Source organism: Agrobacterium sp. Ap1, from assembly GCF_017313375.1.
Taxonomy (GTDB): Bacteria; Pseudomonadota; Alphaproteobacteria; order Rhizobiales; family Rhizobiaceae; genus Neorhizobium; species Neorhizobium cellulosilyticum.
The window spans coordinates 57,672-168,837 of record NZ_JAFLMY010000004.1 but is presented as its reverse complement, the minus strand read 5'-3'; the positions used below and the strand labels follow the sequence as shown (position 1 = coordinate 168,837).

118 protein-coding genes and 5 tRNA genes (2 of these 123 only partly in view) are annotated in these 111,166 nt (G+C 58.4%); 41 read left to right on the top strand and 82 right to left on the bottom strand.

Annotated features, from left to right (window positions below):
* A protein-coding gene (locus tag JZX87_RS09600; RefSeq protein WP_206825201.1) for a DUF3597 domain-containing protein crosses the window boundary here: on the top strand, positions 1–76 show its 3' end. The gene continues 353 nt to the left of window position 1, outside the view; only the last 76 of its 429 coding nucleotides appear in the window; its start codon lies beyond the left edge, outside the window; the stop codon is at positions 74–76.
* Positions 77–271: 195 nt separating this feature from the next.
* Positions 272–356, top strand: a tRNA-Leu gene (locus tag JZX87_RS09595).
* A 178-nt stretch (positions 357–534) separates the two neighbouring features.
* Here the strand turns inward: JZX87_RS09595 and wrbA are convergent.
* Positions 535–1,134 carry an NAD(P)H:quinone oxidoreductase type IV gene (wrbA, locus tag JZX87_RS09590; protein WP_148146370.1) on the bottom strand — a complete coding sequence of 200 codons (600 nt, stop codon included), beginning with the start codon at positions 1,132–1,134 and terminating at the stop codon, positions 535–537.
* Positions 1,135–1,431: 297 nt separating this feature from the next.
* Between wrbA and JZX87_RS09585 the strand changes: the two genes are divergently transcribed.
* Together JZX87_RS09585 and JZX87_RS09580 are read left to right on the top strand one after the other, a co-directional pair.
* Entirely contained in the window at positions 1,432–2,217 is a 786-nt protein-coding gene (locus JZX87_RS09585) for a competence/damage-inducible protein A (protein ID WP_206825200.1), read from the top strand.
* A gap of 89 nt (positions 2,218–2,306) precedes the next feature.
* Positions 2,307–3,146 carry a putative universal stress family protein gene (locus JZX87_RS09580; RefSeq protein ID WP_206825199.1) on the top strand — a complete coding sequence of 280 codons (840 nt, stop codon included), beginning with the start codon at positions 2,307–2,309 and terminating at the stop codon, positions 3,144–3,146.
* A 54-nt stretch (positions 3,147–3,200) separates the two neighbouring features.
* Here JZX87_RS09580 and JZX87_RS09575 read toward each other — a convergent pair whose 3' ends face one another.
* Together JZX87_RS09575 and JZX87_RS09570 are read right to left on the bottom strand one after the other, a co-directional pair.
* Complete coding sequence (locus JZX87_RS09575; protein ID WP_148146367.1) at positions 3,201–3,794, bottom strand: sugar O-acetyltransferase; 594 nt, start codon at positions 3,792–3,794, stop codon at positions 3,201–3,203.
* 100 nt (positions 3,795–3,894) lie between these two features.
* Entirely contained in the window at positions 3,895–4,818 is a 924-nt protein-coding gene (locus JZX87_RS09570; RefSeq protein ID WP_206825198.1) for a LysR family transcriptional regulator, read from the bottom strand.
* A gap of 88 nt (positions 4,819–4,906) precedes the next feature.
* Between JZX87_RS09570 and JZX87_RS09565 the strand changes: the two genes are divergently transcribed.
* The 5 genes from JZX87_RS09565 (at position 4,907) to lepB (ending at position 12,437) form a co-directional block, all read left to right on the top strand.
* On the top strand, positions 4,907–6,148 hold the full coding sequence (locus tag JZX87_RS09565) for an MFS transporter (protein WP_206825197.1): 1,242 nt from the start codon (positions 4,907–4,909) through the stop codon (positions 6,146–6,148).
* Between the two features lie 113 nt (positions 6,149–6,261).
* Positions 6,262–6,759 carry a xanthine phosphoribosyltransferase gene (gpt, locus tag JZX87_RS09560; RefSeq protein ID WP_148146364.1) on the top strand — a complete coding sequence of 166 codons (498 nt, stop codon included), beginning with the start codon at positions 6,262–6,264 and terminating at the stop codon, positions 6,757–6,759.
* Between the two features lie 749 nt (positions 6,760–7,508).
* Complete coding sequence (locus JZX87_RS09555; RefSeq protein WP_206825196.1) at positions 7,509–11,321, top strand: vitamin B12-dependent ribonucleotide reductase; 3,813 nt, start codon at positions 7,509–7,511, stop codon at positions 11,319–11,321.
* A gap of 168 nt (positions 11,322–11,489) precedes the next feature.
* Positions 11,490–11,648 carry a hypothetical protein gene (locus tag JZX87_RS31280; RefSeq protein WP_286194382.1) on the top strand — a complete coding sequence of 53 codons (159 nt, stop codon included), beginning with the start codon at positions 11,490–11,492 and terminating at the stop codon, positions 11,646–11,648.
* Positions 11,649–11,693: 45 nt separating this feature from the next.
* On the top strand, positions 11,694–12,437 hold the full coding sequence (lepB, locus tag JZX87_RS09550; RefSeq protein WP_286194380.1) for a signal peptidase I: 744 nt from the start codon (positions 11,694–11,696) through the stop codon (positions 12,435–12,437).
* Between the two features lie 225 nt (positions 12,438–12,662).
* Here the strand turns inward: lepB and JZX87_RS09545 are convergent, their stop codons facing one another.
* The 3 genes from JZX87_RS09545 to JZX87_RS09540 all read right to left on the bottom strand — a co-directional run bounded on the left by JZX87_RS09545 (position 12,663) and on the right by JZX87_RS09540 (position 15,665).
* Complete coding sequence (locus JZX87_RS09545; RefSeq protein WP_206825195.1) at positions 12,663–13,754, bottom strand: glycerol dehydrogenase; 1,092 nt, start codon at positions 13,752–13,754, stop codon at positions 12,663–12,665.
* 5 nt (positions 13,755–13,759) lie between these two features.
* Positions 13,760–13,888 (bottom strand): hypothetical protein, encoded by a 129-nt coding sequence (locus JZX87_RS31275; RefSeq protein ID WP_286194378.1) that lies wholly within the window; start codon positions 13,886–13,888, stop codon positions 13,760–13,762.
* Positions 13,889–14,045: 157 nt separating this feature from the next.
* Positions 14,046–15,665 carry an alpha/beta hydrolase gene (locus JZX87_RS09540; protein ID WP_286194377.1) on the bottom strand — a complete coding sequence of 540 codons (1,620 nt, stop codon included), beginning with the start codon at positions 15,663–15,665 and terminating at the stop codon, positions 14,046–14,048.
* A 371-nt stretch (positions 15,666–16,036) separates the two neighbouring features.
* Here JZX87_RS09540 and JZX87_RS09535 point away from each other — a divergent pair, with 371 nt between their 5' ends.
* Together JZX87_RS09535 and JZX87_RS09530 are read left to right on the top strand one after the other, a co-directional pair.
* Entirely contained in the window at positions 16,037–17,422 is a 1,386-nt protein-coding gene (locus JZX87_RS09535) for a peptidoglycan L,D-endopeptidase MepK (RefSeq protein WP_353654175.1), read from the top strand.
* A gap of 130 nt (positions 17,423–17,552) precedes the next feature.
* Positions 17,553–17,735, top strand: coding sequence for a DUF1508 domain-containing protein (locus JZX87_RS09530; RefSeq protein ID WP_210349017.1), 183 nt, complete (start codon positions 17,553–17,555; stop codon positions 17,733–17,735).
* A gap of 82 nt (positions 17,736–17,817) precedes the next feature.
* On the opposite strand, the gene JZX87_RS09525 is transcribed toward JZX87_RS09530, so the two are convergent.
* Both JZX87_RS09525 and JZX87_RS09520 read right to left on the bottom strand, forming a co-directional pair.
* Positions 17,818–19,806 carry a methyl-accepting chemotaxis protein gene (locus tag JZX87_RS09525; protein ID WP_206825193.1) on the bottom strand — a complete coding sequence of 663 codons (1,989 nt, stop codon included), beginning with the start codon at positions 19,804–19,806 and terminating at the stop codon, positions 17,818–17,820.
* A gap of 481 nt (positions 19,807–20,287) precedes the next feature.
* Positions 20,288–20,923, bottom strand: a complete 636-nt coding sequence (locus JZX87_RS09520) for an outer membrane protein (RefSeq protein WP_206825192.1) — start codon at positions 20,921–20,923, stop codon at positions 20,288–20,290.
* 223 nt (positions 20,924–21,146) lie between these two features.
* Here JZX87_RS09520 and JZX87_RS09515 point away from each other — a divergent pair, with 223 nt between their 5' ends.
* From JZX87_RS09515 to JZX87_RS09495, 5 genes are all read left to right on the top strand, one after another.
* On the top strand, positions 21,147–22,388 hold the full coding sequence (locus tag JZX87_RS09515; protein ID WP_353654174.1) for an acyltransferase family protein: 1,242 nt from the start codon (positions 21,147–21,149) through the stop codon (positions 22,386–22,388).
* Positions 22,389–22,468: 80 nt separating this feature from the next.
* Positions 22,469–22,684 (top strand): hypothetical protein, encoded by a 216-nt coding sequence (locus tag JZX87_RS09510; protein WP_148145269.1) that lies wholly within the window; start codon positions 22,469–22,471, stop codon positions 22,682–22,684.
* A gap of 102 nt (positions 22,685–22,786) precedes the next feature.
* Positions 22,787–23,788 carry a ketopantoate reductase family protein gene (locus tag JZX87_RS09505; RefSeq protein WP_206825191.1) on the top strand — a complete coding sequence of 334 codons (1,002 nt, stop codon included), beginning with the start codon at positions 22,787–22,789 and terminating at the stop codon, positions 23,786–23,788.
* Positions 23,789–24,030: 242 nt separating this feature from the next.
* Positions 24,031–24,345 (top strand): DUF1883 domain-containing protein, encoded by a 315-nt coding sequence (locus JZX87_RS09500; protein ID WP_206825190.1) that lies wholly within the window; start codon positions 24,031–24,033, stop codon positions 24,343–24,345.
* 139 nt (positions 24,346–24,484) lie between these two features.
* The gene (locus JZX87_RS09495; protein WP_206825189.1) at positions 24,485–25,303 is read left to right on the top strand and encodes an alpha/beta hydrolase; all 819 of its coding nucleotides are present in this window, start codon (positions 24,485–24,487) and stop codon (positions 25,301–25,303) included.
* A gap of 9 nt (positions 25,304–25,312) precedes the next feature.
* Here the strand turns inward: JZX87_RS09495 and JZX87_RS09490 are convergent, their stop codons facing one another.
* Both JZX87_RS09490 and JZX87_RS09485 read right to left on the bottom strand, forming a co-directional pair.
* Entirely contained in the window at positions 25,313–26,629 is a 1,317-nt protein-coding gene (locus tag JZX87_RS09490) for a replication-associated recombination protein A (RefSeq protein ID WP_206825188.1), read from the bottom strand.
* On the bottom strand, positions 26,626–28,029 hold the full coding sequence (locus JZX87_RS09485) for a DegQ family serine endoprotease (protein WP_148145273.1): 1,404 nt from the start codon (positions 28,027–28,029) through the stop codon (positions 26,626–26,628). Before JZX87_RS09485 ends, JZX87_RS09490 begins: the two co-directional genes overlap by 4 nt.
* Positions 28,030–28,155: 126 nt before the next feature.
* Here JZX87_RS09485 and JZX87_RS09480 point away from each other — a divergent pair, with 126 nt between their 5' ends.
* The 3 genes from JZX87_RS09480 to JZX87_RS09470 all read left to right on the top strand — a co-directional run bounded on the left by JZX87_RS09480 (position 28,156) and on the right by JZX87_RS09470 (position 30,096).
* Positions 28,156–28,530, top strand: a complete 375-nt coding sequence (locus JZX87_RS09480) for a YkvA family protein (protein WP_206825187.1) — start codon at positions 28,156–28,158, stop codon at positions 28,528–28,530.
* Positions 28,531–28,563: 33 nt separating this feature from the next.
* Positions 28,564–28,917: a lysozyme inhibitor LprI family protein gene (locus JZX87_RS09475; protein WP_206825186.1), complete on the top strand. Its 354-nt coding sequence runs from the start codon at positions 28,564–28,566 to the stop codon at positions 28,915–28,917.
* Positions 28,918–29,169: 252 nt separating this feature from the next.
* A complete protein-coding gene (locus tag JZX87_RS09470) occupies positions 29,170–30,096 on the top strand; it encodes a bestrophin family protein (protein ID WP_206825185.1) in 927 nt (308 codons plus the stop codon).
* Positions 30,097–30,140: 44 nt separating this feature from the next.
* Here the strand turns inward: JZX87_RS09470 and JZX87_RS09465 are convergent, their stop codons facing one another.
* The 4 genes from JZX87_RS09465 to JZX87_RS09450 form a co-directional block, all read right to left on the bottom strand.
* Positions 30,141–30,470 (bottom strand): DUF5615 family PIN-like protein, encoded by a 330-nt coding sequence (locus tag JZX87_RS09465; protein WP_206825184.1) that lies wholly within the window; start codon positions 30,468–30,470, stop codon positions 30,141–30,143.
* Positions 30,470–30,694, bottom strand: coding sequence for a DUF433 domain-containing protein (locus JZX87_RS09460; protein WP_148145277.1), 225 nt, complete (start codon positions 30,692–30,694; stop codon positions 30,470–30,472). Before JZX87_RS09460 ends, JZX87_RS09465 begins: the two co-directional genes overlap by 1 nt.
* Before the next feature lie 94 nt (positions 30,695–30,788).
* Positions 30,789–32,624, bottom strand: a complete 1,836-nt coding sequence (gene ilvD, locus JZX87_RS09455) for a dihydroxy-acid dehydratase (RefSeq protein WP_206825183.1) — start codon at positions 32,622–32,624, stop codon at positions 30,789–30,791.
* 168 nt (positions 32,625–32,792) lie between these two features.
* Entirely contained in the window at positions 32,793–33,206 is a 414-nt protein-coding gene (locus JZX87_RS09450) for a DUF4112 domain-containing protein (RefSeq protein WP_206825182.1), read from the bottom strand.
* A gap of 193 nt (positions 33,207–33,399) precedes the next feature.
* Between JZX87_RS09450 and msrP the strand changes: the two genes are divergently transcribed.
* Together msrP and msrQ are read left to right on the top strand one after the other, a co-directional pair.
* The gene (gene msrP / locus JZX87_RS09445; RefSeq protein ID WP_206825181.1) at positions 33,400–34,344 is read left to right on the top strand and encodes a protein-methionine-sulfoxide reductase catalytic subunit MsrP; all 945 of its coding nucleotides are present in this window, start codon (positions 33,400–33,402) and stop codon (positions 34,342–34,344) included.
* Positions 34,345–34,346: 2 nt separating this feature from the next.
* Positions 34,347–35,000 (top strand): protein-methionine-sulfoxide reductase heme-binding subunit MsrQ, encoded by a 654-nt coding sequence (msrQ, locus tag JZX87_RS09440; protein ID WP_206825180.1) that lies wholly within the window; start codon positions 34,347–34,349, stop codon positions 34,998–35,000.
* Positions 35,001–35,021: 21 nt separating this feature from the next.
* Here the strand turns inward: msrQ and JZX87_RS09435 are convergent, their stop codons facing one another.
* The 36 genes from JZX87_RS09435 to rpsL form a co-directional block, all read right to left on the bottom strand.
* A complete protein-coding gene (locus tag JZX87_RS09435; RefSeq protein ID WP_206825179.1) occupies positions 35,022–35,726 on the bottom strand; it encodes an SDR family oxidoreductase in 705 nt (234 codons plus the stop codon).
* A gap of 79 nt (positions 35,727–35,805) precedes the next feature.
* A complete protein-coding gene (locus tag JZX87_RS09430; protein WP_206825178.1) occupies positions 35,806–36,216 on the bottom strand; it encodes a DUF1801 domain-containing protein in 411 nt (136 codons plus the stop codon).
* Between the two features lie 9 nt (positions 36,217–36,225).
* Positions 36,226–36,681, bottom strand: a complete 456-nt coding sequence (locus JZX87_RS09425; protein WP_286194447.1) for a DUF1801 domain-containing protein — start codon at positions 36,679–36,681, stop codon at positions 36,226–36,228.
* A 149-nt stretch (positions 36,682–36,830) separates the two neighbouring features.
* Entirely contained in the window at positions 36,831–37,409 is a 579-nt protein-coding gene (locus JZX87_RS09420; RefSeq protein ID WP_206825177.1) for a DoxX family protein, read from the bottom strand.
* A 61-nt stretch (positions 37,410–37,470) separates the two neighbouring features.
* Positions 37,471–37,887: a ribosomal maturation YjgA family protein gene (locus JZX87_RS09415; protein WP_206825538.1), complete on the bottom strand. Its 417-nt coding sequence runs from the start codon at positions 37,885–37,887 to the stop codon at positions 37,471–37,473.
* A gap of 70 nt (positions 37,888–37,957) precedes the next feature.
* Positions 37,958–38,383, bottom strand: coding sequence for a 50S ribosomal protein L17 (gene rplQ, locus JZX87_RS09410; RefSeq protein ID WP_148145284.1), 426 nt, complete (start codon positions 38,381–38,383; stop codon positions 37,958–37,960).
* A gap of 45 nt (positions 38,384–38,428) precedes the next feature.
* Positions 38,429–39,439 carry a DNA-directed RNA polymerase subunit alpha gene (locus tag JZX87_RS09405; protein WP_112510977.1) on the bottom strand — a complete coding sequence of 337 codons (1,011 nt, stop codon included), beginning with the start codon at positions 39,437–39,439 and terminating at the stop codon, positions 38,429–38,431.
* Between the two features lie 175 nt (positions 39,440–39,614).
* On the bottom strand, positions 39,615–40,004 hold the full coding sequence (rpsK, locus tag JZX87_RS09400; protein WP_007766864.1) for a 30S ribosomal protein S11: 390 nt from the start codon (positions 40,002–40,004) through the stop codon (positions 39,615–39,617).
* A 122-nt stretch (positions 40,005–40,126) separates the two neighbouring features.
* Entirely contained in the window at positions 40,127–40,495 is a 369-nt protein-coding gene (rpsM, locus tag JZX87_RS09395; protein WP_093000503.1) for a 30S ribosomal protein S13, read from the bottom strand.
* Between the two features lie 241 nt (positions 40,496–40,736).
* Positions 40,737–41,321: an adenylate kinase gene (locus JZX87_RS09390; RefSeq protein WP_139672176.1), complete on the bottom strand. Its 585-nt coding sequence runs from the start codon at positions 41,319–41,321 to the stop codon at positions 40,737–40,739.
* Complete coding sequence (gene secY / locus JZX87_RS09385; protein WP_148145285.1) at positions 41,318–42,658, bottom strand: preprotein translocase subunit SecY; 1,341 nt, start codon at positions 42,656–42,658, stop codon at positions 41,318–41,320. The genes JZX87_RS09390 and secY overlap by 4 nt, the downstream gene beginning before the upstream one ends.
* A gap of 222 nt (positions 42,659–42,880) precedes the next feature.
* The gene (rplO, locus tag JZX87_RS09380) at positions 42,881–43,360 is read right to left on the bottom strand and encodes a 50S ribosomal protein L15 (protein WP_148145286.1); all 480 of its coding nucleotides are present in this window, start codon (positions 43,358–43,360) and stop codon (positions 42,881–42,883) included.
* 10 nt (positions 43,361–43,370) lie between these two features.
* On the bottom strand, positions 43,371–43,580 hold the full coding sequence (gene rpmD, locus JZX87_RS09375) for a 50S ribosomal protein L30 (RefSeq protein ID WP_112510983.1): 210 nt from the start codon (positions 43,578–43,580) through the stop codon (positions 43,371–43,373).
* Between the two features lie 14 nt (positions 43,581–43,594).
* On the bottom strand, positions 43,595–44,161 hold the full coding sequence (gene rpsE, locus JZX87_RS09370; protein WP_148145287.1) for a 30S ribosomal protein S5: 567 nt from the start codon (positions 44,159–44,161) through the stop codon (positions 43,595–43,597).
* 128 nt (positions 44,162–44,289) lie between these two features.
* Positions 44,290–44,652, bottom strand: a complete 363-nt coding sequence (gene rplR, locus JZX87_RS09365; RefSeq protein ID WP_112510987.1) for a 50S ribosomal protein L18 — start codon at positions 44,650–44,652, stop codon at positions 44,290–44,292.
* Positions 44,653–44,664: 12 nt separating this feature from the next.
* Positions 44,665–45,198 (bottom strand): 50S ribosomal protein L6, encoded by a 534-nt coding sequence (rplF, locus tag JZX87_RS09360; protein WP_148145288.1) that lies wholly within the window; start codon positions 45,196–45,198, stop codon positions 44,665–44,667.
* Between the two features lie 42 nt (positions 45,199–45,240).
* A complete protein-coding gene (gene rpsH, locus JZX87_RS09355; protein ID WP_112510991.1) occupies positions 45,241–45,639 on the bottom strand; it encodes a 30S ribosomal protein S8 in 399 nt (132 codons plus the stop codon).
* 12 nt (positions 45,640–45,651) lie between these two features.
* The gene (rpsN, locus tag JZX87_RS09350) at positions 45,652–45,957 is read right to left on the bottom strand and encodes a 30S ribosomal protein S14 (RefSeq protein ID WP_112454897.1); all 306 of its coding nucleotides are present in this window, start codon (positions 45,955–45,957) and stop codon (positions 45,652–45,654) included.
* A gap of 33 nt (positions 45,958–45,990) precedes the next feature.
* The gene (rplE, locus tag JZX87_RS09345) at positions 45,991–46,548 is read right to left on the bottom strand and encodes a 50S ribosomal protein L5 (protein WP_112510993.1); all 558 of its coding nucleotides are present in this window, start codon (positions 46,546–46,548) and stop codon (positions 45,991–45,993) included.
* Positions 46,541–46,849, bottom strand: coding sequence for a 50S ribosomal protein L24 (gene rplX / locus JZX87_RS09340; protein WP_112510995.1), 309 nt, complete (start codon positions 46,847–46,849; stop codon positions 46,541–46,543). Before rplX ends, rplE begins: the two co-directional genes overlap by 8 nt.
* 12 nt (positions 46,850–46,861) lie before the next feature.
* On the bottom strand, positions 46,862–47,230 hold the full coding sequence (gene rplN, locus JZX87_RS09335; protein ID WP_003495199.1) for a 50S ribosomal protein L14: 369 nt from the start codon (positions 47,228–47,230) through the stop codon (positions 46,862–46,864).
* 234 nt (positions 47,231–47,464) lie between these two features.
* A complete protein-coding gene (rpsQ, locus tag JZX87_RS09330; RefSeq protein WP_046792687.1) occupies positions 47,465–47,701 on the bottom strand; it encodes a 30S ribosomal protein S17 in 237 nt (78 codons plus the stop codon).
* An 11-nt stretch (positions 47,702–47,712) separates the two neighbouring features.
* Entirely contained in the window at positions 47,713–47,913 is a 201-nt protein-coding gene (gene rpmC, locus JZX87_RS09325) for a 50S ribosomal protein L29 (protein WP_148145290.1), read from the bottom strand.
* 12 nt (positions 47,914–47,925) lie between these two features.
* A complete protein-coding gene (gene rplP / locus JZX87_RS09320; protein WP_093000489.1) occupies positions 47,926–48,339 on the bottom strand; it encodes a 50S ribosomal protein L16 in 414 nt (137 codons plus the stop codon).
* Positions 48,340–48,377: 38 nt separating this feature from the next.
* Entirely contained in the window at positions 48,378–49,112 is a 735-nt protein-coding gene (gene rpsC / locus JZX87_RS09315) for a 30S ribosomal protein S3 (RefSeq protein ID WP_148145291.1), read from the bottom strand.
* Positions 49,112–49,501: a 50S ribosomal protein L22 gene (gene rplV, locus JZX87_RS09310; protein ID WP_206825176.1), complete on the bottom strand. Its 390-nt coding sequence runs from the start codon at positions 49,499–49,501 to the stop codon at positions 49,112–49,114. The genes rpsC and rplV overlap by 1 nt, the downstream gene beginning before the upstream one ends.
* Positions 49,502–49,503: 2 nt before the next feature.
* On the bottom strand, positions 49,504–49,782 hold the full coding sequence (gene rpsS / locus JZX87_RS09305; RefSeq protein WP_112454903.1) for a 30S ribosomal protein S19: 279 nt from the start codon (positions 49,780–49,782) through the stop codon (positions 49,504–49,506).
* A gap of 16 nt (positions 49,783–49,798) precedes the next feature.
* Positions 49,799–50,632, bottom strand: a complete 834-nt coding sequence (gene rplB, locus JZX87_RS09300; RefSeq protein WP_148145292.1) for a 50S ribosomal protein L2 — start codon at positions 50,630–50,632, stop codon at positions 49,799–49,801.
* An 11-nt stretch (positions 50,633–50,643) separates the two neighbouring features.
* Positions 50,644–50,937, bottom strand: coding sequence for a 50S ribosomal protein L23 (locus JZX87_RS09295; RefSeq protein ID WP_148145293.1), 294 nt, complete (start codon positions 50,935–50,937; stop codon positions 50,644–50,646).
* Complete coding sequence (gene rplD, locus JZX87_RS09290; protein ID WP_148145294.1) at positions 50,934–51,554, bottom strand: 50S ribosomal protein L4; 621 nt, start codon at positions 51,552–51,554, stop codon at positions 50,934–50,936. The genes JZX87_RS09295 and rplD overlap by 4 nt, the downstream gene beginning before the upstream one ends.
* A 13-nt stretch (positions 51,555–51,567) precedes the next feature.
* Complete coding sequence (gene rplC / locus JZX87_RS09285; RefSeq protein ID WP_148145295.1) at positions 51,568–52,209, bottom strand: 50S ribosomal protein L3; 642 nt, start codon at positions 52,207–52,209, stop codon at positions 51,568–51,570.
* Positions 52,210–52,241: 32 nt separating this feature from the next.
* Positions 52,242–52,550 carry a 30S ribosomal protein S10 gene (gene rpsJ, locus JZX87_RS09280; protein ID WP_003547547.1) on the bottom strand — a complete coding sequence of 103 codons (309 nt, stop codon included), beginning with the start codon at positions 52,548–52,550 and terminating at the stop codon, positions 52,242–52,244.
* A gap of 316 nt (positions 52,551–52,866) precedes the next feature.
* On the bottom strand, positions 52,867–54,042 hold the full coding sequence (gene tuf, locus JZX87_RS09275) for an elongation factor Tu (protein WP_148145303.1): 1,176 nt from the start codon (positions 54,040–54,042) through the stop codon (positions 52,867–52,869).
* 95 nt (positions 54,043–54,137) lie between these two features.
* On the bottom strand, positions 54,138–56,237 hold the full coding sequence (gene fusA, locus JZX87_RS09270; protein ID WP_148148072.1) for an elongation factor G: 2,100 nt from the start codon (positions 56,235–56,237) through the stop codon (positions 54,138–54,140).
* A 33-nt stretch (positions 56,238–56,270) separates the two neighbouring features.
* Positions 56,271–56,741 carry a 30S ribosomal protein S7 gene (gene rpsG, locus JZX87_RS09265; protein WP_148148073.1) on the bottom strand — a complete coding sequence of 157 codons (471 nt, stop codon included), beginning with the start codon at positions 56,739–56,741 and terminating at the stop codon, positions 56,271–56,273.
* 87 nt (positions 56,742–56,828) lie between these two features.
* Entirely contained in the window at positions 56,829–57,200 is a 372-nt protein-coding gene (gene rpsL / locus JZX87_RS09260; RefSeq protein WP_003547537.1) for a 30S ribosomal protein S12, read from the bottom strand.
* Between the two features lie 483 nt (positions 57,201–57,683).
* On the opposite strand from rpsL, the gene JZX87_RS09255 reads away from it, so the two are divergent.
* Entirely contained in the window at positions 57,684–57,974 is a 291-nt protein-coding gene (locus JZX87_RS09255) for a transcriptional regulator (RefSeq protein WP_148148074.1), read from the top strand.
* A gap of 104 nt (positions 57,975–58,078) precedes the next feature.
* Here JZX87_RS09255 and JZX87_RS09250 read toward each other — a convergent pair whose 3' ends face one another.
* The 11 genes from JZX87_RS09250 to JZX87_RS09200 form a co-directional block, all read right to left on the bottom strand.
* Complete coding sequence (locus JZX87_RS09250) at positions 58,079–59,140, bottom strand: cytochrome-c peroxidase (RefSeq protein ID WP_206825175.1); 1,062 nt, start codon at positions 59,138–59,140, stop codon at positions 58,079–58,081.
* A 162-nt stretch (positions 59,141–59,302) separates the two neighbouring features.
* Positions 59,303–63,511 (bottom strand): DNA-directed RNA polymerase subunit beta', encoded by a 4,209-nt coding sequence (gene rpoC / locus JZX87_RS09245; protein WP_148148076.1) that lies wholly within the window; start codon positions 63,509–63,511, stop codon positions 59,303–59,305.
* Positions 63,512–63,691: 180 nt separating this feature from the next.
* Positions 63,692–67,831: a DNA-directed RNA polymerase subunit beta gene (gene rpoB / locus JZX87_RS09240; RefSeq protein WP_148148077.1), complete on the bottom strand. Its 4,140-nt coding sequence runs from the start codon at positions 67,829–67,831 to the stop codon at positions 63,692–63,694.
* Between the two features lie 251 nt (positions 67,832–68,082).
* Positions 68,083–68,460: a 50S ribosomal protein L7/L12 gene (gene rplL, locus JZX87_RS09235; protein WP_148148078.1), complete on the bottom strand. Its 378-nt coding sequence runs from the start codon at positions 68,458–68,460 to the stop codon at positions 68,083–68,085.
* A gap of 57 nt (positions 68,461–68,517) precedes the next feature.
* Positions 68,518–69,036 (bottom strand): 50S ribosomal protein L10, encoded by a 519-nt coding sequence (rplJ, locus tag JZX87_RS09230; RefSeq protein WP_148148079.1) that lies wholly within the window; start codon positions 69,034–69,036, stop codon positions 68,518–68,520.
* 380 nt (positions 69,037–69,416) lie between these two features.
* Positions 69,417–70,115: a 50S ribosomal protein L1 gene (rplA, locus tag JZX87_RS09225; protein WP_183998309.1), complete on the bottom strand. Its 699-nt coding sequence runs from the start codon at positions 70,113–70,115 to the stop codon at positions 69,417–69,419.
* A 1-nt stretch (position 70,116) separates the two neighbouring features.
* Entirely contained in the window at positions 70,117–70,548 is a 432-nt protein-coding gene (gene rplK, locus JZX87_RS09220) for a 50S ribosomal protein L11 (protein WP_112459116.1), read from the bottom strand.
* Between the two features lie 171 nt (positions 70,549–70,719).
* The gene (nusG, locus tag JZX87_RS09215) at positions 70,720–71,250 is read right to left on the bottom strand and encodes a transcription termination/antitermination protein NusG (protein ID WP_148148081.1); all 531 of its coding nucleotides are present in this window, start codon (positions 71,248–71,250) and stop codon (positions 70,720–70,722) included.
* Positions 71,251–71,265: 15 nt separating this feature from the next.
* On the bottom strand, positions 71,266–71,466 hold the full coding sequence (gene secE / locus JZX87_RS09210) for a preprotein translocase subunit SecE (RefSeq protein WP_112459118.1): 201 nt from the start codon (positions 71,464–71,466) through the stop codon (positions 71,266–71,268).
* Positions 71,467–71,655: 189 nt separating this feature from the next.
* A tRNA-Trp gene (locus JZX87_RS09205) sits at positions 71,656–71,731 on the bottom strand.
* Between the two features lie 114 nt (positions 71,732–71,845).
* A complete protein-coding gene (locus JZX87_RS09200) occupies positions 71,846–73,138 on the bottom strand; it encodes a capsule polysaccharide biogenesis protein (protein ID WP_343062704.1) in 1,293 nt (430 codons plus the stop codon).
* Positions 73,139–73,393: 255 nt separating this feature from the next.
* On the opposite strand from JZX87_RS09200, the gene JZX87_RS09195 reads away from it, so the two are divergent.
* A complete protein-coding gene (locus tag JZX87_RS09195) occupies positions 73,394–74,698 on the top strand; it encodes a capsule polysaccharide biogenesis protein (RefSeq protein ID WP_206825174.1) in 1,305 nt (434 codons plus the stop codon).
* A gap of 138 nt (positions 74,699–74,836) precedes the next feature.
* Here JZX87_RS09195 and tuf (JZX87_RS09190) read toward each other — a convergent pair whose 3' ends face one another.
* The 3 genes from tuf (JZX87_RS09190) to JZX87_RS09180 form a co-directional block, all read right to left on the bottom strand.
* A complete protein-coding gene (gene tuf, locus JZX87_RS09190) occupies positions 74,837–76,012 on the bottom strand; it encodes an elongation factor Tu (protein WP_148145303.1) in 1,176 nt (391 codons plus the stop codon).
* A gap of 204 nt (positions 76,013–76,216) precedes the next feature.
* Positions 76,217–76,290: transfer RNA gene (locus JZX87_RS09185), tRNA-Gly, on the bottom strand.
* A gap of 30 nt (positions 76,291–76,320) precedes the next feature.
* Positions 76,321–76,405: transfer RNA gene (locus JZX87_RS09180), tRNA-Tyr, on the bottom strand.
* Positions 76,406–76,602: 197 nt separating this feature from the next.
* Here JZX87_RS09180 and rlmB point away from each other — a divergent pair.
* The 3 genes from rlmB (at position 76,603) to cysQ (ending at position 79,092) form a co-directional block, all read left to right on the top strand.
* Complete coding sequence (rlmB, locus tag JZX87_RS09175) at positions 76,603–77,481, top strand: 23S rRNA (guanosine(2251)-2'-O)-methyltransferase RlmB (protein ID WP_183826818.1); 879 nt, start codon at positions 76,603–76,605, stop codon at positions 77,479–77,481.
* Positions 77,482–77,574: 93 nt separating this feature from the next.
* A complete protein-coding gene (locus JZX87_RS09170) occupies positions 77,575–78,156 on the top strand; it encodes a DUF982 domain-containing protein (RefSeq protein ID WP_206825173.1) in 582 nt (193 codons plus the stop codon).
* A 114-nt stretch (positions 78,157–78,270) separates the two neighbouring features.
* Positions 78,271–79,092 (top strand): 3'(2'),5'-bisphosphate nucleotidase CysQ, encoded by an 822-nt coding sequence (gene cysQ / locus JZX87_RS09165; protein ID WP_210349016.1) that lies wholly within the window; start codon positions 78,271–78,273, stop codon positions 79,090–79,092.
* Between the two features lie 53 nt (positions 79,093–79,145).
* Here cysQ and JZX87_RS09160 read toward each other — a convergent pair.
* Positions 79,146–79,221, bottom strand: a tRNA-Thr gene (locus JZX87_RS09160).
* Between the two features lie 258 nt (positions 79,222–79,479).
* On the opposite strand from JZX87_RS09160, the gene JZX87_RS09155 reads away from it, so the two are divergent.
* Positions 79,480–80,253 carry an NAD kinase gene (locus JZX87_RS09155; protein WP_183826827.1) on the top strand — a complete coding sequence of 258 codons (774 nt, stop codon included), beginning with the start codon at positions 79,480–79,482 and terminating at the stop codon, positions 80,251–80,253.
* Between the two features lie 103 nt (positions 80,254–80,356).
* Here JZX87_RS09155 and prfB read toward each other — a convergent pair.
* The 3 genes from prfB to JZX87_RS09140 all read right to left on the bottom strand — a co-directional run bounded on the left by prfB (position 80,357) and on the right by JZX87_RS09140 (position 85,563).
* A protein-coding gene (prfB, locus tag JZX87_RS09150; RefSeq protein ID WP_183826830.1) for a peptide chain release factor 2 occupies positions 80,357–81,488 on the bottom strand; the annotation gives its coding sequence in 2 pieces (ribosomal slippage) (positions 80,357–81,418 and positions 81,420–81,488; 1,131 coding nt in all).
* A 109-nt stretch (positions 81,489–81,597) separates the two neighbouring features.
* Positions 81,598–84,069, bottom strand: a complete 2,472-nt coding sequence (locus tag JZX87_RS09145; protein ID WP_206825172.1) for a penicillin-binding protein 1A — start codon at positions 84,067–84,069, stop codon at positions 81,598–81,600.
* Positions 84,070–84,327: 258 nt separating this feature from the next.
* On the bottom strand, positions 84,328–85,563 hold the full coding sequence (locus JZX87_RS09140; RefSeq protein ID WP_206825535.1) for an N-acetylmuramoyl-L-alanine amidase: 1,236 nt from the start codon (positions 85,561–85,563) through the stop codon (positions 84,328–84,330).
* A 629-nt stretch (positions 85,564–86,192) separates the two neighbouring features.
* Between JZX87_RS09140 and JZX87_RS09135 the strand changes: the two genes are divergently transcribed.
* The 6 genes from JZX87_RS09135 to aat all read left to right on the top strand — a co-directional run bounded on the left by JZX87_RS09135 (position 86,193) and on the right by aat (position 93,234).
* Positions 86,193–89,087 (top strand): Rne/Rng family ribonuclease, encoded by a 2,895-nt coding sequence (locus JZX87_RS09135; protein WP_206825171.1) that lies wholly within the window; start codon positions 86,193–86,195, stop codon positions 89,085–89,087.
* 284 nt (positions 89,088–89,371) lie between these two features.
* Complete coding sequence (locus tag JZX87_RS09130; protein ID WP_206825170.1) at positions 89,372–90,130, top strand: DsbA family protein; 759 nt, start codon at positions 89,372–89,374, stop codon at positions 90,128–90,130.
* A gap of 141 nt (positions 90,131–90,271) precedes the next feature.
* Positions 90,272–90,709, top strand: coding sequence for a type II 3-dehydroquinate dehydratase (aroQ, locus tag JZX87_RS09125; protein ID WP_206825169.1), 438 nt, complete (start codon positions 90,272–90,274; stop codon positions 90,707–90,709).
* 29 nt (positions 90,710–90,738) lie between these two features.
* Complete coding sequence (accB, locus tag JZX87_RS09120; protein WP_183826845.1) at positions 90,739–91,206, top strand: acetyl-CoA carboxylase biotin carboxyl carrier protein; 468 nt, start codon at positions 90,739–90,741, stop codon at positions 91,204–91,206.
* Positions 91,207–91,216: 10 nt separating this feature from the next.
* Positions 91,217–92,563: an acetyl-CoA carboxylase biotin carboxylase subunit gene (accC, locus tag JZX87_RS09115; RefSeq protein ID WP_148148019.1), complete on the top strand. Its 1,347-nt coding sequence runs from the start codon at positions 91,217–91,219 to the stop codon at positions 92,561–92,563.
* 53 nt (positions 92,564–92,616) lie between these two features.
* Positions 92,617–93,234 (top strand): leucyl/phenylalanyl-tRNA--protein transferase, encoded by a 618-nt coding sequence (aat, locus tag JZX87_RS09110; RefSeq protein WP_148148018.1) that lies wholly within the window; start codon positions 92,617–92,619, stop codon positions 93,232–93,234.
* Positions 93,235–93,251: 17 nt separating this feature from the next.
* Here the strand turns inward: aat and JZX87_RS09105 are convergent, their stop codons facing one another.
* The 5 genes from JZX87_RS09105 to gatB all read right to left on the bottom strand — a co-directional run bounded on the left by JZX87_RS09105 (position 93,252) and on the right by gatB (position 96,781).
* Positions 93,252–93,671, bottom strand: a complete 420-nt coding sequence (locus tag JZX87_RS09105) for a DUF2155 domain-containing protein (protein ID WP_394353679.1) — start codon at positions 93,669–93,671, stop codon at positions 93,252–93,254.
* Positions 93,672–93,774: 103 nt separating this feature from the next.
* The gene (locus JZX87_RS09100) at positions 93,775–94,173 is read right to left on the bottom strand and encodes an NADH:ubiquinone oxidoreductase subunit NDUFA12 (protein ID WP_148148016.1); all 399 of its coding nucleotides are present in this window, start codon (positions 94,171–94,173) and stop codon (positions 93,775–93,777) included.
* 113 nt (positions 94,174–94,286) lie between these two features.
* Complete coding sequence (locus JZX87_RS09095) at positions 94,287–94,748, bottom strand: GNAT family N-acetyltransferase (RefSeq protein WP_148148015.1); 462 nt, start codon at positions 94,746–94,748, stop codon at positions 94,287–94,289.
* A gap of 23 nt (positions 94,749–94,771) precedes the next feature.
* Positions 94,772–95,275 carry a GNAT family N-acetyltransferase gene (locus JZX87_RS09090; protein WP_148148014.1) on the bottom strand — a complete coding sequence of 168 codons (504 nt, stop codon included), beginning with the start codon at positions 95,273–95,275 and terminating at the stop codon, positions 94,772–94,774.
* 3 nt (positions 95,276–95,278) lie between these two features.
* On the bottom strand, positions 95,279–96,781 hold the full coding sequence (gene gatB / locus JZX87_RS09085) for an Asp-tRNA(Asn)/Glu-tRNA(Gln) amidotransferase subunit GatB (protein ID WP_183826848.1): 1,503 nt from the start codon (positions 96,779–96,781) through the stop codon (positions 95,279–95,281).
* Positions 96,782–96,906: 125 nt separating this feature from the next.
* On the opposite strand from gatB, the gene JZX87_RS09080 reads away from it, so the two are divergent.
* Positions 96,907–97,227 (top strand): DUF1294 domain-containing protein, encoded by a 321-nt coding sequence (locus JZX87_RS09080; RefSeq protein ID WP_183826851.1) that lies wholly within the window; start codon positions 96,907–96,909, stop codon positions 97,225–97,227.
* Here the strand turns inward: JZX87_RS09080 and JZX87_RS09075 are convergent.
* Positions 97,224–97,736, bottom strand: a complete 513-nt coding sequence (locus tag JZX87_RS09075) for a GNAT family N-acetyltransferase (protein ID WP_183826855.1) — start codon at positions 97,734–97,736, stop codon at positions 97,224–97,226. The two genes, JZX87_RS09080 and JZX87_RS09075, sit on opposite strands and share 4 nt — an antisense overlap.
* Positions 97,737–98,037: 301 nt before the next feature.
* On the opposite strand from JZX87_RS09075, the gene JZX87_RS09070 reads away from it, so the two are divergent.
* Positions 98,038–100,467, top strand: a complete 2,430-nt coding sequence (locus JZX87_RS09070) for a membrane-bound PQQ-dependent dehydrogenase, glucose/quinate/shikimate family (RefSeq protein ID WP_183826858.1) — start codon at positions 98,038–98,040, stop codon at positions 100,465–100,467.
* A 288-nt stretch (positions 100,468–100,755) separates the two neighbouring features.
* The gene (locus JZX87_RS09065; RefSeq protein WP_183826861.1) at positions 100,756–101,013 is read left to right on the top strand and encodes a YjhX family toxin; all 258 of its coding nucleotides are present in this window, start codon (positions 100,756–100,758) and stop codon (positions 101,011–101,013) included.
* Positions 101,014–101,053: 40 nt separating this feature from the next.
* Here the strand turns inward: JZX87_RS09065 and JZX87_RS09060 are convergent, their stop codons facing one another.
* The 5 genes from JZX87_RS09060 to JZX87_RS09040 form a co-directional block, all read right to left on the bottom strand.
* Positions 101,054–101,320, bottom strand: a complete 267-nt coding sequence (locus JZX87_RS09060) for a hypothetical protein (protein ID WP_206825168.1) — start codon at positions 101,318–101,320, stop codon at positions 101,054–101,056.
* Positions 101,321–101,339: 19 nt separating this feature from the next.
* Positions 101,340–101,804, bottom strand: a complete 465-nt coding sequence (locus tag JZX87_RS09055; protein ID WP_206825167.1) for a GNAT family N-acetyltransferase — start codon at positions 101,802–101,804, stop codon at positions 101,340–101,342.
* Between the two features lie 20 nt (positions 101,805–101,824).
* Complete coding sequence (gene gatA, locus JZX87_RS09050) at positions 101,825–103,306, bottom strand: Asp-tRNA(Asn)/Glu-tRNA(Gln) amidotransferase subunit GatA (protein WP_206825166.1); 1,482 nt, start codon at positions 103,304–103,306, stop codon at positions 101,825–101,827.
* A 57-nt stretch (positions 103,307–103,363) separates the two neighbouring features.
* Positions 103,364–103,651 (bottom strand): Asp-tRNA(Asn)/Glu-tRNA(Gln) amidotransferase subunit GatC, encoded by a 288-nt coding sequence (gatC, locus tag JZX87_RS09045; protein WP_148148007.1) that lies wholly within the window; start codon positions 103,649–103,651, stop codon positions 103,364–103,366.
* A gap of 150 nt (positions 103,652–103,801) precedes the next feature.
* Positions 103,802–104,512, bottom strand: a complete 711-nt coding sequence (locus JZX87_RS09040) for a metal-dependent hydrolase (protein WP_206825165.1) — start codon at positions 104,510–104,512, stop codon at positions 103,802–103,804.
* 461 nt (positions 104,513–104,973) lie between these two features.
* On the opposite strand from JZX87_RS09040, the gene JZX87_RS09035 reads away from it, so the two are divergent.
* Together JZX87_RS09035 and ruvX are read left to right on the top strand one after the other, a co-directional pair.
* Positions 104,974–105,279: an alkylphosphonate utilization protein gene (locus tag JZX87_RS09035; RefSeq protein ID WP_206825164.1), complete on the top strand. Its 306-nt coding sequence runs from the start codon at positions 104,974–104,976 to the stop codon at positions 105,277–105,279.
* A 17-nt stretch (positions 105,280–105,296) separates the two neighbouring features.
* Positions 105,297–105,791: a Holliday junction resolvase RuvX gene (ruvX, locus tag JZX87_RS09030; RefSeq protein WP_148148004.1), complete on the top strand. Its 495-nt coding sequence runs from the start codon at positions 105,297–105,299 to the stop codon at positions 105,789–105,791.
* On the opposite strand, the gene JZX87_RS09025 is transcribed toward ruvX, so the two are convergent.
* Together JZX87_RS09025 and JZX87_RS09020 are read right to left on the bottom strand one after the other, a co-directional pair.
* Positions 105,728–106,060 carry a DUF6105 family protein gene (locus JZX87_RS09025; protein WP_148148003.1) on the bottom strand — a complete coding sequence of 111 codons (333 nt, stop codon included), beginning with the start codon at positions 106,058–106,060 and terminating at the stop codon, positions 105,728–105,730. The genes ruvX and JZX87_RS09025 overlap by 64 nt on opposite strands.
* 298 nt (positions 106,061–106,358) lie before the next feature.
* Positions 106,359–107,003: a TetR/AcrR family transcriptional regulator gene (locus tag JZX87_RS09020; protein ID WP_148148001.1), complete on the bottom strand. Its 645-nt coding sequence runs from the start codon at positions 107,001–107,003 to the stop codon at positions 106,359–106,361.
* A 172-nt stretch (positions 107,004–107,175) separates the two neighbouring features.
* Between JZX87_RS09020 and JZX87_RS09015 the strand changes: the two genes are divergently transcribed.
* Complete coding sequence (locus tag JZX87_RS09015; protein WP_148148000.1) at positions 107,176–108,111, top strand: AEC family transporter; 936 nt, start codon at positions 107,176–107,178, stop codon at positions 108,109–108,111.
* Here the strand turns inward: JZX87_RS09015 and JZX87_RS09010 are convergent.
* Positions 108,093–109,745 (bottom strand): acyl-CoA dehydrogenase family protein, encoded by a 1,653-nt coding sequence (locus JZX87_RS09010; protein ID WP_206825163.1) that lies wholly within the window; start codon positions 109,743–109,745, stop codon positions 108,093–108,095. The genes JZX87_RS09015 and JZX87_RS09010 overlap by 19 nt on opposite strands.
* Positions 109,746–109,940: 195 nt before the next feature.
* Between JZX87_RS09010 and JZX87_RS09005 the strand changes: the two genes are divergently transcribed.
* Positions 109,941–110,879, top strand: a complete 939-nt coding sequence (locus JZX87_RS09005; protein WP_183826883.1) for an aspartate carbamoyltransferase catalytic subunit — start codon at positions 109,941–109,943, stop codon at positions 110,877–110,879.
* A protein-coding gene (locus JZX87_RS09000) for a dihydroorotase (protein ID WP_206825162.1) crosses the window boundary here: on the top strand, positions 110,876–111,166 show its 5' portion. 1,011 nt of this gene lie beyond the right edge of the window; only the first 291 of its 1,302 coding nucleotides appear in the window; it begins with the start codon at positions 110,876–110,878; the stop codon falls past the right edge of the window. Before JZX87_RS09005 ends, JZX87_RS09000 begins: the two co-directional genes overlap by 4 nt.

The following is a 111,166-nucleotide window of genomic DNA, read 5'->3' as shown; positions in this document are numbered from 1 at the left end:
CATGTGGCTTCACAAGGCATTGATGAAAAAGCTGTCGGAAAACGGCGGCAATGTGCCTGCGGATCTTCTCGACTGACAAAGGCTGCGGAGATGTAATTGTGATGAGGCTGGCACCCCGCGGTGCCGGCCTTTTTCTTCACCTATGACTAGGCCTGGGCTGTGGACGACCGCAACGATCCGGGACGAAAGCTCAGCTTTGCAGAACTCCGGAACTTGTTTTGCAAAGCTGAGCTTGACGGAATCGTCTATCTACCTGAAAAGCAAGACCCAAGCGGACGTGGCGAAACTGGTAGACGCAAGAGACTTAAAATCTCTCGGCCTCGGTCATGCGGGTTCGATCCCCGCCGTCCGCACCAACAACCTAAGTCATTGATATAAATAGAATAAAGAAGATACACGAAGTTCACACCGAAGACGGCGCGCCTTCAATCATGGGCACAAATTCGTCATCTGTGCCCAAAACTGTGCCCAGAATGCAAAAAGAGAGCGGCCAAGGCCACTCCCTTTCAGGTAAATTCCGACGGCTAATCGAGATCAGGCCGAAAGCTTGGCTGCGATCTTTGCAACATGGGCACCCTGGAACTTTGCGGCTTCCAGTTCGACATCCGAAGGCTGGCGAGACCCGTCGCCGTCGGTGATGGTGGAGGCACCGTAGGGCGAGCCGCCCTTGACTGCTTCAACACCCATCTGGCCCTGGAAGGCATAGGGAAGGCCGACAACGGCCATGCCGTGGTGAAGCAGGGTCGGAATGAAGCCGAGGATGGTGGATTCCTGACCGCCGTGCTGGGTGGCGGACGACGTGAAGACAGATCCAACCTTGCCGACCAGCTTGCCGGTAAACCACAGGCCACCCGTCTGGTCCCAGAAATTGCGCATCTGCGAGGCGACAGTGCCGAAGCGTGTGCCGGCGCCAACGATGATGGCATCATATTCTTCAAGTTCAGCAACGGTGGCGATCGGTGCAGGCTGGTCGAGCTTGAAATGCGAGGACTTTGCGACTTCTTCCGGGACCAGTTCCGGAACGCGCTTTACGGTGACTTCGGCACCGGCCGACTTCGCGCCTTCGGCGACAGCGTAGGCCATCGTTTCGATGTGACCATAGGAAGAATAGTAAAGAACCAGAACCTTCGTCATTTTCTTCGTTTCCTCTGCGGGAGTGGACGCTGTTGCTGAGCTTACAGTAGGTGCTCCGCCCAACAGCTTTTTCAAGAACTCGATGATCATTGATCTGCCTTGTTACAAGCGTGTGGCCGGAAGCTACCCGAGCCGGGTGTGGGCCGCCAGACGGCGATACCACAACGCACTGTCCACTATTTTCGAACGACGACGGCATATCTTGTTCAATTTGCGTATTATCAGGTAAGCGTCGGCGGGATTGCATTCCCCGGCAGGCGGATTAACGTCCAGCCATCACAAAAAGCGAGCCTCGTCATGTCCGATCACTCCACCTCCTCCACCATCGTAACCGCTGCCATGCTCGCTATTGGTGACGAGCTGCTTTCGGGGCGAACCAAGGACAAGAATATCGGACATCTGGCCGATATGCTCACACTGTCCGCCATCGACCTCAAGGAGGTTCGGATTGTTGCGGACGAAGAAGAAGCGATCGTCGAGGCGCTCAATGCGCTCAGGGCACGCTATGACTACGTCTTCACATCCGGCGGCATCGGCCCCACCCATGACGACATTACCGCAGATTCGGTTTCCAAGGCATTTGGCGTCGAGTGCATCTATGACTTAGAGGCGATGACCCTACTTGGTGAGATGTACAAGCGGCGCGAGATGGAATTCACCCCTGCCCGCCAGCGCATGGCGCGGATGCCGGAAGGTGCGAAACATATCGCCAACCCCGTTTCCACGGCCCCCGGCTTCATCATCGACAATGTCTATGTGATGGCAGGTGTGCCACAGGTTTTCCAGGCGATGGTCGACAACGTTCTGCCGACCTTGCGCAGCGGCGCAAAAATGCTGTCGCGTGCCGTCTCCTGCCCCTATGGCGAAGGTGATATCGGCACGTTGCTTGCCGATATCCAGAAGGCGCATCCGGAAACCAGCATCGGCTCCTACCCGCGCTTCGACGGAAAGAAATTCTCGACCGAGATCGTCGTGCGCGGCCGTGATGCCGAGGCTATGGATGCCGCTGCAGAAGCAGTCTCGGAGATGATTGCCGGCCTCGATCGAAAAGGGATTTCGGCCAATCCGACTGCGGACGCATAACCAAAGGGCGGCGCCCGTTGACCCGCGCCTCGGCAGCACCACCTTATCGGAACAGGGCTCGAAACGAAGCCTGTAGTGAGGAGATGTCCATGTCCTACAAGACTGTTCTTGCGGTTCTCGACACGCAGCGAAACGCGCCACAGATCACCGATTTTGCGGTTGCGATCGCCGAGCAGTTTTCCGCGCATCTGGTGGGGGTTCATGCCGAGACGCTAACCGCCGTTCCGCTGATCGCGCCGATGGAAATCCCCGACCCGACCGCAATCGAGATCCTGCAGGAAAGCGCCCAGAAGGAAACTCAGGCAATTGAGCAGATTTTCCGCCAGAAGACCACGCGCGAGGGACTTTCGGCAGAATGGCGCAGCTACATGCTGGCGGCTGGTTATGCATCAAGCTCCGTACAGGAGGTCGCACGGACTGCGGACCTGATCGTTGCCAACCAGAGCAGCCCGTCCCAGGCCGATCATCGCGCCGACCTGGAGACATTCCTGTTCGAAAGCGGCCGGCCGATGTTGCTCGTGCCCTATACGCTGAAGCAACCAAAACCGATCGAACGTGTGCTGATCGCCTGGAACGGTTCACGGGAGGCTGCCCGTGCCACCTTCGATTCGCTCCCGATCCTCAAGCAGGCCTCTTCGGTAGAGGTTCTGGTGATCGATCCTCCTGAGCGCGGCGATAGGGAAAAAGAATTTGCAGGTTCCGAGCTTGCCGCAACACTTGCCCGCCACGGCATAAACGTAACATTGACGACGCAGGACAGCGGCGGCAATTCGCCGGCTTCAGCGATCGAAAACCGCCTTGCAGACAAGAGCATCGATCTGCTTGTCATGGGCGGATACGGGCATTCGCGCTGGTGGGAAATGTTCTTCGGCGGGGTAACGCGCAGCCTACTCGATTCGATGACGGCGCTGACATTGCTTTCACGATAAAGGTCGAGCGGCAGCAGCCAGAAGGTGCTGCCGCTTGCCCAATACGCGGAACGGCTACTTGCGGCCGAAACTCTCGCGCTTTGCGTCTTCGGTCGTGATCTCCCGGATAACGCGTGCCGGGTTTCCTGCGGCAACGACATTCGCCGGAATATCGCGCGTGACGACCGCGCCGCCGCCGATCACCGCACCATCGCCGATGGTCACGCCCGGCATAATCGAAACTCCCCCGCCGATCCAGACGTTGTTCCCGATCGTGACCGGAAGAGCATATTCGAGGCCGGCGTTGCGGCGCTCTGGGTCTAGCGGATGACCCGCGGTGTAGATGCCGACATTGGGAGCAATGAAGACGTTATCACCGATAGTGACCTTCGCGCCGTCCAGAATGACAAGGTTGACGTTGGCATAGAAATCGTCGCCTATTTCGATATTAAAGCCGTAATCGCAGTGAAACGAACCGTCGAAGACGAAATTCCTGCCGATGCGTCCCAATAACCCGCGGATCAGCTCGGCATGTTCTTGCCTCTCATCCGGCGAGAGTGCATTCAGCCGATGCAGGATACGCTTGGCCGCCTTGCGCTTTTCCAGAACGGCAGAATCGTAATTTGCATCATAAAGCAATCCGCGAGCCGCTTTTTCCAGTTCGTCCATGTTTTCCTCATTCATATCTGCCCGGTCGGCATTGCAACCAAATGCGGCGACAGGGTGTTTGCGGGATGAAAGTCAGATGAAGAAAACAGATGCGAGGACCTCATTCTTTTTGCGCCTGCAGTTCAAAGCGCCTATCCGTGCGCGCCTTTCGTGCGACGGAGCAGAAGTTTCTAACAACAGGCGATGTCGTTGCCCTGCGATAGGCGAGTGAGATCGCAACACGTTCGGCAGTGTCACCCAGATGCCGAAATACCGTGCCGTGCAAATCTACGCGAGCAATGGATGCCGGAACAAGCGACACGCCGAGGCCTGCCGCGACCAGTGAGAGAATCGAAGCAATATGGGGTGCTGCCGGCCCCGACTTGGGCGTGAAGCCGGATTTCGCACAGGCCCGCAGGATCGCATCATGAAGACTGACGCCAACGCTGCGGGGCGTCAGGATGAACGGATCGTCGCACAATTTGGCAAGATCGATAATCTCTCCAGAGACCGCCAGGGGATGGGTGGCAGGCAGCGCAGCGAGAAGCGGCTCGTCGGTCAGAACCTCCTCGGTCAGAAGATTGGGATAGGAGTTCGAGGGACGCAGAATGGCGACATCCAGCCGGTCTTCGATCAGTGCCGCGGCAAGCGCCATGGAATTGGCCTCCGTGACATTGATCTCGACATCCGGATAGGTATTTCGAAACTGCGCGATACAGACAGGCACGGCTGGGCTCAAGGCTGCGGTCCCGGTAAAGCCGATGCGAATCTCGCCGCTTTCACCCGCAGCAGCCTTGCGCGCAAGCCTTACGCCTTCGGCGATCTCATGCGGAACGTTGCCGACCGCAGCCCGAAAGGCGTGACCAGCGGGCGTGAGCTCGACCCCATGTGAAAGGCGGCGGAAGAGCCGGACGCCAGCCTCTTGCTCCAGCACCTTGATCTGCTGGCTGAGCGGCGGCTGTGCGATACCCAGGCGCTCTGCCGCGCGGGTGAAACTCCCCTCCTCGGCAATTGCCAGGAAATAACGGACGTGTCTGAGCTCCATGATATTAATTCCAGATATGGAGAATGCCTTGTCCATATATTAGCGGCAATGTCGGCATGGCGCTATATGCGTCTGCAAAGGATACCCCATGCCCCAGCCCGCCACACTTGAAGCTGCAATTCAGGCGATACCGACGGAATTCGAAACAACCTGGATAAAAGGCGACAGCGCTGCCTTTCGTCGCGCCAGCTGGGCGCTTTTCCTTGCCGGTTTTGCCAGTTTCTCACTGATCTATTGTGTCCAGCCGCTTCTGCCAGAATTTCCCGAAGATTTTGGTATCAACGCTGCAACGGCCTCGCTGGCGCTATCACTGACGACCGGTGCGCTTGCCTTTGCGATCCTTCTGTCTGGTGCATTCGCCCGGGTCGTCAGCCGCAAGACGCTGATGTTCACCTCGATGATGCTGGCTGCCGTATGCAATCTTGTCGTTGCAAGCGCCGGCGGCTGGGGCTGGCTTCTTGCAGCCCGGGCAGTCGAAGGTTTCGTGCTTGGCGGCGTACCCGCGGTGGCGATGGCTTATCTCGCAGAAGAGATCGAACCTGCGAGCCTCGGCCGGGCGATGGGACTTTATATCGGCGGCACCGCTTTCGGGGCGATGGTCGGGCGGGTGGGCATGGGCCTGATGTCGGCCTTCACCTCCTGGCAGATCGCCATGTATGCGCTGGGAGTAGCCTGTGTCGCCGCGGCAATCGGTTTCTTTCTGCTTCTGCCGCCGTCACGAAATTTCCGGCCGCAATCCATGCCCCTAGGGCGGCATCTTCATCTGTGGCGGCAGCATCTTTCCAACCCTGCGCTTTTACGGCTCTATCTGATCGGCACGATGCTGACGAGCGTGTTCACCACCGTGTTCAATTACTCCACCTTCCGGCTGGCCGGTGCGCCCTATCATCTCGGGCCGACGGCGATCAGCATGATCTTTCTCACCTATGCGCTGGGGATCGTTTCTTCATCGTCCGGCGGGCGGATGGTGGACCGGTTCGGTCGAAGGACAACACTGATCGTCACGTTCGCCACCATTCTTGCCGGCGTGGTGGTAACGCTGACCTCCAGCCTTACCCTCACCATCCTCGGCATCTCGCTGATCACCATCGGCTTTTTCATCGGCCATTCGGCAGCGAGCAGCGGTGTCGGCGCAAGTTCCGGCTCCGCCAAGAGCCATGCCTCGGCGCTCTACCTGCTGTTCTATTATATCGGTGCTAGCTTTACCGGCTGGGCCGGCGGATGGTTCTGGATACATGGCGGATGGGGAGCAGTTGCCGGGCTGACCTCGGCCTGCGCCATCATCGGCCTTATCGTCGCCCTCACCTTCACTCCGCACCAAGAAGCTTGAAACTCGTAAGGGGAAGAGGAGCGCAACCGACATAAAGTCCGACCGCTTGCCTTTTCCCCTCGCTTGCCGCTATTAGCGAGAGCCAAAGAAACTCTCGTTCTGGCGGCAAATTCATGTCTCTTCCTGAAAAAGCATTTCCCGTTTCCTGGGACCAATTCCACCGCGATACCCGTGCGCTTTCCTGGCGTCTCTCCGGCCTTGGCCAGGAGTTCAAGGCAATAGTCTGCATCACCCGCGGCGGCCTGGTGCCGGCGGCGATCATCTCGCGCGAACTCAATATTCGTCTCATCGATACGGTCTGCATCGCCACGCGCCATGACTATGTCGACCAGGGCGAAACTGTGCTTTTGAAAGGCATTTCGCCCGAACTACTGGAAAACGGCGGCGAAGGCATTCTCGTTGTCGACGACCTGACCGATACCGGCAAGACGGCGAAGGAAGTGCGCGAGATGTTGCCCAAGGCACATTTTGCCTGCGTCTACGCCAAGCCGACCGGCGTGCCGACGATCGACACCTTCGTCACCGAGGTTTCCCAGGACACCTGGATTTATTTTCCCTGGGACATGGGCTTCACCTATCAGGAGCCGATCGCAAAGGGACACCGGGGCTAGATCTCCAAGACTCGAGGATCACAACAGATAGTGGCCCCATTCCATTTCAACCACGAGCCGCAGGATATGCGCTGACGCATACCCTGCCCTGTCGTTTTGATGTCAATAGCTGGTCCGTCATCCACAGGATGGCGGACTTTTCTACATTTAGAGGGCCGTGTTACCCATATGTCTCAATATGGTATGGCCAAGTGCTAAAATGCCTGTTCAGAAAGGGCTTCCAGAGCCGCCGATCTGCCCCGATCATGCCACAATCGAATTTCGCAAGCCTCGCGCAAGCTTCAGCTCCGGTCGCCAAGCACTTGAGAATCCTAGCTGTTTTTTATTCCCCGTTATCCACAGGCATCAGCCACAATATCTTGTGGTTTAGAAACTCCTACCGGCTACGGCTTGACCGAATCAGGATGCGCGGCCATGAATAAACCCATGTTGCGGCGGCGACTGGACCGGGAGTAACGAGGCCGGTTCTTTTTCGAGTTTTATGGAAACAATCGAGCGCAGGGCTTGTTCTGACATACAGCCGGGCGACGGGTTTCCGTGCGCTTTGAAAATCATCGCCAAGACGGCGATTGGGCTGGCATAAACATGTTGTTAATACTATATTTAGTGTTGGCAGCCATTATCCAGCACAATATACAGATAGACATCCAATGAGTCTGGATGAAATTTCAGCCGGCTGCCCATGATGGAGAGCAGCCGCATCGAACCCGTGCGCCTATATGGCGACAAAGGATGAGGGACTAGAGGCAATGCGCATCGAACGTCGTTTCACGAAGCCTGAGACAGGCGCCTACGGAACTATCGAGTTCCGCAAGGCGACCAGCGAGATCCGCAATCCGGACGGTTCCATCGTCTTCCGTCTTGCCGATATCGACGTGCCGTCGCAGTTCTCCCAGGTCGCGACCGACGTTCTGGCGCAGAAGTATTTCCGCAAGGCCGGCGTTCCGAAGATCCTGAAGCGCGTTGAAGAAAACGACGTCCCGTCCTTCCTTTGGCGCTCGGTCGCCGATGAGAAGGCGATGAAGGATATTCCGGAAGGCGAGCGCTACGGTTCCGAAACCGATGCCCGCCAGGTCTTTTCGCGTCTTGCCGGCACCTGGACCTATTGGGGCTGGAAGGGCGGCTATTTCTCGTCCGAAGACGATGCGGCCGCGTTCATGGACGAGCTGGCTTACATGCTCGCCACCCAGCGCGTTGCCCCGAACTCGCCGCAGTGGTTCAATACCGGCCTGCATTGGGCCTATGGCATCGACGGCCCCGGCCAGGGCCATTTCTATGTCGACCCCTTCACCGGCAAGCTGACCAAGTCCAAGTCGTCCTATGAACATCCGCAGCCGCATGCCTGCTTCATCCAGTCCGTCGGCGACGACCTGGTCAATGAAGGCGGCATCATGGACCTGTGGGTTCGCGAAGCACGCCTGTTCAAGTATGGTTCCGGCACCGGCTCCAACTTCTCCCATCTGCGCGGCGAAGGCGAAAAGCTTTCCGGCGGCGGCCGTTCTTCCGGCCTGATGAGCTTCCTGAAGATCGGCGACCGGGCTGCGGGCGCGATCAAGTCGGGCGGCACGACCCGTCGCGCGGCCAAGATGGTCGTTGTCGACATCGACCATCCGGATATCGAGGAATACATCAACTGGAAGGTCAAGGAAGAGCAGAAGGTTGCTGCTCTCGTCACCGGTTCGAAGATCGTCGCCAAGCACCTGAAGGCTATCATGAAGGCCTGCGTCAACTGCGAAGGCAGTGACGACGATTGCTATGACCCGCTGAAGAACCCAGCCCTGAAGCGCGAAATCCGCGCTGCCAAGAAGGACCTGGTTCCGGAAAACTACGTCAAGCGTGTCATCCAGTTCGCCCAGCAGGGTTACAAGGATCTGCAGTTCAAGACCTATGACACGGACTGGGATTCGGAAGCCTACCTGACGGTTTCCGGCCAGAACTCCAACAACTCCGTCTCGCTGAAGGACGACTTCCTCAAGGCTGTCGAAAACGATGGCGAGTGGAACCTGACCGCCCGCAAGGACGGCAAGGTCATGAAGACCCTGAAGGCCAAGGACCTGTGGGAACAGATTTCCTATGCCGCATGGGCATCGGCAGATCCGGGCATCCATTTCAACACGACGATGAACGACTGGCACACCTCGCCGGCCGGTGGCCCGATCCGCGGCTCCAACCCGTGCTCGGAATACATGTTCCTCGACGACACGGCCTGCAACCTTGCTTCGCTCAACCTTCTCCAGTTCAAGGACAAGGCAACGAAGAACATCGCGATCGCAGATTACGAACATGCCGTCCGCCTGTGGACCGTCGTTCTCGAAGTGTCGGTGATGATGGCGCAGTTCCCGTCGAAGGAAATCGCCGAACTCTCCTACCAGTACCGCACGCTCGGCCTCGGCTATGCGAATATCGGTGGCTTCCTGATGTCGTCGGGCATTCCTTACGACTCGAAGGAAGGCCGTGCGATTGCCGGTTCGCTGACCGCGATCATGACCGGTATTTCCTATGCGACCTCGGCTGAAATGGCCGGCGAGCTTGGCCCGTTCCCGAACTTTGCGCCAAACCGCGAAAGCATGCTGCGGGTCATCCGCAACCATCGCCGCGCAGCCTACGGTGAAACCACCGGCTACGAGCAGCTCTCCGTCGATCCGGTTCCGCTCTATCATTCGGAAAACCCGGACCAGACGCTGTCGGCTCACGCCAAGGCCGCCTGGGACAAGGCGCTGGAACTTGGTGAAAAGCACGGTTACCGCAACGCCCAGACGACCGTTATCGCGCCGACCGGCACGATCGGCCTCGTGATGGACTGCGACACGACCGGCATCGAGCCCGACTTTGCACTGGTCAAGTTCAAGAAGCTTGCCGGTGGCGGTTACTTCAAGATCATCAACGGTGCCGTTCCGGAAGCCCTGCGCACGCTCGGTTACACGGAAAGCCAGATTGCCGAAATCGAGGCCTATGCCATCGGTCACGGCAACCTCAACCAGGCTCCCGGCATCAACCCCGGCTCGCTGAAGGCCAAGGGCTTTTCCGACGAGAAGATCGAGGCGATCAACGGCGCCACCAAGGCTGCATTCGACATCAAGTTCGTCTTCAACCAGTGGACGCTCGGTACCGACTTCCTCAAGGAGACGCTCAAGGTCAGCGACGAACAGCTTGCCGACATGAGCTTCAACCTGCTCGAGCATATCGGTTTCTCGAAGAAGGATATCGAGGCTGCCAATATCCACGTCTGCGGTGCGATGACGCTGGAAGGCGCGCCGTTCCTGAAGGACGAGCATCTGGCCGTCTTCGATTGCGCCAACCCCTGCGGCAAGATCGGCAAGCGTTATCTCTCGGTCGAAAGCCATATCCGCATGATGGCGGCTGCCCAGCCGTTCATCTCGGGTGCGATCTCCAAGACGATCAACATGCCCAACGATGCGACCGTGGAAGATTGCGGCGCAGCATACATGCTGTCGTGGAAGCTGGCTCTGAAGGCCAATGCGCTCTATCGTGACGGTTCCAAGCTCAGCCAGCCGCTCAACGCGTCGCTGATCGACGAGGACGATGCGGAAGAAGCTGTCGAAGAACTGATGCAGCAGCCGATTGCTGCCCAGGCCGTTCAGATCACCGAAAAGATCGTCGAACGCGTCATCGAGCGCGTTACCCGCGAGCGCGAAAAGCTGCCGAACCGCCGTCAGGGTTACACCCAGAAGGCCAATGTCGGCGGTCACAAGGTCTATCTGCGCACCGGCGAATTCGGTGACGGCCGGATCGGCGAGATCTTCATCGACATGCACAAGGAAGGCGCTGCCTTCCGTGCGATGATGAACAACTTTGCCATCGCCATCTCGCTGGGTCTGCAGTACGGCGTGCCGCTGGAAGAATATGTGGAGGCCTTCACCTTCACCAAGTTCGAGCCGGCCGGCATCGTCACGGGCAACGACGCGATCAAGAACGCCACGTCGATCCTCGACTACGTGTTCCGCGAACTCGCCGTTTCCTATCTCGGCCGTCATGACCTTGCGCATGTCGATACGTCGGACTTTTCCAACACGGCACTCGGCAAGGGAATTCAGGAAGGCAAGACGCAGCTCGTCTCGACCGGCTGGACCCGCGGCTACAAGCCGACCCTGATCCAGGGCGGTGCAATGGGTGGCTCCGAAGCCAAGGGTGCAGCCACCGCCGCCCCTGCCCGCGCTTCGGCCAGCGTCACCTCGATCGCCGGCAACACGGCCCGCAAGCTCGAGCCGGCAATGGCCATCTCGACCTCCGAAATCGTCGCCTTCAAGCGCGATTACGAAGAGCGCGCCAAGGAACTGGCCGAAGAGATTGCGGAAGAAGTGAACGCAGAGGTCGTATCGGAAGAAAAGCAGGTCGCCACCGCGCTCTTCTCCGACAAGGCCGAAGCCGACGCGGCCGCTGCCAAGACCGAAGCCAAAAAGGTCGAAGCCGACCGCCGCATGAAATCGATCATGCAGGGCTACACGGGCAACATGTGCTCCGAGTGCCAGAACTTCACGATGGTGCGCAACGGCACCTGCGAGAAGTGCGACACGTGCGGTGCTACGAGCGGCTGCTCTTGATAATTGCAGGGATAAGTGGCGTCGCCACTTTCCCGCAACCCAAGTTTAGATAAGCTGATCCCCGCGGTGATTAAGTTCGCCGCGGAAATTTTCATTGATTCATTGTATTTCTTCCGACCTGTCCGCGATGCTTGGATATCGGAAGATGGAAAACTGAAAACTGCCTAGATGAAAATTATCAACGCCTTTCGCTCCCGTAATCCCATCGGTACAGCCATTATAGGTCTCCTCTTCGGGCCGGATGTTGTCATGGCCTATCTCGGTCGAGGTTGGCTGGCGATCCTCTATGTCTTTGTGGGCTTCGCCGCCGCAGCAGCGCAAATCTAGTGGGCTTACCAAGGCGCGGCCTTCCCGCTCGATGGTTATCTCGGCATGATTGGACTTCGCATTGTCGGGGGGATCCACGGTTATCTGGCCGCGCGATCGTTGAATAGCGAACGCCATTTTCCCTGGTATTCTCGCTGGTACAGTCTTCTTCTGGTTTTCGGTGTCGGTTCTGCTGTGCTCGCGCTGATGATCAGAAGTCTGCTGTTTCAGCCTTTTGCAATTCCGGCCAACTCGATGGCTCCTACCTTGCAGGTAGGTGACTATGTTTTCGCGAATAAATACATCTATGGTTACGGCCGGTACTCACTGCCCTTCGGGCTTGGTCCCAAGACACGCTGGTTCACACGCGCTCCAGAACGAGGCGACGTTGTCATTTTCCGGGCGCCGAATGATCTAGAGACGGATTTCGTCAAGCGGATCGTCGGCATCAGCGGAGATCATATCCAGTTGCGCTCGGGTGTCCTTTTCTTGAATGGCCAGCCGGTACCGCGACAGCAACAAGGTGCTGTGGAACTTAATGGGCGCTCGGTTTCGCTATATAGCGAAACTCTGCCTTCCGGTCGCTCCTACACCGTTGCAGAAATCTCGGACGACAGTCGCGGAGACAATACAGCCGAGTTCGTCGTTCCGACTGCTCACTATTTCATGCTTGGCGACAACCGGGATAACAGCCTCGACAGTCGCTTTAACATCGGCTTTGTTCCCGAGGATAATATCGTAGGTCAGGCAAGCGTGATTGTGTTCAATAAAAACCAGCCAAACCGGCGCTGGATATGGCTCAACCCATAACGTGATTATGGGTTGAGGGTCATAAGGAAAACTTGCGCTCACCTATTTTAAGACTTTCAACAGCATAGGCTGAAGGCGTCGATCAAATTTCACGAGGCATAGCCTGATTTGACCCTGAAGGCACCGCCAAGGCGCTTGTGGCCTAGTGCCTCGCTCGCGAGAGTGACCGCCGAACATGCCGGCGGCAGCAACCGGGCACCCGAAGATGCCCGGCGCAGTCATTGATCAAACAACCTTCGCCAGTGCGTCCACGGCAAAAATCGCATCCGCCACTTCTTCCGCCGTGAAGTCGGCGCGCAGGTTCTGCAGCGTATCGTCCTTGCTGTTGGCGAGCTGGCCGACCTTGATCAGGTCTTCGCGGCAAACGCCTTCCAGGTGCAGTTCGGCTAATGTCACCGGCATTTTTATCGATCGGTAGAAGTCGATATAGCCGGCGATCTCGTCGTCGGGGCGCTGTTCGAGGATCATGTGGGCGAGCGTGCCGTAGGCGACTTTTTCGCCGTGGGTGAGGTGATGAATATCACCATTGAGCGCCGTGAAGCCGTTATGAATGGCGTGGGCGGCAGCCAGACCGCCGTTTTCGAAACCGAGGCCGGAGAGAAGCGTTGCGGCTTCGACGACCGCTTCGACGGCCGGCGTTACCAGCTTCTTTTCGACGGCCTGATAGGCGCTCAGACCATAGGTCAGCAGCGTCTTTTCGCAGGCTTCGGCAATTGCCATGCCGGCAATGGTGGCGGAGCCGCCGACCATGGTCTTCGAGTTGGAGCGCTGGACGGCGAGCGCCTCGACGTAAGTTGCCAGACCATCGGCGATGCCCGACGCGAAGAGGCGGACCGGCGCCTGGGCGCAGATCCAGGTATCGACGAGAACCAGATCCGGGTTCTTGGCGTAGAAGCGATATTTCTCGAAGACGCCGTCATCAGAATAGATGACCGAGAGCGCGCTGCAGGGCGCGTCTGTCGAGGCAATGGTCGGCACGATGATGACGGGGCTCTTCAGCTCGTCAGCCACGGCTTTCACCGTATCCAGCGTCTTGCCGCCGCCGATGCCGACGACGAGGTTGGTGCCGTTTTTCTTCGCCACGTCGACGAGACGGTTGATCTCGTTGGTGGAGGCTTCGCCTGAGAATTTTTCGCGGGAAAATTCGACCTTGCCGGAGACTGCCGCCTCGACCTTCTGACCGATCAGGCCCCAGACGATATCGTCGGATACGAGAAGGGCCTTGGTGCCCATTTCGGAAAGGTAATCGCCGAGTTCGGCAATGATGCCGCTTCCCTGAATATAACGGCCGGGGGAGGCAAAAATTCGCTTGGTCATGTCTGTCACTTCCAGTTCATCAATGGAAAAACTACCACGCGGATATCGACCGGCTGGCGATCCAAGGCAAGGCTTTTGGGCGCAACCATCGAAACCGTTACCGGCCAGAATGGAGCGGCGGGCGGATAGTTCATTGAGGCAGATCATTGCAGGCAAAGGAATTAAACCGAGCGAAAACAATGAAATTTAACCTACTCTCCCTTGCGCCCGAGCGCGGATAACCAGCCGTCCACCGCGTGATGGACGCGTTGTTTTCAATCCGAAACACCCGCCATTCCGGCAGCCGAAGCATCAGTCGACGATCGAGCGGAAATGTTGCTTGAGGCGGGTCACGTCATCGACCGAGACCGCCGGATCCGTCAGCGGGATCCAGGCATCGATATAGTGTTCCGGCGCATAGACATGGCCGTGCCCGATCGGCGAGCTGGTAGCGATCGCCATGTCGACCGCCAGCTGCAGGCCGGTGACGACCGGGATCCAGGTGAAGCTTGGCGACACGTCCGGCCCTCGCGTGCCTCTCAGCCAGGCAGGCTCGCGGAAAAACGAGGACGGATCGAAGAAGGTAACGGGGTCGCTCGCATATTGCAGATAGATCATGCGGATCGGCCCCCAGGGCGCAAAGCCGTCTGACGCAGTTTCCTCCTGATTTGCAAAACGCACGATCGATCCGTCGCGGAATTTTGGCAGCCAGGCGGGAGAACCCTTCTGGCGCATCGCGGTGATCGCATTCCATCTTGCGCTACGGAATGGCGGGCCGCTCCAAAGCGCGCCCTGGAACGGATCGGCCACAACATCATAGATGTCGGTGGAGAGCTGCGAATTCAGCGCGCCGAGACTAAGGCCATGCAGGTAGAGGCGCGGCCGCCGATCCCTCGGCAGTGTTTTCCAATGGTCATAGACGGCCTGGAACAGCGCCCGCGCCGCATCCTGTCCGTTTTCCGGTTCGACCAGCAACGATAGCCAGCTCGACAGATAGGAATATTGCAGGGCGACGCTCGCGACATCGCCGTCATGCAGATATTCGAGCGGATCCATGGCGGCCGGATCGACCCAGCCGGTGCCGGTGGGCACAACGACGACCAGGAGCGAGCGCTCGAAGCCGCCTTGTCGTTGGAGTTCCCTCAGGGCAAGCGCCGCACGCTCCTCGACGGTTTCGGCACTGTTCAGACCGACATAGACGCGCACTGGGTCGATGGCCTGCTTCTGCCGAAAGTCGCCGATAGCGGCGGCTTTCGGGCCACTTGAGACGAACGCCCTGCCCTGTCGGCCAAGCGTGTCCCAGCCCACCAGCGATCCCGGGCCGCCGGTCACGAAGGGGCTTGCCGGCGGTGTCTCGTCAGGCTCGATCAGCGCGTCGGCCTTTTGGAACGAGGCATCGGTCGCATCGAGCGCCCATCTGACAAGCAGCCCCTGCCCGATCAACCAGAATACGGCGATCGCAAGTGTCAGGCCGATAACGTTGGAAACCCGGCGCGGCATGATCGCATCGAGCCAGTGGGAAAAACGGCTTGCAGCCAATTGGAACAGCCAGCCAAGCGCCAACAATATCGTAAAGGTGATTGCGGCTATCCCCGCCAGACGAAACGGATCGGCGCTTTGCTGCGGCTGCATCTGCCAGAGCGTGCGGATCGAATTCTGCCATTCGACCGCGTGCCAGAGGAACACGACCGATACGATGATGGCGAACAGAAGCGTGGTTGCCCTCAAAGGGGCCGCTTGTTTCGAAAACCATGGAAGTTCCAGATAACGCCAGAGCCAGCCGATGAAGACGCCGAACGCATAACCGGTCGCAGCGCAGGCACCGGACAAGACGCCCTGGATGAGCCAGGACCGTGGCATGAGGCTTGGCGTGAGGGAGGCTGCAAAGAAGAGAAGTGCGAGCAACACCCCCGTTGCGCTCAGGGATCCCATAAACCGCAAAACAAATCGCAATATTCGCCCGCCCAACTGTTCGAAACACCCCATATGTCGCCATCAAGGCAAATAGCGCGCGAGGTCATGAGATCCAGCGAGCCACGGCCACTCATCTGCGCAACCTGCACGACTTCAGCGGGAAAATCCACAAGCCTCTGCCGGCATCATGTCGGCGGCTCAGACAGGCCGGACCGGCCAACAAATTGGCGCAAAAGCTGCCCGTGCCTTCACGAAAGCGTGTCGGATCGGCACGGCTAATATTTCGTCAACCTCCTATTAGCATTTCATTGACCATAATCAGGGCTTCGTTGCCGGGGTTTCGTCCTTTTGTCCCGGTGTGGTGATCTTGGCGTAAAGCGAGTTGTGTCGTGTTCCAGCCCCTGTCGAATGCTCCCATCAAGAGTGCTATCCGCACGCTTCTGGGCCATGCCGCCGATACGGCATTGACCATCGCCAAGGCCTCCTGCGCCGTGGTTCTCGCGCTTTCCGCATGTGCTGGAACTGCCGCGATGGCGTTTGCGGAAGACCGGACGCTGAAGCTGCACTTCACCCATACGGGCGAGCGGGCAGCGATTACCTACAAGCGCAATGGCAGGTTCGACCAGAAGGGCCTTGCGCAGGCCAACCGGCTGTTGCGCGACTGGCGTCGCAACCAGTCGACGCGGATGGACCCGCGCCTTCTCGATCTCGTCTGGGAAGTTTACCAGCGCAGCGGCGCCACCGACTATATCCATGTCGTTTCCGCCTATCGCTCGCCGGCCACCAACAGCATGCTGCGCGGTCGCTCGCGCAGTACCGGCGTTGCCAAGAAAAGCCAGCACATGCTGGGCAAGGCGATGGATTTCTATATTCCGGGCGTAAAAATCTCGACGCTGCGCCGGCTTGCCATGCAAGCGCAGGTTGGCGGTGTCGGCTTTTACCCGACCTCCGGTTCACCCTTCGTGCATCTCGATGTCGGCAGTGTACGCGCCTGGCCGCGCATGTCGCGCAAGGAATTGGTGGGTGTTTTTCCGAACGGCAGGACGATGCATGTGCCGGCAGATGGACGACCGCTTCCCGGTTATGATCAGGCGGTGGCCGACTACAAGCGTCGCATCGGATCGCAATCGATCCAGATCGCCAGCACGGCATCGGATGATGACGAGGATACCGGCAGCGCGAAACGTGGTGGCAGCGGCCTGTTGACCGCGATGCTGCCGACACCGAAGAGCCGTGCGGCGGAAGCACTTGCGGAACAGACCAGCCCCAAGGCTATCGCCAAGGCAGCGAGCCGCAGGAGCGATCCCGAATTTGCCGATCTTGCAGCTCTCTCCGCACCATTGCCAATCCTGCGGCCTTCGAAGGCTGTCGATGTCGATCCCGTGCAGACCGCATCGCTTGCGCCGACACCGAGTCTCGCGCCCGTCATTGCGGCAAGACCGGTAGCGGCTTCGGCACCTGCAAGCACGCCGGCCTTCAGCGCCCTTGCGGCACTTGCTGCACCAGACGGGATGAAATTGCTGCGAGCACCGGAAGGCTCGATCGCTTTGCTGCCGATCTCGGGACCAGATCTCGATGTCGAGGACGAATTCGATGGCGAAGACACGCTTCTGTCATGGGCGCTCGCTGCCCCTGCCGAGAATGTCGGCATGGCCGCGCCGGTCGTCATCGGCAGAACATTGACGTACCTAACGGCAAAACCGGAGAGCACAACGCCGTTGCCGCTTTCGATCGCAGAAGAATTCGATCACGACCGATTCTGGTCCGGTGGCTAACGGAGCCAGCGGAAGTCAGCCACAAGCACAACCGGATCCGCGCATAGATACACCTAATAGCTGCATCCGCTTCGTGGAGCGGTCCTGCCGAATCGCCTAGCGTTCTCGCTGTAACACTCGGGAGGACGACATGCCGAATTGCATGGACAGCAATGGGGATACCTGGGAAATCTATCAGAGTGGCAGCCAGTGGCGCTGGCGCCGCACGGCATCAAATGGCCGCATCGTAGGCGCTTCGGCAGAGAGCTACGTCAACAGGAGTGACTGTGTCGACAATGCCCGACGCAATGGAATGAAGTGCAATCCCACCTGACGTGATCAATCCGTAAAATGATTACGGGCCTTCGCCACAAAGGTTCGAAGGCCCGTTCAGATTTGGCTGAGTTAGAGAAGCCTCAGAACTCGGTCCATTCCGACTCTTTTACCGCAGCGGCTGATGCCGAACCACCACCGAATGCGGAGGCGAGTTTTCGCCCCAGGGAACGAGCAGGAGACAAGCGAGGCCGTTCATCCTGCTCGGCGACGCGCACCGGTGCGGATACACGCGAGGCCTGCCGATCGAAAGCAGGCCGCTCGGCAGAGCGGAAAGATTGCGGACTTTCGCTGCCGACCTGGAACTGGCCAAGCAACGTCATCAGCGCCTCGGCATCCTTTGCAAGACTATGGCTGGCAGCGGTCGATTGCTCAACCATTGCCGCATTCTGCTGTGTTCCCTGATCGATCGTATTGACGGCCGTGCTGATTTCCTGAAGGCCAAGCGACTGTTCGCGTGACGCTTCTGCGATCGCCTGAACATGCCGATTTATCTCATGGACCTCGGCCACGATTGCATCAAGTGCCTTCCCGGTCTCGCCGACCAGATTGACGCCCTGCTCGACATGGCTGCCGGAGGTATTGATCAGCGTCTTGATTTCCTTGGCGGCAGCGGCTGAACGCTGGGCCAGCTCGCGGACTTCCTGAGCCACGACGGCGAAGCCCTTGCCCGCATCACCGGCGCGTGCGGCCTCGACTCCGGCATTCAAGGCCAGAAGGTTCGTCTGGAAGGCGATATCGTCTATCACACCTATGATGTTGCTGATTTCAGACGAGGAACGCTCGATCTGATGCATCGCATTCACTGTGTCCCGAACGATCTCGCCGGATTTCTCCGCCCCTGCACGCGTACGGGCAACAAGCTGGCTGGCTTCTTCGGCACGGCTCGCCGCGTCCTTGACGGTGGTGGTGATCTCCTCGAGCGCTGCGGCCGTCTCTTCGACAGAAGCAGCCTGCTGCTCCGTGCGACTGGACATATCGTCGGCCGAAGCAAGAAGCTCGTTGGCACTGGCGGTAATTGCCTTCGCATTGAAACCAACGGATTGCATCGCCTCGCGAACCCTGCTCAGCGAGTCGTTGAAATCCTCGCGAACGACGTCGAGATCAGCCACAAACGGCGTATCGATACTTGTCACCAGATCGCCAGCGGCCAGCCGCTTCAGCCCATTGCCAAGCGACTGAAGCGCGAACTGGACGTTGCGAGCCTCCGAGGCCTTCTCGATTTCCTGACGCGCTCTTTCGCTTTCGGCGTTGCTCCTGGTTGCTTCCGTCTGCTCTTCCAGACGAGCACGCTCAATCGCATTTTCCCGGAAAATCGCGACTGTGGCCGCCATTTCCCCAATCTCGTCACGTCGATCGCGACCGACGATCTCTCCGGATGTCTCTCCGCGTGCCAATTGCTGCATCTGCGCGCGCAAGCCATTCATCGGCTTGGTTATTCCTTGTTGGACAAAATATGCAGCAAGGACAAGAACGAGAACAATGCTGATGACCATAGCGGCCATATTGGTCACGATTGTTTTGTGCACGAGTGCCGCCAGACGATCCGTGCCGGCGGTCTGCACCGCCTGCAAGGCGCTATTGCTGTCGTTGAACTGCTTGGAGATCCGCGTCGTCAGACCTTCAAGCGCCCCCATCCGAGCCACGGCAGCCGGATACTGGCCATCATCGCGCAGCTTCACGATATCAGCAAGAAGCTCCCGCACGCCGCTGATGTCGACCATAAGGTTGTCCATCGCCTGTTTGGTGCTCGGAACAAGTACCGAAAGCTCCTGCATGCGGCCGACGGCGATATCAAGAAGTGAATTAAATTCCTTCTGTGCCGTTTCGAATTGCGGTGCATCGGGCGAAAACAGCAAAAGGCGGCCCAGGCGAACGGCGGCGCCGTTGACGCCGGAGCTTGCTCTTGCCGACAACAGGGCAGCCTTCGCTTCGGTATTTAGAAATTCGTTATAGGCGAGACTGGCTTCATCGAACTTGTAAGTGAGATAGGACACTCCGCAGAGAGAGATAAGCGCCAATACGCCGATGGACAGAAGGATCTTGGTTCTGATGCGTATATGCTTCAACATCGTAATAGTACCTATGAAATCGACAGGGTCGGAAATGCGCCATAACCGCAACTGAATGTGCAGCGGCGTCACAGAAATGACTGAGGATTGGGTGCGCGCATCATGCGACGGCTCAAGCAGGCTCACCTGCAGTGTCGACAGAAGATCCCAGATGAATTAATGCATCGAAAATAACCAAGTACAAATACTTGAAAAACAATGACAAACGTCAAAAAACAAGTCGATTTATTGGTGATTCTTCATAATTAAAACAGAAAAAACATAAATTTATGAATCTATACTCAAGTATAATTTCTGTAATCAGAAAACTTAATTATTGCGGATCGCCTGATTATCGGCTTCGGCAGCCGCGCACCGCTTATTCATGCAGCCGACCCCCGTAGCCCACACATTTCGTTTAAGACAAACGAAAATGGCGCCGCAGACCCTAAGGTATGCGACGCCATCGTCATGTCATTCACGAGCCTTGAAGCTCGATATTTTAGAACCGGTAGTTTACGCCGGCCTTGATCGTGTGGTCGCCGATATCCTTCTCGGAAGTCGTGCCAGCACGGAAGCTGCGAACATCGTTGGTCTGGGTATAGTTGTATTCGACCCGACCCGAGAGATTGCCGGTGATCTTCTGCTCGACACCTGCGCCGACCAGCCAGCCAGGCTTCCAGCCATCCGGGCCTTCAGTCGCACCGTTGTCACGCAGGCTGGTCATTGCCACACCGGCGGTACCGTAAACCAGCGTATTGCCAAGCGGTGCACCAACCTTACCCTTGGCTGCGACGCGGTAACGTTCCTTCAGCGTACCGCCGCGCACACCAACTTCCGCATCACCGAGATGGGAGAGCTCGGCTTCACCACCAACCACAACACCATTGATTTCGGTGTTGTAACCGCCATGAATGCCGCCCGTGAAATCAGAGGAACTCGAGAACGGGTTCAGCTTGTCGGAAGCGGTACCAGCATTCAGACCAACGTAAGCGCCACTCCAGTCGGAGGACGGGCCAGAAGGCTCGTTGTAAGCGGGCGGCTCATAGGAGCTGGTCAGGTCAGCAGCAGATACCGACATTACAGAGCCGGAAACGAAAACGGCGGCAAGAGCCAGCGCGAAGGGCTTGTTGTTCATAATAGATTTACTCCATACACAGCCTGCGTCTGGTGGATGGGCAGGCGATACATCCAGCTCTTAAGCCTCGGGTCACTCATGCGGATTTGCCCTACCCCCGGCCGCATGTGCGATCCCGCACCGATTGCCTTCTAATTTCACGAATTTATAAACACTCCATTAACTGCGACCGGCATCACCACAGAAAGGCTTTCACCGGGCATTCACGACATCGCGAGGGGGATTGAGGACCGCATTTCACCTGGCAATTCATTGTCAGCCTAGACAAATTCCAGAAGCGAAATCAGCGAAAGATCTGGCCGGCGCAACGTTGGATACTATCTTGTTCGGAATCCTATCGAGTCCGCCAGACAGCAACCCTCGGGGTATTATGGAAACAGGAAAACGATCAGCCAGAGACCGTTTTGTCCTCCTCGACGGGTTGAGGGGCATTGCTGCGATATTCATCATCCAGCGTCATGCCGAGGATCTGCTGGGAGACGCCTTACCCTCCAGCTATCTGGGGGTCGATCTATTTTTCGCCTTAAGTGGCTTTGTGCTTGCCCATGCCTACGGCGCTTCGCTTTCAGAAGGGCGTATTTCACCGCTACAATTCATGAAAGCCCGGCTGCTGAGACTTTATCCCCTTTATGCGATCGCGCTGGCGCTGGTTACGGCGTACTACATTCATATGTATCTTGCGGGCCTTCCGGTCATGGCAGACGAACATGTGATCCCGAACGAACTTCTGCTTGCTTTCGCAACCGGGTTTTTCTTCCTTCCCTCGCCTGTCACCATCTCGTTCAACGCGGCGCTTTTCCTGGTCCATCCGGCATGGTCGCTGTTCAACGAACTTGTTGCAAACATGGCCTATGCTCTGCGGGGGGCGCGGGCTGCGCTGATCCAGATTGGCATCGTGCTCGCAATAAGCGCTATACTTCTGGTGGTGGCCGCCCTGCAATTCGAGCGTCTGCATGCCGGTTTCCGCTGGCATGAAATGTATGCAGGTATGGCTCGCGTCTTCTTTTCATTCTCCATGGGGATGCTGATCTATCGCTACCGTCGCAAGATGCCCGTGATGCGACCGGTACAGGCACTCCTTTGCCTTGGGATACTGATGCTTGTACTCGCCTTCCCGACTCCACGGGACTGGCGATGGATCTTCGACCTGCTTGTCGTTTTCTTCGTCTGGCCGATACTACTCTACTGGGCTAGTGCGATCGTGCCCGGCCCGAGGACCTCATCCGTCGCGAATTTTCTCGGGGGCGCCTCCTATGCCGTCTATGTGCTGCATACTCCGTTGCTTGACTGGGCGCATGTTATCGCTCCCGGCATCGCCAACCCGGAAATGATGCCATTTTCCGGCATTGCTCTCGTCACCTTGATCGTCGCCATTTCATGGTGCGTGACGATTTGGCTCGACCAGCCATTGCAGAAACGCTTCAAGAGGCGAATTCTCCATCGGCCAGCGCTAGTTCAAAAATAAAAGAGGTTTCGACGGGAACTTTTTCCGTTGCCGGGAAATTGACAGGGATTCGCGCAAAAAAAGAAAGGAGAACTGCATCCATGCCGAACGACGCACGCCAATCCGTCGCCTCGCCGAAAGACCATGTTCTCACGGTCCAGGAGGCTCTTGAGCCGCTGTTTCTGGCCCTTGAGCAGGAGGCCGAGCTCAAGATGCTTTCCGCTGCACTCGATGCAGGATGGCCTCTCGACGAAGCTGTGGTCGCGATAGATGAGTTGAGGCGAAACGAGCTCTTGCCAATCCTTCGACCTCACTGACCTGCGGCGCTACGCAGAAATTGAATTATTACAAAAACTCCTTCACCTTGCGGCCCTCGCTGCTCTACCCTACCTCAGACAATTGGAATGCAGCGAGGGACGATGAGCATAAAGACAATTTGCATTTATGGCGCAGGCGCACTTGGAGGGGCGTTTGCGGCAAATATCGCGCATGCCCTTGAAGGGAAGGTGGACGTTTCCGTCATTGCCCGAGGGGCACAACTCGCCGCAATTCGAGAACAGGGCTTGAGTGTCATATATGACGACGAGGCTTTTCCTGCGATTTCAGCACGAGTTACGGCAACTGACGATCCTTCAAGCCTTCCACCGCAGGATCTCGTGATCACCGGCCTGAAGGGGCATCAACTTTCCGCAGCAGCCGACGGCATCGCATCTCTGCTTCACCCCCAAACGCGGGTGATGATGATCCTCAATGGCATACCATGGTGGTACTTCCATAAAGATGAGACAAGCGGATTTGCAGAATTGCAATTGCCGCAACTCGATCCGGACGGCAAATTGTGGACGCTGATCGATCCCAAGCGCGTCATTGGTTGCGTGGCATACCAGGGCGCCGAAGTAATCCAGCCCGGCCGTACCAAGCTCAACGGCAAGGGCCATTTCTTCCTCGGAGAACCAAACGGCAAGCTCTCCGCCGACTTGCAGGCCGTTGCAGACTTGCTCGGTCAGGCCGGCCTCGATATCCGACCGACTGCGCGCATCCGCGACGAGATATGGGCCAAGCTTAGGGGCAATGCCGCGTTCAATCCGATCAGCGCGTTGACGCGGACACTGATGGTCGACCTGATGGCCAATCCAGAATTGGCGCAGATGGTTCGCAAGATCATGAACGAGGTGCAGGCGGTCGGTATCGCGCTCGGTTGCCGGTTCCAACGATCAGCAGACGAACAGTTTGCTAGCGCCAACGGCTTTGGCCCGGTCAAGACGTCCATGCTTCAGGACCTGATTGCCGGCAAGGCGCTGGAAATCATTCCGCTCAACGGGATGGTGGTCGAACTTGGAAAGCTTGCGAATGTCCCGACACCAATCTGCGACACAATATTGACACTCGCTCAACAGCTCGATGTCGAAAATCGGAGATAACTCAGCGCAAAAGAAACCTCGCCGAGGGGACGCGGCGAGGTTCTAATTACATGTCTCATTTTTATTGTCAGGCGGCACAGGGGACGGGCACCACCGGCTTTATTCCTCTGGCAACTGCATCGATCGCTCTCAGCTTCGCCATTCACCAATATAACCCACCAGCAAGGGTTAGGTTCCACCAATCCTTAACCCGACAGCCGCTAAAGTTGCGCAAACCTGGACGGGGTAGCAAAGAGACTTACATGACGGGACCAAATTTCCGTTTCACCCATTACGATCTCAAACCACAGCGCGCGGGCACCGCGATCGAGGTGACATTGAGTGCGGTAAACAATATTCGCCTCATGAATGCGGTGAACTATCAGCGATTTACAGAACGACTCGATTTCAAATATGCCGGTGGCATTGCGCGCAAATCGCCGGTTCGGCTGGTCATCCCAGAAAATGGGCACTGGCACTTGATAGTAGATACCGAAGGCCACCATGGATTGGCGGAATCTTCTGTCAAACTTATTCCTGCACCAGCGATGCAAAGCCCACAATCGCAGGTTTCGTGATCAAATTATACGGACGCGTGGGCGCATGATGCGTCAAGATGCGTAATCTCATCATCTTGATCGCCATGCGTTCTGTGAACACCATGCGGCCTGCTCTTCACCAGGTCGTGATGAGCATGCTGCATGGGAGGATACAGCTTTGGCGGAATTGCAACATATCGAGACCAGCATGGATGCAAACGTTATTCCCCTCTCAAACGAGGCGGCTAACCAGCTGAGCGGCTCGTGGCCTGACCGGAGTTATGAGATTGTCCGGCGGCTGGAACTACATGTCTATAAAGTCACGAAGCCGAAAGCGCAGGCATTGATCTATCCCGGCGGCGGATATCTGAAGCTGATGCATGACAAGGAAGGCGTCGAGGTCGCACTTTGGCTGAATTCGCTTTCTATCGACGCCTATGTCGTGACGCATCGCCTGCCCGGCTCCCAGGCCGAGGAAGGTCTGCATCCCAAGGATATTGCACTAACCGACTCGCTTTCCTGCCTCGATTATCTGCATAAAAACAGCCCGCATCTGCCGCTTTTCCATGTCGGCCTTTCGTCAGGAGGGCACCTCGCTGGCGTGATGGCCTGCCAAAATCATCCGCTTGCAGCAAAAGGTGCGATCATCGCCTATGCACCGGTAAACGCCAATCACCGGGATTACAAAGCGCCTGCGGGAAAACCAGACTATCCTCCGGTCGAGAAACAGGCCTTTTACGATGACTGGCCGATCGGGATAGCGGCGATACCGCACGGAATGCCAAATATACCGCTATTTCTTGCCTATGCGTTGCATGATCAATCCGTGCCGGTGGATCACGTGCTCAACCTAATCCGATCGGCCCGGCAGGCCAAGCGTGAGGTGGATGCCCATATCTTCGGGACGGCCCCTCACGGTTTTGCGCTCAGAGACAAGTCCGGCACCCATGCGTCCTGGGCGAGCCTCGCGGAGCAATGGATAGAACGGCATCTCTAGGCCAAGACATCAGGGTTCGCCGCGTTCCCTGCGCAGTTTCGACCACCACTCCAGCCGTTTCCGGATCTCACGCTCGAAACCACGCTCCGGCGGGTCGTAAAACGTCTGGCGGCCCATTTTCTCGGGGAAATAGTTCTGGCCGGAAAAGGCATCCGGCTCATCGTGGTCATAGCGATAGCCGTCGCTATAGCCTTCCTGCTTCATCAGCTTGGTCGGTGCATTGAGGATGTGTTTGGGCGGCAGAAGCGAGCCGTTTTCCCTGGCCGCCCGCATTGCCGACTTGAAGGCGGTATAGACGGCATTGGATTTCGGAGCGGTTGCGAGATAGACGCAGGCATTGGCGAGCGCCAGTTCGCCCTCCGGCGAACCGAGATAATCGTAGGCATCCTTGGCGGCATTGCAGACGACGAGCGCCTGCGGATCGGCAAGGCCGATGTCCTCGATCGCCATCCTGACCAGGCGTCGACCGAGATAGAGCGGATCCTCACCGGCATCGAACATACGGGCGAGATAATAGAGTGCGGCATCGGGATCGGAGCCGCGAACGGCTTTATGCAGGGCCGAGATCAGATTGTAATGACCGTCCTGCCCCTTGTCATAGATCGGAGCGCGGCGCTGGACGATCTCGGTCAGGCCGGCCGTATCGAAGACTTCCCCTGCCCTTGCGGCGCGCCAGACTTCTTCCGCCAGCGTCAAGACTGCACGGCCGTCGCCATCCGCCATGCGGATGAGTGTCGCCCGTGCTTCGTCATCGAGCGGTAGCGGCTTTTTCTCCACATCTTCGGCACGCTTGAGAAGTTCCTCCAGGCTCTCCTCGTCATGCGCCCTGAATGTCAGGACGCGGGCACGTGACAGGAGAGCGGCATTCAGTTCGAAGCTCGGATTTTCGGTCGTCGCGCCGACAAGGATCACGGTGCCATCCTCAATGACCGGCAGGAAGCTATCCTGCTGGGCGCGGTTGAACCGATGGATCTCGTCGACGAAGAGAAGCGTCTGTCGCCCGTCCATCCGGCGCAGGCGGGCCATCTCGAAAACCTTCTTCAAGTCGGCGACGCCCGAGAATATCGCCGAAATCTGCTCGAAGGCGAGGCCCGTCTCTCCGGACAGAAGCCGGGAAACGGTCGTCTTTCCCGTTCCCGGCGGTCCCCAGAAGATCATCGAGCCAAGCGTGCCGGATGCGATCATGCGGCGCAGCACACCGTCCTCTCCCGTCAGATGTGACTGGCCGGTGACCTCGCTGAGCGAGGTCGGGCGCAACCTGTCGGCCAGCGGTCTCCGGCTGGCGACATCATCTGGAATACTGGGAGAGAACAGGTCGTTGCTCATCGGAAGAATTGCCGGATACGCTGGCCGCCACGCTCGATTTCGACGCGCCAGAAGCTCGGGTCAGCATCCAGCATGTCTTCGAGCGTCTTGGTGGTGTTGACCGTGCTGCCATTGATGGAAACGATGATGTCGTTCGGCTGGAAACCAAGACGTGCAGAAGGCGATCCGCGGGTGACATCGGTCACGACGACGCCGGTCTTTTCGGTCGACAGGTGAAGCTCGGTTGCAAGCTTGGGCGATAGGTTCGCAACATGCAGGCCGGAAAACGGGTTGCGGCCCTCCATCAAGCGCTCGTCGCGCGGCGTGGTTTCAGGGGCGGTGTTCAACACCAGCGTCATCTCCCGCTGCCCGTCACTTGTCTGGACCGTGAGATCCGCCTTTTTGCCGAGACCGGCCGTGGTCAGGCGGTAACCGAGGGCATCGGGATGCTCGACTGCAACGCCATTGACGGCAGTGATCACTTCGCCGGGCTTGAGGCCCGCTTTGTCAGCCGGACCACCCTCGACAGTCCGCACGACCAAGGCGCCGCGAGCGGCTTTCAGACCAAGAGCTTCGGCGACATCAGAGGTGACGGCATCGAAGGTCGCACCGACATAGGGCCGCTCGAACGTCGTCTTGCCCTCTTCGGCAGCAACCAGGAATGCTTTCACGAGATTGGCGGGAATGGCGAAACCGACACCATTCGAGCCGCCGCCACGGGAAAAGATCGCCGTGTTGATACCGATCAGCTCGCCGTTCATGTTCATCAACGCGCCGCCGGAATTGCCCGGATTGATGGATGCGTCCGTCTGAATGAAGAAGCCGAAATCACCGCTCGACACCTGATTGCGGGCAAGCGCCGAAACGATACCACTGGTGACGGTCTGGCCGACACCGAAGGGATTGCCGATCGCCAGAACCAGATCACCGACCTCGGTACGGTCGGAATCGGCGATGCCAAGCACCGGGAAATTCTCCTTACTCTTGATCCGCAGGACCGCGAGATCGACGCTCTCATCCTTGAGCACCAGCTCGCAAGGGAACTCGCGGCCATCGGCGAGCGCGATCTTGATGTCGTCGGCGCCCTGGATGACGTGATTGTTGGTGACCACGAGACCGTTATGCGAGAGGATCACGCCGGAGCCGAGAGAGGACTGCTTTTCCGATCTGTTCGGCATACGCTGGCCGAAGAATTGATCGAAAAAGGGGTCGCCTGTCATCATGTTCGGGCGCTGCACGAGGCGTTCGGCATAGACATTGACCACGGCACCGGCCGTCTGCTTGACCAGCGGCGCGAAGGACAGCTGCATCTCCTGACGGCTCTGGGGGACCGCTTTGCTGTCCTGCGCATAGGCGGTTACGGGACAAACCACGGCTAGGACGAGAAGACCGACCGAGAGACGCTTGAGCAGGTTGGGCATGTGATTCCTCTTTGCGAATTTCCGGATCGAGTTTTAGCGCCGGAGGCTGGAAAATAAAGGTGACCTTGCCAGACAAAACGGGCATTCGTTCGTCTATAGGGTAGCGGCCTCAACCGAGATAAGAAGATGCTGAAAAAGGCAAAAGCATGGGCAAAGGCCCTCAAGCGCGATATCGTCGCCCTGTGGCTTGCCGCCCGTGACCCGCGCGTGCCGCTGAGCGCCAAACTGGTGGCAGGAGCAGTGGCGGCCTACGCGCTCTCCCCTATCGACCTTATCCCCGACTTCATTCCCGTTCTCGGTTATCTCGACGATCTCATTCTGGTGCCGGTCGGCATCCTCATCGCCATCCGGCTTGTGCCGCAGGAGCTGATGTCGGAGTTCCGTCTGGCGGCCGAACAACGGTCGGGGCGTCCCGTCAGTCGCTCGGGTCTCGCCTTCATCCTTGCCATATGGCTTGCCTGCATCATCTTCATGGTCTGGAGCCTGAAGGAGTTCTTCTGACCGGTCTCCGGCGCAAGATCAGGAGCATGGACGATGAAATCGAGACTGGCTGTTTTGGGCGTAATGAGCTTTCTCATCGCCCCCACCCTTCCCACTCCTGCATCTGCTGCGAGTTTCGACTGCGAACGGACCGATCTTGCCGCCGATGAAAAGGCGATCTGCGATACGCGCGTGCTCAACGACGCGGATGTGAAGATGGCCACGACTTTCGATATCCTCACCAGCCTGCTTGCCATGGGAACCCGAGACGCACTTCGTGACGAACAGAGCGCATGGCTGAAAAAGCGCCAGGCCTGCGGCGGCGATGTCGCTTGCCTGACGGCGGCCTATGAAGCGCGCATGAAGCAGCTCACGCAAGCCTTTGAAGGGCTCAGTCGACCGCTTTAATTCGGCGTGCAATGATCTGCCGCAATCCGATCGAGCGAAGCCATGCGGCTTTCCGCCGCATGTCCAGACTTGACCGGTGCGGTGCTGCCGACAATCGACTAGTCTTGCTGCGTCGTCTGGTCGCGGACGAGATTCCCAAGGAGCGTACGGGAGCGCGGGTGTCTCAAGGGCGGCGGATGACCGGGTCCGGCCGCGTCCGGAAACACCCCTCCCGTCATCGACAATTAGCGTCGGCCAATTCGGCATTTCAGCATGATCATTCGTGAACGCCCCACGCTCGGGCAGCTTTTCTTCATCTACCGCGGCTCCGTCATCCAGCGGATCTTTCCCCAGATGCTCGTCGTCGTCGCGATGTCGGCGATTATCGTCATCGCGCATCGTCTCGCACCGCAATTCGTCCCTTCGGTCGCCGGCGCGCCGTTTACGCTGATCGGCATCGCGCTATCGATCTTCCTCTCGTTCCGCAACAGCGCCTGTTACGAGCGCTGGTGGGAAGCGCGCAAGAACTGGGGGGAGCTGCTGGCGGCGAGCCGCGATCTTGCGCGGCAGACGGAGCTTTTCGAGGCCCGCAGCGCGGAGGCAAGTCAGGCACGGCGTCTCATCCTGCTTCTGACCGTCGTACTTGCCGACGAGCTGGTCAAATTCCTGCGCGGCGGCGACTGTCCGAACAACAGTGCGGTACGTCTCCTGCCGAAGGAGATGTCCGACGCGATCAAGGCCTCCAGGCATCCGCCCGTCCATATCGTCGACCTTATCGGCCGCCAGCTGATCGAGCTGCAGCGAAACGGCATGCTGAGCGATGTCGAATTTTCGCTGTTCGACCGGACAATGACGCGACTGAGTGGCTCGCTCGCCGCCTGCGAAAGATTGAGAACGACGCCGGTTCCGTTCGGCTATACGCTGCTCATCCATAGAACGGCGCACATGTTCTGCTTCATGGTGCCGTTCGGCTTCGCTGATGTGCTGGGTCCGGCGACGCCGCTAGCCGCAGGTCTCGTCGCCTATACGTTCTTCGGGCTCGATGCGCTTGGTGATGAGCTGGAAGAGCCGTTCGGGACATTGCCAAACGACCTGCCGATTGCCGCCATCTCAACCGTGATCGAAATCGACCTACGCAGCATGCTGGGCGATACCGACCTGCCACCGATGCCCAAGCCGATGGACCACATTCTGCTGTGATCGCCCACCCTTGCAGCAAAGATCGCTGCCCCAGCGGCCTTCTTTCAAAGAACTTCGATGATCGTTTCACCACGATCCAGGGCGTTCAAGATACCGGGAAACACCTGTTCAAACCAATTTAGCAGGTCCCGGCGTCTGGAATTGGGCAATCGCACCCATATGATTGCCGGACCGACTTCGGTCAGCGCTCGCCGCTGGGCGAAGTCCTCGTCCTTAGTGACGATGACGCAAGTATTGTCTAGTGCGAATTCCCAGATCTGCCGATCCGACGCAGACTGGAGGTCATGGTCGATGACATGTTCGGCCCGGTGGCCTCGCTCTGTCAGCCATCTGGCAAGCGCTGGTGGAAGTTGCGCATCGATCAGGAAACGCATCAGGCGACGCGCAGAACCGTGTGGTCGCTCTGGCGCGCGGCGTATTCCAATATGGCGGTAAGATCTTCTCTTTCCAGCATTGGATAATCCTCAAGTATCTCGTCGTGGCCGGCACCGGCAGCCATAAGCTCCAGAATATCCTTCACGCGAATGCGCAGCCCACGGATGGTCGGGCGGCCGGAGCAGACCTGAGGATCGAATGTGATGCGATGAAGCTCGGACATATCCTGTTTCCTTGCGTGGTTGCTCCACCATAACACAAAGCCCCGCCGGGAAAACCGGGCGGGGCTTTGGAGAAATCTGCAGCAGTGAAAATCCTTATTCCGGCAGGATCCGGACTGCGCCCTTGTCGGCGGAGGCGGCAAACGCGGCGTAGGCCTTGAGCGCTGTCGTGACATTGCGCTTGCGGGGAGCGGCCGGCTTCCAGCCGAGCGCGTCCTGCTCGTGACGGCGGGCGGAAAGCTCAGCGTCGGAGACCTTGAGGTTGATCGTCCGGTTGGGGATATCGATCTCGATCAGGTCGCCTTCCTGCACGAGACCGATGGCGCCGCCCTGGGCGGCTTCCGGCGAGGCGTGGCCAATAGAGAGGCCCGAGGTGCCGCCAGAGAAGCGACCGTCGGTGATCAGCGCGCAGGCCTTGCCGAGGCCCTTCGACTTCAGATAGCTGGTCGGGTAGAGCATTTCCTGCATGCCCGGGCCGCCCTTGGGGCCTTCGTAGCGGATGACCACGACGTCGCCGGCCTTGACCTCGTTGGAGAGGATAGCCTTGACGGACGCGTCCTGACTTTCGAACACGCGGGCCGGGCCAGAGAACTTCAGGATCGATTCATCGACGCCGGCCGTCTTCACGATGCAGCCGTCGAGAGCGATATTGCCGTAGAGCACGGCCAGACCGCCGTCCTTGGAAAACGGCTTCTCGACCGAGCGGATAACACCCTTTTCCGAGTCGGTATCGAGTTCATCCCAGCGGGAAGACTGCGAGAAGGCGACCTGGGTCGGCACGCCGCCCGGTGCCGCCTTGAAGAACTCGCGGACGGTCTCGGAATTGGTGCGGGTGATATCCCAGCGATCGATGGCGTCACCGAGCGTCGCCTCATGTACCGTGAAGCAATCACGGTTGATCAGACCACCACGATCAAGCTCACCGAGGATGCGCATGATACCGCCGGCGCGGTGGACATCTTCCATGTGGACATCCTGCTTGGCAGGCGCGACCTTGGACAGGCACGGAACCTTGCGCGACAGCGCATCGATATCTTCCATGCCGAAATCGACGCCGCCTTCATAGGCGGCAGCCAGGATATGCAGCACGGTATTGGTGGAGCCACCCATGGCGATATCGAGCGACATGGCGTTCTCGAAAGCCTGCTTGGTGGCGATGTTGCGCGGCAGGACGCTCGTGTCGTCCTGCTCGTAATAACGGCGGGCGAGATCGACGATCAGGTGGCCGGCTTCGACGAACAGACGCTTGCGATCCGAATGCGTGGCGAGAGTCGAGCCGTTTCCGGGCAGAGACAGGCCCAAAGCCTCGGTCAGGCAGTTCATCGAATTGGCCGTGAACATGCCGGAGCAGGAGCCGCAGGTGGGACAGGCGGAGCGTTCGATGGTCTCGACCTCCTCGTCCGTATAGCTCTCGTCGGCTGCTGCAACCATGGCATCGACGAGATCGAGCGCGACCTTCTTGCCATGCAGGGTCGCCTTGCCGGCTTCCATCGGGCCGCCGGAAACGAACACGGCCGGGATATTGAGGCGCATCGCGGCATTGAGCATGCCGGGGGTGATCTTGTCGCAATTGGAGATGCAGACCATGGCATCGGCACAGTGGGCGTTGACCATGTATTCGACCGAGTCGGCGATGATCTCGCGCGACGGCAGAGAATAAAGCATGCCGTCATGGCCCATGGCGATGCCGTCATCCACGGCGATCGTGTTGAATTCCTTGGCGACGCCGCCGGCAGCCTCGATTTCGCGGGCAACCAGCTGGCCAAGATCCTTCAGATGCACGTGGCCTGGCACGAACTGGGTGAAAGAGTTGACCACTGCAATGATCGGCTTGCCGAAATCGCCGTCCTTCATGCCGGTGGCGCGCCAAAGGCCGCGTGCGCCGGCCATATTGCGGCCGTGGGTAGTGGTTCTGGAACGATAAACAGGCATAGGTCTTTCCTCGCTCGATCAGGCCAGTAGTCTACCCGCTCCTCGGCAGAGACACAAAAGGCCACATTTTTGAAAAAAGTCCTAAACCAACTGCTGATCACTGTCACTGCCGGTTATCGGCAAATCAGTACGGTACGGTACGGTTCTCATCCACACCGATCTACGGCCCTATGAAAGATCCTCGCGACGCAAGTCGAAATGATCGAGAATGATATCGAGATTTCGGCGATGCGACTTGAAGAAAAGGTCGAACAGGTCACCCGCGACCGGCACGCTGCCGACGAAGGCATCCACACCGAGATTGCCCAGCATCTGGACGAGTTTCGCGGACGGCACGCCCATGCGGCGCGCCTCGTTGATGAGGTAGAGACCAACCAGCGCTCCACCCGCATCACCGATGACGGGAATGAGACCGAAGACGGAATCTGCGCCGAAACGGATTCCGGTACCCGGAATGCGGATCGCCGTATCCATCAGGCGCGCAATACCGTTCAGCCGGCGCAGGCGCTTGAGCTTTTCGACGTGATCCAGATCGTCCTTGACGAACCGCCCGCTGGCGGCATCCCAGGTCTTCGTCGCCATCTGGCAATTCTCCATATTCGTTCAAAGCTACAAATGAGAATCGCGGATGTCGGTTCCAAGATGGCCGGACAGAGAATATGTGGTTTTTCTCACGCAAACGTGGTTCCGGCGAAAAATCCGGCATCTGTGAAACCGAGTGGTTTGGGATTACGTATAGTTCAAAGGAACGGCATCGCGCCCGAGGAGACATCCCATGCCCGCCTATCGTCCGCCGCATATCTCGCCATCGGAGATCACGCCGAAAGATATCTATCTCTCCCGCCGCAGCTTCATCGGCGCCGCAGCCGCCGCCGGGTTCGGTCTGGCAGCGGGTAGTGAAGCCTTAGCTGCGCCATTGAGCGCCGTGCCCGGTCCCTACAAGCTGAATGAGAAGCTGACACCAAAGGAGGCGGTGACGACCTATAACAATTTCTACGAATTCGGTGTCAACAAGGAAGATCCCTCGCAGAATTCCGGTGCCTTCAAGACGACGCCCTGGTCCGTCAAAGTCGAGGGTATGGTCGGCAAGCCGAAGGAATTCGGGCTTGATGAAATCCTCAAGATGAAGCTCGAGGACCGGACCTACCGGATGCGCTGCGTAGAGGGCTGGTCGATGGTGATCCCGTGGATCGGTTTTCCGCTTTCGGCCATCCTCGATCAGGTCGAGCCGCTCGGCAGCGCCAAATATGTCGCTTTCGAAACGGTGGTGCGGCCAGAGGAAATGCCGGGTCAGGGCGGCCTCTTCCAGCCCCTGCCCTGGCCCTATATCGAGGGCCTGCGGATGGACGAGGCGCGTCATCGGCTGACCATTCTTGCCGTAGGCCTCTATGGCGAAACGCTGCCGAACCAGAACGGTGCGCCAATCCGGCTCGTCGTTCCTTGGAAATACGGGTTCAAGAGCATTAAGTCGATCGTCAAGATCAAGCTGGTGGAAGAACAGCCGCAGACCACCTGGAAGAATTCAAACGCGCGGGAATACGGCTTCTATTCCAACGTCAACCCGGCGGTGGATCATCCGCGCTGGAGCCAGGCGACGGAACAGCGGATCGGTGAAGGCGGGTTCTTCGGGACGAAGCGGGTCGATACGCTGCCGTTCAACGGCTATGCGAACGAGGTAGCAAGCCTTTACTCCGGCATGGACCTCAAGGCGAATTACTGAAAATGGCCTCGATCTCTGCCGCCATCCCTGCCCTGCCGCGCAAATATCATGCGGCCAGCATCTGGGCGCTTTACGTGATCGGCCTCTGTCCAGCCGCCTGGTATTTCTATCAGGCGGCGACGGGTGGGCTTGGCTTCAATCCGGTCAAGGAATTCGAACACCTTCTCGGCATATGGGCCTTGCGGCTGATCATCGCGACGCTCGCGATCACACCTTTGCGCGATCTCTTCGGCATCAACTGGGTGCGTTATCGACGGGCGCTCGGACTGCTCGCATTCTATTATGTGCTGATGCATTTTTCTGTTTATCTGCTTCTCGACCTGCAGCTCAATTTCGCGGCGGTCGGCGGTGATATCGCAAAGCGGCCCTATATCACCATCGGGTTCGCCGCGCTGCTATGCCTTATTCCCCTGGCGGTGACATCCAACAACTGGTCGATCCGCAAGATGGGGCAAGGCTGGATAAGACTGCACAAGCTGATCTATCTTATCGCCATTGGTGGTGCGATCCATTATGTGCTGGCGGTCAAATCGGTGACCTCGGGGCCATTCGCCCATATTGCGCTTATCGGCATCCTCGTCGCCTACCGCCTCATCCGGCGGCCGCTCATGAACTGGAAGCGTGGGCGACGTCAGTCGGCGCAGGTCGCCCGGTGACGTCACCATGTGGAGATACGCTCACACGGAGCGCGTCAAACCGCCGTCAACCTTGAGGTTCTGGCCGGTAATGTAGCCCGCACCTTCGGAAGCCAAGAAAGCGACGGTCGCTGCAATTTCCTCGCTCGTGCCGTAGCGCTTCATCGGCACGCCATCACGACGCTCTTCGGTGGCCGGCAGGCTGTCGATCCAGCCAGGCAGGACATTGTTCATCCGCACGTTATCGGCGGCATAGGTATCGGCGAAAATCTTCGTATAGGAGGCAAGTCCGGCGCGGAAGACGGCGGAGGTCGGGAACATCGACGACGGTTCGAAGGCCCAGGCCGTGGAGATGTTGACGATGCTGCCGGATTTCTGCGCCTGCATGATGGGTGCCACGAGGCGCACCGGGCGGATGACGTTCATCAGGTAGACGTCGAGGCCGGTGTGCCACTGCTCGTCGGTGATCTCGATGATCTGGGCGCGAGGGCCGTGGCCGGCGCTGTTGACCAGGACATCTATGCGGCCCCAGCTATCCATCGCCGTATCGACGAGGCGCTTGAGATCGTCATTGGACTGGTTCGACCCGGTGATACCGATGCCACCGAGTTCCTGCGCCAGCGCCTCACCCTTGCCGGAAGACGACAGGATCGCAACCTTGAAACCATCCGCCGCGAGTTTCTTTGCCGAGGCTGCGCCCATGCCGCTGCCGCCCGCTGTCACGATCGCTACCTTTGCTTCCGACATCTCTTCAAGCCTTTCGATGCTATTGGATGACAATGGGTAACGCTGCTGCGCGCAGAACGCCAGCGCGGGTTTTGCTTAATCAGGAGCGGCTTTTCGACTTTGCCTTGGCAGTATTCAGCGCCGCCGCGTTGCGGATCAGCGCCATGAAGGCTTGCTCATCGATCGTCTCGCCCTCCCGCAGATCGATCGCCCTACGGGCATTGCCTTCAAGGCTGGCGTTGAAAAGGCCGGACGGGTCCTCGACGAACGCTCCCTTGGCGAAGGTCAGCTTGACGACCGCCTTGTAAGTCTCGCCGGTGCAGATGATGCCGTCCTTCTCCCAGACCGGTACGCTGCGCCATTTCCAAGTCTCGACGACATCTGGAACAGCCTTGTGGATGAGAGCACGGACATGAGCCAGCGTCTCTCCGCGCCAGTCGTCGAGTTCCGCGACGCGCTGATCGATCAACAGGGAGGAATCCTGTGTCCTGCCTTCAGCATCATTGTTCATGGCATCATCCTAAAGCTTTTCGCCGGGCAGCGCGCTTGCCTGCCTGACCCAGGTTGCGAGCTGTGCCTCGTTCCACTCGTCGGTTTCGTGGATATGGAAATAACGCGTCTCGGGCATTTTCGAATTCTCCGGCGGGACGGGATCCAGCGATACGCCGCGAAAGAAAGTCAGCTTCACATATTTGGTAAAACAGTGAAGGCCGAGGAACCAGCCCTGCCCTTCGACCCCGTACAGAGGTGTGTTCCACTTTACTGCCTTGGCGACATTGGGAACACAGCGCTCAACAAGCACGTCGAGCTTCCGCCCGACCTCGCTTTTCCAGCCCGGCATCGCAGCAATATAGGCCTGAACCGGCTCGTTTCCGTAACCTTTCGGGATTTGCGGATTGCCGCCGGCCAGGAGCTTGGGGGAGCCCTGCTGCGCCTTGCCCTTGCCATTCATGATGTCACGCTCCTCCCCGATCATGATCGGAATGATCATAGAGCAACGAACGATGGCGTCCATGCTTGGGATATGAAGCCCTATCCCAGTTCCCGATACGTGATGCCTGTAAATGCACAAGGGCCGGCGCCAATGGCCCGGCCCTTCCTGGATTGATAGAACTCGCTTCCGGTTCAGAACTGCTTCTTGAACAGAAGCCTGTCCAGTGACAGGTAACCGCCGCCGAAGGCTGCGAAGAGAAAGGCGCCGCCCGTCCAGAAGAGCGAATCCTGCTCGGCCTTTTCCTGAACCTGATGCAGGAACTTGGCGCCTCCATCTGCAAGACGCGCCACACCAGTTGGCGTGAAGTACTCGCCCCCCGCCTTCAGGGCATCGATGCCTGCCTGCGTCAGAAGCGCGTCGCCATAGGGATGGGCGAAATGGTACCAGAGAGTTATCGCCAGCATCACGCCGCTTGCCAGCGCGGCGGGACGGGTGAAAAGTCCGACTGCGATCAGCATGCCACCGACCACCTGGATCAGTGCAAGAACCGGCGACCAGAGCCAGCCGGGATAAAAGCCGAGATTTTCGACGAATCCGACCTGTGCGAGCGGGGCCATCAGTTTCGGCCAGCCCTCCACAACCAGCATGCCACCGACGGCCAGGCGAAAGATGCTCCAGGCCATAGGCTGGGCGACCTTCTCATAAAAGCCGCCAAGGGCGGGAATTATCAAATCTTTACGTTCGTTCTCAAATACGGGTGTGTATGCCATTGTCGTCCCTCACAACCCCACTGGTTGATATGTTTCGACACTAAGCCTGCCTTGCGCTTCATCATTGATTCCGGTCAAGAAAACGCAGCCGGTTTTCGATAGCCATTCCCAATCCGATGCCCGCGGCATAGGCGACAATGTTCCAGAGCGAGAATACCCGACCGAGCAGCAGCCTTCCTGCCAGGGTCAGGCGAAATTCATCGAGAGCCGGGGTCTGGTAAAGTCGGGAGAACTCTACAGAAACGGCTATCGCCAGTGCGATTGCGGCCATGACGGCCACGCGGCGGGACACGATGGCAGCTGCGACCAGCAAAAAAACCATGCAGCCCCAAAGAAGAGAACCGCCATATTTCACGACGCTGAAAGGCAGGCCCAGGTCATAACCGAAACCGCGAAGTGCAAGTCCGGCGACAATAACCGCGCCGACGCACAGTAGTCTTTGCAACCGAGCCCTCAGCATCCACCTTCCACCTGTCATGCCATCTCCAGAAATAAAAAAGCCGGGCGTTTCCACCCGGCTTTTCAAATTTGCGATCAAAGATCGAAAATTATGCGGCTTCTGCAGCTTCTGCTTCAGCGGCAACGCGAGCCTTGTCGGCTGCACCCTTGGCAGTGACGTCGCGTTCAACGAACTCGATGACTGCGAGCGGAGCATTGTCGCCCTGACGGTAGCCAGCCTTCATGATACGCAGGTAACCGCCGTTGCGGGTTGCGTAACGAGAAGCGATGACGTCGAACAGCTTCTTGACAGCGTCCTGGTCCTGAACCTGCGAGATCGCCTGACGACGAGCGTGCAGATCGCCGCGCTTGCCGAGGGTGACAAGCTTTTCGACGATCGGGCGAATTTCCTTCGCCTTCGGCAGGGTGGTTACGATCTGCTCATGGGTGATGAGCGATGCTGCCATGTTGGTGAACATAGCCTTGCGGTGGCTTGCGGTGCGGTTAAGCTTGCGGCCGGCTTTTGCGTGACGCATATCTGGTCTCCTTCACTTGCAGGCATTCGCCTGCAGTATGATTTGTTAGTATTGGTCTTCGTAACGCTTAGCGAGATCTTCGATGTTTTCCGGCGGCCAAGCAGGAACTTCCATACCAAGATGGAGGCCCATGGATGCCAGAACTTCCTTGATCTCGTTCAGCGACTTACGACCAAAGTTCGGAGTGCGGAGCATTTCCGCCTCGGTCTTCTGGATGAGGTCGCCGATATAAACGATGTTATCGTTCTTCAGGCAGTTGGCCGAACGGACGGAGAGTTCCAGTTCGTCGACTTTCTTGAGGAGCGCCGGGTTGAACGCGAGCTCAGTGACGGATTCCTCTTCCTGTTCCTTCTGCGGCTCGTCGAAGTTGACGAAGACCGACAGCTGGTCCTGAAGAATGCGGGCGGCGAAGGCTACGGCGTCTTCACCCGTGACCGAACCATCGGTTTCAATGGTCATGGTCAGCTTGTCGTAGTCGAGAACCTGGCCTTCGCGGGTGTTTTCCACCTTGTAGGACACTTTCTTGACCGGCGAGTAGAGGCTGTCGACCGGGATGAGACCGATCGGGGCATCCTCTGCACGGTTACGCTCGGCCGGGACATAACCCTTGCCGTTGTTGACCGTGAATTCCATGCGGATCTCAGCGCCGTCATCCAGCGTGCAGATCACGTGGTCGGGGTTCAGGATCTCGATGTCGCCAACCGTCTGAATATCACCAGCGGTAACGGCACCAGGGCCCTGCTTGCGCACGACCATGCGCTTCGGGTCATCGCCGTCCATCTTGATGGCGATTTCCTTGATGTTGAGCACGATGTCCGTCACATCTTCCCGAACGCCCGGGATAGAGGAGAACTCATGCAGGACGCCGTCGATCTGGACAGCCGTGACGGCTGCACCGCGGAGCGACGACAGAAGCACGCGGCGAAGCGCGTTGCCGAGCGTCAGGCCGAAGCCGCGCTCAAGAGGTTCAGCAACAAGCGTTGCCTTGGTACGACCGGACGAGGTGAATTCCACCTTGTTCGGCTTAATCAGTTCCTGCCAGTTCTTCTGGATCATGACCTATACCTTCCGTTCGTTGCCACCATCCAATCGTGGCAACCGAGCACGAGGAACACCGGAAAATACCCTTCCGGCGATACGGTGAAAGCCGCCTCGACCCCTGCAGGAGACAAAGCGGCTATTACCGAGTTCAGATGGCACTCGCCTTAAAAAGCGAGCCCCAATACGTCCATTAGACGCGGCGCTTCTTGCGCGGGCGGCAGCCGTTGTGCGGGATCGGCGTAACGTCGCGGATAGAAGTGATCATGAAACCGGCAGCCTGGAGCGCGCGCAGAGCCGATTCACGGCCGGAACCCGGACCGCAAACTTCAACTTCGAGCGACTTCATGCCGTGTTCCTGAGCCTTCTTGGCGCAGTCTTCAGCGGCGATCTGAGCAGCAAACGGGGTCGACTTACGCGAACCCTTGAAGCCCTTTGCACCGGCAGACGACCAGGCAATAGCATTGCCCTGCGCGTCGGTGATGGTGATCATGGTGTTGTTGAAGGTAGAATTGACGTGGGCAACGCCCGACGTGATATTCTTGCGTTCGCGACGGCGAACGCGAGTGGCTTCCTTGGCCATTTTATCCCTTTCGTTGATCTCTGCACCGCCGTAGTTCCAGCGGCTCCACCTGGAGAGGCAGTAGGTTTTAGGCAGCAGACAATTGGGCTTTCGCCCAATGCCTATTGGCTAATGCCTCAGAATTACTTCTTCTTACCGGCGATTGCCTTAGCCGGACCCTTGCGGGTACGAGCGTTGGTGTGGGTGCGCTGACCGCGGACCGGAAGGCCACGACGGTGACGCAGGCCACGGTAGCAACCGAGGTCCATAAGACGCTTGATGTTCATCGCGGTTTCACGACGAAGATCACCTTCGACAGCGTAGTCGCGGTCGATGGTTTCGCGGATCTGAAGGATTTCAGAGTCCGTCAGCTGATGGACGCGCTTTTCAGCCGGAAGACCGACCTTATCCATGATTTCCTGCGCAAATTTCGGGCCGATCCCGTGAATGTAGGTCAGCGCGATAACAACGCGCTTCGCAGTCGGGATGTTGACGCCAGCGATACGTGCCACGTCTATTCTCCTTCGTTCCGGTTGCCATCCGGCAAGCGGTACTTCTTCCATGATAGCAGCCTGATCAAGGCCACCAGTTCAACAACACCAAACGAGACAGGTCAAAACGACCAGCCCCGGATATCCTTGCGGAAATCCGCGCCAATCGCTCAAATCTGTCGCGAGTTGGCGCGGTGTTTAACGGAATCAGCGCTGAATTGCAACTGCCGAGCCCGAGATTCTTTAACAGACCTGTGACAGCTCAAAGAGCAGACAGTGTCTTTTCAATTTCGGCAGTCACGGCCTTCACGTCAGCCATGCCGTCGATCGTCTTCAACTGACCGGTCGATTCGTAATGAGCCGAGAGCGGAGCAGTCTTTTCACGATATTCGACCAGACGCTTCTTGAAAGCCTCCGGCATATCGTCGGCGCGAACCTTGCCGCCAGCGGCAATAGTTTCGGCCACGCGGTTTTCGATTCGGCCCATAAGAGCCCCCTCGTCCACCTTCAGTTCAATTACTGCGTCGAGAGGGCAGCCCTTGTCCTGCAGCATCTTTTCCAGCGCGATGGCCTGGGGCACGGTGCGCGGATAACCATCCAGGATGAAACCATTCGAACAGTCGTCGAGATCGATACGCTCAGCGACGATGGCGTTGACGATATCGTCGGACACCAGCTGGCCGGCATCCATAACCGCCTTCGCCTTCAGACCGATCTCGGTTCCTGCTTCCTTGGCGGCACGAAGCATGTCACCCGTGGAAAGCTGCGGAATACCGTATTTCTCAGTCAGCAGCTTTGCCTGCGTACCCTTACCGGCGCCGGGTGGCCCCAAGAATATAAGTCTCATCGTCCCCTCTTTCCTCCGCGCAGCTTCGACTTCTTGATCAGACCCTCATACTGCTGCGCAATGAGATGTCCTTGGATCTGCGCAACCGTATCGAGGGTTACACTGACAACAATCAAAAGCGAAGTACCACCAAGGGCTAATGGCACGCCCGTACGGGCGATCAGAAACTCTGGCAGAATGCAGACGAAGACGAGGTAGATCGCACCGATAACTGTGATGCGGGTCAGTACATAGTCAATATATTCGGCAGTCCGCTCGCCCGGACGGATGCCCGGGATGAAACCACCGTGTTTCTTCAGGTTGTCGGCCGTGTCCTTCGGATTGAAGACGATGGCCGTGTAGAAGAAGGCAAAGAAGGCGATCAGCAGGCCGTAAAGCAGCATGAACAGCGGCTGGCCATGGCCGAGGGCAGCAATGGCGGCTGTTGCCCATGCAGGCAGGTCGGAATTGCCTGCGAAGCCGGCAGCCGTTGCGGGGAGAAGCAGCAGCGACGAGGCAAAGATCGCCGGAATAACACCGGACGTGTTGAGCTTGAGCGGCAGGTGCGACGTGTCGCCCTGGAACATGCGGTTGCCGACCTGGCGCTTCGGATACTGGATCAGAAGACGACGCTGGGCGCGCTCCACGAAGACGATCAGGCCGATGACGAAGATCGCAACGAGGATGACGGCGAGAATCAGACCGGTCGACAGCGCGCCGGTGCGGCCGAGTTCCAGCGTGCCAGCGAGAGCGGACGGAAGACCTGCAGCGATACCTGCGAAGATGATCAGCGAAATGCCGTTACCGATGCCACGCGAGGTGATCTGTTCACCCAGCCACATTAGGAACATGGTGCCGCCGAGAAGCGTGACAACGGTCGACAAGCGGAAGAACATGCCGGGATCGTTGACGATGCCCTGCCCGCTCTCGAGACCGGCGGCAATGCCGTAGGCCTGGAGGGTGCCGAGAATCACCGTGCCGTAGCGGGTGTACTGGTTGATGATTTTGCGGCCGGCTTCACCTTCCTTCTTGAGATTCTCAAGCGAAGGAACGACCGAGGTCATCAGCTGCACGATGATCGACGCGGAGATATACGGCATGATGCCGAGCGCGAAGATCGCCATGCGCTCGACAGCGCCACCGGCAAACATGTTGAAGAGGCCGAGGATACCGCCAGCCTGGCCGCGGAAGGCCTGCGCATAGGCTTCGGGGTTTAGACCCGGAAGCGGGATATGCGTGCCGAGGCGGTAAACGAGGAGAGCAGCAAGGGTAAACCACAGCCGCTTCTTGAGATCCTCTGCCTTGGCGAAGGTTGAAAAATTGAGATTAGAGGCAAGTTGTTCCGCTGCAGACGCCATGCGTTTCTCCGCCCGATCACTTTCCCCGGGCGCAAAATGCCTGGTCAGGAAAGCAGTCGCAAATTCTGGTTCAAAAAACCGGGCGCGGAGATTGCGGGAGCAATCGGGTGCCTCACCCTGTTTTCATGTGATCGGCGCCCATCGGGGCCGCCAAATCGTGAGGCTCACATATGGACATAAAATCGCCCGGTGTGAAGCTCACACCGGGCGATTTTAAACGTTTTACTCTGCGGCAGTTTCCGCAACGACGAGCAGCTTGATAGAGCCGCCAGCCTTTTCGATCTTTTCGACGGCAGCCTTGGAGGCACCGGCAACTTCGATCGTCAGCTTTGCCTTCAGTTCGCCATCGGAAAGAACGCGAACGCCGTCCTTCTCGCGACGGATAACGCCGGCAGCCTTGAGAGCTGCCGCATCAACCGTTGCCTTGGCGTCGAGCTTGCCAGCATCGATCGCGGTCTGGATACGGCCAACCGAAACGGTGACGTATTCAGAAGCGAAGATGTTGTTGAAGCCGCGCTTCGGCAGGCGACGGTAGATCGGCATCTGACCGCCTTCGAAGCCGTTGATGGCAACCCCAGAACGAGCCTTCTGACCCTTGACGCCGCGACCACCGGTCTTGCCCTTGCCGGAACCGATACCACGACCTACGCGGATACGGTCCTTGGACGAACCTTCGTTGTCCTTGATCTCATTCAGTTTCATGATCAAACCCTCACTTCTCGTCGACGACGCGGACGAGATGCTGGACGGCCCGGATCATGCCACGGACGGAAGGCGTATCTTCCAGCGTGCTTACCCGGTGCATCTTGTTGAGGCCCAGACCAACCAGCGTAGCGCGCTGGATAGCCGGACGGCGAATAGGCGATCCGATCTGTTCGACCGTAACCGTCTTTGCTTCAGTCTTCTTCGTAGCCTTAGCCATGGGTCAGACTCCTCTTATTCTTCAGCAGCATTGCCGGAGGCGGCACGGCGAGCCTGAAGCGTAGCATATTTCATGCCGCGCTGAGCTGCGATGTCCTTCGGATGCACCTGGGCCTTGAGGGCGTCGAACGTTGCACGAATCATGTTGTACGGGTTCGACGAACCGGTCGACTTCGCAACAACGTCGTGAACGCCCAGCGTTTCGAAAACAGCACGCATCGGGCCACCAGCGATGATACCGGTACCAGCCTTGGCGGAGCGCAGCAGAACCTTGCCGGCGCCGTGGCGGCCATTGACGTCGTGATGCAGCGTACGGCCGTCACGCAGCGGTACGAAGATCAGATCGCGCTTTGCGGATTCAGTTGCCTTGCGGATAGCTTCCGGCACTTCACGAGCCTTGCCATGACCGAAGCCAACGCGACCCTTCTGGTCGCCAACGACGACGAGAGCAGCAAAACCGAAACGACGGCCGCCCTTGACGACCTTAGCGACGCGGTTGATCGCGACCAGCTTGTCGACGAATTCGCTATCGCGCTCTTCACGGGCCTGACGATCGTCGCGGCCCTTTCTTTCCTGTGCCATTGTCCTTGTCCTTTTTCTTTTGCGGGTAGAACGGCAGGTTAAAGATAACCCGGAAAAATCCGGGCGGTGCGGAGAAACCGCATTTCGCCCGGCCTCCCCTATTCAAAGGAAGACCGGGCGAAAATTTCTTAGAAGCTCAGACCGCCTTCGCGGGCAGCTTCAGCAAGTGCCTTGATACGGCCGTGGTAGATGAAGGCGCCGCGATCGAACACGACTTCCTTCACGCCAGCCTTGGAGGCGCGCTCTGCAACCAGCTTGCCGACGGCAGCAGCTGCTGCAACGTCCGCGCCGGTCTTCAGCGACTTGCGCAGGTCGGCGTCGAGCGTGGAGGCGGCTGCAAGCGTGCGGCCGGCCACATCGTCGATGACCTGTACGTAGATGTTCTTGGACGAGCGGTGAACCGACAGACGCGGACGGCCATTTGCGACCTTCTTGATCTGACGGCGAACACGGCTCGCACGCTTGGTGAGTGCTTCTTTCCGAGTAGCCATTGTTCCGCGTCCTTACTTCTTCTTGCCTTCCTTGCGGACGATCCGTTCCTCGGCGTACTTGACGCCTTTGCCCTTGTAGGGCTCGGGACCACGGTATTCGCGGATTTCCGCGGCAACCTGACCGACCTGCTGCTTGTTGATGCCGGAGACGATGATTTCCGTCGGCTTCGGCACGGCAATGGTGATGCCCTCAGGGGCTTCGTAGACTACGTCGTGGGAGAAACCGAGAGCCAGCTGCAGGTTCTTGCCCTGCATGGCTGCGCGGTAACCAACGCCGTTGATTTCGAGCTTGCGCTCGTAACCGTCCTTAACGCCCTTGAAGATGTTCTCGACCATCGTGCGGGACATGCCCCACTTCGAACGAGCATCCTTGGAATCGTTGACCGGGGTCACCGAAACGGCGTTATCATTCAGCTCAACCTTGACTTCGTCATTAGCGACGAAGTGAAGTTCGCCCTTCGGGCCCTTCGCGGTGATCTTCTGGCCTTCGACCGAAGCCGTAACGCCTGCAGGAACCGGAACGGGCTTTTTACCGATACGAGACATTTTGTTATCCTGTCTGTCCGTTATGGAGATCCTTGCCCAGTCTTAGAAGACCGAGCAAAGAACCTCGCCGCCTACGTTCTGTTCGCGAGCCTGGTGATCGGCCATCACGCCCTTCGGGGTCGAAAGGATGGTGATGCCGAGGCCGTTCGCGACCTGCGGAATGGACTTAACCGAGACATAAACTCGGCGGCCCGGCTTCGAAACGCGGCCGATCTCACGGATCACGGACGCACCTTCGTAGTACTTCAGTTCGATTTCAATCTCGGACTTGCCGTTGCCGAAATCGGTTTGGGTGTAGCCGCGGATGTAGCCTTCAGCCTGCAGGACATCCAGAACACGAGCGCGCAGGCGCGAAGCCGGCGTCGTGACGGAGTTCTTGCGGCGGGAAGCGCCGTTGCGGATACGGGTGAGCATATCGCCCAAGGGATCAGTCATGGTCATCGAACGATCTCCTTACCAGCTCGACTTAACAATACCCGGCACCTTGCCGAGGTTGCCGAGCTCACGAAGCGCGATACGCGACATCTTGAGCTTGCGATAGAAAGCGCGCGGGCGACCGGTGACTTCACAACGGTTGCGGATACGCGTCTTCGAGCCATCGCGCGGCAGGGAAGCGAGCTTGATAGTTGCCTTGAACCGCTCTTCGATCGGAAGCTCCTGGTTCATGATGGTTGCCTTCAATGCTGCGCGCTTGGCAGCATGGTCGGCGACCGTCTTGCGGCGGCGCTTGTTCTTTTCAACTGCGCTGGTCTTCGCCATATCGTAGTTCCTTTTTAACGCTCGTCGTTACGGTTACGCACGGAACGGGAAGTTGAACTCTTTCAGAAGAGCCCGTGCTTCGTCGTCGTTCGTAGCCGTCGTGCAAACGATGATGTCCATGCCCCACATCTGATCAACCTTGTCGTAGTTGATTTCCGGGAACACAATGTGCTCCTTGAGGCCCATGGCGAAGTTGCCACGACCATCAAAGGACTTCGGGTTCAGGCCGCGGAAGTCGCGAACGCGCGGAAGCGCGATGTTGACCAGGCGATCCATGAATTCATACATGCGGGCGCCACGAAGGGTAACCTTCGCGCCGATCGGCATCTGTTCGCGAACCTTGAAGCCTGCAATCGAGTTGCGGGCGCGCGTGATAACCGGCTTCTGGCCAGCGATCGCAGCAAGGTCGGCTGCAGCAACAGTAGGCTTCTTGGAGTCGGCAGTTGCCTCGCCCACGCCCATGTTGATGACAATCTTGTCCATCTTCGGGATCATCATCTCGTTAGCGAACGAGAACTGCTCCTGAAGTGCTGCGCGGATGCGGGTGGTGTATTCGACCTTGAGCCGCGGCTCGTAATTTGCCTCAGCCATCGATGACATCTCCCGTACGCTTGGCTACACGCACCTTCTTACCGTCGACGACAGAGAAGCCAACGCGGGTCGGCTTACCGTCTTTCGCCACGATCGCGACGTTCGACAGATGGATGGATGCTTCCTTGTTGATGATGCCAGCTTCCTGCGTCTGGGTCTGACGCTGGTGGCGCTTCACCATGTTGATACCGCGGACGACCGCACGGTCTTCCTTCGGCAGAACCTGGAGAACTTCACCGGTACGGCCCTTGTCCTTGCCGGCGAGGATGACGACGTTGTCGCCCTTCTTGATCTTCTGCATGGGTCCCGCTCCTTACAGTACTTCTGGAGCCAGCGAGATGATCTTCATGTGGTTCTTGGCGCGAAGTTCGCGCGGAACCGGTCCGAAGATACGGGTGCCGATCGGCTCTTTCTTGTTGTCGATGAGAACCGCTGCGTTGTTATCGAAGCGGATGACGCTGCCGTCGGCGCGACGGATGTCTTTAGCGGTACGCACAACAACCGCCTTCATCACGTCGCCCTTCTTCACGCGGCCGCGCGGAATAGCTTCCTTGATCGAAACGACGATAATGTCGCCGACCGAAGCGTACTTGCGCTTGGAGCCGCCCAGCACCTTGATGCACATGACACGACGTGCGCCGGAATTATCCGCCACGTCGAGGTTTGTTTGCATCTGAATCATGTCAGGTCGCCTTTTTCTAATGACCGGAACACCACACACCGAAGCGCGTGATGCCGGCTATGAACAGATTTTCAGTGTGCGCGGGATGGGTCTTGCCAAGGTGGTTTCCCTGAAAGGGACCTTCCGTGCGCTCAAAGCAAAAGAACGCCCGTTTCCGAGCGCTCTACGCCAGTGGCGTGCTTCATACAGGATTCTCCGCCAGACGCAAGTGCCTGGCGGAAATTCCTGGTCTTCTTAAGCCTGGGCGGCAATTACCGTCCAGCGCTTGTCCTTGGAGATCGGTGCGCATTCCTCGATGGAAACGACATCACCAACCTTGTACTGGTTGTTTTCGTCATGGGCCTTGTACTTCTTGGACCGGCGAACGGTCTTCTGAAGCAGAGGGTGAGCGAAGCGGCGCTCGACGCGGACAACAACGGTCTTTTCGTTCTTGTCGGAAACGACAACGCCCTGCAGAATGCGTTTTGGCATATTATTCTTCCTTAGGCCTTGGCTTCTGCCGCCTTCTGGCGGGCAATGGTTTTCACGCGAGCGATGTCCTTGCGAACTTCAGTGATGCGCGAGGACTTCTCGAGCTGGCCGGTGGCCTTCTGGAAGCGCAGGTTGAACTGCTCCTTCTTGAGCTCGGCGAGCTTGTCCTTGAGCTGGTCGGCGCTGAGGCCGCGTACGTCTTCGGCTTTCATCGTGCCTTCTCCTTACTCTGCGATGCGCTGAACGAAGCGCGTCGTGACCGAGAGCTTGGCAGAACCGAGGCGAAGTGCCTCGCGCGCGATTTCTTCCGAAACGCCGTCGATCTCGAACATGATACGACCAGGCTTGACCTTGCAAGCCCAGTATTCAACCGAACCCTTACCCTTACCCATACGAACTTCCGTGGGCTTTGCAGTAACCGGGACGTCAGGGAAGACGCGGATCCATACTCGACCCGCGCGCTTCATATAACGGGTGATCGCGCGGCGAGCCGCTTCGATCTCGCGAGCGTTCACGCGGTTCGGTTCCTGAGCCTTCAGGCCGAATTCGCCGAATGCCAAGTCAAAGCCGCCCTTTGCGACGCCCTTGATGCGGCCCTTGAACTGCTTGCGATACTTGGTACGCTTTGGCTGCAACATTTTCTTACTTCTCCGAGCTTATCTTTCGCCAGCGATAATCAAGCGTTTTCGCGTTCGCGGCGACGATCGCCACGATCACGGTCGCGGCTTGCCGGACCCTGCGCATCGCCTTCCAGCGCGCGACGTTCGGAAGCCATCGGATCGTGCTCAAGGATTTCGCCCTTGAAGATCCAGACCTTGATGCCGCAAATACCGAATGCGGTTTCGGCTTCAGCCGTACCGTAGTCGATGTCTGCACGCAGCGTGTGAAGCGGAACGCGGCCTTCACGGTACCATTCGGTACGAGCGATTTCCGCGCCACCCAGACGGCCGGCGCAGGTGATCTTGATGCCTTCGGCGCCAAGACGCATTGCGGACTGAACAGCGCGCTTCATCGCACGGCGGAAAGCCACGCGGCGTTCGAGCTGCTGAGCGATCGACTGTGCAACCAGCGTCGCATCAACTTCCGGCTTGCGAACTTCAACGATGTTGAGGTGCGTTTCGGAGGAAGTCATTTCGGAAAGCTTCTTGCGGAGCTTTTCGATGTCTGCACCCTTCTTGCCGATGATCAGACCCGGGCGAGCCGAGTGGATCGTGACGCGGCACTTCTTGTGCGGACGCTCGATGACGACCTTGGCGATACCGGCCTGCTTCAGTTCCTGCATGAGGTATGCACGGATCTTCAGGTCTTCGTGGAGCAGCTGGCCGTATTCCGAGTTATCGGCGAACCAACGGCTGTCCCAGGTGCGGTTAATGCCGAGGCGGAAACCGATCGGATTAATTTTCTGGCCCATTATGCGACCTCCCCTTTTTCCTCGACTTCGCGAACGACGATCGTCAGATGCGCGAACGGCTTTTCAATGCGCGATGCGCGGCCGCGACCACGAGCGTGGAAACGCTTCATGGTGATCGACTTGCCGACGTAAGCTTCCGCTACGATCAGGCTGTCGACGTCGAGGTCATGGTTGTTTTCAGCGTTGGCGATAGCAGACTCGAGAGTCTTCTTCACCGTGCCGGAGATGCGCTTGCGCGAGAACTCGAGTTCTGCGAGAGCGCGCTCTACCTTCTTGCCGCGGATCATGGCGGCAACCAGGTTCAGCTTCTGCGGGCTGACGCGAAGCGTACGGGCAACTGCCTGTGCTTCGTTGTCCTTCAGCCGGCGTTCGGTCTTTGCCTTGGCCATGATTACTTCCTCTTCGCTTTCTTGTCCGCGCCGTGACCGTAATAGGTCCGGGTGGGAGCGAATTCACCGAACTTGTGACCGACCATGTCTTCGTTGACATTAACCGGGATGTGCTTCGAGCCATTGTAGACGCCGAAGGTGAGACCGACGAACTGCGGCAGGATGGTGGAGCGACGGCTCCACATCTTGATCACTTCGTTGCGGCCGCCTTCACGTACCTTCTCAGCCTTGGCGAGAAGATAGCCGTCAACAAACGGACCTTTCCATACTGAACGAGCCATTGAACGACTTCCTCTCTTACTTCTTCACGTGGCGCGAGCGCATGATGAACTTGTCCGTGGACTTGTTCGAACGTGTGCGCTTGCCCTTGGTGGGCTTGCCCCAAGGCGAGACCGGATGACGGCCGCCCGAGGTACGACCTTCACCACCGCCGTGCGGGTGGTCGACCGGGTTCATGACAACGCCGCGGTTATGCGGACGCTTGCCACGCCATACGGTGCGACCGGCCTTGCCGTCATTGATGTTGCCGTGATCCGGGTTGGATACGGCGCCAATCGAGGCTAGGCAGGAACCCGGGACGAGACGCTGCTCACCAGAGTTCAGACGAAGGATCGCCATGCCGCTATCACGACCGACGAGCTGTACGTAGGTGCCAGCCGAACGAGCGATCTGGCCACCCTTGCCCGGCTTCATCTCGACGTTATGAACGATCGAGCCAACCGGAATGTACTGCAGCGGCATGGTGTTGCCAGGCTTGACGTCGACAGCCTTGTCGGAAGCGATGACCTTGTCGCCGGCAGCAAGGCGCTGCGGAGCGATGATGTAGGCCTGTTCGCCGTCCGTGTAGGTGACGAGCGCGATGAATGCAGAGCGGTTCGGGTCGTATTCCAGACGCTCGACCGTGCCCTCAACGTCGAACTTGCGACGCTTGAAGTCGACCAGGCGGTAGGTACGCTTGTGACCGCCGCCGATGAAGCGGGCGGTGATGCGGCCGTTGTTGTTACGGCCGCCGCTCTTGGAGAGACCCTCGGTGAGCGCCTTGACCGGCTTGCCCTTCCACAGGCCCGAACGGTCGACGATGACCAGCTGACGCTGGCTCGGGGTCGTCGGATTGTAGCTTTTCAATGCCATTGTTTCTTACCTCAAAGACCGGTGGAGACGTCGATCGTCTGACCTTCGGCCAGGGTGACGATAGCCTTCTTGACGTCCTTCTGCTTACCGATGAAGCCGCGGAAGCGCTTCGTCTTGCCCAAACGGACCAGCGTATTGACGGCAGTGACCTTCACACCGAAGAGAGCTTCTACGGCAGCCTTGATTTCAGGCTTCGAAGCAGTCTTGGCAACGTTGAAGACAACCTGGTTCTGTTCAGACAGAAGGGTCGACTTTTCGGTGATCGAGGGAGATACGATCACATCATAGTGGCGAATGTCGGTCACTTGAAACGCTCCTCGAGGGCTTCAACCGCAGCCTTGGAAAGCACGAGCTTGCCGCGACGCAGGATGTCGTAAACATTGATGCCCTGAACCGGCAGAACATCGATGTTCGGGATGTTCTGGGCTGCGAGCTTGAAGTTGCTGTCCAGCTCGGCGCCACCGATAACCAGAGCATTGGTCAGGCCGAGCGACGCGAACGTGCCGACGAGAGCCTTGGTCTTTGCTTCGGTCGCAACCAGATCGTCGATAACGATCAGATCTTCCGACTTCAGCTTGGCGGAAAGAGCATGACGCAGGGCCAGAGCGCGAACCTTCTTCGGCAGATCGAAGGCGTGGCTACGGGAAACCGGGCCATGAGCCTTACCACCACCGCGGAACTGCGGAGCGCGAGCCGAATGGTGACGAGCGCGGCCCGTACCCTTCTGCTTGTACATCTTGGAACCGGTGCGCGAAACTTCGCCACGGGTCAGTGTCTGATGCGTGCCCTGCTGCTTCTTGGCGAGCTGGTAACGAACCATACGAGCGAGGATGTCCTCGCGGGGATCGAGGCCGAAGATCGCGTCCGACAGGGAAACCTTGCCAGCGTCTTTGCCTTCGAGGGTCTTGACGTTGAATTCCATAATAATGGCTCCCTTACTTCGCAGCCGACTTGACGGCGTCGCGAACAACGATCCAGGCGCCCTTGGAGCCGGGGACGGCACCCTTGACGAGGATCAGGCCGCGGCCTTCATCGGTGGACACGACTTCGAGGTTCTGGGTGGTGACGCGCGTCTGGCCCATGTGACCAGCCATGCGCTTGCCCTTCCAGACCTTGCCCGGATCCTGGTTGTTACCAGTCGAACCGTGCGAACGGTGCGAAACGGAAACACCGTGGGTCGCACGCAGACCGCCGAAGTTATGGCGCTTCATGGCGCCGGCGAAGCCCTTACCGATCGAGGTACCGGTCACGTCGACCAGCTGGCCAGCCGTAAAATGGTCAGCCTTCAGCTCGGTGCCAACTTCAATCAAGTTGTCTTCAGATACGCGAAACTCGACGAGCTTCGACTTCGGCTCAACATTTGCGATGGCAAAGTTGCCGCGCATTGCCTTGGAGGTGTTCTTCACCTTGGCAGCGCCTGCACCGAGCTGAAGAGCGACATAGCCGTTCTTCTCTTCAGTGCGATGAGCAACGACCTGGCAGTTGTCGAGACGCAATACGGTTACCGGGATATGCTCACCGGCGTCGTTGTAGACGCGGGTCATCCCAATCTTCTGTGCAATTACACCTGAACGCATCGGTTCAATCCTTCCAACTCAGCTCTGATTTCTCAGAGCTTGATCTCAACATCGACGCCGGCGGCGAGGTCGAGCTTCATCAGCGCGTCCACCGTCTGCGGTGTCGGGTCAACGATATCGAGAAGGCGCTTATGAGTGCGCATCTCGAACTGCTCGCGGCTCTTCTTGTCGATGTGGGGGGACCGGTTAACCGTAAACTTCTCGATGCGGGTCGGAAGCGGAACGGGGCCCCGGACACTTGCTCCGGTGCGCTTCGCCGTCGACACGATCTCGCGCGTAGAAGCGTCGAGAATACGGTGATCGAATGCCTTAAGGCGAATGCGGATATTTTGGCCGTTCATTCGACGTTATCCTTGTTTTCTGTTCTCCCGATACCAAACGTGATGGCACGGGTTGTTCGTTTACCTAAGGCGGATCACCGGTTTCAAAGATCGAAGAGAACACCGCTTCCAGCAGGTGCCCACTTCCAGTCTTCAGGCCCGAAGGCCCACCTTAAATTCTTGTGCAATTTCCTGAATCGCCAAAGCGAAGCAGGCGCAAATCGCGCTTGCGCGCCATTTGCAATGTTTTTGTGTCATAAGCAAGTCGCAATAGGCCACTTGCTTAAAAAAAATTGAAGCGGGCGGCATCCGAAGATACCGCCCTGCCCTTTATCGATTACTCGATGATCGAAGCGACGATGCCTGCGCCGACGGTACGGCCGCCTTCGCGGATAGCGAAGCGAAGCTTTTCTTCCATCGCGATCGGAACGATCAGTTCAACAGCAACCGTGACGTTGTCGCCAGGCATAACCATTTCCGTGCCTTCCGGCAGAGAAACGATGCCGGTCACGTCCGTCGTGCGGAAGTAGAACTGCGGACGGTAGTTGGTGAAGAACGGCGTATGACGGCCGCCTTCTTCCTTCGTCAGGATGTAGGCTTCAGCCATGAACTTCTTGTGCGGCTTGACAGAGCCCGGCTTGCACAGAATCTGGCCACGCTCAACGCCGTTACGGTCAACGCCGCGAACCAGTGCGCCGATGTTGTCGCCGGCCTGGCCCTGATCGAGCAGCTTGCGGAACATTTCAACGCCGGTAACCGTCGTCTTCGAGGTGGCGCGGATGCCGACGATTTCGACTTCTTCACCAACCTTGACGATGCCGCGCTCGACGCGACCGGTCACAACCGTACCACGACCCGAGATCGAGAACACGTCTTCGATCGGCATCAGGAACGGCTGGTCGATCGGACGCTCAGGCGTCGGGATGTAGGCGTCAACCGCTGCCATCAGTTCGCGAACGGCGTCTTCGCCGATCTTCTTGTTCGAATCTTCAAGAGCAGCAAGAGCAGAACCCTTGATGACCGGAACGTCGTCACCCGGGAAGTCGTAGGACGACAGCAGCTCGCGAACTTCGAGCTCGACGAGCTCAAGCAGTTCTTCGTCGTCAACCTGGTCGACCTTGTTGAGGAACACGACCAGAGCCGGAACGCCAACCTGACGAGCAAGCAGGATGTGCTCGCGGGTCTGCGGCATCGGGCCGTCGGCTGCCGAGCAAACCAGGATCGCGCCGTCCATCTGTGCGGCACCGGTGATCATGTTCTTGACGTAGTCGGCGTGGCCGGGGCAGTCAACGTGAGCGTAGTGACGGTTCGGGGTCTCGTATTCAACGTGTGCCGTCGAAATGGTGATACCACGGGCCTTCTCTTCCGGTGCTGCGTCGATCTGGTCATACGCCTTGAATTCACCGAAAAACTTCGTGATCGCTGCCGTCAAAGACGTCTTGCCGTGGTCAACGTGACCAATCGTGCCGATGTTGACGTGAGGCTTATTGCGCTCAAACTTGCTCTTTGCCATTGCAGGCTCTCCATCTTGTACAAGCCCTTCAAGGGCTTAAATTCTTGTTGTCGCCCCGGTTCGAGACCGGGGCGTATTCAGTGTGGGTATTCCGATTACTTCTGACCGGAATACTTCGCCTGGATTTCGGTTGCGACGTTCGACGGAACCGGTGCGTAGTGATCGAAGGTCATCGAGTACTGCGCGCGGCCCTGGGACATGGAGCGCAGGTTGTCGACGTACTTGAACATGTTCGCCAGCGGAACGTGAGCGTTGATAACGATCGCGATGCCGCGCTGTTCCTGGCCCTGGATCTGGCCACGACGCGAGTTCAGATCGCCGATAACGTCACCGACGTAATCTTCCGGCGTTACAACTTCGACCTTCATCATCGGCTCGAGCAGCTGAGCGCCGGCCTTCTTGGCTGCTTCACGGAAGCAGGCACGCGATGCGATTTCGAAGGCGAGGACCGAGGAGTCGACGTCGTGGAAGGCACCATCGATGAGGGTAGCCTTGACGCCGAGCATCGGGAATCCAGCCAGCGGACCGGAAGAGAGAACGCTTTCGATACCCTTCTGAACGCCCGGGATGTATTCCTTCGGAACAGCACCACCGACGATCTTGGATTCGAACTTGAACTCTTCGCCTTCCGGATTCGGTTCGAAGATGATCTTGACGCGCGCGAACTGACCGGTACCACCGGACTGCTTCTTGTGCGTGTAGTCTTCTTCGTGCTGACGCGTGATGGTTTCGCGGTAGGCAACCTGCGGAGCACCGACGTTCGCTTCAACCTTGAACTCGCGACGCATACGGTCGACGAGAATATCGAGGTGAAGTTCGCCCATGCCGGCGATGATCGTCTGGCCGGATTCCTGGTCGGTCTTGACGCGGAACGACGGGTCTTCAGCAGCCAGGCGGTTGAGCGCGAGGCCCATCTTTTCCTGGTCGCCCTTGGACTTCGGCTCGATCGCGATCTGGATGACCGGTTCCGGGAATTCCATGCGCTCAAGAATAACCGGCTTCAGCGGATCGCAGAGCGTATCGCCAGTGGTGGTTTCCTTGAGGCCGGCCAGAGCAACGATGTCCCCTGCGAAGGCTTCTTCGATGTCTTCACGGGAGTTCGAGTGCATCTGCAGCATACGGCCGACGCGCTCGCGCTTGTCCTTGACCGTGTTGATGACCGACGAACCCTTTTCGAGCTTGCCGGAGTAGATGCGTGCGAAGGTCAGCGAACCGACGAAGGGGTCGTTCATGATCTTGAACGCGAGCATCGAGAGAGGCTCGGCATCGTCAGCATGACGTTCGATTTCTTCTTCGGTCTTGAAGTCGATGCCCTTGATGGCCGGAATATCGACCGGCGACGGCAGATAGTCGACAACTGCGTCGAGAAGCGGCTGAACGCCCTTGTTCTTGAACGCGGTACCGCAGAACATCGGATGGAACTTGACGTCGATCGTGCCGCGGCGAACCAGGGCGCGAATCTTGTCGTTGTCCGGCAGATCGCCGTTCAGGTATGCTTCCATCGCTTCTTCGTCGATCTCGACAACGGTCTCGATCAGCTTTTCGCGATATTCGGCAGCCTTTTCCTTCAGGTCTTCCGGGATCTCGACGACGTCCCAGGCAGCGCCCAGGGACTCATCGCGCCATACGAGCGCGTTCATCTCGATCAGGTCGACAACGCCCTTGAATTCGGTTTCTGCACCGATCGGGAGCTGCATGACAACTGCGGTGGCGCCAAGACGGGTCTTGATCATTTCAACCGAGCGGTAGAAGTCCGCGCCGGTCTTGTCCATCTTGTTGCAGAAGATCATGCGCGGAACGTTATACTTCTCAGCCTGACGCCAGACGGTTTCCGTCTGCGGCTCTACGCCGGCGTTAGCATCGAGAAGGGCAACAGCACCGTCGAGAACGCGCAGCGAACGTTCGACTTCAATGGTGAAGTCGACGTGGCCGGGGGTGTCGATGATGTTGAAGCGGCGCATCTTGCCGTCGCGACCCTTCCAGAAGGTCGTGGTGGCAGCGGACGTGATCGTGATGCCACGCTCCTGCTCCTGCTCCATCCAGTCCATGGTGGCTGCGCCGTCATGAACTTCGCCGATCTTGTGCGACTTGCCGGTGTAGTAAAGGATACGCTCGGTGGTCGTGGTCTTGCCGGCGTCGATATGCGCCATGATACCGAAGTTGCGGTAGTCTTCGATTTTATATTCGCGAGCCATAATGACTGCCTTTCGAAATTCGATCGGTTAAGATTACCAGCGATAGTGCGAGAATGCGCGGTTCGCGTCTGCCATCTTGTGCGTGTCTTCACGCTTCTTGACGGCCGAGCCACGGTTGTTTGCGGCATCCATGAGTTCGCCCGACAGACGATCGATCATGGTGGTTTCGTTGCGCTTGCGGGCTGCAGTGATCAGCCAGCGAATTGCGAGGGCCTGGCGGCGTTCCGGACGCACGTCAACCGGAACCTGGTAAGTAGCACCACCAACACGACGCGAGCGAACTTCAACATGCGGCGCGACATTGTCGAGCGCCGAATGGAAGATTGCAAGCGGGTCAGACTTGGCCTTGCCCTGCACAGCGTCAAATGCGCCGTAAACAATGCTTTCAGCTACGGACTTCTTGCCGTGGAGCATAATGGCATTCATGAACTTGGTGACGATCAGATCGCCGAACTTCGGGTCCGGGTTGATCTCACGCTTTTCTGCACGATGGCGTCTGGACATACTAATCTCGTCTCTAAACGTTACGGGCGCTTTATCACGCGGAGAACCTCGCGCAGCGCCGGATTGATAAAGTCAAAGTCCGAAGGATTACTTCGGACGCTTTGCACCGTACTTCGAACGACGCTGCTTACGGTTCTTGACACCCTGGGTATCGAGAACGCCGCGGATGATGTGGTAACGAACGCCCGGCAAGTCCTTTACGCGGCCGCCACGGATCATGACGACAGAGTGTTCCTGCAGGTTGTGACCTTCACCCGGAATGTAGCCGATGACTTCGAAGCCATTGGTGAGGCGAATCTTGGCGACCTTACGCAGAGCCGAGTTCGGCTTCTTCGGGGTCGTGGTGTAGACGCGCGTGCAAACGCCGCGCTTCTGCGGGTTTTCCTGCAGAGCAGGAACCTTATTGCGCTTTACGTTGGCCTGACGCGGCTTACGGATCAGCTGGTTTACGGTAGGCATATAACCATCCCTTGCAAAATCTTCTTCAAAGCCCCTTTCGGGACCATCGAGATGCCGTTTCCGGCGGCAACACGCACTTTCCTCATACACAAACGTGGCCCGATCCCGTTTTCGGATGGACCACGGAAGACAGAGGACGCATTATTCATGCGTCGTGCGTGCAGCATTCATATAGTCTACGTGCGTTTTAGGAGCCTGTTTGAGACGAGTTCCGGAATAGATTAATCCCGGACGCACGAGTCTCACATGGCTTCCGATGCCGGGCGTTTACTGTCTTAACCCTTCTGCGTCAAGGGTCGGCCCCAAAATAATGGTTCAGGCGCCGGTTTTGCGGGGTTTTCATCAGCGCGGCAGCAGTCGGCATATCGATATTGGAACCGAGTCGCGATTGTGTTTGGGAATCGCAGTCGAGACGTCTATTGAAACCGGGAACTTTTCAGACGGGACGATCTTCCCTTATGAAGGCCCATTCAGGAGAATATCATGATTTCACCCGCAGACAACGACAATACCGACGACCCGATGATCTTCATCATCATTGGCAAAGCCTATGAGACGAAGGGGGGCGAAGGTATCGAACTCCACATCATGCTGCGTGCGCCCGATGACGATACCGCTGTGAGAGACGCGTTGAATGCCCTTTCTGAGGAAGGTTTTCTGGAAGCAGATCTCGATCAGATCGGCGTGCTCCAGGACGAACCGCCGGAAGAACCACATGCTTCGGCCTATCAAGGCGCCCTGGAGGGCGAAGTCGCGATCATCCGTTTCGACTAAGGGCACTATCACCCCACAGCAGATGTCCGACCTCCTGGGATAAAGGCCGCTCCTGTTTCGGCACGGCCTTTGCCCCATGCGGGAAAGTTTCTCGTCTCCCCAGCCTACTTGACCGGTATTATCTGACTGGCCGGCTTAGGCGTTGTTGCCGTTTCTGCAGGTAGAACCGGGTAGGTCACATCTGGCGCCCTACCCGTCAGGCTTTCCAGAAACGCGACGATCAGATCGACGTCGTTGCCTTCCAGCTTTTCACCTAACTGCGCCGTACCCATGATTGCCACAGCCTGCTTTAGACCCCAGACCTTGCCGGAATGGAAATAAGGCGCGGTAAGCGCAATGTTACGAAGTGGCGCGGCGCGGAAGACGTAACTGTCGTCAGCCGTATTTGTCACCGCAAAGCGACCTTTGTCATTTTCAGGAAGAACATCGGCGCCTGGCTTCTCGATCAGACCAAACGGATAATAGCCCTCCCCGCCCACATTGATGCCCGCATGGCAGGATGCGCAGCCCTTGTCCATGAAAAGCTGCAGGCCCTGCCTTGCCTCTGCGGTCAATGCATCATCATCACCATTGAGGAATGAATCGAACGGTGCCGGTGTTATCAGCGTAGCCTCGAAGGCTTCGATCGCCATGGCGAAATTATCGAATGTCACCGGATCCGCATCGCCGGGGAATGCCGCCTTGAACCACTCTACATATCGCGGCATGGATTTCAGGGTTGCGACCACCTGGCCGGGCGTATTGGCCATTTCGACACCCGCCTGAACCGGGCCTTTTGCCTGAGCCTTGAGATCTTCCGCCCGTCCGTCCCAGAACTGGGCGATATTAAAGACCGCGTTGAAGACCGTAGGAGAGTTACGCGGTCCCTTCTGCCAACCGTGACCGATCGAAGTTTCGAGATTGTCGTCGCCGCCGGTCGCCAGATTATGGCAGGAATTGCAGGAAAAGACGCCGGATGCAGACATGCGCGGGTCAAAGGAGAGCGCCTTGCCGAGCGCGATCTTTTCCGCCGTGATCTTGTTGCCCTTCACCGCCGGAACAGTCGAAGGCAATGGCTTGAACAGTTCCTGCGCCTGTTGCCTCAGTTCCGCAGGATTGAGATCGGCAGCATAAGCGGTCGTTGCCAGAAGCAGACAGGCAGCGACGGACGTCATTAGCTTTTTCATTCGAGCCTCCATCATCATCGAATGCGAGAAGCTTAGAACGGCTCCAAATTGATGCCTTTTCTTCGATCAACACTTTAGAATTAGTCAAAATAAAAACGCCCGGATTGCTCCGGGCGTTTTTGAATGCGTCGCGAAAACGGGAGGAAATCCCCCTCGCCTGCCTTATTCGGCAGGCGTTTTCTCCGGGTTCAGGTTCTGCAGCATCGGCGTTGCCGAGTCTGCACCAGTGCCCTTCTTACGCTCGTCTAGGATCAAGTCGTCGCGCGTGGTTGCGATACGACGGATCTGGGTCATGGTACCACCTGTACCAGCCGGGATCAGGCGGCCGACGATGACGTTTTCCTTCAGGCCCTGCAGCGTGTCGATCTTGCCGGCGATTGCAGCTTCTGTGAGAACCTTGGTGGTTTCCTGGAAGGATGCAGCCGAGATGAAGGACGGCGTCTGCAGCGATGCCTTGGTGATGCCGAGCAGAACCGGCTCGCCATAGGCAGGCTTCTTGCCTTCTTCGATCAGCGCGTCGTTGGCATCTTCAAGCTCGATGCGGTCGACATTATCACCGACGATGTACTGGCTGTCGCCGGCATCGGTGATTTCGACCTTCTGAAGCATCTGACGGACGATGACTTCGATGTGCTTGTCGTTGATGACAACGCCCTGCAGACGGTAGACTTCCTGGATTTCGTTCACGAGGTAGGAAGCGAGTGCTTCCACGCCCTTGATCGCCAGAATGTCGTGCGGCGCAGGATTGCCGTCGAGGATGTAGTCACCCTTTTCGATGTAGTCGCCATCCTGAAGATGGAAGGGCTTGCCCTTCGGGATCAGGTATTCGACCGGTTCGACACCATCTTCGGCCGGCTCGATCATGACGCGACGCTTGTTCTTGTAGTCGCGGCCGAGGCGGATCGTACCATCGATTTCAGCGATGATAGCGTGGTCCTTCGGACGACGTGCTTCGAACAGTTCTGCGACGCGCGGCAGACCACCGGTGATGTCCTTGGTCTTGGCGCTTTCCATCGGGATACGTGCAAGCACGTCGCCCTGAGCGATCTTCTGGCCCGGTTCGACGGAGAGGATTGCTTCAACCGACAGGTTGAAACGGGCCTCACCACCACGCGACAGCTTCATGATCGCACCGGAAGCGTCCTTGATGACGATTGCCGGCTTCAGATCCGCGCCGCGCGGGGTCGAACGCCAGTCAATGACCTGACGCTTGGTGATGCCGGTGGATTCGTCGGTCGATTCCAGAACCGAGATGCCGTCGACGACATCTTCGAACTGAACCGTACCGGCGACTTCCGTCATCATCGGGCGTGTATACGGATCCCACTCTGCCAGACGCTGACCGCGACGAACCTTGTCGCCGTCATCGACATGGATCTTAGAACCGTAAGCGACGCGCTGCGAAGAACGCTCGACACCACGTTCGTCGAGAATGGTGATGGCCATGTTACGGCCCATCGCGACGAGAACGTTTTCCGAGTTCCGCAGCATGTTGCGGTTCTTGATCAGGATCGTACCTTCATACGATGCTTCCAGGAACGACTGGTCGACCACGTTTGCCGTACCGCCAAGGTGGAACGTACGCATGGTCAGCTGCGTGCCCGGCTCGCCGATGGACTGAGCGGCGATAACGCCGACTGCTTCGCCCATGTTGACCGGCGTACCGCGAGCAAGGTCACGGCCGTAGCAGACCGAGCAGACGCCCGTCTGAACTTCGCAGGTCAGTGCGGATCGAATGCGGATCGACTGGATGCCAGCCTTCTCGATTTCGATGACATCCGGCTCAAGGATCATCTTGCCGGCATCGACGATACGATCGCCCGTTACCGGGTGGTCGATGTTGTCGAGTGCCGTACGTCCGAGAACGCGAGCGCCGATCGAAGCAACAACCTGACCAGCATCGACGATGGCAGTCATGGTGAGGCCGTTTTCAGTGCCGCAATCCACGAGGTTGACGATGCAGTCCTGGGCCACGTCGACGAGACGACGGGTCAGGTAACCGGAGTTTGCCGTCTTCAAGGCGGTGTCTGCCAGACCCTTACGGGCACCGTGCGTCGAGTTGAAGTACTCGTTAACGGTCAGGCCTTCCTTGAAGTTCGAGATGATCGGGGTCTCGATGATTTCACCCGACGGCTTCGCCATCAGGCCGCGCATGCCGCCCAGCTGGCGCATCTGGTTCGGAGAACCACGGGCACCCGAGTGGGACATCATGTAGATCGCGTTCATCGGCTTCTGGCGACCGGTCTCGGCGTCGAATTCGACAGCCTTAATGCGGGCCATCATGTCTTCGGCGACCTTTTCGGTTGCCTTGCCCCAGGCGTCGACGACCTTGTTGTACTTTTCGCCCTGAGTGATCAGGCCGTCATTGTACTGCTGCTCGTATTCCTTAACGAGAGCCTCGGTATCACCGACGATCTTCTCCTTGGAATCCGGGATGATCATGTCGTCCTTGCCGAACGAAATGCCGGCGCGGCAAGCATGAGTAAAGCCGAGCTGCATGATCCGGTCGCAGAATATGACCGTGTCCTTCTGACCGCAATGACGGTAGACCGTGTCGATCATCTTGGAGATGTTCTTCTTGGTCATTTCCTGGTTGCAGGTCTCGAACGGCACGTTGACGTTCTTCGGCAGAAGCTCGCCAATGATCAGACGGCCAGGCGTCGTGTCATAGATCTTGGAAACCAACTTGCCGTCGGCATCCATGGTCTTGAAACGACCCTTGATCTTCGAATGCAGCGTGACGACCTTGTTTTCCAGCGCATGGTGCAGTTCGCCCATGTCGGAGAAGGCCATGCCTTCGCCCGGCTCGCGCTCGTTCATGATCGACAGGTAATACAGGCCGAGAACCATGTCCTGCGACGGAACGATGATCGGTGCACCGTTTGCCGGATGCAGGATGTTGTTCGTCGACATCATCAGGACGCGGGCTTCGAGCTGAGCTTCGAGCGACAGCGGCACGTGAACGGCCATCTGGTCACCGTCGAAGTCGGCGTTGAAGGCCGTGCAGACGAGCGGATGCAGCTGGATGGCCTTGCCTTCGACCAGGGTCGGTTCGAAGGCCTGGATGCCCAGGCGGTGCAGCGTCGGTGCGCGGTTCAAGAGAACCGGATGCTCGCGGATAACCTCGTCGAGGATATCCCAGACTTCCGGCTTTTCCTTTTCAACCAGCTTCTTGGCCTGCTTGACGGTGGACGAGAAGCCCTTGGCGTCAAGACGGGCGTAGATGAACGGCTTGAACAGTTCGAGCGCCATCTTCTTCGGCAGGCCGCACTGGTGCAGCTTCAGTTCTGGACCAGTCACGATGACCGAACGACCGGAATAGTCGACGCGCTTGCCGAGAAGGTTCTGACGGAAGCGGCCCTGCTTGCCCTTGAGCATGTCGGACAGCGACTTCAGCGGACGCTTGTTGGCGCCGGTGATGACGCGGCCACGGCGGCCGTTGTCGAACAGCGCGTCTACAGATTCCTGCAGCATGCGCTTTTCGTTACGGATGATGATGCCCGGAGCGCGCAGTTCGATCAGGCGCTTCAGACGGTTGTTACGGTTGATGACGCGGCGGTACAGATCGTTGAGGTCGGACGTCGCGAAACGGCCGCCATCAAGCGGAACCAGCGGACGCAGGTCCGGCGGGATAACCGGAACGACCTTCATGATCATCCATTCCGGGCGGTTGCCGGATTCGATGAAGTTCTCGACGATCTTCAGGCGCTTCATGAACTTCTTCTGCTTCAGTTCAGAAGTCGTTTCAGCAAGTTCCGCACGCAGGTCGCCGGCGATCTTTTCGAGGTTCATCGAAGCGAGCATCTCGTAGATGGCTTCCGCGCCGATCATCGCCGTGAACTGGTCTTCACCATATTCGTCGATGGCGAGCATGTACTCTTCTTCGGAGAGAAGCTGGTTCTCCTTGAGAGCGGTCAGGCCCGGCTCGGTGACGATGTAGTTCTCGAAATAGAGAACGCGCTCGACATCCTTCAGCGTCATGTCGAGCAGGGTCGAGATGCGCGAAGGAAGCGACTTCAGGAACCAGATATGGGCGACCGGAGCGGCGAGCTCGATATGGCCCATGCGCTCACGGCGAACACGCGACAGCGTAACTTCGACGCCGCACTTTTCGCAGATGATGCCCTTGTACTTCATGCGCTTGTACTTGCCGCACAGGCATTCATAGTCCTTGATGGGACCGAAGATACGCGCGCAGAAAAGACCGTCACGTTCCGGCTTGAACGTACGGTAGTTGATGGTCTCCGGCTTTTTGATTTCGCCATAGGACCAGGAGAGAATCTTCTCGGGCGACGCGATCGAAATACGGATCGAGTCAAAGTGCTGCGCAGGCATCTGCGGATTGAAAAGGTTCATGACCTCTTGGTTCATGCCTATCTCCTTTGGGGCAAAGAGCCCTCGGCTTGCGACGGTACCATCCTGTTTCCCGCGATGGATGGTCTGTCACGTCAGTACGGTGCTAGCCGCAAAATGCGGCAAAACTTTCCCCGACACCCGGCGGGAACCGGTGCAGGGAGCGGCGCGCGCAGACAGCGCGCGCCTCCTTGACGATTATTCGGCTGCGTCCGGCAGCTGACCTTCGGCTGGCAACTCGACCTTCGAGTTTTCCAACTCGACCGACAGACCGAGCGAGCGCATTTCTTTGACGAGAACGTTGAAGCTCTCCGGAATGCCCGCCTCGAACGTGTCGTCGCCACGGACGATCGCCTCGTAGACCTTGGTACGGCCAGCCACGTCGTCCGACTTCACGGTCAGCATTTCCTGCAGGGTGTAGGCTGCGCCATAGGCTTCCAGAGCCCAGACTTCCATTTCCCCGAAGCGCTGGCCGCCGAACTGCGCCTTACCACCGAGCGGCTGCTGGGTGACGAGCGAGTACGGGCCGATCGAACGCGCGTGGATCTTGTCGTCCACGAGGTGGTTCAGCTTGATCATGTACATGTAGCCGACGGTGACCTTACGGTCGAAGGGCTCGCCGGTACGACCATCGTACAGAACCGACTGACCGCTTTCGTGCAGGCCTGCCTTCTTCAGCATCGCAGCAACGTCCGGCTCATGCGCACCGTCGAAGACCGGCGTTGCGATGGAGACGCCCTTGCGGGACTGTTCGGCAAGCTTGACGAGCGCGTCGTCGTCGAAGTGTGCCACTTCGTCCTTCGCCTCACTGGAGTACACGTCCGTCAGGACAGTCTTCAGGTTGCTGATGTCCATGGTCTTGCGATACTCGTCGAGCATCTCGCCGATCTTCTTACCCATGCCGGCGCAAGCCCAAGCAAGGTGGGTTTCGAGGATCTGACCGACGTTCATACGCGACGGAACACCGAGCGGGTTCAAGCAGATGTCGACGTGCGTTCCGTCTTCGAGAAACGGCATGTCTTCGACAGGCACGATACGCGAGACAACGCCCTTGTTACCGTGACGGCCGGCCATCTTGTCGCCCGGCTGGATCTTGCGCTTCACAGCGACGAAGACCTTGACCATCTTCATGACGCCCGGAGGCATTTCGTCGCCACGCTGGACCTTTTCGACCTTGTCCATGAAGCGATGCTCGAGCAGCGACTTGGACTCATCGTACTGGCCGCGCAGAGCTTCGATCTCGCCCTGAACCTTCTCGTCTTCGACTGCGAACATCCACCACTGCGAGCGGGGATATTCGGAGACGACGGCGTTGGAAAGTTCGACGCCCTTCTTGAAGCCTTTCGGACCGGCAACCGACATCTGTCCACGCAGCATGTCGACCAGACGGCTGTAGACGTTACGGTCGAGGATCGCCTGTTCGTCGTCGCGGTCCTTGGCGAGGCGTTCGATTTCCTCACGCTCGATCGCCATCGCACGTTCGTCTTTCTCGACGCCGTGACGATTGAAGACCCGAACTTCGACGATCGTGCCGAACGTGCCCGGAGGCATGCGCATGGAGGTGTCGCGAACGTCGGACGCCTTTTCACCGAAGATGGCGCGCAGAAGCTTTTCTTCCGGCGTCATCGGGCTTTCGCCCTTCGGCGTGATTTTGCCGACGAGAATGTCGCCAGGAGCAACTTCCGCACCGATGTAGACGATACCGGCTTCGTCGAGATTCTTCAGCGCTTCTTCCGAAACGTTCGGAATGTCACGCGTGATTTCTTCCGGACCAAGCTTCGTGTCGCGGGCAGCAACTTCGAATTCTTCGATGTGGATGGAGGTGAACACGTCGTCAGCGACGATGCGTTCCGACATCAGGATCGAGTCTTCGTAGTTGTAGCCGTTCCAAGGCATGAACGCGACGAGCGCGTTGCGGCCGAGTGCCAAGTCACCGAGATCCGTAGACGGACCGTCAGCGATGATGTCACCGCGGTTCAGAACGTCGCCGACGGCGACCAGCGGGCGCTGGTTGACGCAGGTGTTCTGGTTGGAACGCTGGAACTTCTGCAGGCGGTAGATGTCAACACCGGACTTGCCGGCATCAAGATCTTCCGTAGCGCGGATAACGATACGCGTTGCGTCAACCTGGTCGACCACACCGCCACGACGGGCAGCGATGGCAGCGCCGGAGTCACGGGCCACGACCGGTTCCATGCCGGTGCCAACGAACGGAGCTTCGGCACGAACCAGAGGAACGGCCTGACGCTGCATGTTCGAGCCCATGAGAGCGCGGTTGGCGTCGTCGTTTTCGAGGAACGGGATCAGAGCGGCAGCAACCGAAACCAGCTGCTTCGGCGAAACGTCCATCAGGTTGATGGTGTCTCGCGGGGACAGCATGACTTCGCCGGCATGACGGCAAACCACGAACTCTTCAACGAATGCGCCTTCGGCAGTCAGTTCCGAGTTGGCCTGAGCCACGTAATACTTCGCCTCTTCCATGGCGGAGAGGTAGATCACGTCCTTGGTAACGACGCCGTCAACGATCTTGCGGTACGGCGATTCAATGAAGCCGTACTTGTTGACGCGGGCGAAGGTTGCCAGCGAGTTGATCAGACCGATGTTCGGGCCTTCCGGCGTTTCGATCGGGCAAATACGGCCGTAGTGGGTCGGGTGAACGTCGCGGACTTCGAAGCCTGCGCGCTCGCGGGTCAGACCACCCGGGCCAAGAGCCGAAAGACGGCGCTTGTGGGTGATTTCCGAAAGCGGGTTCACCTGGTCCATGAACTGCGACAGCTGCGAGGAACCGAAGAATTCGCGGACGGCAGCAGCAGCCGGCTTGGCGTTGATCAGGTCCTGCGGCATGACGGTGTCGATTTCGATCGACGACATGCGTTCCTTGATCGCACGCTCCATACGGAGCAGGCCGAGACGGTACTGGTTTTCCATCAGCTCGCCGACCGAACGAACACGGCGGTTGCCGAGGTTGTCGATGTCGTCGATTTCGCCCTTGCCGTCACGCAGCTCGACCAGCATCTTGACCACGGCCAGGATGTCGTCCTTGCGCAGAACGCGAACGGTATCTTCGACCTGCAGGTCGAGACGCATGTTCATCTTGACGCGACCAACGGCCGAGAGGTCGTAGCGCTCTGCGTCGAAGAACAGCGAGTTGAACATGGCTTCCGCGGATTCCATGGTCGGCGGCTCACCCGGACGCATGACGCGGTAGATGTCGAACAGAGCGTCCTGACGGTTCTCGTTCTTGTCAGCCGCAAGCGTGTTGCGGATGTAGGCGCCGATATTGATGTGATCGATGCCGAGAACCGGGATCTCGTCGAAGCCAGCTTCGAGGATGATCGGCAGAGTCTTCTCGTCGATTTCGTCGCCGGCTTCGAGATAGATCTCACCGGTCGAGTAGTTGACGATATCTTCTGCGAGATAGTTGCCGTAAAGGTCTTCGTCGGTGGCCTTCAAGGCCTTGAGGCCCTTTTCGGTCAGCTGACGGAGCAGACGCGGGGTCAGCTTCTTGCCGGCTTCAACGACGACTTCGCCAGTATCGGCGTCGACCATTTCCGACAGAGCCTTGGCGCCCTTAAGCGTCTCGGCCTGGAACGGAATGCGCCAGCCGTCGCCGGAGCGCTCATAGTTCGACTTCGTGTAGAAGGTCGACAGGATTTCTTCGCCGTCCATGCCGAGCGCCATCAGCAGCGAAGATACCGGGATCTTGCGGCGACGGTCGATACGGGCAAAAACGATGTCCTTGGCGTCAAATTCAATATCGAGCCAGGAACCGCGATACGGGATGACGCGAGCCGCGAAGAGCAGCTTGCCGGAAGAATGGCTCTTGCCCTTGTCGTGGTCGAAGAAGACGCCCGGCGAACGGTGCATCTGGGACACGATAACGCGTTCGGTGCCGTTGACGATGAACGTACCGTTATCCGTCATGAGCGGCATGTCGCCCATGTAGACAGACTGTTCCTTGATGTCCTTGATGGACTTCGCGCCCGTATCCTCGTCAATATCGAATACGATGAGGCGCAGCGTCACCTTCAGGGGAGCTGCGTAGGTCAGGTCGCGCTGACGGCATTCCTCGACGTCGAACTTCGGCGGGTCGAATTCGTAGGAAACGAACTCGAGCATCGAAGCGCCGGAGAAATCCGTGATCGGGAAGACGGACTTGAAGACCGCATTCAGGCCTTCGTCCGGACGGCCGCCCTTGGGCTCTTCTACCATCAGGAATTGGTCATAGGATGCCTTCTGAACCTCGATGAGGTTCGGCATTTCCGTGACTTCGGGGATCTTACCAAAAAACTTGCGTACGCGCCTGCGACCATTAAACGAAAGGGTCTGCTGAGCCATCGTCGCTCCTTCAAAATTGCATCCGGGCCTGCAACGGACGGCTATCGGAGGCCAACCGATATACCATCGAACATGGTTTCTCAATCTCGTCCCGCTTGCCGAAACCCTAAGCCGGATTGCCTAGCACTTCGGTGGGGACCATCCTCTTGAGAACCCATTACCCAGGACCCGTTTTCATACGGATCCTGGGTAATAAGTTCGAAAAGAAACGGACGGGAGAGAGATAGGCTCTCCCCCGCCACATTCCAGTATTACTTGACGTCGACCTTAGCGCCGGCTTCTTCAAGCTTCTTCTTGAGGTCAGCGGCTTCAGCCTTGGAAACAGCTTCCTTGACAGCCTTCGGAGCGCCTTCGACGAGGTCCTTGGCTTCCTTGAGGCCGAGACCGGTGATGGCGCGGACTTCCTTGATGACGTTGATCTTGTTGGCGCCAGCGTCAACCAGGATAACGTCGAACTCGGTCTTTTCTTCTTCAGCAGCAGCCGGTGCGCCAGCGCCGCCAGCAGCAGCAACTGCTACCGGAGCAGCAGCGGAAACGCCCCACTTTTCTTCGAGAAGCTTGGAAAGCTCAGCAGCTTCCAGGACGGTCAGGGCCGAGAGGTCTTCAACGATCTTTGCGAGATCAGCCATTTTGTAGTTCCTTCTGTTCGGTTCGAACTGGTTTTAAATAAACAGCGAAGTTCCGCCTTACGCGGCTTCGTCCTTCTTGGCATAGGCTGCAAACACGCGAGCAAGCTGACTTGCCGGTGCCTGTACGACGCCTGCGATGCGGGTTGCCGGGGTCTGAATCATACCCACCAGCTTTGCACGCAGTTCGTCCAGCGAAGGCAGGGTCGCAAGCGATTTGACTGCATCCGCATTCAGCGAGGTCGCGCCCATGGCACCACCGAGAACAACGATCTTGTCGTTGGTCTTGGCGAAATCCATGACGACCTTCGGAGCCGTAATCGGATCATCGCTGTAAGCGATGAGCGTCTGACCCTTGAACAGGTCAGACATCGATTCGGATTCCGTGCCCTGAAGAGCGATCTTGGCCAGACGGTTCTTCGCGACTTTGACGGTGCCGCCAGCAGCGCGCATCTTCGAACGAAAATCGTTCATCTGTGCGACTGTGACACCAGCATAGTGGGCCACGACAACCGAACCAGAAGCCTTGAAGACTTCGTTCAGCTCCGTGACAAATTCGCGCTTTTCCGCTCTTTCCACTGTCTGTCTCCAGTTGGTAGGACCGCAATCCTGCAAGTCCCACCGGGTTGCCTTTGCCTCAGACGATCTCCGGAGAGACCGTAAGCGGCGGTTGAGGATCCTGTCCCCCCGCACTGAAACCAAAGGCTTCAGGCACAAGGCACACTAGGCTCGAACCGAATATCGAAGCGCTATACGCACTTCCAAATTCTGGGTTCTTACCCGTCTCATGCAGGTCATTCGATTAAGGCATCATCAACAAGGATTTCAGCCACCCGCAATCTCGGACAGGAATTCCGGATTTCTCCGGAAATCCCCTACCCCTCAGGATTGGACCTTCAGGGTTGGGAATTCATGCGACCGAAGCCCAGAGAAAACTCTGAGCTTCGGAAATTCAGTCATTAAGCAGCAGTAACCGACGACGGGTCGATCTTGACGCCTGGACCCATGGTCGAGGAGATCGCTACGCGCTTGACGTAGTTACCCTTCGCGCCAGCCGGCTTTGCCTTGATGACGGCGTCAGCGAAGGCCTTGATGTTTTCTTCGAGCGCCTTGGCGTCGAAGGAAGCCTTGCCGATGCCAGCGTGAATGATACCGGCCTTTTCGACGCGGAATTCAACAGCGCCACCCTTGGAAGCCTTGACGGCACCCGTGACGTCCATCGTAACCGTACCAACCTTCGGGTTCGGCATCATGCCACGCGGGCCGAGAACCTTACCGAGGCGACCGACGAGCGGCATCATGTCCGGGGTTGCAATGCAACGATCGAAGTCGATCTTGCCGCCCTGGACGATTTCCAGCAGGTCTTCTGCGCCGACGATGTCTGCGCCTGCAGCCTTGGCTTCATCAGCCTTGGCGCCACGTGCGAAGACGGCAACGCGAACGTCGCGGCCAGTGCCGTTCGGCAGGTTGACAACGCCACGAACCATCTGGTCGGCATGACGCGGGTCAACGCCGAGGTTCATTGCGATTTCAACGGTCTCGTCGAACTTGGCGGTTGCGCGTTCCTTGACCATCGAAATGGCGTCGGAAAGGGCTACGAGCTTGGTCGGATCAACGCCTTCGCGGATCTTCTGAATACGCTTTGCAAGCTTTGCCATATTAAGCCACCACTTCCAGACCCATGGCGCGGGCAGAACCCTCGATCATGGCCATTGCGCCTTCGATATCGGCAGCGTTGAGATCCTTCATCTTGGCTTCGGCGATCGACTTGATCTGAGCCTTGGTGAGAGTACCGGCCTTGCCGCCCTTACCAGGCGTCTTGGAACCGGAGGTGATCTTCGCTTCCTTCTTCAGCCAGTAAGAAACCGGCGGCTGCTTCATGACGAAGGTGAAGGACTTGTCCTGATAATAGGTGATGACGACCGGGATCGGCATACCCTTTTCCATTTCCTGCGTGGCGGCATTGAACGCCTTGCAGAATTCCATGATGTTGATGCCACGCTGACCAAGCGCCGGGCCGATTGGCGGGGACGGGTTTGCCGATCCTGCCTTGACCTGAAGCTTGAGCTGGCCTGCTACTTTCTTAGCCATATCTCTCTGCCTTTCACTAACGGGGCGGTTTCCCGACCCAACTTGCCGGATTTCTCCGGCGGCTGCGGTTGCGTGGTTCGGATCATTGGAGTCCGGCTAAGACCCCTCACCTTCCACGCGGTTCGCGGCTTTCACCGCGCGAGGCCCGACATGCGGCCCCCAACTTTAAGATCAGACCTTCTCGACCTGAGCGTATTCCAGCTCGACCGGGGTCGCGCGACCGAAGATCGAAACCTCGACCTTGAGGCGCGCACGCTCCTCGTCGACATCCTGAACAACACCGTTGAACGATGCGAAAGGACCATCCGAAACACGAACCTGCTCGCCGATCTCGAACGAGATCGAGGACTTCGGACGCTCGACACCTTCCTGGACCTGGCCGAGGATACGCTCGGCTTCGAAATCCGGGATCGGAACCGGCTTATTGTCGGAACCGAGGAAGCCCGTAACCTTGGGCGTATTCTTGATCAGGTGATAGGCCTCATCCGTCAGGTTTGCACGAACAAGCACGTAACCCGGGAAGAACTTGCGCTCGCTGTCGACCTTGCGGCCGCGGCGCACTTCCGTCACCTTTTCAGTCGGAACAAGAATCCTTTCGAACAGATGCTCAAGCCCCTTCTGGCGAGCCTTGTTCTCGATGTCGTCTGCGACCTTCTTCTCGAAGTTCGAATATGCGTGGACGATATACCAGCGTGCCGCCATCTTCACTCTCCAGTTTTAAACGCTGACGTTCAGGATCAGGCGCAAAAGCCAGCCCATCAACTGATCCGCCGCGAAGAAAAACAGGGCAGCAAAGACAACCATAACCAGAACCATAGCCGTAGAGATCGCAGTCTCGCGGCGGGACGGCCAAGTGATTTTCAGACCTTCGGAACGAACCTGCTTAAAGAACGTGACCGGATTGGTTTTGGATGCCATCGATTTTCCACGCAATTACGGCACGTAAAGCCGAACTCGCTCAGCCCCACGCACCGCGTGTCTGTTTTTCCCTACATAAACACCGCCTCCCCTTTGCACAAGAGGAAAAACAATGTTCGATTAAATTTCGCCGATCCACTCGGCACAGCTCCGGCGGATCAATCACCCAGCCTAACGAGCTTTATTGAGTGGCAGGGGCAGCCGGGCTTGAACCGACGACCTGCGGTTTTGGAGACCGCCGCTCTACCAACTGAGCTATACCCCTTCGCCCTATCCGACTGCAAAAATCACATTCGATTCCGCGTCGTCTTTAAGCTAGGCGCTCCCTTTACGGTGCGTTGCCCCACTTGGCAAGTATGTTTTTTCGTTTCCGACATGTTCAATATGCATCGCCGCGCCGATCGCCGGCATCTACAGCACGAACCGTCGCGAAAGCGGGCTCGGCGCCGCCGAGAATATCGCTGCCGGCAATATCCATCGCCCCCGGCAAAACAGCAGTCACCCCCTTGCGCTCATTGGTAAGCGGCAGGCGCTTCCACGCCAAACGAGGCGGCTGCGCGACATAGGCATCCGGCTCATTCACGAGTTGCCCTATCACTCGATCGACGATTGTCGAAATACCGAGCTTGCGACCTTCGGAATGATAGAAATTACCCTTTATCTGGATCGCACCGGCCAGCGCCTTGATGAAGCAAGCCAGAAGGCTTCGGTCGATTCGCTCGGGATGCCGCCAGAATACATCCAGTCCACCCTGATGCGTCAGTCCGGGTATATCGAAGACAGCAGCACCCAAGACGATGGTAGGGACGTCTGCCCGCAGACTGTGAAGACCTGTCGTGGAATTGACCACGATGGAACCGTGGCACTCGCGCAGGATTTCCGCAAGATTGCCTTTTTCGATAAAGGCGACACGATTTTCGATCCGATATTTCGCGGCAAGTTCAGCAACGACCTTGCGCCAGTTCTCAAGATCATTATCGAGCGGATGCTGCTTGATGATCAACCGGCCGTTTTCAGGCGCATGACGCGCAAACGACTGCATGACCTGATCCAGCATCTGCGAAATATGCCTATAGGGCGAATTCGCCCTGATCTGGTAATCGCTCTGGAGTTGGAGCGCGAGCAGATAGTTGCGCTTCAGCTTGTCGTCGAAATACCCCTCCGGCAAATCGTGCCTCTCACGGAACATGCGCGGCAGCCAGGATAGGTAGTCGAACAACGGGTCGTAATATTTGTCGGAGCGATAAAAGGGAAACATCATCCGGCCGAAATAGGCGACCAGATTATAGATTACCTCGTTGGTCGCCTCCTGCCCGAATGTATGCGGATAGCGGTTCTTCAAATCCGGATCGGCCACCTTAGCGGCGATCTGGCGAATACGGTCCGGATCGTTCGGAAAATGAGAGAAACGCCCCATACCGTCACGCTCAAGCGTGATCCAGTCAGGTCGGAGATAACCGAATTCCACGGCGTGACAGCGCACACCAAGGCGCCGCGCGACACGCGCGGCAAGCCGGTGATATGGCAACCGATCCGCATAATAAAGAATGTCGGTGATGCCTTCCCGCTTCAGAAGCGCTGCAAGATAGCGCGGCCATGCCTTCAAAGTTCCGCGGTAGTTGATCGCTCCGCGCTTGAACCAGTAGACCTGATCACCGAAGGAGAAGTTCACTCTCCTCGTCTCCACGCCCCTGGCTTCGAACCCTTGGGAGAGCTCGCGCCAGAAAACCGACGGAGGACCTTGCAGAAAGAGAACTTTGGTCATACGCGATCAATGCCTTCTAAACTTCGAGGTACCGAGAAATCGGCCACACAAAGCAGTGAGATTCAGCTATTCGTCGTTAGGTTGCTGGAATTCTCACCAAACCCATACCGCCGTCAATGCAAATACGGTTTCAGCCTGTTAATTTCACGTAAGCACTGTGACATGAAGAACCGCACCTTTCTTTTCCTTCAAGGCCCCGCCTCGCCGTTTTTCCGACTTGTCGCGGACAGGCTGGAAGCTAAGGGCGCGCGCGTTTTGCGCATCAATTTCTGCCTTGGCGATATGGTTTTCTGGTGGCCGAAAAGAGGCGTCTTCTTTCGCGGAAAAAAGAGCGAGTGGCCCGCTTACCTTGAGGCATTCACACGTCACCACTCGGTGACAGACATCGTTATGCTCGGTGACGGCCGTGATTATCACGCAACTGCCGCTGAAATCGGCCAGGCTCTGGGCGTCAGGATACATATTGTCGAGCATGGCTATCTGCGGCCGGACTGGTTGACGGTCGAGCCGGACGGCATGTCGGCTCATTCGCGTTTTCCGCAGGAACCGAAGGCGATCAGGGTTCTGGCCGACGGCGTGCCGCCCGTGGTGCGCGGCGGCCTGTTCCGATCAAGCTTCCTGACCTACGCGCTTTACGATCTCGCCTATCATGTCCCCAATGTGCTGGTCGGCCCTCTCCTCCACCGCCACTACAGAACCCATGGCGCGGCCCACCCCCTCATCGAATATAGCGGCTGGATCTGGAAGGGACTATTCGCCGGTAAAAGACGAAGACAGGCTGAACAGGCTATCGCAGCATCTACCCGGCTAGCGACTGGTGCGGACGCCCGTTTCTTTCTGTTTCCGCTGCAATTGCCCGGTGACTACCAGATAATCAAGCACTCACCGGGCGGTGACTTATCTGCAATCGCCGAGGCCGTGATTGCGTCTTTCGCCAGATATGCTCCCGAAGAAACCCGGCTCCTGTTCAAGGTCCACCCGATCGACAATGGTCTTTCACGCTGGCCCCAACGGATTGGCGACGCCGCCTCGCGACTGAATGTAGGTGACCGGGTCTTCGTGGCCGATGGGGGGAATACCGACAGCCTGATCGAGCGATCGGCGGGCGTCGTCACCGTCAACTCCACAGTGGGGCTCACGGCACTCGCTTTTAACCGTCCGGTTATCGCACTCGGCGCTGCGATCTACGATGTCGACGGTCTCACATCTCAAGCAGCCCTAGCCGATTTCTGGAGGCGACCACCTCTGCCCGATCCAGATCTGTTCGACGCCTTCATGCGCGCGCTATCCGCCACCACGCAGGTTCGCGGCGGCTTTATCGGGCACGATGCGCTCAACACGGGAGCGGACAATGTCGCTTCGCGGCTGCTTGAGCCCGACGAGAGGCTGCCGGAGAGCCTGCGCAAACAGAGAGACCGGGGCGTTTTCCGTTACGAGCGAGAGCTTTTTCCGGAGCAGTCCCGCTAGCTTTTCAATACCTTTTATCCGCGCCCGGCGTGCACATATCGCGTTTCGGGATGAACGCTTTTCAACGCCTACAATACCGAACGAAAAAAAGGCCTCGCTGTTTCCAGCGAGGCCTTTCTCAATTCAGGTGATTATCGATTACTCGATGATCGAAGCGACGATGCCTGCGCCGACGGTACGGCCGCCTTCGCGGATAGCGAAGCGAAGCTTTTCTTCCATCGCGATCGGAACGATCAGTTCAACAGCAACCGTGACGTTGTCGCCAGGCATAACCATTTCCGTGCCTTCCGGCAGAGAAACGATGCCGGTCACGTCCGTCGTGCGGAAGTAGAACTGCGGACGGTAGTTGGTGAAGAACGGCGTATGACGGCCGCCTTCTTCCTTCGTCAGGATGTAGGCTTCAGCCATGAACTTCTTGTGCGGCTTGACAGAGCCCGGCTTGCACAGAATCTGGCCACGCTCAACGCCGTTACGGTCAACGCCGCGAACCAGTGCGCCGATGTTGTCGCCGGCCTGGCCCTGATCGAGCAGCTTGCGGAACATTTCAACGCCGGTAACCGTCGTCTTCGAGGTGGCGCGGATGCCGACGATTTCGACTTCTTCACCAACCTTGACGATGCCGCGCTCGACGCGACCGGTCACAACCGTACCACGACCCGAGATCGAGAACACGTCTTCGATCGGCATCAGGAACGGCTGGTCGATCGGACGCTCAGGCGTCGGGATGTAGGCGTCAACCGCTGCCATCAGTTCGCGAACGGCGTCTTCGCCGATCTTCTTGTTCGAATCTTCAAGAGCAGCAAGAGCAGAACCCTTGATGACCGGAACGTCGTCACCCGGGAAGTCGTAGGACGACAGCAGCTCGCGAACTTCGAGCTCGACGAGCTCAAGCAGTTCTTCGTCGTCAACCTGGTCGACCTTGTTGAGGAACACGACCAGAGCCGGAACGCCAACCTGACGAGCAAGCAGGATGTGCTCGCGGGTCTGCGGCATCGGGCCGTCGGCTGCCGAGCAAACCAGGATCGCGCCGTCCATCTGTGCGGCACCGGTGATCATGTTCTTGACGTAGTCGGCGTGGCCGGGGCAGTCAACGTGAGCGTAGTGACGGTTCGGGGTCTCGTATTCAACGTGTGCCGTCGAAATGGTGATACCACGGGCCTTCTCTTCCGGTGCTGCGTCGATCTGGTCATACGCCTTGAATTCACCGAAAAACTTCGTGATCGCAGCCGTCAAAGACGTCTTGCCGTGGTCAACGTGACCGATCGTGCCGATGTTGACGTGAGGCTTATTGCGCTCAAACTTGCTCTTTGCCATTGAATGCTTCCTGTGAACATAGAGGTGGACCCGGAACCGGGTTTGGTGCAGCCGTTTAAGGCTTTCCACTAGAATGCGCAAGACATAATTACGGCGCGCCGGAGTACAAGGGCGCGGGCGCAGAATCGCTGCCGAAATGCCGAGAAATCAAAGCAAAATGCCCGATTTACGGATACTCATGCAAAAATGTCTTCAAGCGTGAAATGGAGCGGGTAGCGGGAATCGAACCCGCGTATTCAGCTTGGAAGGCTGCTGCTCTACCATTGAGCTATACCCGCGGTATGTTTGGTTCCGATCCGGTGACAGAATGGTGGAGGGAGTTGGATTTGAACCAACGTAGGCTGAGCCAACGGATTTACAGTCCGTCCCCTTTAACCACTCGGGCATCCCTCCAGTATTCCGTCTGGATCATGAGACCAAGTTCGTCAGACCCGGTAGCGTGTCGCCCCGTCGTCTGTGGCGGCTATATGACCGCCTCGTTTCCGTCTGTCAACACGACCTTATTGAAAAAATGACGAAAAAATTACGTTGTCCACCGAGCCCCCTGTGGAAAGGCTTTGCCGGACAGATGCGCGCCTATATAAAGCGGCATGAGCACAAAAGACCCCAAAGACAAATCCCCCCGCGACACCCATTACGCGACGCTGCGCCGTGCAGTGCGCGACCAGAAGCGCGAGAGCGGCGAAATTCCGACGCCGCAGCAACAGAGACGCCCGAAGTCCAACAAGGACTGGAAACCACCGCAGCTGCAGCAGGATCAGGTCTTCCTTTATGGCTTGCATACGGTGCGGGCAGCGCTCGACAATCCCGAGCGCAAGCTGATCAAGCTTACCGTCACCCAGAACGCCTTTGTCCGTCTGGATATCGGCGATTCTACCGCCCAGCCCTTCCCTGTGGAATTCGTATCGCCTCAGGATATCGACAAGGTGCTCGGCCCCGAGGCGATCCACCAGGGCGTGATGCTGGAGACACGGCCGCTGCCGGTTCGCCGGCTCGATGCGCTTAAAGAGAGCCCTCTCCTTCTCGTGCTCGACCAGGTGACCGATCCGCACAATGTCGGCGCGATCATGCGCTCTGCCGTGGCATTCGGTGCCGGCGCAGTCATCACCACCCAGAGACATAGCCCGACGGAATCCGGTGTGCTTGCCAAATCCGCATCAGGCGCGCTCGAACTGATCCCCTACATCCAGATCACCAATCTCGCCGACGCGCTGAACGAGCTGCACAAGCTCGGTTTTTCGACGATCGGCCTTGATTCGGAAGGACCGGCACCGCTGGAAGAAACGCTTTCCGGCGACAAGGTCGCCCTGGTGCTCGGATCCGAAGGCAAGGGCATTCGGCAGAAGACGCGGGAAACGGTTTCTGCACTTGCTCGCCTGGACATGCCCGGCGCGATTAAGTCGCTCAATGTCTCCAACGCTGCAGCAATCGCGCTTTATGCAACGCGTCTGCATCTGACGAAGGCATAGCCGCCTGCACTGAAACATTAGGCAACACTGATAAATCCATCCTCGCGCAAGCTATACATGATCACTTCCTAATATTGAGTTGGGGAGATGCGCATGGAAACAGGAGCATGGAAAAGTCCCGTCGTGATCGAGATGTATGGCCGACCGGGAACCGTGATCGTCACCGGCACGCTCGATGCGGCGCTGATGCTGATCGGCGCCTGGCCGACAAAACGGACGGAAACCCATATCGCGGCGGTCTTATGCTGCCGCGATGTGTTGGTGGGCCAGGCTGATGCGGTGCTTGCCCGCGTCAACTTCATAGAAGCAGCGCTCGAAGCCGGTTATCGGATCGAACCGGAGACCTTTCTGGGCGATCGATGGGATTTCACTCCGCCGCCCGAGGCGAATACCCGCCCCGCACTCGGGCTGGCCGAGATGATACGAAAGCGCGCAACGGCCACCGTCGACAGGCATGCCAACGCCGTACCGAACGAAACCCATCAACCGGAACTCGTCGCGGTCGCCACCAGCCAACCGTCAATTTCAGCGGAGGAAAGCCAACGTCTCCGCCTCAGGGAACTCGTGGCGCGGCTTCTTCAGCTGCTCGGCCTGATCGGAATCGAAATCGGGCGATCGATCTTCATGCCACTCGGGTTTGGCATGGCACGACGCACGAATCGGCAGCCGCAGTAAACCTACCAGCCACTTCCGGCTGACCAGATGGGATAGTGACGCGGTCAGCAGCCGCAGGCAAATAGCTGCCTGAAGACTCCCCTCGCCCGCAAAATCGTGGCATGGGATGTGATCATGACGATCAGCCAACCAAAATCTTCATCGTGGAAGTCGATAGCCGCTTTCTTTGAGAAGGCCGCGCTTGAAGCCGGCCGGCCGATTCTTGCCATCCACCGGGCAGGAGCGCATGCGCGCTACAAGGCCGACGCCTCGCCGGTAACCGAAGCCGACGAGCAGGCTGAGGCCGTCATTCTGTCGGAACTCCATAAAAGCTGCGTCGGCATTCCGATCGTTGCGGAAGAACAGGCTGCAGCGGGCCACATTCCGGATATTGCGAGCAAGGCCTTCATCCTCGTCGATCCGCTCGACGGAACGAAGGAATTCATCAACGGGCATCCCGACTTTACCGTCAACATCGCCCTGATCGAGAATGGCATTCCCGTTATCGGCTTCGTCTATGCGCCGGCGCTCGAGATCGCCTATGTGGGCCACCCAGAAGGCGCCGAAAAACTTTGGGTCGATGAAGAGTTTCGCATCTCCCGGCGCGAACCAATGCGCGCCCGCACGACGCCTGTTCCGAGCATAGCCGTGGCGAGCCGCTCCCATCGCTGTGCCCAGACCGACAATTTTCTCAATCGTTGTGGCGCGAAGGAGATCAGAACCGTCGGTTCATCGCTGAAATTCTGCCTGATCGCCGAGGGCGTTGCCGATATTTATCCCCGCTTCGGCCGAACCATGGAATGGGACACGGCTGCAGGCGACGCGGTTTTGAGGGCTGCGGGCGGCATTACGGTCGATCTTGCGGGACAGCCGCTGGTTTACGGCAAGACGGGGCGCGACGGATACGCGGATTTCGCCAACCCGGATTTCGTGGCGCGATGTGGCGGCGGCACTTAGGCTTCACAGCCAATGTATGGGCTGTGCGATCTACCAGCATTTAAGTAGAAAAGTGGTGCCCCCGACAAGGTTCGAACTCGTGACCCCCTGATTACAAATCAGGTGCTCTACCAACTGAGCTACAAGGGCATCCACTGGGTGCGGGAATTACCATATTTTATTCTGCTGTAAAGCGAAAACGTCGCAGCGGAACAGATTTGTCCAGTATCTTCAACCGTGAAGGACGGTTGGCGGGGGCCAGAGCGCTTGTCGGGCCGCTGTCTTTTCCTGTACCAATGCTGCGCCAGAGGCTGTTGATCCTCGGGTGATCGACAAATTCAGCCAACGCCATTGAGGGCGGCCCTAAGGGGCTTCATTCAAGGCGACGTTTCAAAGGTCCGCCTTTTCATGCCCATTCATTGCGAGACGTTATCCTTTATCGCGTCCCCGGCAGCCGAGGCGCAAGCGGCGCTGGAGGAACTCACCCGGCTTTACGGCAATCGGCCGGTCGGCGAGGCCGATGTCATCGTGGCACTCGGTGGCGACGGCTTCATGCTGCAGACACTGCATGAAACGATCACGTCCGGGCCGCGCGTCTATGGTATGAACCGCGGATCGGTCGGCTTTCTGATGAACGATTATCGCGTGGAAAATCTTCCGGAGCGAATCTCTGTTGCAGTCGAGAACGAGTTTCATCCGCTGAAAATGACGACGACGGATACCGACGGCGCGATCTCCACTGCGCTTGCCATCAACGAAGTCTATCTGTTCCGCCAGTCCTATCAGGCAGCCAAGCTCAAGGTCGAGGTCGATAGCCGCGTCAGGCTCGACGAACTGATCTGCGACGGCGTGATGGTCGCCACACCTGCGGGGTCGACGGCCTATAATCTATCCGCCCACGGGCCGATCCTGCCGCTCGAGGCGCCGCTTCTGGCGATGACGCCGGTTTCGCCCTATCGGCCGCGGCGCTGGCGCGGCGCGCTTCTGCCAAATCATGTCTGCGTCGACATCAGCATTCTCGAACCGGAGAAGCGGCCCGTCAACGCGGTTGCCGACAATGCCGAGGTCAAGTCGGTGCTGCATGTGCGCATCGCCCAGTCCACAGAGCTGACCGCACGCATTCTCTCCGATCCGGACCATTCCTGGTCCGACCGCATTTTGGCGGAGCAGTTCAGCAACTGAATCGGCATGATTCGTCTTGGCGTTCGCCGACGAGGCCACCTCGCCCCAAGACGAACAAAAAAGCCGGACTTTCGCCCGGCTTTTTTGTTTATGTGAAAGCTGATCAATCGACGTCGGCGACATCGACATCCGGCTTGCCGCTGATGCGGTGCGCGAGGGCCGCTTCCATGAATTCGTTCAGGTCGCCATCTAGCACATCGTCCGGCGCCGTCGAGGAAACGCCGGTGCGCAAATCCTTGACCAACTGGTAGGGCTGCAGAACGTAGGAACGGATCTGGTGACCCCAGCCGATATCACTCTTGGACGCGGCTTCGGCATTGGCTGCCTCTTCACGCTTCATCAATTCGGCTTCGTACATGCGGGCGCGCAGCATTTCCCAGGCCTTGGCGCGGTTCTTGTGCTGTGAGCGTTCCTGCTGGCAGGCGACCACGATGCCGGTCGGGATATGGGTGATACGCACGGCCGAGTCAGTCGTGTTGACGTGCTGGCCGCCAGCACCCGATGAACGATAGGTATCGATGCGGCAATCGCTTTCGTTGATCTCGATGTTGATCGAGTCATCGACGACCGGATAGACCCAGATCGACGAGAAGGACGTGTGCCGCCGCGCATTCGAATCGTAAGGAGAAATACGGACAAGGCGATGCACGCCCGATTCCGTCTTCATCCAGCCGAAAGCGTTGTGGCCCTTGACGAGGATCGTCGCGGACTTGATGCCGGCTTCTTCACCGTCATGCACTTCGAGAAGCTCGACTTTATAGCCAGAGCGTTCGGCCCAGCGCGTATACATGCGAAGCAGCATGTTCGCCCAGTCCTGGCTCTCGGTGCCGCCAGCGCCGGAATGCACTTCGACATAGGTGTCATTGGCATCCGCCTCGCCGGAAAGCATGGCTTCCACCTGACGGCGTGCCGCTTCGGTCTTCAACGCCTTCAAGGCAGCTTCGGCATCCTTGACGATGTCGTCGTCGCCTTCCTCTTCACCAAGCTCGATAAGCTCGATGTTGTCGGCAAGCTGCTGCTCCATCGCCCTGACACCACCGATGCTGTCATCGAGCTGCTGACGCTCGCGCATCAGCTTCTGAGCTTCCTGCGCATCGTTCCAGAGGGTCGGATCCTCTGCCTTGTTGTTCAACCAGTCCAGTCTTCTTACAGCCTGATCCCAGTCAAAGATGCCTCCTCAGCAGGCTTATGGCCTGCTTGATTTCGTCGACAACATTCAGCATTTCCGCGCGCATGGCGTATTCTTCTCTCTCTGTGATCTCTGAGGGATTAAGATGCGGTGGGACATAGTTGCGCCGGGGCCGGATGTAAAGGCCGCCCCGGCCGCCGAGCGCTCAGGCCGGGTCAGTAGAGGCCCGAGGCACCGGAGGTGATGGCCTGCTGGGCCTGAGGCGACGAGTCCAGAATTTGCTCCTGGGTCATGTATTCGCCTTCGCCGATGACCTGGAAGACATCGGCCGGGCCGGTGCCAGGCTTGAAGGCTTCGACAATCGTATCGGGCTCGCCGTCAAAGGCCATCATGCCGGTCTTGCGGTTGACCGCGATGAACTTCATGCCATCCGGCACCTGGAATTTTTCGGCTGGCATGAGCTTTGCCGCCTGCTCCAGGAACGTCCCGAAGATCGGCGCGGCCAGGCCACCGCCGGTCGCACGGGCTCCAAGCGGAGCCGGCGTGTCGAAACCGAGATAAAGACCTGCGACGATGTTTGGCGTGAAGCCGACGAACCAGGTGTCCTTCGCATCGTTGGTGGTACCCGTCTTGCCGGCAACGGAACGATCCTTGACCGGGATTTTGCCCGCAGCGCTGCCGCGCTGGACGACACCTTCCATCATCGAGGTGATTTGATAGGCGGTCATCGGGTCGAGAACCTGCTCGCGATTGTCTACGAGGACCGGCTCTTCCTGATTTGCCCATCCGTTGGCATTGCAGGCTTCGCAGCCACGCTCCTCGTGGCGGAAAATCGTCTTGCCGTAACGATCCTGAATGCGGTCGATGACGGTCGGCTTGATCTGCTTGCCGCCATTCGCGATGACGGCATATGCCGAAACCATGCGCATGACTGTCGTTTCGCCCGAACCGAGCGCCATCGGCAGATAGGGCTGCATCTTGTCGTAGATACCGAAACGCTCGGCATATTCGGCCACGAGATCCATACCCATGTCCTGTGCAAGGCGCACGGTCATCTGGTTACGAGATTTTTCGATACCGGTGCGCAGTGTCGCCGGACCTGTACCATCCTCTTCACCATAGTTGGACGGACGCCAAACCTGGTTGCCGGAAACGATCTCGATCGGCGCGTCGAGTACGACCGATGCCGGCGTATAACCATTGTCGAGTGCTGCTGCATACACAAAGGGCTTGAACGAGGAACCGGGCTGACGCATGGCCTGCGTGGCGCGATTGAACTCCGACTGCGAATAAGAGAAGCCGCCGACCATGGCCAGAACACGGCCGGTATTCGGGTCCATGGCAACGAAACCACCCTGGACCTTGGGAGGCTGGCGCAGGCGATATGCGTTGCCGCCGGCTTTCAGCGGCTCGACATAGATCACATCGCCGGCCTTCAGCACGCCATCGGGGCCTTTTGCGGTCTTGCGCTCGTTGGCAGCATCCCGATAGGCCCATTTCATGTCTTCGGCGGCGATCGTACCGGTCTTGCGTTCCGGATCAGTCTTGTTGCCATTCTGGGATTCCAGGCCGATTTCCACATCATGCGCGGAGGCACTGAGCACGACGGCGATCGTCCAATCGGGCACGTCGCGCAATTCCGGAACCTTGTTTTCGGAGAGAAGCTTGCCAAGCGACAAGGCCCAGTCCGGAGAGGTTTCAATCGAGGCAAGCGCGCCGTGGAAGCCGCGGCGCTCGTCGTAATCGACCAGAGCGTTCTGCATCACGCGGCTGGCGATAACCTGGAGCTCGGGATCGAGCGAGGTGCGGACAGAAAGCCCACCTTCGTAAAGCGCCTTGTCACCGTAACGTTCGATAAGCTGGCGACGGACGGCTTCGGAGAAGTATTCCGATGCCATAACGCTGCCTGAACCGCGGCGCGGCTTGACGCCGAGCGGCTGGGTCTTGGCTTCATCGGCATCAACCTGGGTGATGTAGCCGTTCTCGGCCATGCGATCGATAACCCAGTTGCGGCGCTCGAGTGCTGCCTGTTCGTGGCGGAACGGATGATAGTTGTTCGGCCCCTTGGGCAGGGCTGCGAGATAGGCGGCTTCCGCCGTCGTCAGCTCGGTCACAGATTTGTCGAAATAGGTGAGCGCTGCGCCGGCGATGCCATAGGCGTTCAGGCCGAAGAAGATCTCGTTGAGATAAAGCTCGAGGATCTTGTCCTTGGAATAGGCCTGCTCGATGCGGAAGGACAGGATCGCTTCCTTGATCTTGCGGTCCATCGTCTGGTCGGCGGAAAGCAGGAAGTTCTTTGCCACCTGCTGGGTGATCGTCGAGGCGCCTTCGGGGCGACGGCCCGAGCCGATGTTCTGCAGGTTGTTCAACACCGCACGGGCAAGACCGAAGGGATCGACACCCGGATGGTTGTAGAAATTCTTGTCTTCAGCGGAAAGGAACGCCGCCTTGACGCGGTCGGGTATGGCCTGGATCGGCAGGAACAGACGGCGTTCGCGCGCATATTCCGACATCAGCGCGCCGTTGCCGGCATGAATGCGCGTCGCGACCGGCGGCTCGTAGGAGGCCAGCACTTCGTAGTCGGGCAAATCCTTGGTCATGCCAGTCAAATAGATGGCAGCAGCCGCGGCAACGCCCAAAAAGAGCACGCAGGCCATTCCAAAGAAATATCCAATCAGTCTGATCATATCTGAGCTACCGTTCAGCTTTCTCTCGGCGCGGAAAGCACCATCGCACGCCAACAGGCCTTTTGCACGACGTTTGCGTCAGTGCAAGGGAGACCGGATCAACTCCGCGAAACCGGAGACCGCACGAAATCTATTACCGCGACCTGCTCTTCGAATGTGAGGAAAGTAGGGCTTTTCACAGGTAATTCCGTATCTTCGCGATGCTTCAAGGTAATCGCTGGACCGATGTGGCATCGCAGCCACGTCGATTGCCCGCCCTCACCCGCCATTGGCTACGGAACGGCGGCGGTAACGATCGACGGCATCGGCAACAAGTCTCGCCACCCTGGCTCTCCAGGCTTCATCGAGCAGAAGCTTCTCGTCCTCAGGGTTTGAGAGGAAACCCATTTCCAGAAGGACCGACGGAATGTCCGGCGCGCGCAGGACCTGGAAATTGGCCTGCCGGTGCGGATTGTTGATCAGACCGACCTGACCTTCGAATGATTTCACAACGTTATCGGCGAGCGCGACCGAGAATGCCTGGGTTTCGCGACGCGTCAGGTCGAGCAGGATATCGGCAACTTCCGGCGGGCCGCTCTCGATACTGAAACCGGCCAACTGGTCGGAAAGGTTTTCCCGGACAGCCAGATTTTCAGCCATACGGTCAGAAGCCTTGTCGGAAAGCGTATAGATGGTCGCGCCGCGAATGTCCTTCTGCGCCAAGGTGTCGGCATGGAGAGATATGAAAAGATCGGCGTGTTTCTGCCGGGCAATCGTGACGCGCTGCGACAGCGACAGGAAGGTGTCGTCCTCGCGGGTCAGGAAAGCCTTGACGCCCTCAACCTTGTTCAGACGCTCGGCAAGCAAGCGGGCAAAATCCAGCGTCACCGTCTTTTCCGGCGTCTTCGTCGTCGCGCCGCTCGCACCGGCATCGATCCCGCCATGCCCGGCGTCGACCGCAACGGTAAAGACCCCATCCTCGACGACCGGCCCGACATCCTGTGGCGGGACGGCAGCAGAGGTATTCCAGTCCTGCGACTTGAGAATTTCGGCAAACTGTTCCTTGCTGGTCATCTCGGCATCGAGCACCAGCCGAAAGCCCCTCTCCTCATTCTTCTGCACCTCGGCCATGACAAGCTTCACCGGCCGATTGACGGTGAACACCATGCGGGCGCTGTCGCTGCCCATCGTGCCGTAACGAATATCCTTGAACAGACCGCGTGGAGCAAGATCTGCGGCGGGAAAGCCGAAGGCGGAAGCGGAGAGATCGACGATTATCCGCTCAGGGCTATCGACATAGTGAATGACGAATTCAGGTTTCTGTTCGAAATCGATGACGACACGGGTACGGGCATCATCGCCGGCGACCCTTGCCGAAAATGCAAGTATGGGTTGCTGAGATGCATAGGAAGCGGTCGAGACGGGGAACAGAGCCAGAATTGCCAGAAGACCGATTCGGCTGGCGATTCGCAGTTTTTTCGCCGCAACAGGCATCCGGATCGCCTTGTCGATCATCAACACTTCATTCAATTTCAAGCCGCATCCCGCCTCTTTATCCTCCATGCAGCGCCCGTCCGCGCATGAAAGGCCTGCATTTCAGGCATTTCTGTTACAAAGCCTCAGAATCGACGTTGCAACACCACTTTCGATAAGGCCGCTAAATCCATCCACAATATGGCGGATACGGCTTTTCCCTTGCTATTGTGACAGATAAACCATACAAAGCCAGTGAGGTTAGAGGGTTGACGGGATAGTCTGCCGATGGGCTTGCCAGCCTTAAAGGACTGGCGCCAAGTACCGGTAAACATCCGCCGTCGCAACTCTTGGCCTTGCGTAACCGATCACTCCGGCTACGGCCGGAAAAATGCCGGGTGGCACGCCACCCACCGCTCGCACGGAGCACCCCATCGGACCCGCAAGGGTTCAATTATCGTCATTCTCGCTTGGTCCTTAATGTTGCGGCAAATTTTTCAAGTCTCGGAAAGAAGGAAGAAGCCCACGGCTTCGCTGCCTCTCCGCTTGCCGTCTCGCCTTGACCCCGCGGGATCACCCTTATCCGGCGTCGTGACCGTTGTGCATAACGAGCCTGTCCTCGCGGCAGGCTTTCGTGCATTTGTACGGCGGCGCCGAGGAGCAGAATTTCAATGGCAGACAAAATGCTTATCGACGCGTCTCACGAAGAGGAGACGCGCGTAGTCGTTGTACGCGGCAACCGCATCGAAGAATTCGATTTCGAATCGCAGCACAAGAAGCAGATCCGGGGCAATATTTACCTCGCCAAGGTAACGCGCGTCGAACCCTCGCTTCAGGCGGCTTTCGTCGATTACGGCGGTAACCGTCACGGCTTCCTGGCCTTTGCGGAAATCCACCCAGACTACTATCAGATCCCGCTCGCGGACCGTCAGGCCCTGATGCAGCAGGAAGCGGAAGACCAGCGCAAGATCGCCGAGGCAGACGCCGCCGATCCGATGGTGGACCTAGCCAACGAGGAACAGCCAGATGTCGGCATTCCGGCGACTGAAGCTCCTGCTGCTGCAGAAGTAGTAGAGGCTAAGGAAGCTCCGGTCGCCGAGGCTGCCGCAGAAGCTGAGCCTGAAAAGAAGGCCAAGCCGAAGCGCACCCGTTCACGCAAGAAGGCGGTGGAAGCCGCTCCGGAAGAAGCTGCGGCCACCGCAGAAGCTGCTGAAAGCGCACCTTCCGACGAAGCCGACGATTCGACGCCGGAAAGCATGGCGGCGATGATCGATACCGATTCGATTTCCGAAGATGTCGATGCCCGCCGTGGTCATGACAGCGACGATGATGACGACGATGACGACAACCACGAAAAGGAAGTGATCGAATCCGTCGGCGCCGAAGACGCCATGGAAGAGGTTCCGGATCGCGTCGTGCGCAAGCCGCGCAAGCAGTACCGTATCCAGGAAGTCATCAAGCGCCGCCAGATCCTGCTCGTGCAGGTCGCCAAGGAAGAGCGCGGCAACAAGGGTGCGGCTCTCACCACCTATCTGTCGCTTGCCGGCCGTTATTCGGTTCTGATGCCGAACACTGCGCGTGGTGGCGGTATTTCCCGCAAGATCACCCAGCCGCAGGACCGCAAGCGCCTGAAGGAAATCGCCAAGGAGCTCGACGTGCCGCAGGGCATGGGCGTCATCCTGCGTACTGCCGGCGCCAACCGCACCCGCGTCGAGGTCAAGCGCGACTTCGAATACCTGATGCGCCTGTGGGAAAACGTCCGCACGCTGACGCTGCAGTCGACCGCGCCTTGCCTCGTTTATGAAGAAGGCTCGCTGATCAAGCGCTCGATCCGCGACCTCTACAACAAGGATATCAGCGAAATCGTCGTTTCCGGCGAAGAAGGCTATCGTGAAGCGAAAGACTTCATGAAGATGCTGATGCCGAGCCATGCCAAGGTGGTTCAGCCTTATCGCGACCTGCATCCAATCTTTGCCCGCTCCGGCATCGAGGCGCAGCTTGACCGCATGCTGCAACCTCAGGTGACGCTCAAGTCCGGTGGATACCTGATCATCAACCAGACAGAAGCGCTGGTGGCTGTCGACGTCAACTCCGGCCGCTCGACCCGCGAGCACTCGATCGAAGACACGGCACTGCAAACGAACCTTGAGGCCGCCGAAGAAGTTGCCCGCCAGCTTCGCCTGCGTGACCTTGCCGGCCTGATCGTCATCGACTTCATCGACATGGAAGAAAAGCGCAACAACCGCGCCGTCGAGAAGAAGCTGAAGGATTGCCTGAAGAACGACCGCGCCCGCATCCAGGTCGGCCGAATCTCACATTTCGGTCTTCTGGAAATGTCGCGTCAGCGTATCCGCGCTTCGGTCCTTGAATCGACAACGCAGATCTGCTCGCATTGCGGCGGAACCGGCCATGTCCGTTCGCAGTCTTCCGTTGCCCTGCACGTGCTGCGCGGCATCGAAGAATATCTGCTGAAGAACACAACGCACGACATCACCGTGCGCACCACTCCGGACATCGCGCTCTTCCTGCTGAATCACAAGCGCGGCACCGTGGTGGATTACGAAAACCGCTTCGGCGTCTCGATCTTCATCGAATCCGATGTCAGCATCGGCTCGACCCATTTTGCGATCGATCGCGGCGAAGCCGTCGAGAACCCGGTCAAGATTGAAAGCCTGATGCAGTTTGCCGCCATCCCTGTCGAGGAAGACGATGATGTCGTCGTCGAGATGGAGGAGGACGAGGAAGAAAACGATATCGAGCCAGCCAAGGCTGTCAGCAAGCCGGAACGCGCCGAGGGCGACGACCAGAACGGCCGCAAGCGCAAGCGTCGTCGTCGTCGTCGTAACCGTAACGGCGAACGGAATGGCGATGCCCAGACACAGGGCAGCAATATCGACGAAATCTCCGAGGACGCCGAGGATGGTGACGACGAGAGCGAGGACGATGCAGCCGAAGTCTCCGCAACCTCCGAGGTTTCCGCAGATTCGGAGACGGACGAAAACGGCCGTCGCAAGCGCCGTCGCCGCGGCAAGCGTGGTGGTCGCCGTAACCGCAATGGCGAGGACGGTGTAGAAGCCGGCGCGGAAGATGATTCGGACAACGAAGGTGAAGAAACCCCTGTGGCCGAAGTGGTCGAGGCTACGATTGAAGCCGTAGAACCTGCTCCGGCAGAAGCGATTGCGGAAGCTGCACCGGCTGAAGTTGCAGCAGAGGCAGAAACTCCGGCAAAGCCGAAGCGTGCACGCCGTAGCAAGAAGGCCATCGAAGCCGAAGCTGCTGCGGCAGTTGCAGCCACGGAGGCGGCAGAGGTTGTTGCCGAAACGGTGGAAGCCGCTCCGACAGCCGAGATCAAGGTCGAAGAGCCTGCAACCGAGACTGCACCGGTCGAAGCAACGCCGGCAGCCGATGAAGACGCCAAGCCTGCCCGCGTGAACCGTGCCTCTAACATCTCGTCCTCTAGCGAGGCTGTGGTGAAAAGCTCTGAAGGCAATTCAACGCCGGAAGGTGACGCTGACCAAGCCAAGCCCAAAAAGGCCGGCTGGTGGCAACGCCGCGGATTCTTCTGATCCGCAACTGACTTGATGTAAAAAAATGGCCGCTTATGCGGCCATTTTTGTTTTTGGATTTCCGGTCTCAACCGTTGGGGAATCGGTTTAGGAAACAGCCGCAAGCTCCCGTATGTGGTTGCCTATCGGAATCTCCGTGGCCCAGTCGCCATACGGAGATTTGAAGCCTTGCTCATGCCGCGATGCACATTTCCTATTTCCCGGATGCTCCGGCTGGCTTAGCCTTGCGGCACAATTACGCCGGCGTCACGAGATTCGTGGCGCAAAGCTTCAAGAGGAATTTCATGACGCGCCTGTTCAAAACCTTCGCCGCAGGAGCGGCGATTGCCGCTTCTCTCGCTGCTGTACCGGCCGTTGCGCTCGACGACAGCCAGAAGAAGGAAATGGGTGCGTTCATCCGAGAATATCTGATCCAGAACCCCGAGGTCATGATCGAGGTCCAGAACGCATTGGAAGCGAAGCAGCAGGCGCAGCGGACGGATCAGTCGACCAAGGCGGTTGCCGCCAACAAGGACGAAATCTTCTCGTCTCCCAATGACATCGTGCTTGGAAACCCCAATGGGGATGTGACGGTGGTCGAGTTCTTCGATTACAATTGCGGCTATTGCAAACGGGCCATGAGCGACATGGACGACATTCTTGCGAAGGACAAGAATATCCGTTTCGTGCTGAAGGAATTTCCGATCCTTGGCCCGGATTCCTTGGCGGCGCACAAGGTGGCCGATGCGGTGCGCATTCTCGCACCTGAAAAGTATCCGGAATTTCACCGCGAACTTCTCGTCGGCCAGGAGCATGCCTCCGAAGCAACGGCGATTTCCGTTGCGACCGAACTCGGCGTCGATGAGGCCAAGATTCGCAAGACGATGACCGACAAGCCAAATGACGACATCGTTCGGCAGGCCTATCAGCTGGCAAACGCGATCGGAATCACCGGCACGCCGACCTATGTCGTGGGCGATGAAGCGGTGTTCGGCGCCGTCGGCCTGCAGCAGATCGAGGAAAAGGTCGGCAATGTCCGCTCTTGCGGCAAGGCAAGCTGCTGAGACCGGCCTGCTTTCCGACTATCTTTGACGAATTGCGAATCGATTAGTGGACCAGCGGCGTTTCGGCGCGGCAGGGGCTTTCCCTTGCCGGCCTACCGGTCTATAGGTGGCCGCTGAATTCGGATGGAACATAAGATCGGTATGAGCAAGACGATTTTCGTCCTCAACGGCCCAAACCTCAATATGCTTGGCAAAAGAGAGCCGGGCATCTACGGCGGGCAAACGCTGGATGACGTTAAGCAGCAATGCATTGCAGCGGGCAAAGAGCTTGGTTTCGATGTCGATTTTCGGCAGAGCAACCATGAGGGAACGCTGATCGACTGGGTTCACGAAGCCGGCGACAAGGCCGTCGGCGTCGCCATCAATGCCGGTGCCTATACGCACACATCGATCGCGCTTTACGACGCGATCAAGGCGGTGTCGGTACCGGTCATCGAGCTGCACATCTCGAATGTTCATGCACGGGAAGAGTTTCGCCATCACTCGATGATCGCGCCGGCTGCCAAGGGCGTCATCTGCGGCTTCGGCACGGCGAGCTACATTCTGGCGCTCCATGCCTTGAAATACACAATCGCCTGACAAGATAGAACAGAACAATAGGGTTTGCCATGTCTGAGAAGAAGAACGGGATCGACAAGGGACTGATCCGCGACCTCGCTGACATCCTCAACGATACCGATCTCACCGAGATCGAAGTCGAGCAGGACGATCTGCGCATCCGCGTTTCGCGCGCTTCGGCAATGCAGTACGTACAGGCGCCGATCGCGGCAGCCGCCCCGGTTGCAGCCGCAGCACCCGTTGCCGCCGCTCCGGTAGCAGCACCTGTCGCAGCTGCCGACAACAAGAACGCGGTTACCGCACCGATGGTCGGCACGGCTTACCTGTCGCCTGCTCCGGGCGCAAAGGCATTCATCGAAGTCGGCGCGACCGTCAAGGAAGGCCAGACGCTGCTCATCATCGAAGCGATGAAGACCATGAACCAGATCCCCGCGCCGCGCTCAGGCAAGGTCACTGAAATTCTGGTCAACGACGCGCAGCCCGTGGAATACGGTCAGCCGCTCGTCATCGTCGAGTAAGGCGCTTTTTATGATTTCCAAGATCCTCATAGCCAATCGCGGTGAGATCGCGCTGCGTGTCCTGAGAGCCGCCAAGGAACTCGGCATCGCAACCGTCGCCGTGCATTCCACGGCCGATGCGGACGCCATGCATGTCCGCCTCGCCGACGAGAGCGTGTGCATCGGCCCTCCGCCGTCGCGCGAGAGCTATCTCAACATCCACCAGATCGTTGCAGCCTGCGAGATCACCGGCGCTGACGCCGTGCATCCGGGCTACGGCTTCCTGTCGGAGAATGCCAAGTTCGCGGAAATCCTCGAAGCGCATGGCATCACCTTCATCGGCCCGACCGCCGAACATATCCGCCTGATGGGTGACAAGATCACCGCCAAGCAGACGGCCGTAGAACTCGGCATCCCGGTCGTTCCGGGCTCCGAAGGCGAAGTCACGCCTGAAAACGTCATGGACATCGCCAGGGAGATCGGCTTCCCGGTCCTGATCAAGGCGACCGCCGGTGGCGGCGGACGCGGCATGAAGGTCGCCAAGACCGAAGCCGACTTGCAGGAAGCGTTCGACACCGCCCGCACCGAAGCGCTCAATGCTTTCGGCAATGGCGCAGTCTACATGGAAAAGTACCTCGGCAAGCCGCGGCACATCGAAATCCAGGTGGTCGGTGACGGCGAAGGCAATGCGATCCATCTCGGTGAGCGCGACTGCTCGCTGCAGCGTCGTCACCAGAAGGTCTGGGAAGAAGCCAATTCCCCTGCCCTGACGGTCGAGCAGCGGATGAACATCGGCCAGATCTGCGCCGACGCAATGAAGAAAATGAAGTATCGCGGTGCCGGTACGATCGAATTCCTCTACGAAAACGGCGAGTTCTATTTCATTGAAATGAACACCCGCCTGCAGGTGGAACATCCGATCACCGAAGCGATCACCAATATCGATCTCGTTCACGAGCAGATCAGGGTCGCTTCCGGCGAGGGACTTTCCGTTTCCCAGGAAGAAATCCAGTTCCAGGGCCACGCGATTGAATGCCGTATCAATGCCGAGGATGCGCGCACCTTCGTGCCGTCGCCCGGCACGATCACGCATTTCCATGTACCTGGCGGTCTCGGTGTTCGCGTCGATTCAGGCGCATATGCCGGCTACAAGATCCCGCCTTACTACGACAGCCTGATCGGCAAGCTAATCGTGCATGGCCGTACCCGTGAGGAATGCATGAGGCGTCTGCGCCGCGTGCTCGACGAGTTTGTCGTCGACGGTATCAAGACGACGCTGCCCCTCTTCCGGGATCTGGTCGACAACCCGGATATCCAGAAGGGTAACTACGACATTCACTGGCTGGAAAACTATCTGGCTGGCGGCGACCAACACTAGGTATATGATGTGCCCGGAGCAGAAAGTTCCGGGCACATTCTTTAGGGAGCGAAATGGCAGGGCGGCGCGGCAGATATTACCCGGCAATTACACCGGACGTTCTGTTGCGAGCGTATTCCATAGGCCTTTTCCCGATGGCGGAGTCCGCCGATGACCCGGAGATCTTCTGGGTCGAGCCCGAAATGCGTGGCATCATCCCGCTCTACGATTTCCACATCTCGAAAAGCCTCGCTAAAACCATCCGCAAGCAGCCATTCGAAATTCGGTTCGACACGGCCTTCGACGAGGTGATCGGCATGTGTGCGGAATCAGCCGCCGACCGCCCGAGCACCTGGATCAATGCGACCATCCGCCAACTCTATGGCGAGCTTCACCGCATGGGCCACGCACACAGCGTCGAAGCCTGGCAGGAGGGCGCTCTGGTCGGCGGGCTCTATGGCGTGTCTCTGGGGGCCGCCTTCTTCGGCGAAAGCATGTTTTCGAGGAAAACGGATGCCTCGAAGATCTGCCTCGTACATCTGGTCGAAAGGTTGAACCGGAACGGTTTCAGATTGCTCGACACGCAGTTTACCACCGACCACCTGAAGACATTCGGCGCGATCGATATCCCCAAGGACGAATATCTGGTTCTGTTGCGCGACGCCGTCGACCGGCCGCACCTGCCCTTCTGAGGGAAAGTTCTAATCGATCAATTGGTGGCTTTTGCCGGCGCAGGAATATCGGACTGCGGCTTGCAGCCAGTCAGCCAGACGTCATAGATCGGGTGCTCGACGGCGTTAAGGCCAGGGCTGTCGGCAAACATCCAGCCGGAGAAGATACGGCGGATCTTGCGGTCGAGGGTGATCTCGTCGACTTCGATAAAGCCGTCGATCTTCTGTGCCTCGGTGTCGTCGCGGGAATAGCAGACCTTTGGTGTCACCTGCAGCGCGCCGTATTGCACCGTCTCGTTGACATAGACGTCGAAGGTGGTGATGCGGCCGGTGATCTTGTCGATGCCGGCAAAGACGGCAACCGGATTGGAAATCCGGGCAGCAACGGCCTGTTCCGTGGCAAGCAGCGGTGCCACCGCGATCAGCGCACCGAGAATGAGTTTGCGTGGAAAAGGCATAGTCCGTGTCATTTTCATCCCGTCTCGCCCGCGTTAACGGTCGATGACTAGATTGCGATTATGGCCAAATGACCGTCAAGGTCTCAGCCGATCTCCAGCAGTCTCAGTTGCCGGGCGTCCAGGCATCGTAGTCGCCGGTGACGCGGGGGCGTTCGCCTGTGGAAGCCAGGGAGCCCTTGGGGTGATAGGCGAGCGGCGTGCCGGTCATGTTCGGCTTGTGCGGCTTCTGCCATTCGCGGGCGGCGTAGGTCTCCAGCGACGGCGGGACATCGGTGCGATAATGCATCCAGCCGTGCCAGCCGGGAGCGATGGCGGAAGCGTCCGCGTAGCCCTTGTAGATGACCCAGCGCTTGGGCTTGCCCCAGGAAGTCATCGGACCTTCGTAATAGACGTTGCCCATTTCGTCTTCGCCGACCTTCTTGCCGTGCCGCCAGGTGAAGAAACGCGTCCCCATCGTCTGACCGTTCCACCAGGTGAATATCTGCAGCAGAAGTTCTTTCATGGGGTATTCCGTCGCTTTGACAATCGTCGAATTGGACTTGTGGACGCCGAAAAATGGCTATCCTGCTTATGACGCCTGCCGCCGGTCCTGTCCAGCGATTCTAGGCTTCAAGACTACTTGAGCTTCATCTTGAAACCGGCATGGCTCCTGGCAAAGCCCTGCCGCTCGTAGAAACGATGGGCATCGGTGCGAACTGCATTGGAGGTCAATTGCGCCAGCTGGCAATCGTGGCGCCTTGCCTCTTGCACAGCATAATCGATCATCCGACCCCCAATACCGCGGCTGCGCATATCCGAGCGCGTCTGCACCGCCTCGATGATCATCGCCAGGGATCCTCGCGAGGTAAGCGTGCGGGTGTAGAGTAACTGAAACGTGCCGACGACCTCGCCATCCAACTCAGCCACGAACAGCTGCTCATTGGCGGAAGCATCGATCATGTGGAAAGCGCGAAGATAATCCTCATACGCTTCGGGATCGGTCGTGTCGCCGTGGCCGCCCTTTTGATCGTCAGCAAACATGGCAACGATCGCGCTCAGATCCTCCTCATGTGCGCGTCGGATGATCAAGTCGGTCATAGCTCTTTCCCCCTCGCCCGCATTCAATGCTGCTGCAGACGTTTTTCCATGATGATGGCGGGCAGGCCCGAATTCGGTGCGCCCCATTCTTCCATCCGGTCGACCTCGGAGAAACCAAGGCGCTCGTAAAAAGACATGGCGCGGACATTCGGAAGGGCAACCTCGACGCGCATGATTTCCGCGTCCGGGAAGCAGGTTTCCATCTCGGCAAACAGATCGCGGCCGATACCCTCGTTCTGGCAGGAAGGGCGAACGTAGAGTTGGTGCAGCATCACGGTCCTGGCCATCTTGGGATAGATGGCCGCATAAGCGATGCCGCCGAGCTTGCGGCCATCATCGGCCACGAGAAACTCGCCGTCACGCTTGCCGATGCGCGAGCGGATCGCGTTCGTCGAATGCCAACCGCTCACCATCTGCGAAACCTGATCCGCTCCATAGAACGGATCATAAGCATCATGAAACGTTTCGCCTAAAAGGACGCGGATCTTCTCCACGTCCTCGTCGCCGGCGGTGCGTACGAAGAACAAGACCTATTCCTCAATGCCGAGCTTGGCCTTGACCAGCGCCTGGACGGCTTGCGGGTTGGCCTTGCCACCGGTCGACTTCATCACCTGGCCGACGAACCAGCCGGCGAGCGTCGGCTTGGCCTTGACCTTCTCGACCTGATCCGGATTTGCGGCGATGATTTCGTCGACGGCTTTTTCGATGGCGCCGGTATCCGTGACCTGCTTCATGCCGCGGGATTCGACAATTTCGGCCGGATCGCCGCCTTCGTTCAAGACGATCTCGAAGAGGTCCTTGGCGATCTTGCCGGAAATGGTTTCGGCCTTGATGAGGTCGATGATGCCGCCGAGCTGGGCAGGCGAAACCGGAGTCTCTTCAATGTCTTTGCCGAGTTTGTTCAAGGCACCCAGCAAGTCGTTGATAACCCAGTTTGCGGCAGTCTTGCCGTCACGACCTTCGGCAACGGCTTCGAAATAATCTGCGATCGCCTTTTCCGAAACAAGAACCGAGGCGTCATAGATCGACAGGCCGAGTTCGGCAACGAAACGAGCCTTCTTATCGTCCGGCAGTTCGATCAGATCAGCGCGCAGGGCATCAATGAAGGCGTCGTCGAATTCGAGCGGCAGCAGGTCCGGATCGGGGAAATAACGGTAGTCATGCGCATCTTCCTTGGAACGCATCGAGCGGGTTTCGCCCTTGCCGGGATCGAAGAGACGGGTTTCCTGGTCGATGGAGCCGCCATCTTCCAGAATGCCGATCTGGCGGCGTGCCTCGTATTCGATCGCCTGGCCGATGAAGCGGATCGAGTTGACGTTCTTGATCTCGCAGCGCGTGCCGAATTCAGCACCCGGGCGGCGGACGGAGACGTTGACGTCGGCGCGCATCGAGCCTTCGTCCATGTTGCCGTCGCAGGTGCCGAGATAGCGCACGATCGAGCGCAGCTTGGTCATATAGGCCTTGGCTTCGTCCGAGGAGCGCATGTCAGGCTTCGAGACGATTTCCATCAGGGCGACGCCCGAACGGTTGAGGTCGACATAGGACATGGTCGGATGCTGGTCATGCATCGACTTGCCGGCATCCTGTTCCAGGTGCAGGCGCTCGATACCGATCTCGATATCCTCGAACTGACCCTGACGGTCTGGGCCGAGCGAGATGACGATCTTGCCTTCGCCGACGATCGGGTCCTTGAACTGCGAAATCTGGTAGCCCTGCGGCAGATCCGGATAGAAATAGTTTTTGCGATCGAAGATCGAGCGCTTGTTGATCTGCGCCTTCAGGCCAAGACCGGTGCGCACTGCCTGCTTGATGCATTCCTCGTTGATGACCGGCAGCATGCCCGGCATGGCGGCATCGACGAGCGACACATTACCATTGGCCGGCTTGCCGAATTCGGTCGAGGCGCCGGAGAAGAGTTTTGAATTGGAGAGGACCTGAGCGTGAACCTCCATGCCGATGATCACTTCCCAGTCGCCGGTGGCGCCGGGGATGAAGCGTTTGGGATCAGGGGTACGGACGTCGACAATGGTCATCTTGGGCTCGTCTCATGCGTGAATTCTTTGAATTCGTGAGGTAGAACAAATGCCGTGGTGGCGCAAGACTTGAGGGCCTTCGCCGCGCCGTTCATCCGCGGCATGCGGGCAGAAGGAAGAATTTCATGGGGATCAACCCGATCCTGCCTCTGGCGGCGCTGGCTGTTGCCTACAACGCGCTCGTATTCGGCGTCTATTGGTGGGACAAGCGCGCGGCGCGTAACGGCAGCTGGCGCGTCAGGGAATCGACGTTGCTGCTGATGGCGTTTACCGCCGGCGGCCCGGGCGCGCTCGCGGCACAGCGACTGCTGCGCCACAAGACCCGCAAGCCGCCTTTCAACTTCGCCTTGCCCTTGTTCTTCGTCCTGCAAATGGCATGGCTTGTCGTGGCGGTAACAGCACCGGAGGCAGCAATCGCGCTACTGGAAAAGCTTGGCCTCGGCTAGAATTCCTGACCGTACATCGCCGTCGGCGGCACTTCGACAAGCATCTTGGACAGCCCGACGGACTGGACGTCGCGATCGATCTTAGGAGAATAGGCAACTGACAGCCAATGGATGGCATAACCGTGCTTTTCGAAAAAGCCGATAGCCTCATTGTTCTGCGCATGTGTCTCGATACGCGCTTTCTTGAACCCCTGGCGGAGGATTTCGGCCTCGACTTCCTCAAGCAGCGCCCTGCCCAGACCTTGTCCCTGATATTGGGGATCGATCCAGAAATCGGAGATCAGTTCGTCCAGATGCTCGCGCGCAGCCCATCCGGCAACAGTTGAGAACTCCTCCACCACCGTGATTGTGAGCCAGGAGGAACGGGTGAAATTGGCGAAGGCTTCGCGTGCGCTCACTCGCATATCAGCCATCTCGCCGATCGCTTCCATCGCCTTCTCCCAAGCGCGAAAACCGATTTCGGCCAGGACATCGACATCCTCTTCCCGTGCGTTGCGTGTCGTGGCCATTCTTTCCCCTGTCACCTGCCTTTTTCCCCGGGCGAGAGAACATGATGCGCGAAATCCGGCCAGCGAGATGGTCCCGCACCGCCGTTTCATCGACAAAACTACTTTCAATTGCAGCACCTTGCTTGGCAATTGACAAAACGCACGACAACACAACTTTAAAAGCATTGTGTCCAAGAATTATGCGGCCTACCTCCTTCATCGTAGGGCCGCGGCCTTACGCCGCACCGATTAAGGGCTCTCGACCCTCTCAAATTCAATTTTTCGACCGCAATTCCTGAACCCAATAAAGGAGCACATCGAAATGATGTCTCGTATCGGAGGGGTTATTACCGCTCTGCTTGGCCTGGCTATTCTCTGGTATGGAGCAAAGCTGGCGCTGGCGGGTGGTTCCCCATTTTATGTTATCATGGCCCTCGGCCTCATCGTCTCGGGCGCATTGCTGATTGCGCGGCGCCAGGCCGGTCTCTGGATCTATGCGCTGACGCTGGCAGTCACCTTCATCTGGACGCTTTACGAAGTCGGCTTCGACAAGTGGCAGTGGATCCCCCGCGGCGCGCTGGTCATTTTCCTCGGCCTGCTGCTGAGCCTCTCCTTCGTCACCAGCAGCCTGAGTGACCGCCCGCAGAAGCCCTGGGTACCGAGCCTCAAGAATGGCGTCTTTGCCCTGCGCGCCGTCGTCGCCGTGATTGCCGTTCTCGGCGTCGTCGCCTGGTTCTACGATCCGCTCTCGATTACCGGGAAGCTTGAAAAGACGGCTTCTGCAGACGCTGCGATCGATCCGAGCGGTATTGCATATCCCGCAGACGACTGGACGGCCTATGGCGGCACCAATCTCGGCCAGCGCTATTCGGCTCTGAAGGACGTCAATATTGACAACGTCAAAGGCCTGAAGGTCGCCTGGGAACATCACACCGGCGACCTGCGCAAGGAAGATCAGGACTCCAAGGAATACACGTTCGAAGCGACGCCGATCAAAGTGAATGGCGCGCTCTATTTCTGCACGCCGCATAACATCATCCAGTCGCTCGAGCCGGAAAGTGGCAAGGTCCTCTGGTCCTTCGACCCGATGATGAAGCGCGATCCGTTCTATCAGCACCAGACATGCCGCGGCGTATCCTGGAATGATTCGACGGCCTATGCCGCTCCCGCCAGCAGCACGCCGGAACAGCAGGCGGCGACCACAGCCGCCGTTGCCGAATGCCCGCGCCGTATTCTTGCCTCGACGGTCGATGCCCGTCTGTTTGCGCTCAACGCCGATAACGGCGAGCTGTGCAAGACCTTCGGCACCGACGGTTATGTCGACCTGATGGAAGGCATGGTAGATACCAATCGTGCCACCTACCAGCAGACATCCGCTCCGCTTGTGACCAAGGATCTGATCATCCTCGGCAGCGCGATCGCCGACAACTACTACGAAAACAATCCGTCGGGCGTTATCCGCGCCTTCGACGTTCGTACCGGCAAGGTCGTCTGGAAATTCGACGCCAGCAAGCCGAACGACACGGCTCCGCTTGCTCCCGGCGAGCATTATGAGCCGAATTCGGTCGTTGCCTGGACGCAGTTTGCCGCGGACGAAACTCTCGGTCTCGCCTATATCCCGTTCGGTAACGCCTCGCCTGACCAGGTCGGCATTTCGCGCACGCCCGAGCAGGAGGCATTCGTCGATGCGCTCGCCGCCCTCGACCTGAAGACCGGCCAGCTGAAGTGGAAATTCCAGACTTCGCATCACGATCTGTGGGACCGCGACAACCCTTCCCAGCCGGTTCTCCTGAACCTGCCGAAGGACGGCGTCGACACGCCGGCGATCATCATCCCGACGAAGATCGGCAACCTGTGGGTTCTGGACCGTACCAACGGCAAGCCGATTCTGCCGATCAGCGACGTTCCGGTAAGCACCAATACCGATATTGCCGGCGAGAAGCTTTCGCCGACGCAACCGATGTCCTCGCTCAACTTCACGCCGGCGCCGCTGCGCGAAGCCGACATGTGGGGGGCAACGCCGTTCGACCAGATGGCATGCCGCACGACCTACAACCAGTATCGTTACGACGGCAATCCATGGACGCCACCGACAACGACTGGCTCGCTCGTATGGCCGGGGAATATCGGTGTGTTCAACTGGGGTTCTGTTGCGATCGATCCGGTCAACAAGTGGCTGATCGGTACACCGCAATATCTCGCCTATCTCTACAAGCTCTATCCGCGTCAGGCAGGCGACCTTAACAAGCGCGTGTTCGGCGGGGACAATTCGGGCGGCGAATCCAAGCCGGGCAACGAAAACCTCGGCGGCCCCTATGCCGTATCGATCCAGCACTTCCGTTCGGCGCTCAACGCTCCATGCAATGCCCCGGCCTGGGGTGTGCGCGTCGGCGTCGACCTGAAGACCGGCAAGACCGCCTGGAAATACCGCAACGGCACGGTGGCCGGACAGCAGTTCGCCGGAGTGAAGTTCCCGATCCCGTTCGAAATGGGCATGCTCGCCCATGGTGGAACGCTGACGACCGCCGGCGGCGTTGCCTTTACGGCCGCAGCCCTCGACGACTCGATCCGTGGTTACGACATGCAGACAGGCGAAGTGCTGTGGAAGATGGCGCTTCCGGCCGGTGGCCAGGCAACGCCGATGACCTATCGCGGCAAAGACGGCAAGCAGTATATCGTGGTTGCAGCGGGTGGCCACGGCTCGCTCGGCACCACGCCCGGCGATTCGGTCATCGCCTACACGCTCGACTGAGCGGATAACGCCCATTCGAAACAGGAAACGCGTCGGGCAACCGGCGCGTTTTTTTTGCGTCTGACTTCAAGAACCGCGACGGTTGCGAAACTTGACCGCCGCCCGCAAGGCGTTTAACCCGAAAAAGCATTGATGGAGTTTTGATGTTCTCGTCCCAAGAGACCCGTTGAGGGGCCGGTAGCCGTCAGGCGACTGGCCCAGACAAAAACGTAAGCCCCGACACCCAATCCGGGTATCGGAACCGTTTTTGTGCGCTCCAATGCGAGCGCCTCTCCGGACATCGAAACAATGGATATTTCCCGCGCCGAACAGCGCATTCTCCACCTGCTCGCTCAGGGCGGCAGGATCGAAATCACCCGAGACGACGATCGCAAGATCGAAAAACTGCAACTCTTCACCCGTGAAGGCTGGATCTTCTCGGGCCTCGACCTCATCACATTTCGCAAGCTGAAGCAGAAGAAGGCGATCAGATCGCAAGGCGGCAGACCCTACCGGATTACCGAACGGGGATTGGTGCTGGTGAGAGCCGAATTGAATAACCGATAGAGAATGGCAGCCGGTCTTTCGCCGAAAGGCCGGCTTCCTATCAGCCCTGAAAGACGGCTTTCATCGCGGCCCATTCATTGGCGAACGACCCTGTTGCCACAGGCTTTCCTGCCCGCCGGTACCAGTAACCGGCATTCCAGTCGTCGCCTTCGATACGATGGCTAAGCGCGTGTCCCCAGTCGAATGCCTGTTCGCCTTCATGCTGCTGGCAGAGATTGTGAACGTCTTCCCATTCCGGCCCCACCTTAAAGCCGGCTGCGGCAAGGCGGTCGAACGCTGCGATCAGAGACATCAGTTCGGGGTTCATCTTACTCTCCTCGGCCAGGTCAGATTAATGACTGTTCCAGATGAACCTTTTCCAGGTCGATGCCCATGCTTTTCGAATATTCGATGCCGCGCCAGACGATGACAAAGCCACAACGCTGATAAAGCCTGATCGCACCGGCATTGCGGCCATGGGTATGGATGGTGGCCGTCCTATGCCCTTCCGCCTTGATGCGAGCGATTGCATCCAAAACCAGCGCATTGCCGATGCCCCTGCCCTGATGGTCGGGCAGAATCCAGAGATCGGAGATATAATTCGGCGCGCCATCGCGCGCGCACCAGCCAACGACCTTGCCGTCCAGTTCGGCAATCCAGACGTCGCCCTTGGTTTCCCCGGCAAAAATCTCGTAGGCCCTGCGGGTCCGCTCCAGGACGTCGGCTGAGAGCTCGACATCCTTGAAGGCATCGCTGGATTGCCAGGCCGCAAAACCGACTTCGCCGACCACAATGTGATCGGCGATAGTCATTTCTCGAATTTCAAGCCCGCTTACCACCACTTGGCCGGCGTGAACTTGCCGGCGGCCTGTTCTATGACATAGGCGGTGCGGAATAGCGTTTCTTCCTCGAACGGCTTGCCGATAAGCTGCAGGCCGAGCGGCAGGCCCTTCTTGTCGAGGCCGGCCGGGACGGCGATGCCCGGAAGGCCTGCCATGTTGACCGTCACCGTGAAGATGTCGTTCAGGTACATGGCGACCGGATCGGCTGCGAGGTTTTCGTCGGCGATACCGAAGGCGGACGACGGGGTGGCCGGCGTCAGGATCGCGTCGACACCTGCGTGGAAGACCGTCTCGAAGTCGCGCTTGATCAGCGTGCGGACTTTTTGCGCCTGCAGGTAATAGGCGTCGTAATAACCGGCAGACAGAACATAGGTACCGATCATGATGCGGCGCTTGACCTCGGTGCCGAAGCCGGCAGCTCGGGTCTTTTCATACATGTCGGCAATGTCCTTGCCGTCGACACGCAGGCCGTAACGAACGCCGTCATAACGGGCAAGGTTGGACGAAGCTTCTGCCGGGGCCACGATGTAATAGGCAGGCAGGGCATATTTCGTGTGCGGCAGGGTGATGTCGACGATCTCGGCACCGGCATCCCTCAGATAGGCGATACCCTGCTGCCAAAGGGCTTCGATCTCTTCCGGCATGTTGTCGACGCGGTATTCCTTCGGAATGCCGATCTTCATGCCCCTGACCGACTGGCCGAGTGCAGCCTCGTAATCGGGGATCGGAAGATCGACGGAAGTCGTGTCCTTCTTGTCGACGGAGGCCATCGACTTGAGCATGATCGCGGCATCGCGCACATCGCGGGCGATCGGGCCGGCCTGATCAAGCGAGGAGGCAAAAGCAACCGTGCCCCAGCGCGAGCAGCGGCCATAGGTCGGCTTGATGCCGACGGTTCCGGTGAAGGCGGCGGGCTGGCGGATCGAGCCGCCTGTGTCGGTTGCGGTGGCGCCGGCGCACAGATGGGCAGCAACGGCTGCAGCCGAACCACCGGACGAGCCGCCCGGAACGAGCTGCTGGTTGGAGCCTTCCGCCTTCCACGGGTTGATGACCGGACCATAGAAGGAGGTCTCGTTCGAAGAGCCCATGGCGAATTCGTCCATGTTCAGCTTGCCGAGCATGACGGCGCCATCATCCCAGAGGTTCTGCGTGACGGTCGATTCGTATTTCGGCTTGAAGCCGTCGAGAATGTGGGAGCAGGCCTGGGTGTGGATGCCTTCGGTGGCGAACAGGTCCTTGATGCCGAGCGGAATGCCTTCCAGCGCGCCGACCTTGCCGCTCGCGCGGCGTTCGTCGGAAGCCTTGGCCATTTCCATCGCCTTTTCCGGCGTGGTGGTGACATAGGCGTTGAACGTGCCGTTGAATGCGTCGATCGCGTCGACATAGGCCTTGGTCAGTTCGACCGAGGTGATTTCCTTGGTGCCAAGCTTTTCGCGGGCTTCGGCAATAGTGAGACTGGTGAGTTCGGTCATGGGCTCTTCAAAATGTTCGAATGCGTGGAGAGGGTCGGAAGCGCTTTGAAAAGCGGCTTATTCAACGACCTTCGGCACCAGGAAGAAATTGCGGTCGGTCACGGGCGCATTGGCAACGATGTCGTCGGCCTTGTCGCCATCGGTCACGGCGTCAACGCGCTTGCGCATGTCCATCGGGGTGACAGACGTCATCGGCTCGACGCCGGTCACATCGACCTCGCCCAATTGCTCGACGAAATTGATGATACCATTCAGCTCGCCGACCATGCGATTGGCGTCGTCTTCAGTGACGGCAATGCGGGCAAGGCGCGCAACGCGCTTTACGGTGGCGAGATCGACGGACATGGCTCAACTCCGGGCAATAAAAATCTACTTCGCTATAATGGCCATGTGTTGTGATCGCAACAACAAGCGCAACCGGAATAGCAACAATGCGCAACGATTTGGCCGCAGTTGGCGCGCCGCAGCCGCGACGCGCCAAGAATGCTCCACGGATTAATAGCTCAGCACGGTGCCGGGCGTCGGGGTCTCGACGCGGGTGCGGCTGCCTTCCATGCCCTTGACGAACTTTTCCGGCGTCTGGTCGATGATCGGGAAAGTGCCGTAGTGGCAGGGAATGGCGTGCTTGAAATCGAAGAAGCGCTGGCAGGCCAAAGCCGCCACCGCGCCGCCCATGGTGAAACGGTCGCCGATCGGCACGATGCCGAGATCCGGCTGGTGCAGCTCATTGATCAGGCCCATATCAGTGAAGATGTCGGTATCGCCCATGTGGAGAACCGAAAGCTCATCGTCGAAATGCAGCATCAAGCCGTTGGCGGAGCCGAGTGAATGGGCAACGCCCATTTCATCGACCTGGCCGGAGGAATGCAGTGCCTGGGTGAAAGTGGCGGTGAAGCCGTCGAATGCGACCGTGCCGCCGGTATTGCCCATCTCGATCTTTTCGACGCCTTTGGTGCCGAGCCAGGAACCGAGATCGGCGTTGGCTAAAACGACCGCGCCCTTTTCCTTGGCAATCGCAACCGTGTCACCGACATGGTCCGCGTGGCCGTGCGTCAGCAGGATATGGGTCACACCTTCAGACACATCCTTGATGTCGAGACCGGCATCGGCAAAAGGCTGGTTATAGCTGAGAAATGGGTCGATCAGGATTTTGGCCTTGGCCGTCTCGATACGGAAAGCGGCATGACCGAGCCAGGTGATCTTCATGGGGAATCGTCCTCCAATACAGGGGAATCAGGGGGAACAAACCAAATCGAAATTTGATAAAAAGGAAAGGTCGGAACGGACGTTCCGGCTCGACGAAAGGAGGTGAGACGATTGAAATCCAGGTTTCGGTGATCGTCAGTTTGTTCGGTTGGCGCCTGACAATGACGATAAGCCGTTAACAGCACGGGGGTCGAGCGAAAGCCCGGCTCCCACCGGAGTGAAGGTCGTCTCACCTCCGGCCCCAAAAGATAGCACGCCACTCGCCGATTTCAAACTTCGCGATGGTTGATTCGAGCGGGAATTGTGATCATGAGCGCCACCGATACCTGATCGTGCTATAGCCATGTCCTGACGACAACGGTTGCCAGCCAGTAGACCGTGGGCTAAGCGACCTCCAGCCGCTCCCAGCTCCTGCGAGCAATACTGGCAGCGGACGACATTTCATCACCAAAGGAAACGACATGGCAGGCAATGACGACGAATACATCTATGACGAAGCAAGCGGCGAATGGCTGCCTGCATCCGAAGCGGCCGCAAAAGCAGCTGCGGCTTCAGCGGTTCATGACAGCGCCGGCAATGTACTTGTCGATGGCGATGCCGTCACGCTGATCAAGGATCTCAAGGTCAAGGGCGCAGGTCAGACACTGAAGCAGGGGACGGTGATCCGCTCCATCCGCCTGACGGATAACCCGGAAGAAATCGATTGCCGGCACGATACGATCAAGGGTCTGGTGCTGCGCACAGAGTTCGTGCGTAAAAAAAGCTGAGTGCAGGATTTTTAGACATGGCAACATTGACGATCGAAGAACTGGCCGAAGCGCTTCAGCCGAACCAGGCAATTGCCGGGCTGGACCTTGGCACCAAGACGATCGGGCTTGCCATGTCGGATCTCGGCCGGCGGTTTTCATCCCCCCGGCCGGTGATCAAGCGGGTGAAATTCACTCAGGACGCCCAGGTGCTGCTGGCATTTGCTGAAAAGGAGAAGGTTGCTGCCTTCATCATCGGCCTGCCGATGAACATGGATGGCTCGGCTGGCCCTCGCGTTCAGGCGACCCGCGCCTTTGTCCGCTCCATGTCGGACAAGACCGCCCTGCCCTTCGTCTACTGGGACGAACGGCTCTCGACCGTCGCGGCTGAAAGGGCATTGCTGGAAATGGACGTTTCGCGCGCCAAGCGGGCCGAACGGATCGATTCGGCTGCGGCAAGCTTCATTCTTCAGGGGGCGCTCGACAGGCTCTCGTCTCTGCGTACGGCAATGACGTCTTCCTTCGAAGACTGACGCTTGCGCCACCATGCAGCGATCGCCTTGCGCTTTCTGAAGGCGATGATCGCAAAGACGATCAGGCTATCGAACGCAATCGCCCTTGCAACGAGTGGCGGGATCGTTTCGGGCGGAATGCCGAGAATGTTTCCATAGACCTCGAAAACGAGATCGTGGGTGTGCCGCGTCAGCATGAAAAAGCCGAAGCTCATGTCATAATAGGACAAGCCATACCAGCTCGACAGCAGTGCGACCGGGCCTGCCCAGAGTATCAAGAACCACTTCATGCGGCCTTACCTTCAAGCTCTGCCAGACCCAAATCCGCCGAGACAACCCATCTCGACAGCGCCATAACACTCAGCACCAACGCAGGGACCGCGATGTTAAGCGCCAATGCGGCGAAAGCCCCCGTCAGGACTATCAGCAAAAGGCGCTCTCTGAGGAATGTTACCACAGCTGGCATTTGTCTTACGAAACTCGGTTAACAATACATTAACCAGCCTAAAGACACAGCAGTTCAGTGCAACGGAAACCCATGGTTATGGTTAATTTCCGAGGTGTGACTGTGGACAATGATGGTTGGGATCAGCCGTATATGGCGCGAACGAGGCGGCGAACCGCGGCAGCCACCTTTTCCCAGTCCTTTTCCGTCTTCAGCGCAACACCGGCAAACTGGCCGCTAACGGAAGCGGAAATGACCAGATGCTGGATGGACGCAAACAGCAGCGCATTGGTCGTGGCGGTATCGACGCCTTTCGGCGGCTTCAGGCTTCCCTGCATCCGCTCCAGCCATTTGCCGAGCGCCTTCATGCGCGACTCGGAAAGTCGGCGAACCTGCGGCGTATCTTGAGAGACTTCCCAGGCGACGATCCTGCAGACGAGCGGGTCGTCCCTCAGCGCTTCCATGAAATACATCGAAAGCTTTTCCATCAGGTCGCCATAGGTGAGGACGAACATGCCGCCGGTATCCTGCGGGATCTTGTCGCTCACCCAGCTGCCGAGTTCCTCGCCGATTGCATCGAGCAGACCATCGAGACCGCCGTAATAACGGTAGATCAGTTGCTTGTCGCAGCCGGCACGGCGCGCCACCGCATTGATCCCGAAACCCTGGAAACCGTGTTCGGACAGGAGACCACGCGCCGCCAGAAAAATCGCACGCTCGGTATTGGCCCGATTGCGCGGCCGTAATGGCTGGTTCTGTTGCGTGGTCATCTCGGGGATCTGCAGCATCTTCGGCCTATTCTTCAAGAAACTCCAGCATAGGCGATAATCCCCCGGCCGCCGGGCAGCAAGCGTGTTGCGACATGATGCACAGAATTGCGGCCATTGCCTTGCCACTGATTACATGCAGAGTGACGCACGGGAGGAATAACACATAAACTGATAAGCGCGCCCGCGGCTCATGCTGACCATATTCGAAAGCATTTTACCCGTCTTCCTGCTCGTCCTTCTCGGCATCGGCCTCAAACGGACGACCGTCATCAACGGTAATTTCTGGGAGGGGATGGAGCAGTGCAGCTATTATGTGCTGTTTCCCGCCCTTCTCTTTCAGACCATGGCAAAGGCCGATTTCTCGGATGCAAGCAGCATCCATGTCAGCCTGATCGCTATCCTTGCCTTCACGACGATGTCCATCGTCGTGCTCGCCTCATGGCCGGTTCTCAAACGCGGCCAGATGACACCCTCCACCTTCACCTCGCTTTATCAGACATCGACGCGCTGGAACGGCTTCATGGCGCTTGCAATCGCCGCCAAGACCTATGATGCGCATGGGCTTGTCGTCGTCGGCATGGTGATGGCGGCGGTGATCGTACCGGTCAATGCCGGAAGCATCGCCGTACTTGCCGTATTCTCCGGGCAGAAACGCGACTATCGCGCCATCGCGATCAAAATCATCAGCAACCCGATGATCATCGCCACCATTCTCGGCATCGGCATCAACCTGATCGGCTTGCCGCTCTATCGGCCGGTGATGGCAACGGTCGAGATGTTGTCTCAGGCCTCGCTCAGCCTTGGCCTGATCACGGTTGGAGCAGGCCTCAAGGTTGCAGATGCGCTGAAGCCGAGCATCGGCGTGCTGTCGGCCGTGGTCATGAAACTGGTCGTATTTCCGGCTCTCGCCATTGCAGTCGGCCTTGCCGTCGGACTTACCGGCACCAATCTGGCGCTGCTGGCGCTGAGCGCCGCAGTCCCGACCGCGATGAACGGTTATGTGCTTGCCAAGCAGATGGGCGGCGACGCAGATTTTTACGCTGCAGCCGCAACCGTGCAGACGGCGCTCGCCTTCTTTTCCATTCCGGTCGCGATGTTCGTCGCGAACTACGCTGCCGGCGGATAAAGAAGGTCGACGATATAGCTTGCGTCGAAACGGGCATCGAGCATGCCGTAGGTCGAGCGCCAGCCACCGGCCAGGCGGGTTTCGAGATAGGCATCGGCAATCTTGCCGGCGCCGAGACGCGCTAGTTCGGCGGCGCCGGCGGCCAGGGCCAGTTGCTCGACCAGCAGGCGCGCCGCGCCCTCATCCCGTTCGCAGAGGGCCATGGCGGCCCGCAGAACCTCGATCGTCTTGCGGCCGGATGCGCCAAGATCCCGCTCGAAACCGGAAAGTACCAGCTCGAACAGGTCGCGACCACGTGAGAGGACACGCAGGACATCAAGCGCCATGACGTTGCCGGAGCCTTCCCAGATCGCGTTGACCGGCGCTTCCCGGTAGTGACGCGCGATCGGACGTTCCTCCACGTAACCGTTGCCACCAAGGCATTCCATTGCCTCGTAGATCAGCGACGGGGCAATCTTGCAGTTGAAATATTTGACGACCGGGGTCATGACGCGGGCAAAGGCCGCGTCCGCCGGATTGCCGGCGGCGCGATCGAAGGCTTCGGCAAGACGGAAACCGAGCGCGGTTGCGGCTGCTACATCCAGCGCCATATCGGCAAGCACGCGCGTCATCAAAGGCTGATCGACGAGCTTGCGGCCGAACACATTGCGGCCGCGCGTAAAATGAACGGCCTCGGCAAGCGATGCGCGCATGATGCCAGCAGAAGCGACCGCGCAATCAAGCCGCGTCAGCGTGACCATATCGAGGATGGTGCGAATACCCGCACCCGGTTCACCGAGCAGATAACCGAATGCATCGGAGAACTCGACTTCGGCCGACGCGTTGGAGCGATTACCGATCTTGTCCTTCAGTCGCTGGAAATGTAGACCGTTGGCCGAACCGTCTTCCAAAAGACGCGGGACGAGGAAGCAGCTGATATCATCTTTGGTTTTTGCGAGCATGACGAAACCGTCACTCATCGGTGCCGACATGAACCATTTGTGGCCATTCAGGCGATAGATGCCCTCACCTACCCGCTCGGCAGTGGAGCGGTTGGCGCGCACGTCGGTGCCGCCCTGCTTTTCCGTCATGCCCATGCCGAGCGTGATCGCGCTTTTCTGCATGGCCGGACGATTGGTTGAATCATACTTGCGCGACAGGATTTTGGGAGCCCATTCCTTTTGCACCCGTGGCGACGCCATCAGGGCTGCAACGGAAGCGCTGGTCATGGTCAACGGGCAGAGGTGGCCGCTTTCAAGCTGCGCCGTCAGATAGAAGCGCGTGGCGCGCGCCTTGTGCTCACTGCCCTTCGCTTCCGGGATGTTCTCCCATATGGAAGAATGAAGGCCCGTCTGCATCGAACGGCGCATCAACGCATGCCATGCGGGATGGAATTCGGTTACATCGAGACGCTCGCCGCGCGGACCGTGGGTCTTCAGCTTCGGCGGATTTTCATTCGCCATACGCGCCAGCTCCTGCGCTTCGGGCGACGTCACGTAACGGCCAAGCTGATCGTATTCCTCGCGGATGACGCGATTGAGCCCACCCGTCAGATCGACCAGAAGCGGATCGGAGCGATAGGCATTGATGCCGGACCAGGGCGCAGGCTGGTTCAATTCGGCGAATTTTTCTTCGGCGCGGGTTAACTCGTTCATGCTCCGCTTCTAGCGGAAGTTAACGGGAGTGGGAACGGGCGCACGACCCTAAATTGGGCTTCTCAACAAATGGCCGTTTCCGCCTGCCAAAACACAAGCAGAATGAAGAAAGTGGGATGGTATATTGCACCATGCCGCTTGCAGCTTGCCCCCCCAAACCTTATAGACCGCCGAACGCAAGCGGAGACACGCCCAATGGTCTTCTTCCCTCATCGCCACCTCCTCGGCATCAAGGGTCTCAAAGAACAGGACATCACCTATCTTCTCGACAAGGCCGACGAGGCCGTGAAGATTTCCCGGCAGCGGGAGAAAAAGACGTCCACCTTACGCGGCCTTACCCAGATCAATCTTTTCTTCGAGGCGTCGACACGCACGCAGTCGTCCTTCGAACTTGCCGGAAAACGGCTTGGCGCAGACGTGATGAACATGTCGGTCGGCAACTCGTCGGTCAAAAAGGGCGAAACGCTGATCGATACGGCGATGACGCTGAACGCCATGCGCCCCGACGTGCTGGTGCTTCGCCATTCTTCCGCCGGTGCGGCAGCGCTTCTTGCCCAGAAGGTCGCCTGCTCGGTGGTCAATGCCGGCGATGGCCAGCATGAACATCCGACCCAGGCGCTGCTCGACGCACTGACGATCCGCCGCGCCAAGGGTACGCTGACCGGTATCACGGTGGCGATCTGCGGCGACGTCCTGCACTCGCGGGTCGCCCGCTCGAACATCATCCTTCTCAACGCCATGGGTGCCCGCGTCCGTGTCGTTGCTCCTTCCACGCTTCTTCCTTCGGGCATTCGTGACATGAGCGTGGAAGTCTTCCACTCCATGGCAGAAGGCCTGAAGAACGCCGATGTGGTGATGATGCTGCGCCTGCAGCGCGAGCGCATGGCCGGTTCCTTCGTGCCGTCGGTTCGCGAATATTTCCATTTCTACGGGCTTGATGCGGAAAAACTGAAGGCGGCCAAGGAAGACGCGCTCGTCATGCATCCCGGCCCGATGAACCGCGGCGTCGAAATTGCCTCGGAAGTGGCGGACGGCCCGCAGAGCGTGATCGAGCAGCAGGTGGAAATGGGGGTCGCCGTGCGCATGGCCGTGATGGAAACGCTCCTCACCTCCAACCAGGGAGAACGCGCATGAAATCAACCGTTCTCAAAAATGTCCGCATCCTCGATCCGTCGCGCAATCTTGACGAAACCGGCACGATCATCATCGGCGAAGACGGACATATCCTTGCTTGCGGCAAAGACGCCCTGAACCAGGGTGTACCGCACGGTTCCAGCGTCCGTGACTGCCAGGGTCTCGTTGCCACTCCCGGCCTTGTCGACGCCCGCGTCTATGTAGGCGAGCCCGGTGCAGAGCATACTGAAACGATCGAATCGGCCAGCCGTGCGGCAGCGGCCGGTGGCGTCACCTCCTTCATCATG

Coding starts and splice junctions, on each gene's coding strand:
- wrbA (WP_148146370.1), bottom strand. CDS start 1,134: ATGACGAAGGTTCTGGTTCTTTACTATTCTTCCTATGGTCACATCGAA.
- JZX87_RS09585 (WP_206825200.1), top strand. CDS start 1,432: ATGTCCGATCACTCCACCTCCTCCACCATCGTAACCGCTGCCATGCTC.
- JZX87_RS09580 (WP_206825199.1), top strand. CDS start 2,307: ATGTCCTACAAGACTGTTCTTGCGGTTCTCGACACGCAGCGAAACGCG.
- JZX87_RS09575 (WP_148146367.1), bottom strand. CDS start 3,794: ATGGACGAACTGGAAAAAGCGGCTCGCGGATTGCTTTATGATGCAAAT.
- JZX87_RS09570 (WP_206825198.1), bottom strand. CDS start 4,818: ATGGAGCTCAGACACGTCCGTTATTTCCTGGCAATTGCCGAGGAGGGG.
- JZX87_RS09565 (WP_206825197.1), top strand. CDS start 4,907: ATGCCCCAGCCCGCCACACTTGAAGCTGCAATTCAGGCGATACCGACG.
- gpt (WP_148146364.1), top strand. CDS start 6,262: ATGTCTCTTCCTGAAAAAGCATTTCCCGTTTCCTGGGACCAATTCCAC.
- JZX87_RS09555 (WP_206825196.1), top strand. CDS start 7,509: ATGCGCATCGAACGTCGTTTCACGAAGCCTGAGACAGGCGCCTACGGA.
- JZX87_RS31280 (WP_286194382.1), top strand. CDS start 11,490: ATGAAAATTATCAACGCCTTTCGCTCCCGTAATCCCATCGGTACAGCC.
- lepB (WP_286194380.1), top strand. CDS start 11,694: ATGATTGGACTTCGCATTGTCGGGGGGATCCACGGTTATCTGGCCGCG.
- JZX87_RS09545 (WP_206825195.1), bottom strand. CDS start 13,754: ATGACCAAGCGAATTTTTGCCTCCCCCGGCCGTTATATTCAGGGAAGC.
- JZX87_RS31275 (WP_286194378.1), bottom strand. CDS start 13,888: ATGAACTATCCGCCCGCCGCTCCATTCTGGCCGGTAACGGTTTCGATG.
- JZX87_RS09540 (WP_286194377.1), bottom strand. CDS start 15,665: ATGGGATCCCTGAGCGCAACGGGGGTGTTGCTCGCACTTCTCTTCTTT.
- JZX87_RS09530 (WP_210349017.1), top strand. CDS start 17,553: ATGCCGAATTGCATGGACAGCAATGGGGATACCTGGGAAATCTATCAG.
- JZX87_RS09525 (WP_206825193.1), bottom strand. CDS start 19,806: ATGTTGAAGCATATACGCATCAGAACCAAGATCCTTCTGTCCATCGGC.
- JZX87_RS09520 (WP_206825192.1), bottom strand. CDS start 20,923: ATGAACAACAAGCCCTTCGCGCTGGCTCTTGCCGCCGTTTTCGTTTCC.
- JZX87_RS09510 (WP_148145269.1), top strand. CDS start 22,469: ATGCCGAACGACGCACGCCAATCCGTCGCCTCGCCGAAAGACCATGTT.
- JZX87_RS09505 (WP_206825191.1), top strand. CDS start 22,787: ATGAGCATAAAGACAATTTGCATTTATGGCGCAGGCGCACTTGGAGGG.
- JZX87_RS09500 (WP_206825190.1), top strand. CDS start 24,031: ATGACGGGACCAAATTTCCGTTTCACCCATTACGATCTCAAACCACAG.
- JZX87_RS09490 (WP_206825188.1), bottom strand. CDS start 26,629: ATGAGCAACGACCTGTTCTCTCCCAGTATTCCAGATGATGTCGCCAGC.
- JZX87_RS09485 (WP_148145273.1), bottom strand. CDS start 28,029: ATGCCCAACCTGCTCAAGCGTCTCTCGGTCGGTCTTCTCGTCCTAGCC.
- JZX87_RS09480 (WP_206825187.1), top strand. CDS start 28,156: ATGCTGAAAAAGGCAAAAGCATGGGCAAAGGCCCTCAAGCGCGATATC.
- JZX87_RS09475 (WP_206825186.1), top strand. CDS start 28,564: ATGAAATCGAGACTGGCTGTTTTGGGCGTAATGAGCTTTCTCATCGCC.
- JZX87_RS09470 (WP_206825185.1), top strand. CDS start 29,170: ATGATCATTCGTGAACGCCCCACGCTCGGGCAGCTTTTCTTCATCTAC.
- JZX87_RS09465 (WP_206825184.1), bottom strand. CDS start 30,470: ATGCGTTTCCTGATCGATGCGCAACTTCCACCAGCGCTTGCCAGATGG.
- JZX87_RS09460 (WP_148145277.1), bottom strand. CDS start 30,694: ATGTCCGAGCTTCATCGCATCACATTCGATCCTCAGGTCTGCTCCGGC.
- ilvD (WP_206825183.1), bottom strand. CDS start 32,624: ATGCCTGTTTATCGTTCCAGAACCACTACCCACGGCCGCAATATGGCC.
- JZX87_RS09450 (WP_206825182.1), bottom strand. CDS start 33,206: ATGGCGACGAAGACCTGGGATGCCGCCAGCGGGCGGTTCGTCAAGGAC.
- msrP (WP_206825181.1), top strand. CDS start 33,400: ATGCCCGCCTATCGTCCGCCGCATATCTCGCCATCGGAGATCACGCCG.
- msrQ (WP_206825180.1), top strand. CDS start 34,347: ATGGCCTCGATCTCTGCCGCCATCCCTGCCCTGCCGCGCAAATATCAT.
- JZX87_RS09435 (WP_206825179.1), bottom strand. CDS start 35,726: ATGTCGGAAGCAAAGGTAGCGATCGTGACAGCGGGCGGCAGCGGCATG.
- JZX87_RS09430 (WP_206825178.1), bottom strand. CDS start 36,216: ATGAACAATGATGCTGAAGGCAGGACACAGGATTCCTCCCTGTTGATC.
- JZX87_RS09425 (WP_286194447.1), bottom strand. CDS start 36,681: ATGATCGGGGAGGAGCGTGACATCATGAATGGCAAGGGCAAGGCGCAG.
- JZX87_RS09420 (WP_206825177.1), bottom strand. CDS start 37,409: ATGGCATACACACCCGTATTTGAGAACGAACGTAAAGATTTGATAATT.
- JZX87_RS09415 (WP_206825538.1), bottom strand. CDS start 37,887: ATGACAGGTGGAAGGTGGATGCTGAGGGCTCGGTTGCAAAGACTACTG.
- rplQ (WP_148145284.1), bottom strand. CDS start 38,383: ATGCGTCACGCAAAAGCCGGCCGCAAGCTTAACCGCACCGCAAGCCAC.
- JZX87_RS09405 (WP_112510977.1), bottom strand. CDS start 39,439: ATGATCCAGAAGAACTGGCAGGAACTGATTAAGCCGAACAAGGTGGAA.
- rpsK (WP_007766864.1), bottom strand. CDS start 40,004: ATGGCCAAGGAAGCCACTCGCGTTCGCCGTCGCGAACGCAAGAATATC.
- JZX87_RS09390 (WP_139672176.1), bottom strand. CDS start 41,321: ATGAGACTTATATTCTTGGGGCCACCCGGCGCCGGTAAGGGTACGCAG.
- secY (WP_148145285.1), bottom strand. CDS start 42,658: ATGGCGTCTGCAGCGGAACAACTTGCCTCTAATCTCAATTTTTCAACC.
- rplO (WP_148145286.1), bottom strand. CDS start 43,360: ATGAAACTGAATGAGATCAAGGACAACGAAGGTTCGTCCAAGGACCGT.
- rpmD (WP_112510983.1), bottom strand. CDS start 43,580: ATGGCTAAGGCTACGAAGAAGACTGAAGCAAAGACGGTTACGGTCGAA.
- rpsE (WP_148145287.1), bottom strand. CDS start 44,161: ATGGCACAGGAAAGAAAGGGCCGCGACGATCGTCAGGCCCGTGAAGAG.
- rplR (WP_112510987.1), bottom strand. CDS start 44,652: ATGGCTACTCGGAAAGAAGCACTCACCAAGCGTGCGAGCCGTGTTCGC.
- rplF (WP_148145288.1), bottom strand. CDS start 45,198: ATGTCTCGTATCGGTAAAAAGCCCGTTCCGGTTCCTGCAGGCGTTACG.
- rpsH (WP_112510991.1), bottom strand. CDS start 45,639: ATGACCATGACTGATCCCTTGGGCGATATGCTCACCCGTATCCGCAAC.
- rpsN (WP_112454897.1), bottom strand. CDS start 45,957: ATGGCGAAGACCAGCGCAGTTGAAAAGAACAAGCGCCGCCGCAAGACG.
- rplE (WP_112510993.1), bottom strand. CDS start 46,548: ATGGCTGAGGCAAATTACGAGCCGCGGCTCAAGGTCGAATACACCACC.
- rplX (WP_112510995.1), bottom strand. CDS start 46,849: ATGCAGAAGATCAAGAAGGGCGACAACGTCGTCATCCTCGCCGGCAAG.
- rplN (WP_003495199.1), bottom strand. CDS start 47,230: ATGATTCAGATGCAAACAAACCTCGACGTGGCGGATAATTCCGGCGCA.
- rpsQ (WP_046792687.1), bottom strand. CDS start 47,701: ATGCCAAAACGCATTCTGCAGGGCGTTGTCGTTTCCGACAAGAACGAA.
- rpmC (WP_148145290.1), bottom strand. CDS start 47,913: ATGAAAGCCGAAGACGTACGCGGCCTCAGCGCCGACCAGCTCAAGGAC.
- rplP (WP_093000489.1), bottom strand. CDS start 48,339: ATGTTGCAGCCAAAGCGTACCAAGTATCGCAAGCAGTTCAAGGGCCGC.
- rpsC (WP_148145291.1), bottom strand. CDS start 49,112: ATGGGCCAGAAAATTAATCCGATCGGTTTCCGCCTCGGCATTAACCGC.
- rplV (WP_206825176.1), bottom strand. CDS start 49,501: ATGGCCAAGGCAAAGACCGAACGCCGGCTGAAGGACAACGAAGCACAG.
- rpsS (WP_112454903.1), bottom strand. CDS start 49,782: ATGGCTCGTTCAGTATGGAAAGGTCCGTTTGTTGACGGCTATCTTCTC.
- rplB (WP_148145292.1), bottom strand. CDS start 50,632: ATGGCATTGAAAAGCTACAATCCGACGACCCCGAGCCAGCGTCAGCTG.
- rplD (WP_148145294.1), bottom strand. CDS start 51,554: ATGGAATTCAACGTCAAGACCCTCGAAGGCAAAGACGCTGGCAAGGTT.
- rplC (WP_148145295.1), bottom strand. CDS start 52,209: ATGCGTTCAGGTGTAATTGCACAGAAGATTGGGATGACCCGCGTCTAC.
- rpsJ (WP_003547547.1), bottom strand. CDS start 52,550: ATGAACGGCCAAAATATCCGCATTCGCCTTAAGGCATTCGATCACCGT.
- tuf (WP_148145303.1), bottom strand. CDS start 54,042: ATGGCAAAGAGCAAGTTTGAGCGCAATAAGCCTCACGTCAACATCGGC.
- fusA (WP_148148072.1), bottom strand. CDS start 56,237: ATGGCTCGCGAATATAAAATCGAAGACTACCGCAACTTCGGTATCATG.
- rpsG (WP_148148073.1), bottom strand. CDS start 56,741: ATGTCCAGACGCCATCGTGCAGAAAAGCGTGAGATCAACCCGGACCCG.
- rpsL (WP_003547537.1), bottom strand. CDS start 57,200: ATGCCTACCGTAAACCAGCTGATCCGTAAGCCGCGTCAGGCCAACGTA.
- JZX87_RS09255 (WP_148148074.1), top strand. CDS start 57,684: ATGATTTCACCCGCAGACAACGACAATACCGACGACCCGATGATCTTC.
- JZX87_RS09250 (WP_206825175.1), bottom strand. CDS start 59,140: ATGAAAAAGCTAATGACGTCCGTCGCTGCCTGTCTGCTTCTGGCAACG.
- rpoC (WP_148148076.1), bottom strand. CDS start 63,511: ATGAACCAAGAGGTCATGAACCTTTTCAATCCGCAGATGCCTGCGCAG.
- rpoB (WP_148148077.1), bottom strand. CDS start 67,831: ATGGCTCAGCAGACCCTTTCGTTTAATGGTCGCAGGCGCGTACGCAAG.
- rplL (WP_148148078.1), bottom strand. CDS start 68,460: ATGGCTGATCTCGCAAAGATCGTTGAAGACCTCTCGGCCCTGACCGTC.
- rplA (WP_183998309.1), bottom strand. CDS start 70,115: ATGGCAAAGCTTGCAAAGCGTATTCAGAAGATCCGCGAAGGCGTTGAT.
- rplK (WP_112459116.1), bottom strand. CDS start 70,548: ATGGCTAAGAAAGTAGCAGGCCAGCTCAAGCTTCAGGTCAAGGCAGGA.
- nusG (WP_148148081.1), bottom strand. CDS start 71,250: ATGGCGGCACGCTGGTATATCGTCCACGCATATTCGAACTTCGAGAAG.
- secE (WP_112459118.1), bottom strand. CDS start 71,466: ATGGCATCCAAAACCAATCCGGTCACGTTCTTTAAGCAGGTTCGTTCC.
- JZX87_RS09195 (WP_206825174.1), top strand. CDS start 73,394: ATGAAGAACCGCACCTTTCTTTTCCTTCAAGGCCCCGCCTCGCCGTTT.
- tuf (WP_148145303.1), bottom strand. CDS start 76,012: ATGGCAAAGAGCAAGTTTGAGCGCAATAAGCCTCACGTCAACATCGGC.
- rlmB (WP_183826818.1), top strand. CDS start 76,603: ATGAGCACAAAAGACCCCAAAGACAAATCCCCCCGCGACACCCATTAC.
- JZX87_RS09170 (WP_206825173.1), top strand. CDS start 77,575: ATGGAAACAGGAGCATGGAAAAGTCCCGTCGTGATCGAGATGTATGGC.
- cysQ (WP_210349016.1), top strand. CDS start 78,271: ATGACGATCAGCCAACCAAAATCTTCATCGTGGAAGTCGATAGCCGCT.
- JZX87_RS09155 (WP_183826827.1), top strand. CDS start 79,480: ATGCCCATTCATTGCGAGACGTTATCCTTTATCGCGTCCCCGGCAGCC.
- JZX87_RS09145 (WP_206825172.1), bottom strand. CDS start 84,069: ATGATCAGACTGATTGGATATTTCTTTGGAATGGCCTGCGTGCTCTTT.
- JZX87_RS09140 (WP_206825535.1), bottom strand. CDS start 85,563: ATGATCGACAAGGCGATCCGGATGCCTGTTGCGGCGAAAAAACTGCGA.
- JZX87_RS09135 (WP_206825171.1), top strand. CDS start 86,193: ATGGCAGACAAAATGCTTATCGACGCGTCTCACGAAGAGGAGACGCGC.
- JZX87_RS09130 (WP_206825170.1), top strand. CDS start 89,372: ATGACGCGCCTGTTCAAAACCTTCGCCGCAGGAGCGGCGATTGCCGCT.
- aroQ (WP_206825169.1), top strand. CDS start 90,272: ATGAGCAAGACGATTTTCGTCCTCAACGGCCCAAACCTCAATATGCTT.
- accB (WP_183826845.1), top strand. CDS start 90,739: ATGTCTGAGAAGAAGAACGGGATCGACAAGGGACTGATCCGCGACCTC.
- accC (WP_148148019.1), top strand. CDS start 91,217: ATGATTTCCAAGATCCTCATAGCCAATCGCGGTGAGATCGCGCTGCGT.
- aat (WP_148148018.1), top strand. CDS start 92,617: ATGGCAGGGCGGCGCGGCAGATATTACCCGGCAATTACACCGGACGTT.
- JZX87_RS09105 (WP_394353679.1), bottom strand. CDS start 93,671: ATGCCTTTTCCACGCAAACTCATTCTCGGTGCGCTGATCGCGGTGGCA.
- JZX87_RS09100 (WP_148148016.1), bottom strand. CDS start 94,173: ATGAAAGAACTTCTGCTGCAGATATTCACCTGGTGGAACGGTCAGACG.
- JZX87_RS09095 (WP_148148015.1), bottom strand. CDS start 94,748: ATGACCGACTTGATCATCCGACGCGCACATGAGGAGGATCTGAGCGCG.
- gatB (WP_183826848.1), bottom strand. CDS start 96,781: ATGACCATTGTCGACGTCCGTACCCCTGATCCCAAACGCTTCATCCCC.
- JZX87_RS09080 (WP_183826851.1), top strand. CDS start 96,907: ATGGGGATCAACCCGATCCTGCCTCTGGCGGCGCTGGCTGTTGCCTAC.
- JZX87_RS09075 (WP_183826855.1), bottom strand. CDS start 97,736: ATGGCCACGACACGCAACGCACGGGAAGAGGATGTCGATGTCCTGGCC.
- JZX87_RS09070 (WP_183826858.1), top strand. CDS start 98,038: ATGATGTCTCGTATCGGAGGGGTTATTACCGCTCTGCTTGGCCTGGCT.
- JZX87_RS09065 (WP_183826861.1), top strand. CDS start 100,756: ATGGATATTTCCCGCGCCGAACAGCGCATTCTCCACCTGCTCGCTCAG.
- JZX87_RS09060 (WP_206825168.1), bottom strand. CDS start 101,320: ATGAACCCCGAACTGATGTCTCTGATCGCAGCGTTCGACCGCCTTGCC.
- JZX87_RS09055 (WP_206825167.1), bottom strand. CDS start 101,804: ATGACTATCGCCGATCACATTGTGGTCGGCGAAGTCGGTTTTGCGGCC.
- gatA (WP_206825166.1), bottom strand. CDS start 103,306: ATGACCGAACTCACCAGTCTCACTATTGCCGAAGCCCGCGAAAAGCTT.
- gatC (WP_148148007.1), bottom strand. CDS start 103,651: ATGTCCGTCGATCTCGCCACCGTAAAGCGCGTTGCGCGCCTTGCCCGC.
- JZX87_RS09040 (WP_206825165.1), bottom strand. CDS start 104,512: ATGAAGATCACCTGGCTCGGTCATGCCGCTTTCCGTATCGAGACGGCC.
- JZX87_RS09035 (WP_206825164.1), top strand. CDS start 104,974: ATGGCAGGCAATGACGACGAATACATCTATGACGAAGCAAGCGGCGAA.
- ruvX (WP_148148004.1), top strand. CDS start 105,297: ATGGCAACATTGACGATCGAAGAACTGGCCGAAGCGCTTCAGCCGAAC.
- JZX87_RS09025 (WP_148148003.1), bottom strand. CDS start 106,060: ATGAAGTGGTTCTTGATACTCTGGGCAGGCCCGGTCGCACTGCTGTCG.
- JZX87_RS09020 (WP_148148001.1), bottom strand. CDS start 107,003: ATGCTGCAGATCCCCGAGATGACCACGCAACAGAACCAGCCATTACGG.
- JZX87_RS09015 (WP_148148000.1), top strand. CDS start 107,176: ATGCTGACCATATTCGAAAGCATTTTACCCGTCTTCCTGCTCGTCCTT.
- JZX87_RS09010 (WP_206825163.1), bottom strand. CDS start 109,745: ATGAACGAGTTAACCCGCGCCGAAGAAAAATTCGCCGAATTGAACCAG.
- JZX87_RS09005 (WP_183826883.1), top strand. CDS start 109,941: ATGGTCTTCTTCCCTCATCGCCACCTCCTCGGCATCAAGGGTCTCAAA.